108 protein-coding genes and 1 pseudogene are annotated in these 112,104 nt (G+C 62.3%); 40 read left to right on the top strand and 69 right to left on the bottom strand.

Annotation, left to right across the window (positions count from 1 at the left end):
* Positions 1-61: 61 nt before the first annotated feature.
* The 6 genes from RBB31_RS00545 to RBB31_RS00520 all read left to right on the top strand — a co-directional run bounded on the left by RBB31_RS00545 (position 62) and on the right by RBB31_RS00520 (position 3,857).
* The gene (locus RBB31_RS00545; protein ID WP_306127309.1) at positions 62-673 is read left to right on the top strand and encodes a ribonuclease D; all 612 of its coding nucleotides are present in this window, start codon (positions 62-64) and stop codon (positions 671-673) included.
* A 2-nt stretch (positions 674-675) separates the two neighbouring features.
* Positions 676-1,299, top strand: coding sequence for an LPS export ABC transporter periplasmic protein LptC (gene lptC, locus RBB31_RS00540; protein ID WP_306127308.1), 624 nt, complete (start codon positions 676-678; stop codon positions 1,297-1,299).
* Positions 1,296-1,793, top strand: coding sequence for a lipopolysaccharide transport periplasmic protein LptA (gene lptA / locus RBB31_RS00535; RefSeq protein ID WP_306127307.1), 498 nt, complete (start codon positions 1,296-1,298; stop codon positions 1,791-1,793). The genes lptC and lptA overlap by 4 nt, the downstream gene beginning before the upstream one ends.
* Complete coding sequence (lptB, locus tag RBB31_RS00530; RefSeq protein WP_306127306.1) at positions 1,794-2,552, top strand: LPS export ABC transporter ATP-binding protein; 759 nt, start codon at positions 1,794-1,796, stop codon at positions 2,550-2,552.
* Positions 2,553-2,780: 228 nt separating this feature from the next.
* Positions 2,781-3,344, top strand: a complete 564-nt coding sequence (gene hpf / locus RBB31_RS00525) for a ribosome hibernation-promoting factor, HPF/YfiA family (RefSeq protein ID WP_306127305.1) — start codon at positions 2,781-2,783, stop codon at positions 3,342-3,344.
* Positions 3,345-3,392: 48 nt separating this feature from the next.
* Positions 3,393-3,857 (top strand): PTS sugar transporter subunit IIA, encoded by a 465-nt coding sequence (locus tag RBB31_RS00520; RefSeq protein ID WP_306127304.1) that lies wholly within the window; start codon positions 3,393-3,395, stop codon positions 3,855-3,857.
* Here the strand turns inward: RBB31_RS00520 and RBB31_RS00515 are convergent.
* The 8 genes from RBB31_RS00515 to cysQ all read right to left on the bottom strand — a co-directional run bounded on the left by RBB31_RS00515 (position 3,845) and on the right by cysQ (position 12,837).
* Positions 3,845-5,275 carry a sulfotransferase family 2 domain-containing protein gene (locus RBB31_RS00515; protein WP_306127303.1) on the bottom strand — a complete coding sequence of 477 codons (1,431 nt, stop codon included), beginning with the start codon at positions 5,273-5,275 and terminating at the stop codon, positions 3,845-3,847. The two genes, RBB31_RS00520 and RBB31_RS00515, sit on opposite strands and share 13 nt — an antisense overlap.
* A complete protein-coding gene (locus tag RBB31_RS00510; protein WP_306127302.1) occupies positions 5,276-6,976 on the bottom strand; it encodes a beta-1,6-N-acetylglucosaminyltransferase in 1,701 nt (566 codons plus the stop codon).
* A 13-nt stretch (positions 6,977-6,989) separates the two neighbouring features.
* On the bottom strand, positions 6,990-7,976 hold the full coding sequence (locus RBB31_RS00505) for a glycosyltransferase family 2 protein (RefSeq protein WP_306127679.1): 987 nt from the start codon (positions 7,974-7,976) through the stop codon (positions 6,990-6,992).
* 182 nt (positions 7,977-8,158) lie between these two features.
* On the bottom strand, positions 8,159-9,181 hold the full coding sequence (locus RBB31_RS00500; RefSeq protein ID WP_306127301.1) for a glycosyltransferase family 2 protein: 1,023 nt from the start codon (positions 9,179-9,181) through the stop codon (positions 8,159-8,161).
* Between the two features lie 39 nt (positions 9,182-9,220).
* Positions 9,221-10,204 carry a UDP-glucose 4-epimerase GalE gene (gene galE / locus RBB31_RS00495; protein WP_306127300.1) on the bottom strand — a complete coding sequence of 328 codons (984 nt, stop codon included), beginning with the start codon at positions 10,202-10,204 and terminating at the stop codon, positions 9,221-9,223.
* Between the two features lie 19 nt (positions 10,205-10,223).
* Positions 10,224-11,123, bottom strand: a complete 900-nt coding sequence (locus RBB31_RS00490; protein WP_306127299.1) for a UTP--glucose-1-phosphate uridylyltransferase — start codon at positions 11,121-11,123, stop codon at positions 10,224-10,226.
* Between the two features lie 116 nt (positions 11,124-11,239).
* Positions 11,240-12,040 (bottom strand): 3-deoxy-manno-octulosonate cytidylyltransferase, encoded by an 801-nt coding sequence (locus RBB31_RS00485; RefSeq protein WP_306127298.1) that lies wholly within the window; start codon positions 12,038-12,040, stop codon positions 11,240-11,242.
* Positions 12,040-12,837, bottom strand: coding sequence for a 3'(2'),5'-bisphosphate nucleotidase CysQ (gene cysQ / locus RBB31_RS00480; protein ID WP_306127297.1), 798 nt, complete (start codon positions 12,835-12,837; stop codon positions 12,040-12,042). The genes RBB31_RS00485 and cysQ overlap by 1 nt, the downstream gene beginning before the upstream one ends.
* Positions 12,838-12,976: 139 nt before the next feature.
* On the opposite strand from cysQ, the gene RBB31_RS00475 reads away from it, so the two are divergent.
* Positions 12,977-13,798: an ABC transporter permease gene (locus RBB31_RS00475; protein WP_306127296.1), complete on the top strand. Its 822-nt coding sequence runs from the start codon at positions 12,977-12,979 to the stop codon at positions 13,796-13,798.
* Positions 13,795-14,406, top strand: coding sequence for a COG3650 family protein (locus RBB31_RS00470; RefSeq protein WP_306127295.1), 612 nt, complete (start codon positions 13,795-13,797; stop codon positions 14,404-14,406). Before RBB31_RS00475 ends, RBB31_RS00470 begins: the two co-directional genes overlap by 4 nt.
* 13 nt (positions 14,407-14,419) lie before the next feature.
* Here RBB31_RS00470 and RBB31_RS00465 read toward each other — a convergent pair whose 3' ends face one another.
* Positions 14,420-15,028, bottom strand: a complete 609-nt coding sequence (locus RBB31_RS00465; protein ID WP_306127294.1) for an alpha-ketoglutarate-dependent dioxygenase AlkB — start codon at positions 15,026-15,028, stop codon at positions 14,420-14,422.
* Positions 15,029-15,239: 211 nt separating this feature from the next.
* Between RBB31_RS00465 and dnaK the strand changes: the two genes are divergently transcribed.
* The 3 genes from dnaK to radC all read left to right on the top strand — a co-directional run bounded on the left by dnaK (position 15,240) and on the right by radC (position 19,318).
* Entirely contained in the window at positions 15,240-17,156 is a 1,917-nt protein-coding gene (dnaK, locus tag RBB31_RS00460; RefSeq protein WP_306127293.1) for a molecular chaperone DnaK, read from the top strand.
* A 65-nt stretch (positions 17,157-17,221) separates the two neighbouring features.
* A complete protein-coding gene (gene dnaJ, locus RBB31_RS00455) occupies positions 17,222-18,391 on the top strand; it encodes a molecular chaperone DnaJ (RefSeq protein ID WP_306127292.1) in 1,170 nt (389 codons plus the stop codon).
* 168 nt (positions 18,392-18,559) lie between these two features.
* Positions 18,560-19,318 (top strand): DNA repair protein RadC, encoded by a 759-nt coding sequence (gene radC / locus RBB31_RS00450; RefSeq protein WP_306127291.1) that lies wholly within the window; start codon positions 18,560-18,562, stop codon positions 19,316-19,318.
* Positions 19,319-19,321: 3 nt separating this feature from the next.
* Here the strand turns inward: radC and RBB31_RS00445 are convergent, their stop codons facing one another.
* The 3 genes from RBB31_RS00445 to secA all read right to left on the bottom strand — a co-directional run bounded on the left by RBB31_RS00445 (position 19,322) and on the right by secA (position 24,939).
* Positions 19,322-20,881, bottom strand: coding sequence for a phosphate ABC transporter substrate-binding/OmpA family protein (locus tag RBB31_RS00445; RefSeq protein WP_306127290.1), 1,560 nt, complete (start codon positions 20,879-20,881; stop codon positions 19,322-19,324).
* A gap of 22 nt (positions 20,882-20,903) precedes the next feature.
* Entirely contained in the window at positions 20,904-22,109 is a 1,206-nt protein-coding gene (locus RBB31_RS00440; protein ID WP_306127289.1) for a hypothetical protein, read from the bottom strand.
* Positions 22,110-22,218: 109 nt separating this feature from the next.
* Complete coding sequence (secA, locus tag RBB31_RS00435) at positions 22,219-24,939, bottom strand: preprotein translocase subunit SecA (RefSeq protein WP_306127288.1); 2,721 nt, start codon at positions 24,937-24,939, stop codon at positions 22,219-22,221.
* Positions 24,940-25,124: 185 nt separating this feature from the next.
* Between secA and RBB31_RS00430 the strand changes: the two genes are divergently transcribed.
* From RBB31_RS00430 to RBB31_RS00420, 3 genes are read left to right on the top strand one after another with little or no spacing between them, the layout of a single operon-like run.
* The gene (locus RBB31_RS00430) at positions 25,125-26,009 is read left to right on the top strand and encodes a peptidylprolyl isomerase (RefSeq protein WP_306127287.1); all 885 of its coding nucleotides are present in this window, start codon (positions 25,125-25,127) and stop codon (positions 26,007-26,009) included.
* Between the two features lie 2 nt (positions 26,010-26,011).
* Positions 26,012-27,241, top strand: a complete 1,230-nt coding sequence (argJ, locus tag RBB31_RS00425) for a bifunctional glutamate N-acetyltransferase/amino-acid acetyltransferase ArgJ (RefSeq protein WP_306127286.1) — start codon at positions 26,012-26,014, stop codon at positions 27,239-27,241.
* 55 nt (positions 27,242-27,296) lie between these two features.
* Positions 27,297-27,695 carry a (deoxy)nucleoside triphosphate pyrophosphohydrolase gene (locus RBB31_RS00420; RefSeq protein ID WP_306127285.1) on the top strand — a complete coding sequence of 133 codons (399 nt, stop codon included), beginning with the start codon at positions 27,297-27,299 and terminating at the stop codon, positions 27,693-27,695.
* A 119-nt stretch (positions 27,696-27,814) separates the two neighbouring features.
* Here the strand turns inward: RBB31_RS00420 and infB are convergent, their stop codons facing one another.
* The 5 genes from infB to pip all read right to left on the bottom strand — a co-directional run bounded on the left by infB (position 27,815) and on the right by pip (position 34,319).
* Positions 27,815-30,310, bottom strand: coding sequence for a translation initiation factor IF-2 (gene infB, locus RBB31_RS00415; protein ID WP_306127284.1), 2,496 nt, complete (start codon positions 30,308-30,310; stop codon positions 27,815-27,817).
* Positions 30,311-30,315: 5 nt separating this feature from the next.
* Entirely contained in the window at positions 30,316-30,939 is a 624-nt protein-coding gene (locus RBB31_RS00410; protein WP_306127283.1) for an RNA-binding protein, read from the bottom strand.
* 25 nt (positions 30,940-30,964) lie between these two features.
* Positions 30,965-32,590 carry a transcription termination factor NusA gene (nusA, locus tag RBB31_RS00405; RefSeq protein WP_306127282.1) on the bottom strand — a complete coding sequence of 542 codons (1,626 nt, stop codon included), beginning with the start codon at positions 32,588-32,590 and terminating at the stop codon, positions 30,965-30,967.
* Positions 32,591-32,594: 4 nt separating this feature from the next.
* On the bottom strand, positions 32,595-33,167 hold the full coding sequence (gene rimP / locus RBB31_RS00400) for a ribosome maturation factor RimP (RefSeq protein WP_306127281.1): 573 nt from the start codon (positions 33,165-33,167) through the stop codon (positions 32,595-32,597).
* A 177-nt stretch (positions 33,168-33,344) separates the two neighbouring features.
* Positions 33,345-34,319 carry a prolyl aminopeptidase gene (gene pip / locus RBB31_RS00395; RefSeq protein ID WP_306127280.1) on the bottom strand — a complete coding sequence of 325 codons (975 nt, stop codon included), beginning with the start codon at positions 34,317-34,319 and terminating at the stop codon, positions 33,345-33,347.
* Positions 34,320-34,355: 36 nt separating this feature from the next.
* Between pip and ubiG the strand changes: the two genes are divergently transcribed.
* Positions 34,356-35,117: a bifunctional 2-polyprenyl-6-hydroxyphenol methylase/3-demethylubiquinol 3-O-methyltransferase UbiG gene (ubiG, locus tag RBB31_RS00390; protein ID WP_371931275.1), complete on the top strand. Its 762-nt coding sequence runs from the start codon at positions 34,356-34,358 to the stop codon at positions 35,115-35,117.
* Between the two features lie 3 nt (positions 35,118-35,120).
* Here the strand turns inward: ubiG and RBB31_RS00385 are convergent, their stop codons facing one another.
* From RBB31_RS00385 to RBB31_RS00370, 4 genes and pseudogenes are all read right to left on the bottom strand, one after another.
* On the bottom strand, positions 35,121-35,576 hold the full coding sequence (locus tag RBB31_RS00385) for a MarR family winged helix-turn-helix transcriptional regulator (protein ID WP_306127279.1): 456 nt from the start codon (positions 35,574-35,576) through the stop codon (positions 35,121-35,123).
* A complete protein-coding gene (locus RBB31_RS00380) occupies positions 35,567-36,397 on the bottom strand; it encodes a carbon-nitrogen hydrolase family protein (protein WP_306127278.1) in 831 nt (276 codons plus the stop codon). The genes RBB31_RS00385 and RBB31_RS00380 overlap by 10 nt, the downstream gene beginning before the upstream one ends.
* Positions 36,394-36,651 carry a glutaredoxin 3 gene (gene grxC, locus RBB31_RS00375; RefSeq protein ID WP_306127277.1) on the bottom strand — a complete coding sequence of 86 codons (258 nt, stop codon included), beginning with the start codon at positions 36,649-36,651 and terminating at the stop codon, positions 36,394-36,396. Before grxC ends, RBB31_RS00380 begins: the two co-directional genes overlap by 4 nt.
* 35 nt (positions 36,652-36,686) lie before the next feature.
* Positions 36,687-37,404: pseudogene (locus RBB31_RS00370) on the bottom strand (double zinc ribbon domain-containing protein).
* Between the two features lie 29 nt (positions 37,405-37,433).
* Here RBB31_RS00370 and RBB31_RS00365 point away from each other — a divergent pair.
* Together RBB31_RS00365 and hemH are read left to right on the top strand one after the other, a co-directional pair.
* The gene (locus RBB31_RS00365) at positions 37,434-38,249 is read left to right on the top strand and encodes a methyltransferase domain-containing protein (protein ID WP_306127276.1); all 816 of its coding nucleotides are present in this window, start codon (positions 37,434-37,436) and stop codon (positions 38,247-38,249) included.
* Between the two features lie 60 nt (positions 38,250-38,309).
* A complete protein-coding gene (gene hemH, locus RBB31_RS00360; protein WP_306127275.1) occupies positions 38,310-39,371 on the top strand; it encodes a ferrochelatase in 1,062 nt (353 codons plus the stop codon).
* A 244-nt stretch (positions 39,372-39,615) separates the two neighbouring features.
* Here the strand turns inward: hemH and RBB31_RS00355 are convergent, their stop codons facing one another.
* The gene (locus RBB31_RS00355; RefSeq protein ID WP_306127274.1) at positions 39,616-40,212 is read right to left on the bottom strand and encodes a L,D-transpeptidase; all 597 of its coding nucleotides are present in this window, start codon (positions 40,210-40,212) and stop codon (positions 39,616-39,618) included.
* 169 nt (positions 40,213-40,381) lie between these two features.
* On the opposite strand from RBB31_RS00355, the gene RBB31_RS00350 reads away from it, so the two are divergent.
* Positions 40,382-40,900, top strand: a complete 519-nt coding sequence (locus RBB31_RS00350; RefSeq protein WP_306127273.1) for a CAP domain-containing protein — start codon at positions 40,382-40,384, stop codon at positions 40,898-40,900.
* A 9-nt stretch (positions 40,901-40,909) separates the two neighbouring features.
* On the opposite strand, the gene RBB31_RS00345 is transcribed toward RBB31_RS00350, so the two are convergent.
* From RBB31_RS00345 to RBB31_RS00320, 6 genes are all read right to left on the bottom strand, one after another.
* A complete protein-coding gene (locus tag RBB31_RS00345; RefSeq protein WP_306127272.1) occupies positions 40,910-41,419 on the bottom strand; it encodes a murein L,D-transpeptidase family protein in 510 nt (169 codons plus the stop codon).
* A 78-nt stretch (positions 41,420-41,497) separates the two neighbouring features.
* Positions 41,498-42,721: a class I SAM-dependent RNA methyltransferase gene (locus tag RBB31_RS00340; protein WP_306127271.1), complete on the bottom strand. Its 1,224-nt coding sequence runs from the start codon at positions 42,719-42,721 to the stop codon at positions 41,498-41,500.
* Positions 42,722-42,723: 2 nt separating this feature from the next.
* On the bottom strand, positions 42,724-44,571 hold the full coding sequence (locus RBB31_RS00335) for an ABC transporter ATP-binding protein (RefSeq protein ID WP_306127270.1): 1,848 nt from the start codon (positions 44,569-44,571) through the stop codon (positions 42,724-42,726).
* A 170-nt stretch (positions 44,572-44,741) separates the two neighbouring features.
* Positions 44,742-45,899, bottom strand: a complete 1,158-nt coding sequence (locus tag RBB31_RS00330; RefSeq protein ID WP_306127269.1) for a CCA tRNA nucleotidyltransferase — start codon at positions 45,897-45,899, stop codon at positions 44,742-44,744.
* Positions 45,883-46,500, bottom strand: a complete 618-nt coding sequence (locus RBB31_RS00325; protein WP_306127268.1) for a CoA pyrophosphatase — start codon at positions 46,498-46,500, stop codon at positions 45,883-45,885. Before RBB31_RS00325 ends, RBB31_RS00330 begins: the two co-directional genes overlap by 17 nt.
* Complete coding sequence (locus RBB31_RS00320) at positions 46,490-47,485, bottom strand: Hsp33 family molecular chaperone HslO (RefSeq protein WP_306127267.1); 996 nt, start codon at positions 47,483-47,485, stop codon at positions 46,490-46,492. The genes RBB31_RS00325 and RBB31_RS00320 overlap by 11 nt, the downstream gene beginning before the upstream one ends.
* A 57-nt stretch (positions 47,486-47,542) precedes the next feature.
* On the opposite strand from RBB31_RS00320, the gene RBB31_RS00315 reads away from it, so the two are divergent.
* Complete coding sequence (locus RBB31_RS00315; protein ID WP_306127266.1) at positions 47,543-48,019, top strand: NUDIX hydrolase; 477 nt, start codon at positions 47,543-47,545, stop codon at positions 48,017-48,019.
* Here RBB31_RS00315 and RBB31_RS00310 read toward each other — a convergent pair.
* Complete coding sequence (locus tag RBB31_RS00310) at positions 47,994-49,223, bottom strand: PP2C family protein-serine/threonine phosphatase (protein ID WP_306127265.1); 1,230 nt, start codon at positions 49,221-49,223, stop codon at positions 47,994-47,996. The two genes, RBB31_RS00315 and RBB31_RS00310, sit on opposite strands and share 26 nt — an antisense overlap.
* A gap of 187 nt (positions 49,224-49,410) precedes the next feature.
* Between RBB31_RS00310 and RBB31_RS00305 the strand changes: the two genes are divergently transcribed.
* Complete coding sequence (locus RBB31_RS00305; RefSeq protein ID WP_306127264.1) at positions 49,411-49,743, top strand: Hpt domain-containing protein; 333 nt, start codon at positions 49,411-49,413, stop codon at positions 49,741-49,743.
* On the opposite strand, the gene ilvA is transcribed toward RBB31_RS00305, so the two are convergent.
* On the bottom strand, positions 49,735-50,970 hold the full coding sequence (gene ilvA, locus RBB31_RS00300) for a threonine ammonia-lyase IlvA (RefSeq protein WP_306127263.1): 1,236 nt from the start codon (positions 50,968-50,970) through the stop codon (positions 49,735-49,737). The genes RBB31_RS00305 and ilvA overlap by 9 nt on opposite strands.
* A gap of 107 nt (positions 50,971-51,077) precedes the next feature.
* Here ilvA and RBB31_RS00295 point away from each other — a divergent pair, with 107 nt between their 5' ends.
* Positions 51,078-52,304: an argininosuccinate synthase gene (locus RBB31_RS00295; protein ID WP_306127262.1), complete on the top strand. Its 1,227-nt coding sequence runs from the start codon at positions 51,078-51,080 to the stop codon at positions 52,302-52,304.
* A 131-nt stretch (positions 52,305-52,435) separates the two neighbouring features.
* Here the strand turns inward: RBB31_RS00295 and RBB31_RS00290 are convergent, their stop codons facing one another.
* Entirely contained in the window at positions 52,436-53,167 is a 732-nt protein-coding gene (locus RBB31_RS00290) for an HAD family hydrolase (protein WP_306127261.1), read from the bottom strand.
* Positions 53,167-54,075 (bottom strand): D-amino acid aminotransferase, encoded by a 909-nt coding sequence (locus RBB31_RS00285; protein ID WP_306127260.1) that lies wholly within the window; start codon positions 54,073-54,075, stop codon positions 53,167-53,169. Before RBB31_RS00285 ends, RBB31_RS00290 begins: the two co-directional genes overlap by 1 nt.
* Positions 54,076-54,256: 181 nt before the next feature.
* On the opposite strand from RBB31_RS00285, the gene msrA reads away from it, so the two are divergent.
* Positions 54,257-54,919: a peptide-methionine (S)-S-oxide reductase MsrA gene (msrA, locus tag RBB31_RS00280; RefSeq protein WP_306127259.1), complete on the top strand. Its 663-nt coding sequence runs from the start codon at positions 54,257-54,259 to the stop codon at positions 54,917-54,919.
* Here msrA and RBB31_RS00275 read toward each other — a convergent pair.
* A complete protein-coding gene (locus RBB31_RS00275) occupies positions 54,880-55,788 on the bottom strand; it encodes a ribokinase (RefSeq protein WP_306127258.1) in 909 nt (302 codons plus the stop codon). The two genes, msrA and RBB31_RS00275, sit on opposite strands and share 40 nt — an antisense overlap.
* Before the next feature lie 155 nt (positions 55,789-55,943).
* Between RBB31_RS00275 and mutS the strand changes: the two genes are divergently transcribed.
* Complete coding sequence (gene mutS, locus RBB31_RS00270) at positions 55,944-58,562, top strand: DNA mismatch repair protein MutS (RefSeq protein WP_306127677.1); 2,619 nt, start codon at positions 55,944-55,946, stop codon at positions 58,560-58,562.
* Between the two features lie 3 nt (positions 58,563-58,565).
* On the opposite strand, the gene RBB31_RS00265 is transcribed toward mutS, so the two are convergent.
* Together RBB31_RS00265 and hrcA are read right to left on the bottom strand one after the other, a co-directional pair.
* Entirely contained in the window at positions 58,566-59,132 is a 567-nt protein-coding gene (locus RBB31_RS00265) for a nucleotide exchange factor GrpE (RefSeq protein WP_306127676.1), read from the bottom strand.
* Between the two features lie 9 nt (positions 59,133-59,141).
* Complete coding sequence (hrcA, locus tag RBB31_RS00260; protein WP_306127257.1) at positions 59,142-60,206, bottom strand: heat-inducible transcriptional repressor HrcA; 1,065 nt, start codon at positions 60,204-60,206, stop codon at positions 59,142-59,144.
* 117 nt (positions 60,207-60,323) lie between these two features.
* Between hrcA and rph the strand changes: the two genes are divergently transcribed.
* The 3 genes from rph to hemW are packed head-to-tail and all read left to right on the top strand — an operon-like array spanning position 60,324 to position 62,791.
* Positions 60,324-61,040, top strand: a complete 717-nt coding sequence (rph, locus tag RBB31_RS00255) for a ribonuclease PH (protein WP_306127256.1) — start codon at positions 60,324-60,326, stop codon at positions 61,038-61,040.
* A complete protein-coding gene (gene rdgB / locus RBB31_RS00250) occupies positions 61,033-61,641 on the top strand; it encodes an RdgB/HAM1 family non-canonical purine NTP pyrophosphatase (protein WP_306127255.1) in 609 nt (202 codons plus the stop codon). The genes rph and rdgB overlap by 8 nt, the downstream gene beginning before the upstream one ends.
* Positions 61,634-62,791, top strand: coding sequence for a radical SAM family heme chaperone HemW (gene hemW, locus RBB31_RS00245; RefSeq protein WP_306127254.1), 1,158 nt, complete (start codon positions 61,634-61,636; stop codon positions 62,789-62,791). The genes rdgB and hemW overlap by 8 nt, the downstream gene beginning before the upstream one ends.
* Here hemW and RBB31_RS00240 read toward each other — a convergent pair.
* The 7 genes from RBB31_RS00240 to hemJ all read right to left on the bottom strand — a co-directional run bounded on the left by RBB31_RS00240 (position 62,788) and on the right by hemJ (position 70,140).
* Positions 62,788-63,687 (bottom strand): ParB/RepB/Spo0J family partition protein, encoded by a 900-nt coding sequence (locus RBB31_RS00240; RefSeq protein WP_306127253.1) that lies wholly within the window; start codon positions 63,685-63,687, stop codon positions 62,788-62,790. The genes hemW and RBB31_RS00240 overlap by 4 nt on opposite strands.
* A 10-nt stretch (positions 63,688-63,697) precedes the next feature.
* On the bottom strand, positions 63,698-64,507 hold the full coding sequence (locus tag RBB31_RS00235; protein WP_306127252.1) for a ParA family protein: 810 nt from the start codon (positions 64,505-64,507) through the stop codon (positions 63,698-63,700).
* Entirely contained in the window at positions 64,500-65,111 is a 612-nt protein-coding gene (gene rsmG / locus RBB31_RS00230; protein WP_306127251.1) for a 16S rRNA (guanine(527)-N(7))-methyltransferase RsmG, read from the bottom strand. The genes RBB31_RS00235 and rsmG overlap by 8 nt, the downstream gene beginning before the upstream one ends.
* Entirely contained in the window at positions 65,108-66,970 is a 1,863-nt protein-coding gene (mnmG, locus tag RBB31_RS00225) for a tRNA uridine-5-carboxymethylaminomethyl(34) synthesis enzyme MnmG (RefSeq protein ID WP_306127250.1), read from the bottom strand. The genes rsmG and mnmG overlap by 4 nt, the downstream gene beginning before the upstream one ends.
* Before the next feature lie 13 nt (positions 66,971-66,983).
* A complete protein-coding gene (gene mnmE / locus RBB31_RS00220) occupies positions 66,984-68,270 on the bottom strand; it encodes a tRNA uridine-5-carboxymethylaminomethyl(34) synthesis GTPase MnmE (RefSeq protein ID WP_306127249.1) in 1,287 nt (428 codons plus the stop codon).
* A gap of 23 nt (positions 68,271-68,293) precedes the next feature.
* Complete coding sequence (gene rho, locus RBB31_RS00215; protein ID WP_306127248.1) at positions 68,294-69,565, bottom strand: transcription termination factor Rho; 1,272 nt, start codon at positions 69,563-69,565, stop codon at positions 68,294-68,296.
* Positions 69,566-69,690: 125 nt separating this feature from the next.
* Positions 69,691-70,140 (bottom strand): protoporphyrinogen oxidase HemJ, encoded by a 450-nt coding sequence (gene hemJ / locus RBB31_RS00210; RefSeq protein ID WP_306127247.1) that lies wholly within the window; start codon positions 70,138-70,140, stop codon positions 69,691-69,693.
* A 418-nt stretch (positions 70,141-70,558) separates the two neighbouring features.
* On the opposite strand from hemJ, the gene RBB31_RS00205 reads away from it, so the two are divergent.
* The 4 genes from RBB31_RS00205 to dnaQ are packed head-to-tail and all read left to right on the top strand — an operon-like array spanning position 70,559 to position 73,266.
* Positions 70,559-71,158, top strand: coding sequence for a nucleoside triphosphate pyrophosphatase (locus tag RBB31_RS00205; RefSeq protein WP_306127246.1), 600 nt, complete (start codon positions 70,559-70,561; stop codon positions 71,156-71,158).
* Positions 71,155-71,988 carry a shikimate dehydrogenase gene (locus RBB31_RS00200; protein ID WP_306127245.1) on the top strand — a complete coding sequence of 278 codons (834 nt, stop codon included), beginning with the start codon at positions 71,155-71,157 and terminating at the stop codon, positions 71,986-71,988. The genes RBB31_RS00205 and RBB31_RS00200 overlap by 4 nt, the downstream gene beginning before the upstream one ends.
* Positions 71,985-72,578 (top strand): dephospho-CoA kinase, encoded by a 594-nt coding sequence (gene coaE / locus RBB31_RS00195; protein ID WP_306127244.1) that lies wholly within the window; start codon positions 71,985-71,987, stop codon positions 72,576-72,578. The genes RBB31_RS00200 and coaE overlap by 4 nt, the downstream gene beginning before the upstream one ends.
* Positions 72,571-73,266: a DNA polymerase III subunit epsilon gene (gene dnaQ / locus RBB31_RS00190; protein ID WP_306127243.1), complete on the top strand. Its 696-nt coding sequence runs from the start codon at positions 72,571-72,573 to the stop codon at positions 73,264-73,266. Before coaE ends, dnaQ begins: the two co-directional genes overlap by 8 nt.
* A gap of 45 nt (positions 73,267-73,311) precedes the next feature.
* Here dnaQ and secB read toward each other — a convergent pair whose 3' ends face one another.
* Entirely contained in the window at positions 73,312-73,827 is a 516-nt protein-coding gene (gene secB, locus RBB31_RS00185; protein ID WP_306127242.1) for a protein-export chaperone SecB, read from the bottom strand.
* A gap of 71 nt (positions 73,828-73,898) precedes the next feature.
* Entirely contained in the window at positions 73,899-74,396 is a 498-nt protein-coding gene (locus RBB31_RS00180; RefSeq protein WP_306127675.1) for an FxsA family protein, read from the bottom strand.
* 112 nt (positions 74,397-74,508) lie between these two features.
* Between RBB31_RS00180 and RBB31_RS00175 the strand changes: the two genes are divergently transcribed.
* The 3 genes from RBB31_RS00175 to RBB31_RS00165 are packed head-to-tail and all read left to right on the top strand — an operon-like array spanning position 74,509 to position 76,792.
* A complete protein-coding gene (locus RBB31_RS00175) occupies positions 74,509-75,171 on the top strand; it encodes a Tim44/TimA family putative adaptor protein (RefSeq protein ID WP_306127241.1) in 663 nt (220 codons plus the stop codon).
* Between the two features lie 35 nt (positions 75,172-75,206).
* Positions 75,207-76,205: a murein transglycosylase A gene (locus RBB31_RS00170; RefSeq protein ID WP_306127240.1), complete on the top strand. Its 999-nt coding sequence runs from the start codon at positions 75,207-75,209 to the stop codon at positions 76,203-76,205.
* The gene (locus tag RBB31_RS00165; RefSeq protein ID WP_306127239.1) at positions 76,202-76,792 is read left to right on the top strand and encodes a Smr/MutS family protein; all 591 of its coding nucleotides are present in this window, start codon (positions 76,202-76,204) and stop codon (positions 76,790-76,792) included. The genes RBB31_RS00170 and RBB31_RS00165 overlap by 4 nt, the downstream gene beginning before the upstream one ends.
* Here the strand turns inward: RBB31_RS00165 and RBB31_RS00160 are convergent.
* The 13 genes from RBB31_RS00160 to regB form a co-directional block, all read right to left on the bottom strand.
* Complete coding sequence (locus RBB31_RS00160; protein ID WP_306127238.1) at positions 76,775-77,998, bottom strand: MFS transporter; 1,224 nt, start codon at positions 77,996-77,998, stop codon at positions 76,775-76,777. The two genes, RBB31_RS00165 and RBB31_RS00160, sit on opposite strands and share 18 nt — an antisense overlap.
* Before the next feature lie 231 nt (positions 77,999-78,229).
* Complete coding sequence (locus tag RBB31_RS00155) at positions 78,230-80,008, bottom strand: AAA family ATPase (RefSeq protein ID WP_306127237.1); 1,779 nt, start codon at positions 80,006-80,008, stop codon at positions 78,230-78,232.
* A gap of 34 nt (positions 80,009-80,042) precedes the next feature.
* A complete protein-coding gene (gene hslU, locus RBB31_RS00150) occupies positions 80,043-81,353 on the bottom strand; it encodes an ATP-dependent protease ATPase subunit HslU (protein WP_306127236.1) in 1,311 nt (436 codons plus the stop codon).
* Positions 81,354-81,416: 63 nt separating this feature from the next.
* On the bottom strand, positions 81,417-82,496 hold the full coding sequence (locus RBB31_RS00145) for a hypothetical protein (RefSeq protein ID WP_306127235.1): 1,080 nt from the start codon (positions 82,494-82,496) through the stop codon (positions 81,417-81,419).
* 108 nt (positions 82,497-82,604) lie between these two features.
* A complete protein-coding gene (hslV, locus tag RBB31_RS00140; protein WP_057795335.1) occupies positions 82,605-83,156 on the bottom strand; it encodes an ATP-dependent protease subunit HslV in 552 nt (183 codons plus the stop codon).
* 309 nt (positions 83,157-83,465) lie between these two features.
* Positions 83,466-83,786, bottom strand: a complete 321-nt coding sequence (gene trxA / locus RBB31_RS00135) for a thioredoxin (protein ID WP_306127234.1) — start codon at positions 83,784-83,786, stop codon at positions 83,466-83,468.
* 58 nt (positions 83,787-83,844) lie between these two features.
* Positions 83,845-87,204 (bottom strand): double-strand break repair helicase AddA, encoded by a 3,360-nt coding sequence (gene addA / locus RBB31_RS00130; RefSeq protein ID WP_306127233.1) that lies wholly within the window; start codon positions 87,202-87,204, stop codon positions 83,845-83,847.
* Positions 87,198-90,146, bottom strand: a complete 2,949-nt coding sequence (addB, locus tag RBB31_RS00125) for a double-strand break repair protein AddB (protein ID WP_306127232.1) — start codon at positions 90,144-90,146, stop codon at positions 87,198-87,200. The genes addA and addB overlap by 7 nt, the downstream gene beginning before the upstream one ends.
* Entirely contained in the window at positions 90,139-90,831 is a 693-nt protein-coding gene (locus tag RBB31_RS00120; protein WP_306127231.1) for a nucleotidyltransferase family protein, read from the bottom strand. The genes addB and RBB31_RS00120 overlap by 8 nt, the downstream gene beginning before the upstream one ends.
* Complete coding sequence (locus RBB31_RS00115; protein WP_306127230.1) at positions 90,807-91,850, bottom strand: aminoglycoside phosphotransferase family protein; 1,044 nt, start codon at positions 91,848-91,850, stop codon at positions 90,807-90,809. Before RBB31_RS00115 ends, RBB31_RS00120 begins: the two co-directional genes overlap by 25 nt.
* Complete coding sequence (gene tsaE / locus RBB31_RS00110; protein WP_306127229.1) at positions 91,847-92,320, bottom strand: tRNA (adenosine(37)-N6)-threonylcarbamoyltransferase complex ATPase subunit type 1 TsaE; 474 nt, start codon at positions 92,318-92,320, stop codon at positions 91,847-91,849. The genes RBB31_RS00115 and tsaE overlap by 4 nt, the downstream gene beginning before the upstream one ends.
* A 47-nt stretch (positions 92,321-92,367) precedes the next feature.
* Positions 92,368-93,873: a PAS-domain containing protein gene (locus RBB31_RS00105; RefSeq protein WP_306127228.1), complete on the bottom strand. Its 1,506-nt coding sequence runs from the start codon at positions 93,871-93,873 to the stop codon at positions 92,368-92,370.
* 74 nt (positions 93,874-93,947) lie between these two features.
* A complete protein-coding gene (gene regB, locus RBB31_RS00100) occupies positions 93,948-95,342 on the bottom strand; it encodes a sensor histidine kinase RegB (RefSeq protein ID WP_306127227.1) in 1,395 nt (464 codons plus the stop codon).
* An 88-nt stretch (positions 95,343-95,430) separates the two neighbouring features.
* On the opposite strand from regB, the gene RBB31_RS00095 reads away from it, so the two are divergent.
* A complete protein-coding gene (locus RBB31_RS00095) occupies positions 95,431-96,057 on the top strand; it encodes an SCO family protein (protein ID WP_306127226.1) in 627 nt (208 codons plus the stop codon).
* A gap of 67 nt (positions 96,058-96,124) precedes the next feature.
* Complete coding sequence (locus RBB31_RS00090) at positions 96,125-96,676, top strand: ActR/PrrA/RegA family redox response regulator transcription factor (RefSeq protein ID WP_306127225.1); 552 nt, start codon at positions 96,125-96,127, stop codon at positions 96,674-96,676.
* Positions 96,677-96,773: 97 nt separating this feature from the next.
* Here the strand turns inward: RBB31_RS00090 and RBB31_RS00085 are convergent, their stop codons facing one another.
* Positions 96,774-97,259 (bottom strand): GNAT family N-acetyltransferase, encoded by a 486-nt coding sequence (locus RBB31_RS00085; RefSeq protein ID WP_306127224.1) that lies wholly within the window; start codon positions 97,257-97,259, stop codon positions 96,774-96,776.
* A complete protein-coding gene (locus tag RBB31_RS00080; protein WP_306127674.1) occupies positions 97,256-97,822 on the bottom strand; it encodes an HD family hydrolase in 567 nt (188 codons plus the stop codon). The genes RBB31_RS00085 and RBB31_RS00080 overlap by 4 nt, the downstream gene beginning before the upstream one ends.
* A gap of 294 nt (positions 97,823-98,116) precedes the next feature.
* On the opposite strand from RBB31_RS00080, the gene RBB31_RS00075 reads away from it, so the two are divergent.
* A complete protein-coding gene (locus RBB31_RS00075; RefSeq protein WP_306127223.1) occupies positions 98,117-98,431 on the top strand; it encodes a hypothetical protein in 315 nt (104 codons plus the stop codon).
* Positions 98,432-98,547: 116 nt separating this feature from the next.
* Positions 98,548-99,936, top strand: coding sequence for an adenosylhomocysteinase (gene ahcY / locus RBB31_RS00070; protein ID WP_306127222.1), 1,389 nt, complete (start codon positions 98,548-98,550; stop codon positions 99,934-99,936).
* 135 nt (positions 99,937-100,071) lie between these two features.
* Here ahcY and RBB31_RS00065 read toward each other — a convergent pair whose 3' ends face one another.
* Entirely contained in the window at positions 100,072-100,734 is a 663-nt protein-coding gene (locus RBB31_RS00065; protein WP_306127221.1) for a BON domain-containing protein, read from the bottom strand.
* 188 nt (positions 100,735-100,922) lie between these two features.
* Between RBB31_RS00065 and RBB31_RS00060 the strand changes: the two genes are divergently transcribed.
* Genes RBB31_RS00060 through RBB31_RS00050 form a run of 3 tightly spaced genes read left to right on the top strand, consistent with a single transcriptional unit; the run spans position 100,923 to position 103,546 of the window.
* The gene (locus tag RBB31_RS00060) at positions 100,923-101,570 is read left to right on the top strand and encodes an SRPBCC family protein (protein ID WP_306127220.1); all 648 of its coding nucleotides are present in this window, start codon (positions 100,923-100,925) and stop codon (positions 101,568-101,570) included.
* Between the two features lie 10 nt (positions 101,571-101,580).
* Positions 101,581-102,756 (top strand): zinc-dependent alcohol dehydrogenase, encoded by a 1,176-nt coding sequence (locus RBB31_RS00055; protein WP_306127219.1) that lies wholly within the window; start codon positions 101,581-101,583, stop codon positions 102,754-102,756.
* A gap of 10 nt (positions 102,757-102,766) precedes the next feature.
* On the top strand, positions 102,767-103,546 hold the full coding sequence (locus RBB31_RS00050) for an SDR family oxidoreductase (RefSeq protein WP_306127218.1): 780 nt from the start codon (positions 102,767-102,769) through the stop codon (positions 103,544-103,546).
* 92 nt (positions 103,547-103,638) lie between these two features.
* Here the strand turns inward: RBB31_RS00050 and RBB31_RS00045 are convergent, their stop codons facing one another.
* From RBB31_RS00045 to RBB31_RS00005, 9 genes are all read right to left on the bottom strand, one after another.
* The gene (locus RBB31_RS00045; RefSeq protein ID WP_306127217.1) at positions 103,639-103,965 is read right to left on the bottom strand and encodes a hypothetical protein; all 327 of its coding nucleotides are present in this window, start codon (positions 103,963-103,965) and stop codon (positions 103,639-103,641) included.
* Between the two features lie 147 nt (positions 103,966-104,112).
* On the bottom strand, positions 104,113-104,601 hold the full coding sequence (locus tag RBB31_RS00040; RefSeq protein ID WP_306127216.1) for a ferritin-like domain-containing protein: 489 nt from the start codon (positions 104,599-104,601) through the stop codon (positions 104,113-104,115).
* A complete protein-coding gene (locus tag RBB31_RS00035; RefSeq protein WP_306127215.1) occupies positions 104,598-105,713 on the bottom strand; it encodes a glycosyltransferase family 2 protein in 1,116 nt (371 codons plus the stop codon). The genes RBB31_RS00040 and RBB31_RS00035 overlap by 4 nt, the downstream gene beginning before the upstream one ends.
* Positions 105,710-106,273, bottom strand: a complete 564-nt coding sequence (locus RBB31_RS00030; protein ID WP_306127214.1) for an SAM-dependent methyltransferase — start codon at positions 106,271-106,273, stop codon at positions 105,710-105,712. The genes RBB31_RS00035 and RBB31_RS00030 overlap by 4 nt, the downstream gene beginning before the upstream one ends.
* Positions 106,273-106,977: a PIG-L deacetylase family protein gene (locus RBB31_RS00025; protein WP_306127213.1), complete on the bottom strand. Its 705-nt coding sequence runs from the start codon at positions 106,975-106,977 to the stop codon at positions 106,273-106,275. Before RBB31_RS00025 ends, RBB31_RS00030 begins: the two co-directional genes overlap by 1 nt.
* Positions 106,974-108,071 carry an acyl-CoA dehydrogenase gene (locus RBB31_RS00020; RefSeq protein ID WP_306127212.1) on the bottom strand — a complete coding sequence of 366 codons (1,098 nt, stop codon included), beginning with the start codon at positions 108,069-108,071 and terminating at the stop codon, positions 106,974-106,976. The genes RBB31_RS00025 and RBB31_RS00020 overlap by 4 nt, the downstream gene beginning before the upstream one ends.
* Positions 108,072-108,074: 3 nt before the next feature.
* Positions 108,075-109,118, bottom strand: coding sequence for a glycosyltransferase (locus tag RBB31_RS00015; RefSeq protein ID WP_306127211.1), 1,044 nt, complete (start codon positions 109,116-109,118; stop codon positions 108,075-108,077).
* Complete coding sequence (locus tag RBB31_RS00010; RefSeq protein ID WP_306127210.1) at positions 109,115-110,083, bottom strand: glycosyltransferase family 2 protein; 969 nt, start codon at positions 110,081-110,083, stop codon at positions 109,115-109,117. Before RBB31_RS00010 ends, RBB31_RS00015 begins: the two co-directional genes overlap by 4 nt.
* Positions 110,080-111,543: a glycosyltransferase family 2 protein gene (locus RBB31_RS00005; RefSeq protein ID WP_306127209.1), complete on the bottom strand. Its 1,464-nt coding sequence runs from the start codon at positions 111,541-111,543 to the stop codon at positions 110,080-110,082. The genes RBB31_RS00010 and RBB31_RS00005 overlap by 4 nt, the downstream gene beginning before the upstream one ends.
* Positions 111,544-112,104: the final 561 nt, after the last annotated feature.

Raw genomic sequence — 112,104 nt, 5'->3', positions numbered from 1 at the left:
TTAAGCAGGCTCACATTGCGCGGCAGCGCCCTATATACGTTTCAAGCAACCCCGGCGGACCATGGCCAATCATCTCTACAAATCCGATCTTCCAGACGACCTCGACCTCGGTCCGGTCGTCGCAATCGACTGTGAAACGATGGGGCTCAACCCGCACCGCGACCGGCTTTGCGTGGTGCAACTGTCGGGCGGCGACGGCGATTCGCATATCGTTCAGGTAATGCAGGGCCAGACCAGCGCACCCAATCTGGAGCGTCTTCTGACCGATCCGAACGTGCTGAAGCTCTTCCACTTCGGCCGCTTCGACATCGCTGCGATGTTCAACGCTTTCGGGGCTCTCGCCGCGCCTGTCTACTGCACAAAGATCGCCAGCAAGCTGATCCGCACCTACACCGATCGCCACGGCCTGAAATACCTGCTTCAGGAACTGCTTGGCGTCGACATATCGAAACAGCAGCAATCGTCGGACTGGGGCGCGCCCGAACTGACCGGGGCTCAGCTGGACTACGCCGCATCCGACGTTCTCTATCTGCATCAGTTACGGTCCGAACTCGATGCGCGGCTGGCCCGCGAAGGACGTACCGAGCTTGCGCAAAGCTGTTTCGACTTTCTGCCCACGCGCGCCCGGCTGGACCTTGCGGGCTGGCCGGAGACGGACATTTTCGCGCATTGATCATGGCAACCACCGACAATTTCTATTCGCGGCTCGTGGCATGGATGAAGATCATCCTGCCCCTGACCGCGCTTGGCCTGTTGTCGACCCTGTTCTTGATCTCGCGCCATATCGACCCAACCAAATCCATCCCCATCGCCGAGATCGACCTCGAGCAGCGCGCCCAGGAACAGGGCGCAACCAATGCCGCCTTCGCCGGCGTCACCCGCGGCGGGGACGAGATCATGGTCACCGCCGAAACCGCACGGCCCAACCCGCAGGATCCGCGCCTGATCAATGCCGAGGATGTCACCGCCGAGATGCGCCTGGCGTCGGGCAGCGTCGTGACGGTGACCTCCGACCGCGCCGACATGCACCAATCCGATCTGAACGCCTCGCTGATCGGCGATGTCCACGTCGACACCACCACCGGCTACAAGGTGAGGACCGAACGCCTCGATGCCAGGCTGGACGTGCTATATGCCGAAACGCCGGGCCAGATCTCTGGCACGGGTCCGCCCGGCGACCTCAGCGCCGGACGCATGGTGCTGACCGGAGACGAGGAAACCGGCGCGGCACATTTGCTTTTCACCGATGGGGTGAAGCTGATATATACGCCCCAGCCCGCCGAGGACATCGAACAGTGACCCATTCGTTTCGCCTTTTGATTCCATTCATTCTGCTCTGCCTGCCGCTGGGCGCTCTCGCCCAGGGGGCGCAGGTGGCCTTCGGCAACACGGCGCAGGACAGCACCCTGCCTGTCGAGGTCACGGCAGACAATCTGGACGTGAACCAGCAGGACGGCACTGCGGTCTTCACTGGCAACGTGCTGATCGGGCAGGGCGAAATGCGCCTCTCGGCGCCTCGCGTGCTGGTCGTCTACAAAGCCGATCAAAGCGGGATCGAGCAGCTTCAGGCGACCGGAGGCGTCACGCTGGTCAGTGGCGAGGATGCCGCCGAGGCGTCCCAGGCCGATTACAACGTCGACACCGGTCTGATCGAGATGGAAGGCGATGTCCTTCTGGTGCAGGGGCCCAACGCACTGACCGGCGAGCGGATGTTCGTCGACACCCGCGCCGGGACCGCCCGCGTCACCGGCCGGGTCAAGACCATCCTGCAACCCGAAGGCGGCAACCAGTAAATGTCCAAGCCCGACCTGCATATCGCCCACGAAAGCACCGGCCTTGCCGTTGAAAACCTGCGCAAGAGCTACAAGAAGCGAGTGGTCATCAGGGACGTGACCCTGTCGTTGCGCCAGGGCGAAGTCGTGGCGCTGCTTGGCCCCAACGGCTCGGGCAAGACGACGACCTTCTACGCCATCGCGGGCCTGATCTATCCTGAGGGCGGCCATGTGCGTATCGACGGGCGCGATGTCACCGCCCTGCCGATGTACCGCCGCGCCAAGCTTGGCGTGGGCTACCTGCCGCAGGAAATGTCGATCTTTCGTGGCATGTCGGTCGAGGACAACATCATGGCAATCCTCGATATCTCGAGGGATTCGCGCCACAAGCGCCGCGAGCGGCTCGAGGAGCTGCTGTCGGAATTTTCCATCGAGCACCTGCGGCGCGCCCCCGCGCTTGCACTGTCGGGCGGGGAACGCCGCCGGGTGGAAATCGCCCGATGTCTGGCCGCGCGGCCCAGGTACCTTCTGCTCGACGAACCCTTCGCCGGGGTCGACCCGATCTCGGTCGGCGACATCCGTCATCTTGTCGCAGACCTCAAGAAACGCGGCATCGGCGTGCTGATCACCGATCACAACGTGCGCGAAACGCTCGAGATCGTGGACCGCGCCTATATCCTGCACGACGGGCAGGTGCTGATGTCCGGCACGCCCGCCGAGGTCGTGTCGAACGAGAACGTCCGCCGGGTCTACCTGGGCGAAAATTTTCGTATATCCTGAGCGATCTTGCGCCGCCTGCTGACGCAATGTCCATTGACAAGTAGCCCATATCGCGGATCAAATAAGGGCATGACGCTTTCAGTTTTTGCACTGTTCGAGCTGAGCGACCCATCACCTGGGCCGAGGCCGAGCACACAGAAAACGTCATTATATCCCTCACAGATTTGACCTGAATCAGGGCGAAACACCGCCCCAAGGTTATTTCTGTTCACATGTTGGAGGTTCTGAATGCGCTATCAAATCAGTGGAAAACAAATCGATGTCGGCCAGGCTTTGCAGACGCACGTCGAGAACGAATTGAACTCCATTGTGGAAAAGTATGCCGAACGCCCCACGGACGCACACGTCATCTTTTCCAAGAGCGCGAGCGAGTTCGTCTGCGAGGCGACGGTCCATTTGTCCACGGGTATGACGGCCACGGCCAAGGCCAACGCGCACGAAATCTACGCCGCCTTCGACGGGTGCAGCGAGAAACTGGAAAAGCAGTTGCGCCGTTACAAGCGGCGTCTGAAGGACCATCATCGCGACCGGGCGGAACCTATTGAACTTTCTCAGGCTTCCGCCTATATCCTCGCCTCCGAAAGCGAAGGGGAAGAATCGGAACCAGAAAGCCTCCAGCCGGTTATCGTAGCAGAGATGGAACATCCCATTCCCTCTCTGTCGGTCGGAGAAGCCGTCATGCAGATGGAGCTTGCCGGCGCACCGGTGCTCGTGTTCCGAAATGAAGGTAAGAATGGGCTGAACGTCGTGTATCGCCGTGATGACGGCAACATCGGATGGATCGACCCATAAACGATCGAGCAAGCAAGGCGGCGCCGGCCGCCGATGGAGCGTAGCTGAATGCAGTTCTCTCAGATTTTGCGGCCTGACGCGGTTCGGGTGTATTCCTCCGTGTCCAGCAAAAAGCGCCTGTTGCACGAACTGGGCAGCATTGCCGAGTCGGTCTACGGCCTAGATCATCAGGCCGTGGTCGACGCGCTTATCGAGCGTGAAAATCTTGGTCCGACGGGCGTCGGGCACGGTGTCGCCCTGCCCCATGCGCGTCTGTCCGGCATCGACACGGTCGTCGGTGCGCTCGTCCTTCTGGAAACCCCGATCGACTTCAACTCGGTCGACCGCCAGCCGGTCGACCTTGCCTTCGCCCTTTTCGCGCCCGAAGATGCCGGGGTCGAGCACCTCAAGGCGCTGGCGCTGGTGTCTCGCACGCTGCGCGATCCGGCGATCTGCGCCAAGCTTCGCGCCAATGACGATCCGGCGACGCTGCACACCATCATCACCGAGGCGCAGTCGGTTCAGGCCGCGTAAGGTTTGAACCCGAACATCATGTAGTCGCGCTGGTAGATGTCCGCGACAAGGTCCTCGACCTCTTCATCGTAGATGTCTTCAATCGCGAAGGGCTGGTCTGCCGGCGCAGATCTCGGTTCTTCAGCGGTCTCGTACCCGACCGAGGCCGCCAGCCGCGGCAACCCCTCGGCCAGCTCCTCCTCGCGCATCACCACGTCCGGAACGCTGAACTGCGCCATGCCCTGCATGATGGACGCCTGCGTCGCCCAATGCGCATCCACCCGGATGTTGGTCTGACCCGCCAGGTTCGCCTTCAGGAATTGCAGGAATGCGCCAAAGGCCAGCTTGTGGGCCCTGAGGTCATAACCCTCGTCCGGCATTTGCCCCGGCAGCGGCAGCTTGTGAAAATTGCGCAATGTCTTGCGGATATCGGCCAAACACCCCGGCCCGGTTTGCAGAATCTTGCCGCAGAACGCGGCGTGGGCCCGCGCCACCGGATGCCGCAAGACGGTAAAGCTGCGGTGGCCCGGCTTTCGCCGTTTCCACTGTCGCAGGCCCTTCTGGTTCAGCTGCGTGGGCAGATCCTCGACCGTCACGCCATCCAGCCCGGCCAGCCACGCGCACACTTCCGCCTCTGGCCCAGACCGGATCGGCATGTAAAGCAGCGCTGCATGCGCCCCGGTCACGAAGCTCGGCACCGCCGGCCCCCGGCGCGGCTCGAAATTGGGCGTCCGCGTCAGGTTGAACGGGTCCAGCCCGGAAAATGCCTGCTCCATATCCCTGAAATTCGATACCTTGTCTTCCAGCGCGCTGGGATTCTGCTTTTTCAGCGACGCGTCCAGCGCCTCCAGCCGCTCGTCGCTGCCCAGATATTTCGCCAGCCCGTTCAGCACGTCGAGATCTTGAAGGTCCTCGTAGGCAATGTAGAACGCCGTCTGCCCCGCGGCCTGAAGACGGTTCAGCAACTGCACCTGAAATTCCTGCAGCTTCGTCACGTGCGTCTCGAACTCGGCCTTGTCGAACCGTACCTGGCTGTCCTTGCGCCGCTTGACGTTTGTCAGCTTCCACTGCCCCGTCGCCTGCGCGATCTTCCAGCTGACATAGCTGTCCAGCGGGTTGCGCGTCAGGATGATCTTGGCGCAGCGCGGATCGTCCAGCATCACCTCCAGAATGCGCGGATCATGGTCATGAAAATACCGGAACCCGCCCAACTTGCCGGGCGTGTCCCTGACGGCCTTGATCAGCTGCATCGGGTCCGCGTCCCGCGTAATCTGCGCCACGCCGGCGATCTCGTCGCGGTTGGGATAGCCGATGAAATGCGGGTTGAACGCCTCGCCAAAGCACTCGAAGCTCTCGAACGCGTTCAGGTTCGCCTCAAGGAAGTTCGAGCCGGTGCGCATTTCGGCGAACACCACGAAGTAGTCGAAATTGAATGCCATTCATCGCACCAGGTAGGGTTTGCGCGTTTGCCCCTGCGGCTCGTGCAGGCGATGCTCCACCGGGAAATCGCCCATCAGGTAGGGATGCATCCCCTGGTTCTTGAGGTTCTGCAGGAACTGCCCGAACCCGGTCAGGTCGGCCATCTTCGGCACCTCCGCCAAGCCATGCACGCTTTGCTTGCCAATCTCGTCGATGATGGTCTGCAAGGGCTCCATAGGGGCCTCGATGAATTCCGCCATGGTCCAGATCCGCACCCGTGCCTTGCCCCATTGCGAGCGCAGCACGTCCAGGTGCTTGCTTTCGACCTGCTGCAACAGCGCGGCCTCCTGCCGGATATCGGCGAAGTTCATGTTCGACTTGAACAGCGGCACCGCCCACGCGCCCGAGATCACCGAGATCTGCGCGTTCTGGTCCCTGGCCAGTTGCCACTCGATATCCTTGATATTATCGCGCGGCCCCAGCTGGAAACACTGCCGCTCGCCCCGCGTGTTCCAGATCAGGCTCGCCAGGAATGCCTGGGGATTGTAGTCGCGCAGCTTCGCACTGTCGCTCAGCGCGCCGTTCATCACGGTCTGGCCATCGGAAAACTCGGCCCGTTCCGGTGCGAACAGGTGCCCATGCACGCGCGTGCCCGTCACCTTGGCCAGCCAGGGCTCGAAATTCTCGAACAGGTCGCTGAATCCCTCGAACACCGAGTATTGCGCACAGGTCAGCCCGTTCTCACGCCCCTCCACCGGGAACCGGCTCTGCATCAGCAGGCCGGGCCGGCCCCGCGTGCGCCGCTCCACCGCCTTGGCAAAGATCCGGTCGATCTTGCCGGGGTTGGGCTCCGTGCGCTTCATAGCACCCGCCGCATCGGTCAGGAACGCGTTGTAGAGCCGATTGGCAAAGGGCCAGATCTTGCGCGCCACGAAACAGTCCGAGCGCCGCAGCAATTGCAGGTGATCGTCGTAGAAGATGTGCGGCTTGCCCTGGTAGTCGAACTTCGACAGGGTCAGCGACCGGCTCTCGATCTGCCTTGAATAGAGCCTTGACAGCGTCTGGAAATAGCTCTCGTCGGGGATCCACACACGCTTGAAATAGCGATCATAGGTCGCCCGCTCGGGGTCGGTCAGTATGGCCGACAGGGTCTGGCGGGTCAGGCACCACCACTGGCTGCCCATATGCGGCACGATCCCGTTGGGAATGCGCCGCTTGTAGCCGACCTTGCGTTGCAGCGCGACATAGCGGTCAAACAGCTTGCGATGCCGCCGCCATGAGAACGGAAAGCGCAGCGTGAACCGCTCGTGATCCAGCCCCCCGATCGTCCACGGCACATCCGCGGTCGTGGCGCTTTCGATGAAGTCGGTCTGCGGTCGATCTGCCAGATAGTCAATCAGTTCCTGCACCGGGCGCAGCGGCAGGCACGAGCCGGACGCGAGGTAGACGTGCCGCACTTCCGGGAAACTCTTGAGCATTATTTCCGACGCTTCCTGCGTCGCCGCCACCAGCCCCCATGTCCCCCATTCGCAGCGGTGGCGCTTGGCAAATTCCACCTGGTCGAGGTCGGACAGGGCGTTGACGAATTTACGGTAGGTCGCGTTGGGCACGTTGCGGTCGGCGTGAATGACCAGCGGACAGCCCGACGCGGCCCAATGGCGCGCCACCTGCTCGGCCCGGTCAAAGGCCGTGTGGACCAGCATTATGATGCCGACGCTCACCCTCTGCCCATCCTCATGCCCAGTTTCCCTTGGACATCAGCCCAAGAATTTCCAATTGTCGCCAGTTTATATATTTCTCCGACCATTTGCACCAAAGGTCGGGACTGTCCTGAAATTTCTCGGCATATGATTTGTATTCGACACTGCCGGCATAGTGCTGGCCACGCTGCAACTCTTCCTCCGCCTTGGCGGTGAACGTGTTCAAGAACTTCGCGTGCAGCAGGATGCCGCTGGCCTTTTCCCCGCCCCACTCGTCATAGGTCAGGTTCAGTCCCCGCGGCAAAAGCGTGTGGGTCGAACTGATATATGTGTACCGCTTGTCCCATCGCACCAGCGGCGTCTTGTTCAGCGCGGGGGCCTTCTTGGGCCGGTCGGGAAAGAAGACCCGGCTGCGCGGCCCGCCCTGGATCCACAGGTTGCCGTACTGCCGGTTCTTTTCGATCACATAGTTCCCAGGGTCGAACCACCCCGCGATCTCCAGCGGGTCCTGCCCGGGCAGGTATCGCACCTCGTCGATGCGCCCCTTGGGGTACATGTCCAGCAGCATCGCACCGAAGGATTTGACCTGGCTGGTGTCCAGCCAGTCGGTCAGCGCCCGGATGGGCCGCGTGTCGCAGAACGGATAGATGAACAGCTCATCGGGATCGACCACAAGCGTCCAGTGCCCGTGGCCATATTTGCGCTGCAACCAGTTCAGCCAATCAACCCCGAATTTCGATCCCTTGTAACTGGCCTTGGTGGTCCAGATCGACACGTCGGGCTGGTCGGCCATGAACTCTCTGCCGCCATCGCTGCTGTCATTGTCGACGATCAGGAAATGCGACACGCCAAGGGCGCGGTAGTATTGCAGGAAAAACGGCAGGCGCACGAATTCGTCGCGCATGGTACTGAAGAGCAGGATATCGCCGGACCGGATCTTGCGCGTGCGGTCCACCACGGGCTTGAGCGAAAAATGCTTGCGGAAGGCACGCACCCGGTGCCGCTTCCGGCGCAGCCGCATGGCATATGACTGCAACAAACTCACCACTCACATCCTCTGGGCCACCGAACTGACCGGCCGCCAACATACACGCTCCGTGTTAATACATTCTTTTCCACAATCGTACACCGCCGAAATCGCCGGTTCCGCTCCCCTTCAGCCGGTATAAGCAGTTGTTTCCAAAACGCAAACAATTCCGGTCCTCAAATCCAGTTGCCCTTCGACATCAGGCCCATCGCCTCCAGCTGGCGCCACCCGATCAGCCGCGTCGAGGCCGGACACCACAGATCGGGGTTCTCGGTCAGCGCGTCATAGTAGCTGTCGTAAAGGTCGCTGTTGGCGAAATGCTCCTGCCGCTGTTTTTCCTCGGCCGAGCGGTCGACCACCGTGTTCAGAAACTTCGTATGCAGCAGGACCCCCGACAGCCGCTCGCCCCCACCCTCGTCGTAGACCCGGTTCAACCGGCGCGGCAACAGGGAATGCGCGCTGCTGACATAGGCATATCGGCGGTTCCACTTCACCAAGGGCATCTTGCCCATCGTCGGCGCCCTTTCGGGCCGGTCGGCAAAGAACCTGCGCGCCCGCACCCCGCCCTGGATCCAAAGGTTGTGCAGGTCCGGCTTTCGCCGGATCATGTAGTTGCCCCCGTCGAACCAGCACAACCGCTCGAAAGGATCGGCCCCGGCAGCATAGTCATGTTGCGCCAGCGGGCCTTTGGGATACATGTCCAGCATCAGCACCCCGAACGAGTCGCGCCCCGATTGCTCCAGCCTTTCCACCAGCGCAGGCAAGGGGCGCGTTTCGTGATGCGGATAGATCAGGATCTCGTCGGCATCCAGCGTCAGGCACCAATGCCCGTGCCCGTGCCTGATCTGCAGCCAGGTCAGCCAATCGACCCCAAAGCGTGACAGCTTGTAGCTGGCCTTTGTCCGCCACAGCGACACGTCTTCCTGCGCCTGCAAATATTCGCGCGTACCGTCGCCGCTGTCATTGTCCACGAACAGAAAATGGCGCACACCCAGCGCCCGGTGATGCTCCAGAAAATAAGGCAGCCGCACCGCCTCGTTTCGGACGGTGGAAAAGCACAGGATGTCCCCAGGCGCGATCCGGTCGGTGCGGTCCATCACCGGGCGCAACTGCCGCCGCTTGCGCAGCGCGCGAAACAACAGGCGCCGGCGCTTCCACCGAAGCCTGTACGCCTCCCATGCTTGCGAAAGCACGCTCATCCGTCCTGCCTGACCCTTCCTTCGACCGCAGGGTCGGCGTTATTTCTCGTAATGTCCAGTTTGATGCCACCGCCACGCATCGCGGATCATCTCGTCCAGGGTCGAGCGTGCCGGTTTCCAGCCCAACTCTGACAAGGCCCGCTCCGATCCCGAAACAAGCTTGGTGCAGTCCCCCGGGCGCCGTAGCCCCTCGACCACGGGCACGTTCTTTTTGGTGATGTCGCGCGCGTGCTCGATCACCTCGCGCACCGAGAAACCGCTGCCGGTGCCAAGGTTGAAAACCCGGCTGTCCTTGTCTTCCTCCAGCCATTTGAGGCCAAGCACATGCGCATCCACCAGATCGCAGACATGCACGTAGTCCCGGATGCACGTGCCGTCAGGCGTATCGTAATCCGTGCCGAAGATCGTCAGCGCATCGCGTCGCCCGTCGATCGCATCCAGGATGAGCGGCACAAGATGCGTCTCGGGCTGGTGGAACTCGCCCACCTCGGCCTCGGGGTCGGCTCCGGCCACGTTGAAATACCTAAAGATCACGTGCCGCAAGCCGTGCGCCGCCTCGAAACCGCGCAGCATGTCCTCGATCGCCCGTTTCGACGCGCCATAGGCGTTGATCGGCGCCTGCGCGCTGTCCTCGTTCAGCACCACGTTGTCCTGGTCGCCATAGGTGGCACAGGTCGAGGAAAAGACGAACTTTTCACAACCTGCGGCCACCGCCGCCTCCATCAGGACAAGCGAGCCCGTGACGTTGTTGTCCCAATAGCGCCCCGGCTCGCGCATGCTCTCGCCCACTTGGCTCAGCGCCCCGAAATGCAGCACCGCGACCGGCTGATAGGCGGCGAAGACCGCGTCCAGCCGCCCCCGGTCGCGCAGGTCTCCCCGCTCGAACGGACCGAACTTGACGGCGTCCGCCCACCCGGTGCTTAGGTTGTCATAAGTGACCGGCGTATATCCGGCAGTGGCCAGAGCCTTGCAGGCATGCGAGCCGATATAGCCCGCGCCGCCGGTGACAAGTACATTCGGCACGAGCTGCCGCGCTCCTTCGTTACTGCGCCGCCTTGGCGGGCTGCACCACGTCCGAGATATAGCTCAGCAGGTCGTCGCGCAGTTCCGGCCGGTTCAGCGCGAACGCGACCGTCGCCTGAAGGAAGCCCGCCTTCGAGCCGCAGTCGAACCGCTCGCCCTCGAAACGGAAGCCAAAGACCTCCTCGCCCTCGTCGCGCGCCGCGTCGATGGCGTCGGTCAGCTGGATTTCTCCGCCGGCGCCGGTCTGCTTCTTGTTCAGCTTCTGCAAGACCGTGGGCGTCAGGATGTAGCGCCCGATCACCGCGAGATTTGAAGGTGCCTCGCCCGCTGCCGGCTTCTCGACCATACCCTTGGTGGTGACCATCCGGCCCATGTCTTCCTTGATGTCAAGAACGCCATAGGCCGAGGCCTTGTCCGCAGGAACCTCCATTGCGGCTACCATGTTGTTCTCGCCATCGGTTTCCTTGAATGCCTCCGCCATCTGCGCCAGGCACGACTTTTCCGCCGCGATCACGTCGTCCGGCAGGATCACCGCGAAAGGCTCGTTGCCGATCAGCCGGCGCGCACACCATACCGCGTGACCCAGGCCCAGCGCCTTGTTCTGGCGGGTATAGGCAATCTCGCCACTGTCCATGTTGGTGGATTTCAGAATCTCCAGTAGCTCTTCCTTGCCTTTCTTGCGCAATTCCTGTTCCAGCTGCGGCGCATTGTCGAAATAGTCCTCCAGCGCGCCCTTGCCGCGCGAGGTGACAAAGATGAATTCCTTGATACCGGCCTCTCGTGCCTCGTCGATGGCGTATTGCACCAACGGGCGGTCGACCAGCGTCATGATCTCTTTCGGAACCGATTTGGTCGCCGGTAGAAAACGCGTTCCCAGCCCGGCCACGGGGAAAATCGCCTTGGTAAGTTTTTTACGCATTTAAAGCTCCTTAGCCGCTGTCGGCACTCGCCAGAAGAAAACCCACGTCACGCGCCGGAATACAACCGGCTCAATGTGGCAACCCTATGAAATTCGGGCTCGTTTCCTCGCCTTGCCTACGACATGTGCATAGTTCGCATCATGCCTTCTATCCTCTCAATATCTTCCGGGTTGTTAAGTTCCCAGAATTGTCGGCCGCGCGCCTCGACCTCGACGCACAGGATCGACCGCCGGTTCTCCAGAAACCGCAGTTGCTCGAGCCCTTCCAGGGTTTCCAGCGGGCCCGCCGGCCAGGCACCATATGCATACAACGCTTCGGGGCGGTAGGCATAGACCCCCACATGGTGAAACACCGGCGTGTCCTCTTTGTCGTCATACACGCGCGACGTATAAGGCACCACTTCCTTCGAGAAATAGAGCGCGTGGCGCGATCGGCCGAAAACGGCCGTCGTGCCGCCCACCCGGCCATTGGCGCGATCCTCCAGAAAACCGTTCAGCGCGCGCCCGTCGCAGCGCAGCACCGGCGTGGCCACATCGGTTTCCGGGTTCTCGCGCATCCCCGCGATCAGGTCCTCGACAAACCAATGGGGGGTCAGCGGCGCGTCGCCCTGCAGGTTCACGACAATCTTGTAGTCGCCGCCCACCTTGCCCAGCGCCTCGGCGCAGCGTTCGGTCCCGTTGGCGCAGTCGGCCGACGTCATCACCACCTCTGCGCCAAAGCCGTGCGCCGCTGCTTCGATCCGCGCGTCGTCCGTGGCCACGACCACCCGGTCGACGCCCGAAACGCTGGTGGCCGCCAGCCAGCTGCGTTCGATCAGGCTTTTCTCGGTGCCGTCCGCGCCGCGCAGCATGGCCAGCGGCTTGCCCGGATACCGGCTCGAGGCGTAACGCGCCGGGATGACCACCAGCACGCTCATCAGGCGGGCTTAAGCTCAACCTTGGGCGCGTAGGCAATGAAGAACGGGTTGGCGTACTCCGCCTTGCCATAGCCCAGCGGGCTCTGGTCGTCGAAGCGCACCACCCGCCCACCGGCGCCCAGCAGCACCGCGTGCCCGGCGGCGGTGTCCCACTCCATTGTGCGGCCCAAACGCGGATAGATATCCGCCTCGCCCGTCGCGATCAGGCAAAACTTCAGCGAAGACCCCGCGCTCTTCATATCCTTGACGGCATATTTGTTGATGTAATCATCCGTCGCCTGGTCCCGGTGCGACTTGCTGGCCACCACCATCAGCGCCGCGTTGTCCGGATCGGACACGCCGATCTCGGTCAAAGCTCCCGTCCTGTGCCGCGCGAATGGGCCGGTTTCCTCTACCGAAACCCCGTCGCCACGGGTAAAGAACATCCGCCCCTTCGCCGGCGCATACACCACACCGCGCGTCGGCGTGCCATTCTCGACATAGGCGATGTTGACGGTAAAGTCGCCGCGGCGGTGGATGAATTCCTTGGTTCCGTCCAGAGGATCGACGATCAGGAACGTCTCGGCCTGCTCGCCATGGGTCGCGGCCTGTTCCTCGGTGATCAGGGTCACGTCGGGAAACTCCGCCCGCAGCCCGTCCGAGATGATTTTATCCGCCGCCTCGTCCGCCGCGGTGACCGGGCTGTCATCGGATTTCACCTTCACGTCGAAATCGTCGGCGTCGTAGATATCCATGATGCGATCGCCGGCTTCCAGCGCCAGGCGCCGCATGACCGTGACAAGTTTGTCGTAATCCAAGGCCCGCTCCAATTCTTTTGTTTGGCCCGCAAAGGCGTTTGTTGCGGGACCGCTGCGCGCCCCTTATGATATGTCACTAACGGGACAGCAAGAATTCCGTGCGAGAATTTCAGCACAAGGCGGTTGCTTCAGACAGGTCATGTTCCAGAACACGCGCAAGAAATCCCTGCTTTCGTCGGTTACGACGATATGCGAGCTGATCTATCACACCACGGTCCGCGACGTGCGCAGCACCCATGGCAACGCGTTCATGGCGCTGTTCGTCAACATCAGCACCGCGATCATCTTCGTTCTTGCCTTCTACTTCATGTTCTCTGTCCTGGGTCTGCGCGGAGCCAAGCTGCGCGGCGACTTCCTGCTTTACATGATGTCCGGCGTGTTCCTCTTTCTCACGCATGTCAAGGCGCTGGGCGCGGTGGCGGGTGCGGCCGGACCGTCCTCGCCGATGATGCAGCACGCGCCGATGAACACGATCATATCGATCACCTCCGCCGCGCTGGGCGCGCTTTATATTCAGGTCCTGTCGGCGCTGATCATCCTTTTCGTCTATCATACCGCCTTTACGCGGATCGAGATCGACGATCCCATCGGCGCGTTCGGCATGCTTTTGCTGGCATGGTTCACCGGCTGCGGCGTCGGCCTTCTGATCATGGCGGCGAAACCCTGGTTTCCGACAGCCGTGAACTTGATCCAGATCGTCTATACCCGCGCCAACATGATCGCCTCGGGCAAGCTTTTCGTCGCTAACACGCTGCCCGGCTACATGCTGGCCATGTTCGATTGGAACCCGCTCTTTCATGCCATCGACCAGTGCCGCGGATATGTCTTTGCAAATTATTTCCCGCGCAACACCAGTGTCGAATACGCCCTGATCGTGGGGTGCGTTCTGGTCACCATCGGCCTTCTGGCGGAATTCTACACCCGTCAATTCGCCTCCAGCAGCTGGTATGCCCGCCGATGAAACGCCTTGTCTCCGCCTGCCTGCTTCTGCTCTGTGCAACCTTCGCGCAGGCCCAATCTCTGCCGGCATTCTACGACGTGTCCGGCGTGGCAGCGGATGACGTGCTGAACGTCCGCGCCGGGCCCGGTGTGGGCAATTCCATCATCGCCAAGCTGAACGCCGACGCCAGCTTCATCGAGGTGGTGGCCTTCGACGAAACCCGCAAATGGGCCCGCGTCAACGTGGACGAGGCGTCGGGTTGGGTCGCTGTGCGCTTCCTCGACCGGCGCCTGGATCAGCCCGACAATCAGCTGCCCCGCCCGCTGACCTGCACGGGAACCGAACCGTTCTGGTCTCTCGCGATCGACCGCACCGCCACGGCCACACTCGACCGCATGGACGACGAGCCGATCACGGTTGCGACCCTCGAACCGGTCACGTCCCAAAACCGGACCGACCACTACGCCATCTTCGGACAGGCGCAGACACAGGTCTTCACCTTCATGTTCCAGCGTGACGCCTGCACCGACGGCATGTCCGACCGCGCCTACGGAATGAGCGTCGATCTCTTCGTCACCGAAGAGTCCGGCGTCACCTTCCTGACCGGCTGCTGCAACCTTGCGCGCTGACCGCCCGGGGCCGTCAATCCACCACCCGGCAGGTCAGGTTGATCCGCCCCGGCTTGTCCAGCAACATAGAGGTGCCCGGCTTGATCCGGTCGATCCCGTGATAGGTCAGCCGCGCGTCACCGCCCATCACCACCACATCCCCCGATTGCAGCCAGTGGGATTCCGTCTTGCCGCCCCGTGTCGCGTTCCCGATCCGGAACAGCCCGTCGTCCCCCAGCGACACCGACAACACCGGCCAACCGAAATCGGCCTCGTCGCGGTCCTGGTGCATCCCCATCCGCGCATCGGCATCGTAGAAATTCACCAGGCAGCAATCCGGCATCCGCTCGCCGCTCACCAACTCGCGCCAGATCGCCAGCACCTCGTCCGGGATCGGTGGCCAGGCCATGCCCTCGGGATGTCGGTCTTCGTACCGGTATCCCCGCCGGTCCGACACCCAGCCATAGCGTCCCGCGGAGGTCATCCGCACCCGCATCGGCTTGCCATAGGGCGTCATCGGCGAAAACAGCGGCGCGGCGCGCACCACGCCCCGGATCGCCTCCACCAGCGCGGCCTGCTCCGCCGCTTCAAGGAATCCCTTGAAAATACGGAAGCCGCGTATCTTCAGCGTCTCGTCGGTCATGCCCAACGGGATTCCATCGAATCCGGGAAATTAAAAGCCGAATCCTGCGATTCACCGCTTTTCAACCGCTTGCAGCGTCATATTCCCCTGCCTATATACCGTCCGAAGCGCAGGAACCGCTTTCGGGATCTGCAACTCATATGGTGGCCAGATGCCTTTGACGGGTCCGGTCGCCCCTCAATCGCCTTAAGAACAGAAGGGATCGAAAAACATGTCCAAAGTCATTGGTATTGACCTCGGAACCACCAACAGCTGCGTCGCCATCATGGACGGCAGCCAAGCCCGCGTCATCGAGAACTCCGAAGGCGCCCGCACCACCCCCTCGATCGTCGCCTTCACCGATGACGAGCGCCTTGTCGGCCAGCCGGCGAAACGCCAGGCGGTCACCAACCCCGAAAACACCATCTTTGGCGTCAAGCGCCTAATCGGCCGCCGCGAGGACGACAGCGATCTGGCCAAGGACAAGAAGAACATGCCGTTCGAAGTGATCGACGGTGGCAATGGCGACGCCTGGGTGCGCGCCAAGGGTGACAAGTATTCGCCCAGCCAGATCTCGGCCTTCATCCTCGGCAAGATGAAAGAGACCGCCGAAAGCTATCTCGGCGAGGAAGTGACGCAGGCCGTCATCACCGTGCCCGCCTATTTCAACGACGCCCAGCGTCAGGCCACCAAGGACGCCGGCAAGATCGCCGGTCTCGAAGTGCTGCGCATCATCAACGAGCCGACCGCGGCCGCACTTGCCTACGGCCTCGACAAGGAAGACACTCAGACCATCGCGGTCTATGACCTTGGCGGCGGTACCTTCGACGTGACCATCCTCGAAATCGACGAGGGCCTCTTCGAGGTCAAGTCCACCAACGGCGACACGTTCCTGGGTGGTGAAGACTTCGACATGCGCATCGTCAACTACCTTGCGGACGAGTTCAAAAAGGAACACAGCGTTGACCTGACCAAGGACAAGATGGCGCTGCAACGTCTGAAAGAGGCGGCCGAGAAAGCCAAGATCGAGCTGTCCAGCTCGTCCCAGACCGAGATCAACCAGCCGTTCATCTCGATGGGCTCCAACGGCCAGCCGCTGCACATGGTCATGAAACTGACCCGCGCCAAGCTGGAAAGCCTGGTTGGCGACCTGATCACCAACTCGCTCAAGCCCTGCAAGGCCGCGCTCAAGGATGCCGGTCTGTCGGCCAGCGACATCGACGAGGTCGTTCTCGTCGGCGGCATGACCCGCATGCCCAAGGTCGTCGAGGAAGTGACCAAGTTCTTCGGCAAGGAACCGCACAAGGGCGTGAACCCCGACGAGGTCGTCGCCATGGGCGCCGCCATTCAGGCCGGTGTTCTGCAAGGCGACGTCAAGGATGTCGTCCTTCTGGACGTCACGCCGCTCTCGCTCGGCATCGAAACCCTGGGCGGTGTCTTCACCCGCCTGATCGACCGCAACACCACGATCCCGACCAACAAGTCGCAGATCTTCTCCACCGCCGAGGACAACCAGTCGGCCGTGACGATCCGCGTCTTCCAGGGCGAGCGTGAAATGGCCGCGGACAACAAGCTTCTGGGTCAGTTCAACCTCGAGGATATACCGCCGGCTCCCCGCGGCATGCCCCAGATCGAGGTGACCTTCGACATCGACGCCAACGGCATCGTCTCCGTTTCGGCCAAGGATAAAGGCACGAACAAGGAGCAGAAGATCACGATCCAGGCGTCGGGCGGTCTGTCCGAGGAAGACATCGAGAAGATGGTCAAGGACGCCGAGGCCAACGCCGACGCCGACAAGGAGCGTCGCGCTCTGGTCGAGGCCCGCAACCAGGCTGAAAGCCTCATCCACTCGACCGAGAAGTCGATGGAAGAGCATTCCGACAAGGTGGACCCGTCCACCATCGAAGCCATCGAACTGGCCATCTCGGCCCTCAAGGACGACCTCGAGAAAGAGGATGCCTCCGCCGACAAGATCAAGGCCGGCATTCAGAACGTGACCGAGGCCGCCATGAAACTGGGCGAGGCGATCTACAAGGCCAGCCAGGAAGACGGCGACGACGAGCCTGCCGCGGCCGATGAAATGGGCAAGGACGATGAAGACATCGTCGACGCCGATTTCGAGGACCTCGACGAAGATAAGCGCGCCTAAGCGTCAAACGGAAAGGCAGGGGGCGCATCTGTGCCCCCTGCTCTCCGATACAAAGGAGAAATCCGATGGCCAAACGCGATTATTACGAGGTTCTTGGCGTCTCCAAGGGCGCCAGCGCCGACGAGATCAAGAAAGCCTACCGCACCAAGGCCAAAGAGCTGCACCCCGACCGCAACAAGGACAACCCCGATTCCGAGAAGAAATTCAAGGAAGCGGGCGAGGCCTATGACATCCTGAAGGACGCCGAGAAGAAGGCGGCCTACGACCGCTTCGGCCACGCGGCTTTCGAGGGCGGCACCGGCGCGGGCGCACGCCCCGGCGGCGGGTTCGGCGGAGCCGGCCCCGGTCAGGGCGATTTCGCCAGCGCGTTCTCCGACGTGTTCGACGACCTCTTCGGCGATTTCATGGGCGGCGGTGCACGTGGCGGCCCTGGCGGGCGCCAGCGTGCGGCGCGCGGCGCCGACCTGCGCTACAACCTGCGCGTCAACCTCGACGAGGCTTATCGCGGCCTGCAGAAAACCATCAACGTACCCACCTCGGTGGCCTGTGACGCCTGCGACGGCTCCGGGGCCGAAGGCGGCGCCGAGCCGACCACCTGTCCGACCTGTTCGGGCATGGGCAAGGTCCGTGCGCAACAGGGGTTCTTCACGGTCGAACGCACCTGCCCCACCTGCTCGGGCCTAGGCCAGATCATCAAGAATCCGTGCAACGTGTGCGGCGGCCAGGGCCGCGTCCAGAAGGACCGTTCGCTGTCGGTGAACATCCCCGCGGGCGTCGAAACCGGCACCCGCATCCGCCTGGCGGGCGAGGGCGAGGCCGGCATGCGCGGCGGTCCTGCGGGCGATCTTTACATCTTCATCGAGGTCGCGCCGCACAAGATCTTCGAGCGTGAGGACACCAACCTCTTTTGCCGCGTGCCCGTCTCGGTCGCCAAGGCCGCGCTTGGCGGCGATATCGAGGTGCCCACGATCGACGGCGGTCGCAGCCGCGTCAAGATCCCCGAAGGCTCGCAATCCGGCCGACAGATGCGCCTGCGCGGCAAGGGCATGCCCGCCCTGCGCGGCGGCGGTCACGGCGACATGTTCATCGAACTGGCGGTGGAAACACCCGTCAACCTGACCTCGCGGCAGAAAGAAATCCTCAAGGAATTCGACACGCTGTCAGAAGACAACAACCCCGAAACCAAGAGCTTCTTCAAATCGGTGAAGGGCTTTTGGGACTCGATGAAAAGCTAGAGCACTAACGTCATCCACGGGTCTGACCTGCGGATCTCTGACTGCATGAGATCCCGGATCAGGTCCGGGATGCCATCGCGCCACCGCAAAGCCCCGCCCCGGGCCCGACCCGGGGCCTCTCTTCCGACATTAACCATTCACTAACCTTCCCGCGCCACTGTCAGGCGCATGTCCGACTCGCGCGCCTTCAAGGAAATGACCCTGCCGCTCTTTGACAGCGACGAGGTTGTTGTTCCCGCCGGGTCGGGCAAGCAACCCTCCTACATCCGCGACCACCGCAAGCGCCTGCGCGACCGCTTCATGTCCGGCGGCGCCGATGCGCTGCCCGATTACGAGATGCTGGAACTCGTCCTGTTCCGCGCTATTCCCCGGCGCGACGTCAAACCGCTGGCCCATGTCCTGCTCGACCGGTTCGGCAGTTTCAACGCCGTGATCTCCGCCCCCTTCGACCAGCTCGAAACCGTGCCCGGCGTGGGCGAAACCGTAATTTGCGAGCTCAAGATCGTCGAGGCTGCCGCCCATCGCCTTGCCCGTTCCCGCGTGGCCCAGCGGCCCATCGTCTCCAGCTGGGACGCCCTGCTGGAATATTGTCACACAGCCATGGCGCACCGGGATATCGAACAATTCCGCATCTTCTATCTCGACCGTCGCAACACCCTCATCGCGGACGAGGAACAGGCGCGCGGCACCGTGGATCACGTGCCGGTCTACCCCCGCGAGGTGGTCAAACGCGCGCTGCATCTTAACGCCAGCGCGCTGATCCTCGTGCACAATCACCCCTCGGGCGATCCCACGCCGTCCCAGTCCGATATCGACATGACGCGCCAGATCGAAACCGCGGCAAACGCGCTGGGCATCACGCTGCACGATCACATCATCATCGGGAAATCCTGCGAGACGAGTTTTCGCAGCGAAGGCCTGATATAGACCCTATCGCACCCACACCTCGACCCGCCGGTTGATCTGCCGGCCCCATCCGGTGCCATCGCACGCCATCGGCATCGCCTCGCCAAAGGCTTCCAGTTCCATGCCGATCCGGTCCATGTTCGCCGTCTCCGCCGCCGCGATCACGGCACTCCGCACCGCCTCGGCCCGGCGTAGGGCGATCCGCCGGTTGTTCTCGGCCGGGCCCGCCCCGTCGCTGAACCCCACGAAGATCAACCGCCGCGCGTCATATTTGCCGACCTCCATCGCCCGCGCCAATTGCGCCACGTTAGACCGAGACTGCGCGTCCAGCCGTGCCGACCCGGCCTCGAAGCGGAACGTGGTGGTCAGCCGCTTGAGCGGCGTCAACGCCGCCACCATCCGTTGCAATTCCTCCAACCCCACCTCCTCGCCCGCCTGGGCGATCGCGTTGGCAAAGCGGTCACCCTGCTCGTCGATCCCGATTTCCTCGGGCGCCTGATCGACGAAACCGGCCCGCCGGATCACCAGTTGCGCCGACGGGTCCTTCAGATAGGCAAGGAAATCCCGTCCCAGCTTGGGCAATCGCCGCGCGGGCAGGTACAGGAACATCGGCGCCGTCAGGGGGTAATCCTCTGTCTTGACCCCCCGCCGCGTGGCGCGCAGGGCAAACCCGCATTCCCCGCTCAACGCCAGAACCTGCGTGTTTCCCGTCTCCGCCCGCGCCGTCAGGCCCAGCGCAAAGGGGTCGTTCGCCACCGCATCGGCCAGCGACACGCCCTCCGCGTGCCGCATCACAGTCTCGGCGAAACTGGCGCCCGCCGGACGCAGCACCAGATCCTCGCTGGCCTGTCCCAGCCCGGACCGCGCCTCAAACATATGCACCGCGATCGGCGCGTCCGGCCCACCAAGCACGTTCCAATTGTCTATCTTGCCCGACAGAACCTCGGCCAGTTGCGTCAAGGTCACCTGGTCCACCGGGTTGGACGGTGCGACCACCGGCACCAGCGCCTCGAGCGCCATGACGCGGCCACGCCCCTTTGCCGACATGTCGCCCAGCGCCGCGTCCTTCCCCAGACGCACCTCTCGCGGACGGATCTCTCGCATCGACATGGCAATGTCCGCCACGTCCGCGATCAGGTCGGCAAAGCCTTCGTCGGAATTCGTCAGCCTGAACAGAAACTCGCCCACGACTCGACCCTCGCCGGGGTCATGGATCGACAACAGAACGCTGCCATCCTCCAGCGTGTCGCGCGCCATGTCATAGCCTTCGCGTATCGCGAACGCCTCGACCAGCGCGGGCATCAACAACCGCCCGATGGTCGGCGCCCCCGAAAACACCACTTCGGCCACATAGGTATCCAGGTTGGGGCACCCCGGCCCGGCGCAATCCACACCCGAGCCATCCACCGTCAGCTCGCCATAGATCGTCTCGACCCGGTAGAATTCGCCATCGAATCCCAGCAGGTCACCGGAAATCTCCACGTTCCCGTCCCGCGACGTCAGCGTCACGTCCTGCGCCCCTGCCGGAAAAGCGCCCGCAAAAAGAAAAGGTGCGGCGAAAGCCGCCGCACGTAGCATTTTCATGGATGCCCTCTGATCGCAGCGTTCAGTTGCGCGCGATCTTCAGGTCTTCGTACAGGTTTTTCAACACCAGAAAGTCACCGACGGCGTCGCACTCCGGGATCGCCATCGTCAGGTCCCGGGCCGAGATCTCGCCGGCCCCGGGCTTGATCAGTGTCTGTGCCTCGATATCACGACCACAATTCGCGGCGTTGATTTCGGTTTCGAGACTGACCTGCACCTCACCGTCGCGCACAGCGTCCCGGCTCGGGAACGTATAGACCTCCGCCATCAGGGTCGTCTCCTCGATCACCCCGTGGCCAAGGCGCAGAAGAAACCCGCCCTCGCCGCTCGCCGCGCTGGCCGCATCACGCGCGGCATCGTACCAGACGTGGCCCTGCTCGCCATAATCCGCGCCATACTCCATGGCATGAAGCTCCATCCCGCTGCGGCCCTGCCATTGCACGACGTAACGGTCGTAATAATCCAGCGTGTCGACAACCGCGTTCGCCACCGCACCCTCGCTGTTGTCGAAAGCCGCGATGAATACCGCGTTCTGTGCCAGTGCCGGCACCTGCATAGACCATGTGCCGTCGACACCGGTAATCGCGCTGAACATCATTCCGTTGTGGTGCAGGGTGAACTGCGTGTCCGCCTGGCACGGTGCTGTCAGATCCAGCTGAACCATTGCCGCGGCGGCGGGGCGCGCCGTCATCTCGATCTCACCATGACAGGCGGCAAGGGCCGGTGCCTTTTCTTCCCGCGGAAGCGATTGGATTGGCGCATCTTGTAACGCGGCCAGATGCAGCGGCGCGGCGGGCAACGCCTCGGGCTGCGGCGCGGTGGCCGGCGGAACCGGTTCGGCCGATGTCAGGGTGACGCGTTTGATCTCAAGGCCCTCGGCCTCGAAGCTCTGCTCGCTCGTCACCGCAGTTCCTTGAAACAGCTGCTCTTTTCCGGGGTCAGCGGCAAACTCGAGCGTGTCGTGCGCCCCGGTCTCGGCGGTATCGCCGATCTCTTGATCGGCCGGAGTCATAGCAGGCGCCTGCGCGGCCGCCTCCCGTTGAGGTTGCGGAGCTTCCTCGACAAAGGCCTGCGCGAACGCCTTGGCGGACGTGACCGTGACTTCGGGCTTCTTCTTCGGCATCACGCCGCGGTCGGGGCCCGACTGCATGATGTATCCGATGCCAAGGGCGCAACACAGGGTCACACCGGCCATGACGATACGTTTCGGATTGCCTAACTTGATCATCACGATCTCCCACACCTGCCATAGGTCGAGAGAGTGCTACCTGGCGAAAGTGGCTCCTTGAGGGCAGCCTGAGGGTGTCATTTGGGCCGGATTGTGACGTGCCGGGGCGTCAGCCAAGCCGCCCATGGCAATGCTTGAATTTCTTGCCCGATCCGCACGGGCAGGCCTCGTTCCGGCCGGGATTGCCCCAGGTCGTCGGATCGTTCTCGTCGAAACCTGGCAAAGCCGCGCCCTTGGGCTCATCCAGCGTCACTGCGCCGGGTTCGCGCTCTTCGGTCTGGGCGGGCTTGGGCGTCGCCGCGGCCTGTTTCGCCTGCAGGTCGCGCAGCATCTGCTGCTGCTCTTCTTCGGTCATCGGACGGATCCGGGCCAGCTGCTGCGTCACGTCCTGCCGCAGACTGTCCAGCATCGATTCGAACAGCTGGAACGCCTCGTTCTTGTACTCGTTCAGAGGATCGCGCTGCGCATAGCCGCGAAAGCCCACGACGCTGCGCAGGTGTTCCAGCGTCAGAAGGTGCTCGCGCCATTTGCTGTCGATGGTCTGAAGCAGAACCTGCTTCTCGATCATCCGCATCTGTTCCGGGCCGAACGCCTTGGTCTTTTCGGCCATCATCTCTTCGGCGGCCTCTTCCAGGCGGTCGGCGACCTCGTCGTCGTCCACGCCTTCCTCGTCGCCCCAGGCCATCACCGGCACATCCAGGTTCAGCCGCTCGATCACGGCGGCATAGAGCCCTTCCATGTCCCATTGGTCGGCATAGGTCTTGGGCGGCATGTACTGGTCGATCAGGTCGTCGATCACCTCGCCGCGCATGTCCTTGATGATCTCCGACAGGTCCGTGGCTTCCATGATATCGAGCCTCTGGCGGAAGATCACCTTGCGCTGCTCGTTCATCACGTCGTCGAATTTCAGCAGCTGCTTGCGGATGTCGAAGTTGCGCCCCTCGACCTTCGCCTGCGCGCGTTCCAGGCTCTTGTTCACCCACGGGTGGATGATCGCTTCGCCTTCCTTCATGCCCAGGGTCGACAGCACCTTTTCCAGCCGTTCAGAGCCGAAAATGCGCATCAGGTCGTCATCGAGGCTCAGGAAGAACGCCGACCGCCCCGGGTCGCCCTGGCGGCCCGACCGGCCGCGCAGCTGGTTGTCGATCCGGCGGCTTTCGTGGCGTTCCGTGGCCAGCACGAACAGGCCACCGGCATCGATCACCGCCTGTTCGTCATCCTTGTGCCCTGCTTCCAGCCGCTTGCGCAGCTCTTCCGGGTCCGCGTCCGGGTCGGCGGCAATGGCCTCCATGATCTTGAAATCAAGGTTCCCGCCCAGCTTGATGTCGGTGCCGCGCCCGGCCATGTTGGTGGCGATGGTCACAGCATTCAGCTTGCCCGCATCCGCGACGATCTGCGCTTCCTGCTCGTGCTGGCGCGCGTTCAGCACGTTGTGCTTCACCCCCGCCTTCTTCAGCAGCTCGCTCAGCATCTCGGATTTCTCGATCGAGGTCGTGCCGACAAGGATCGGCTGACCCTTTTCGTGCGCTTCCTTGATGGAGGCGACGATCGCATCGAATTTTTCCTGCGCGGTCCGATAGACGGCATCGTCCTCGTCGACCCGCGCAATCGGCTTGTTCGTTGGAACCTCGACCACGCCCAGCCCGTAGATCTGCGCGAATTCCTCGGCCTCGGTCGCGGCGGTGCCGGTCATGCCCGACAGCTTGTCGTAAAGGCGGAAATAGTTCTGGAACGTCACCTGCGCCAGTGTCACGTTCTCGGGCTTGATGTCACAGCCTTCCTTGGCCTCGATCGCCTGGTGCAGACCGTCCGACAACCGCCGTCCGGCCATCATCCGGCCGGTGAATTCGTCGATCAGCACGACCTCGTTGTCGCGCACGATATAGTCTCTGTCCTTGAGGAAAAGCTTGTGCGCCCGCAGGCCCTGGTTCATGTGGTGCACGATGGTCGTGCTTTCGGGGTCGTAAAGCGACTGCCCTTCCTCCAGCAGACCTTTCTGATGCAGAAGCTCTTCAAGATACTCGTTGCCCTCGTCGGTGAAGGTGACGTTCTTGGTCTTCTCGTCGATCTTGTAATGGTCTTCTTCCAGGCTCGGGATCAACCCGTCGACCGTCACGTACAGCTCGCTGCGGTCCTGCGCCGGGCCCGAGATGATCAGCGGCGTCCGCGCCTCGTCGATCAGGATGCTGTCCACCTCGTCGACGATGGCGAAATAATGCCCGCGCTGCGCCATCTCCTCGAGGCTCGATTTCATGTTGTCGCGCAAATAATCGAAGCCAAGCTCGTTGTTGGTGGCATAGGTGATGTCGGCGGCATAGGCGCCTTTCTTCTCGTCATCCGGCTGCTGCGGATAGACCACGCCCGTGGTCATCCCCAGTGCGGAAAAGACGTTGCCCATCCACTCGGCATCCCGCTTGGCAAGGTAGTCGTTGACCGTGACGATATGCACGCCCTTGCCCGTCAGCGCATTCAGGTAGGCGGGAAAGGTCGCCACGAGGGTCTTGCCCTCGCCCGTCTTCATTTCCGAGATATTGCCCTGGTGCAGGAAAATCCCGCCCATCAACTGCACGTCAAAGGCCCGCAGGCCCAGCGTCCGGCGCGCCGCCTCGCGGCAGTTGGCAAAGGCTTCGGGCAGGATCGCGTCCAGCTTCTCGCCATCCGCGACACGTTGTTTGAATTCCTGGGTCTTGGCGATCAGCCCGGCGTCGTCCAGCGCCTCGTACTCGGGCTCCAGCGCGTTGATCTTCTCCACCAGCGGGCGGGTCGTCTTGACCTTGCGGTCGTTCGGGGTGCCAAAGATCTTTTTGGCAACCGTTCCAATACCCAGCATATCCTATCCGTTCCGGTCTTTCGCTATCTCGTGAATGGCAATCGCTTGCCCCGTCCGCCGCACCGCCCTAGAACGGGCCCAAGGGGACGGCCCTGCCTTTGATCATAAGGCGATGTAAGGGGCCGCTCATGGACTGTCAACGTCACAACGCGCCGCTGCCGGCGCGAGAAAGCAAAGGGTTTTCCATGTCACATGCGATCAAATCGATCCTCGCCGCCACCTGTACCGCCGCGATGCTGGCCCAGGGAGCGTGGGCGCAGGAAACCGCCCAAACAGAGCCTGACGCGGCGCCTGCCGCCGATCCGTCGCAGGTCGTCGCAACCGTCAACGGCACCGAAATCACGCTGGCCCATGTCATCGCGCTCCGTGCCACCCTGCCGCAGCAATACGACCAGTTCCCGCCCAACATGCTTTTGCAGGGCATCGTCGACCAACTCATCCAGCACACCCTGCTGAAACAGTCTCTGGAGGGCGAGCCGTCCCTGCGCAGCCGCGTCTCGATCGAGAACGAGGAACGCGCCATCATCGCGGGCGAGGTCATGGCCGGTGTGATCGAGCAGGCTCCGTCAGATGAGGACCTGCAAGCCGCTTACGACGAACAGTACCCCGCCGACGTTCAGGAAACCGAGTATCGCGCCTCGCATATCCTCGTCGAAACCGAGGAGGAGGCGCAGGAAGTGGTAACCGCCCTCGAAGGCGACGCCGATTTCGCCGCTTTGGCCCGCGAAAGATCCACCGGTCCTTCTGGTGCGTCGGGCGGTGATCTCGGCTGGTTCGGTGCCGGCGACATGGTCGCGCCCTTCTTCGATGCCGTCGCGGCGCTCGAACCCGGCGAGGTTTCCGATCCCGTCGAAACCCAGTTCGGCTGGCATGTCATCACCCTGGCCGAGACCCGCAACAAGGAGCGCCCCGCGCTCGACACCGTGCGCGAAGAGTTGACCTCGCAGCTTCAGCAAGGCGCGCTCCAATCCTTTATCGAGGGCCTGAAATCCGACGCCGAGATCGACCAGGTCGACCTTGAAGAGATCGACCCCAACGTCATCACCGATCTCGAACTTCTGGAGAACTGACAATGGCCAAGACCCTCGCCGTTTCGCCACTGGCGCCTGCCGCGTTTCCGGATCTTCCCGCCATAGGCGGCGTGGAATTCGCCAGCGTCGAGGCCGGCGTGCGCTATGCCGGCCGCAAGGACGTGATGCTGGCACGGCTGGCCCCCGGAACGGCTATGGCGGGGGTCTTCACCCGGTCCGCGACGCGCTCCGCCGCGGTGCTTGACTGCCAGGAAAAGATCGCCTTCCAGTCCGCAGAGGGGGCCGCGATCATCGTCAATTCCGGCAATTCCAACGCCTTCACCGGGCGCAACGGGGTCGAGGCCGTCAAGGCGGTGACAAATGCGGTGGCAAAGACTCTAACCCTGCCGGAATCGCGTATTTTCACTTCCTCCACGGGTGTCATCGGCGAGCCTTTGAAGCACGAGCGCATCACCGCGAAACTTTCCGAACTCGCAGGCACGCTCTCATCCGACGGGATCGAGGACGCCGCCCGTGCGATCATGACGACCGACACCTTTCCCAAGGGCGCCACCGCCACGATCACGATCGACGGGCAGGAAGTGCGCATCGCCGGCATCGCCAAGGGTTCTGGTATGATTGCGCCCGACATGGCGACCATGCTTGTCTACATCTTCACCGATGCCGCCATTACGCGCGAGCATCTGCAACAGATGGTCTCGGCGCTGAACGAAAAGACCTTCAACTGCATCACTGTCGACAGCGACACCTCCACCTCCGACACGTTGCTGGTCGCTGCAACCGGCGCGTCGGGCGTGCGCGTCACCGATCAAAGCGTCGGCTTCATGGAAGCGTTGCGTGGCGTTATGCTCGACCTCGCCCATCAGGTCGTTCGCGACGGCGAGGGCGCCACCAAATTCGTCACCATCTCCGTCACCGGCGCCTCCAGCGACAAGGACGCCAAGACCCACGGTCTGGCCATCGCCAACTCGCCCTTGGTCAAGACCGCCATCGCCGGAGAGGACCCCAACTGGGGCCGCATCGTCATGGCCATCGGCAAGTCCGGCGCCCCGGCGGATCGCGACACGCTCTCGATCTGGTTCGGCGACACGCTCGTGGCCGAAAAAGGCTGGGTTAGTCCCGCATACCGCGAGGAAGACGGCGCCGCCCACATGAAGAACCAGGAGATCACGATCCATGTCGATCTCGGCCTTGGCGGCGGCACGGCCCATGTGTGGACCTGCGACCTGACGCATGGTTACATCTCGATCAATGCCGACTACAGGTCATGAAACCGAAGCAATCACAGGAAAAGTGGTCTCCGGGTTTCCAACCGGGATTGCGACAATGAAAACTGTTCTGGTCTCTGCCGTCGCCCTGATCGACGTCGACGGCCGCATCCTGCTGGCGCAACGCCCCGAGGGCAAACCCATGGCCGGCCTCTGGGAATTCCCCGGCGGCAAGGTCGAACCGGGCGAGACACCCGAGGTCGCGCTCATCCGCGAGTTGGAAGAAGAGCTTGGTATCAACACGTGGAAAAGCTGCCTCGCCCCGCTGACTTTCGCCAGCCACAGCTACGACGACTTTCACCTGCTGATGCCTCTCTTTGCCTGCCGCAAATGGGAAGGCGCGCCGCAATCCCGTGAAGAACAGGCCCTGAAATGGGTCCGCCCCAACGCCCTGCGCGACTATCCCATGCCGCCCGCGGACGTGCCGCTCATCCCGATCCTCCGCGACTGGCTCTGATCTCCGCAAAAGCTTTCTGAAAGCTTTTGCCAAGTCTTTTCAGAAAAGACTTGGGTCCAGCACACGAAAAAGGGCGACCCAAAAGGCCGCCCTTTTCCGAAAACAGTCTCTGACAAGGCTTAATCGAGGTTCCGCTCGACTTCCTCGCGCTCGAAAATCTCGATCACGTCGCCTTGGCGGATATCGTCGTAATTCTCGAACGCCATGCCGCATTCCTGGCCCGATTGCACCTCCGACACTTCATCCTTGAAGCGCTTCAGCGTCTTCAGCGTGCCTTCGTGGATCACCACGTCATCGCGCAGCAGGCGCACACCGGCCGACCGGCGGGCAACGCCCTCGGTGACCAGGCAGCCGGCAACCTTGCCGACACCCGTGACCTTGAAGACTTCCCGGATCTCGGCATAGCCGATGAAGTTCTCGCGGATTTCCGCGCCCAGCAGACCGCTCGCAGCTGCCTTCACGTCATCCACGAGGTCATAGATCACGCTGTAATAGCGGATCTCGACACCCTTCTGGTTGGCACTGTTCCGCGCCGGCGCATTGGCCCGCACGTTGAAGCCAATCACGGGCGCACCCGACGCTTCGGCCAAGCCGATATCGGATTCCGTGATCGCGCCGACGCCCGAGTGCAGCACGCGCACGCGCACTTCCTCGTTGCCGATCTTCTCCATCGCCTGAACGATCGCCTCTGCAGAACCCTGAACGTCGGCCTTCACCAGAATCGGCAGCTCCTTGACGTTCTCGTTCTCCTTGGCCTGCGCCAGAAGCTGTTCCAGCGTGGTCCCTGCGCCGGCAGCGGCACGTTTTTCCTTCGCGGCCTTCTCGCGGTACTCTGCGATCTCGCGGGCCTGGCCCTCGGATTTCACCACGTTCAGGACATCGCCCGCCTCTGGTGTGCCGTTGAGGCCCAGAACCTCTACGGGTACCGACGGCCCGGCTTCCTGTACACGCTCGCCCCGGTCGTTGATCAGCGCACGGACTTTCCCGTACTGCTCGCCCACAACGAAGATATCGCCCTGTTTCAGCGTCCCGCGCTGCACCAGAACGGTCGCCACGGGGCCGCGTCCCACATCCAGCTGCGCCTCGATCACGGCACCCTCGGCGGCGCGATTCGGGTTCGCCTTCAGCTCCAGGATCTCGGCCTGAAGCGCGATGGCTTCCAGCAGTTCATCAAGGCCCTGACCCGTCTGGGCCGACACCTCGACATCCTGCACGTCACCCGACATCGCCTCGACGATCACCTCGTGCTGCAGCAACTCGGTGCGCACCTTGTCAGGGTTCGCCTCGTGCTTGTCCATCTTGTTGATCGCTACGATCATCGGCACCTTGGCGGCCTTGGCGTGATTGATCGCCTCGATGGTCTGCGGCATCACCGAATCGTCGGCGGCCACCACCAGGACCACGATATCGGTCACCTGCGCGCCACGCGCCCGCATGCTGGTGAACGCAGCGTGACCCGGCGTATCGAGGAAGCTCAGCGTCGAGCCGCTGTCGGTCGTCACCTGGTAGGCACCGATATGCTGGGTGATGCCCCCGGCCTCGCCGGCAACCACCTTTGCGTCGCGAATGGCGTCCAGAAGCGATGTCTTGCCGTGGTCCACGTGACCCATGATCGTGATCACCGGCGGACGCGGTTGCAGGTCTGCATCCTTGTCCTCGACCGAATCGATCACATCCTCGACATCCGAATCACTGACCCGCACGATGCGGTGACCGAATTCCTCGACGATAAGCTCGGCGGTGTCGGCGTCGATCGACTGGTTCTGCGTGACCATCATGCCGTTGTTCATCAGCGCTTTCACCACGTCGCCCACGCGCTCTGCCATCCGGTTGGCCAGCTCGCTGACCACGATCGCCTCGGGCACCTGCACGTCACGCACGACCTTTTCACGCTCCTGCGCGCCGCCCATCGCCTTTTGCCGGGCGCGTTCCTGCTTGCGCTTCATGGCAGCCATGGATTTCTGCCGACCACCTTCGCCACCCGACAGCGCCTGGTTCAGCGTCAGCTTGCCGGACCGGCGGCCACCATCGTCGCGGCCCTTGCCACGGCCCCGGCCATCGTCGCCGCGCTGGTCGCGCTCGGGCGCCTTGCCGCGCGGTGCCTGCTTGGGCTGGCGGGTCTGCTGGTCTTCGACCGGAGGAGCAGCGGCAGCGGCAGCGGCCTGCTTGGCGGCATCTGCCTCCTCGCGCTTCTTGCGCTCTTCCTCGTCGGCCTTCGCCCTGGCACGTTCCTCGGCCTCGCGCTGTTCACGCTCCTTGGCCTCGGCTTCCTCGCGTCTGCGCTGCTTTTCTTCCTCGCGTTCGCGGGCTTCCGCCTCGCGCTGCGCGGCCTCTTCCGACTCGCGTTCCTTCGCGGCGGCAAGCGCCTTCATCCGGCGTTCCATCTCCTCATCGGAGATCCCGGCAGGGCGTTTCGATCCCGCGCCCGGCGTACCCGGCTTGGCACCACCCGGCGACGGCGCCGCGGCTCCCGGCTTGGGTTTCACGATGCGCTTGCGCTTGGTTTCCACCACGACGTTCTTGGTGCGGCCATGGCTGAAGCTCTGCTTCACGTTCCCCGACCGAGGACCGCCACCACGTACACCCAGAGTTTTCTTTCCGTCGTTGTCGCTCATCTATCTCAACTTCCTTTCCGGCGGGGTCGGTCCCCGTCCGTGACGCGCAAGCCCTTGAGTCTTGCCGCCTCCTCTACAACACGTTCGCACAAACCGCCAGCAGCGAGTGCGGCATGGATGCTTGTTTCACGCCCGAAGGCCTGGCCCAGCTCATCCGCGGTCACCCAGCCGATCCAGCTGCCGCCATAGGGCGTGCTCAGTTTCGTCTTCCCGCGCGCGGACCCGTCGCTGGCCTGGATCAGAACCTCGGCCTCTTCCTTGGCCAGCCAGTCCTTGACCTTCTCGTATCCGGCCACCGCCTGCCCGCCCTTGCGCGCCAGGCTCAGCAGTTCCACGACCCGCCGCGCCAGCATTGCCTCGACCTGGTCGACCAGATCCTCGGGCACCGTGACGCTCTGCTTGGCGCTGCGCGAAAACAGCCCTTTCTTCACGGCCGTTTCCAGCGCCTGCCGCGTCGAGCTTACCCAGATGCCCCGGCCCGGCAGCTTCTCCAGGATATCCGGCACCACCTGCCCCTCGGGACCGATGGCAAACCGGATCAATCCATGCTTCGGACGCACCTCGCCCGTTGCAATACACTTGCGCTCGGGACCATTCGTCCGGTCCTTGGGCTGCCCACCGCGCCCCATATCAGCGCCTACGAGGCCTGACGCATCAGGCCCCGGCCTCCTTGAAAGTTTCGCTTTCGGCGTCGGCATCTTCGTCGGCCTCGGCTTCCAGATCCGCCGGATCGACCCAGCCCAGCATGACCCGCGCGGTCATTACCAGGTCCTGCGCCTCTTCCAGCGACACTTCGAAAGGTTCCAGAACGCCATCGTCCTTGACGCGCTCACCGTCCACGGTGGTCCAGCCCCCCGCCAGTTCCCAGTCTGCGCAGGTGGCAAAGTCTTCCAGCGTCTTCACGCCATCCTCGGCCAGTGCCTGTACCATCTGGGGTGTCAGGCCCTCGAATTCAATAAGACTGTCCTCAGCGCCCAGCGCACGGGCCTTCTCCAGCGCTTCCTTGGCCTGTGCTTCCAGAACGTCACGGGCGCGCGCCTGCAATTCGTTGGCGGTGTCCTCGTCCACGCCGTCGATCACCAGCAGCTCGTCGATCTCGACATAGGCGACCTCGTCGAGGTTGGTGAAGCCTTCCGACACCAGCAGTTGCGCAAAGAACTCGTCCAGGTCCAGCGTGTCCATGAACAGCTTGGTACGCTCTTCGAATTCCTTCTGACGGCGTTCGCTGTCCTCGGCCTCGGTCATGATGTCGATGTCGAGGTTGGTCAGCTGGCTGGCCAGCCGCACGTTCTGACCGCGACGGCCAATCGCCAGCGAAAGCTGGTCCTCGGGCACCACGACCTCGATGCGCTCGGCTTCCTCGTCCAGAACCACCTTGCTCACCTCGGCGGGCTGCAGCGCGTTCACCAGGAAGGTCGGCTGGTCCTCGTTCCACGGTATGATGTCGATCTTCTCTCCCTGAAGCTCATTCACCACGGCCTGCACGCGGCTGCCGCGCATACCCACGCAGGCGCCCACCGGGTCGATCGAGTTGTCATAGGAAATCACCGCGATCTTGGCGCGGCTGCCCGGGTCACGGGCCACGGCCTTGATCTCGATGATGCCGTCATAGATCTCCGGCACTTCCATCTTGAACAGTTCGGCCATGAATTCCGGCGCGGTGCGGCTCAGGAAGATCTGCGGCCCACGGGCCTCGCGGCGCACATCCTTGATGTAGCACCGGATGCGGTCGTTCGGGCGATAGCTTTCGCGCCCGATCTTCTCGTTCCGGCGCAGGATGGCTTCGCCCGCACCCACGTCGACGATGACGTTGCCGTATTCCTCGCGCTTGACCACGCCGTTGATGATCGTGCCGGCACGATCCTTGAATTCCTCGTACTGGCGGTCACGCTCGGCCTCGCGCACCTTCTGCAGGATCACCTGCTTGGCGCTCTGCGCGGCGATCCGGCCCATGTCCACGGGGGGAACTTCCTCGACGAAGGTGTCGCCGACCTTGGGGTCGTCCAGGTACTGCTTGGCCTGCTCGACGGTGAACTCCGCCTGGTAGTTCTCCAGCTCCTCGTCCTCGACCACGGTGCGCACGCGGGTGAAGGTCGCCTTGCCGGTCTTGCGGTCGATGCTGACGCGAATGTCCATCTCGGCGCCGTACCGGCTCTTGGCCGCGCGCGAGAGGCTCTCTTCCATCGCCTCGATCACAAGGCCCGGGTCGATCATCTTCTCCCGAGCCACCGCCTCGGCGGTCTGCAAAAGCTCAAGCTGGTTGGCAGAGGTAATAGCCATTGTCTCAGGTCTCCTCGGACGAGTCAGTCTCTATGTCGTCAAAATTGTCTTCGTTCAGAACGCCCGCGTCCTTGCGTGCCTTCAGCATGTCCTTGATCAGCTCATCGGTCAGCACCAGCTTGGCATCGGCCAGCCAGTCGAAATGCAGCCCGATCGTGCCTTCCTCGACGTTGATCAGCACCTCGCCACCCTCGGTCCCGGCCAGAACGCCCTTGAACCGCTTGCGCCCGTCGATCAGCTCGTGGGTCTCCAGCTTCGCCTCGTAGCCCTCGAACTCGTCGAAATCCTTCAGCCGGGTCAGGGGCCGGTCGATGCCGGGGCTGGACACTTCCAGCGTGTACTCATCGACGATCGGGTCTTCCACATCCAGCACGGCGCTGACGGCGGTGGAAATCTCGGCGCATTCATCCACCTCGATGCCGCCCTCGGGCCGCTCGGCCATAATCTGCAACGTGGCGGTCTTGCCGCCCATCAGACGCACGCGCACCAGCTCGAACCCCATGTCCTCTATGACAGGGGTGACGATCTCGGCCAGTCGCCGATCCATCGAGGTTTTCGCAATCAGATCGTTGCTCATGGGTCTTTCAAACACAAAAAAACGGGCGCGCGGCCCGTCGATCTTTCCCGGTGGAGCGCCGGGTGTGGACCCCAGCGCGCCGCTGTTGAAAGGGCATATACGTCGTGATGGATGAGTCTGCAAGGGCTAAAGCCGGGACATACAGAAACTGCCTCCGGTATGCTCTCGATCAGGACCTTATCGCCCCGCCACCATCCGGTCCATGATCTTCACCAGCTCGGCGCTGATACCCGGCTCGGACAAGGCGTGCCCCGCCACGGGAATGATCCGCAGATCGGCTTTCGGCCACAGCCCCGCCAGCCGATGCGCCGCCTCGGGCGGGCAGATCATGTCGTACCGCCCCTGCACGATCACGCCGGGCGTCTCCGCCAGCTTGTCCATGTTGTCATAGATATAGCCGTCCTGCCCCAGGAAGCCGCCATGCCGGAAATAATGGTTCTCCAGCCGCGCGAACGCGCGGGCATAATCCGCCGGGCTGTCGCCGCTGTGACCGTTGGAATTGACCGTCGCCAGCGCATTCTCCCACGCGCTCCACGCCTTGGCGAACCGCACCTCCTCGGCCCGGTCGCCGGAAAACAACCGCTTGTTGTAGGCCCCGATCATGTCGTCTTGCTCGTCCTCGGGGATCAGCGCTCTGAACTTTGCCCAAGTCTCGGGCCAGAACCGCCCGGCACCGCCGCCATAGAACCAGTCCAGCTCCCGCTGCGTCATGGTAAAGACGCCGCGCAACACCAGATGCGCCACCGCCTCCGGATGGCTCTGACCATAGATCAGCGCCAGCGTCGCGCCCCAGCTTCCGCCAAAGACGATCCAGGTGTCGATGCCCAGCGCATCCCGAATTCGCTCGATATCCGCCACAAGGTGCCAGGTCGTGTTGTTCTCGACGCTCGCATGGGGCTTCGACCGGCCACAGCCGCGCTGGTCGAACAGCACGATCCGGTAATGGTTCGGATCGAAATACCGCCGCATCGCCGGGCTGCATCCGCCACCGGGCCCGCCATGCAGCACGACAACCGGCGTGCCCTCGGGGTTGCCCGATTGCTCGACATAGATCGTATGCCCGTCGCCCACGTCCATCATCCGCCGGTCGAACGGCTCGATCGACGGATAGAGGAACTGCGCTGCGCTCTTTTGGCTCGAAAACTTGTCCATGAATGCCCTATATAGACCGTCTGAGACATTGAGCACATGGAACGCGGAATGCAACCCAACTCGACCACGATCGACACCGAAGAAGTCGCCAAGTTCGAGGCGATGGCCGCCGAATGGTGGGATCCGAACGGCAAGTTCAAGCCGCTGCACATGCTCAATCCCTGTCGCTTGGATTACATCACGTCGCAGATCGCCGCCGAATTCGACAGCGACCTGAAAACGTCGAAACCCTTCACTGGCCTGCGGCTTCTGGATATCGGCTGCGGCGGCGGTCTGCTTGCCGAACCGATGGCCCGGCTTGGCGCGACGGTCGTCGGCGCCGACGCCGCAGCGGGCAACATCCCCGTGGCACAGGTCCACGCCGCACAATCCGGCCTCGACATCGACTACCGCAACACCACCGCCGAGGCGCTCGCCGCGGCGGGCGAACAGTTCGACATCGTCCTGAACATGGAAGTGGTCGAGCATGTGGCCGATCCCGCCACCTATCTCACCGCCTGCCAGCGCCTGCTCAAACCGGGCGGCCTCCATGTCTGCTCCACCCTCAACCGCACCGCCAAGAGCTTTGCTGCCGCCATTGTCGGGGCGGAGTTCATCATGCGCTGGCTGCCGAAAGGCACCCATGACTGGACCAAGTTCATTACCCCGGAAGAGCTGTACGGTCTTCTGCGCGACGCAGGCCTCGACCCGGTCGACCGCAAGGGGTTTGTCTTCAACCCGCTCAGTTGGTCCTGGGCCCTGTCGGATCGCGACCTGGCCGTGAACTACGTCACGACCAGCCTGAAACCCCAAGGGTAGTAACTAACTTTCGTCCGACAGCTTCGCCCGCATTTCGCGCAGCACGGGGAGGGTGGCACGCACGTTGCCCTCGCCCAGCTCGCTCACCACCTCGGTGATCAACGGCATGATGGCCGAAATCGCCGCGTCCCGCGCTCGCGTACCAGCGGGACTTATCGACACCATCTTGCGCCGCGCATCGTCCCAGTCGGGCCGGATATGCACATACCCGGCCCATTCCAGCTTGCTCAGCGTGTTGGTCATCGCCCCGCGCGTGACGTGAAAGCTCTTGGCCAGCTGCGCCGGGCTCCGCTCGTCATTGGCCCGCGCCAGGTGGTTCAGAACCGAGAAATGAGAGATCTCCATGCCTTTCGGCAGCACCCGGCTCAGCCGGCTCCGGATCAGCTGCTCGTTCGCCAGAACCTCGCTGAACAGCGAAACGGCAATCGAATGCAGCGTGTTATCCGTGGTTACGACCAAGTGATATCGACCTCACTGTTTACCGCCGGTATCCGCGCCCGTGCCTGGGTCACCTCGTCCCGGTTCACATCCACGAATACCACACCCGGCTCGGTTCCGGCATCTGCCAATACGTCACCCCATGGCCCCACGGCCAGCGAATGCCCATAAGTGCGGCGTTCCTTGCCGCGCGTGGCCGAATGTTGGCCGGTCTGTGCCGGGGCCAGAACGTAGCACCCGGTCTCGATGGCTCGTGCTCTTAGCAACGTCTCCCAATGCGCCTCGCCCGTCGGCACGGCAAAGGCCGACGGAACCGTCAGAATCTCCGCGCCCGCTTGCGCCAACCGCCGGTACAGCTTTGGAAACCGCAGGTCATAGCACACGGTCAGGCCAACCGTGCCGAACGGCGTCTCCGCCGTCACACCCCGGTCGCCCGGGCGATAGCCGGCCGATTCCCGGTACTGTTCGGTCTCGGAAACTTTCACGTCGAACATGTGAATCTTGTCATACCACGCCGCGATCCCGCCCTTGGGGTCGATCAGAAAAGACCGGTTGGCAAAGCGCCCATCGGCGTCATCCGTCTTGACCGCAATCGACCCGATCAGCAGCCAGATCCCCAACCGTTCCGCCTGCTCCCGAAGGCTCGCGAGCGTCGGATCGTCCTCCTGATGGCGCAGAACTTCCTTCTGCCGCGTCCGGCTCGCCGACAGGCAATTCGTCACTTCCGGCGTCAGCACGAACCCCGCGCCCCCGGCCGCCGCCTCGTCGATCAAGCCTTGCGTGACCGGCAGGTTCTCGTCCGGGCTATCGGACGAATTCAGCTGGATCAGAGCCGTTTTCATGCCTTCAGCAACGCATCCAGCTTGCCGGCCCGTTCCATCGCGTAAAGTTCGTCACAGCCACCGACATGCACGTCCCCGACGAAAATCTGCGGCACCGTCCGCCCACCTTTCGCGCGCTGCGTCATCTCGGCCCGTTTCTCGGGCTCACGGCCAACATCGATTTCGGTGAAGTCCACGCCCTTCTGCGACAACAGCCGCTTGGCCGCGTGGCAAAAACCGCAAAGCTGCGAGGTGTAGATTTCAACGGGTCTCATGACAGGGTCCAATCCTTTCCGTGGTTGGCCCCTACTTAAGCATCCTTGACCACGCGCGCCAGTGTCAGTGTCCTGACCTCCGCCGCGCCCCCCGCCAGCAAGGCACCCGCGCAGGCCGCCATTGTCGCGCCCGATGTCATTACGTCATCGACCAGAATCACCGCGCGCCCCTGTATCCTCACGCGCCGCCCCTGCCGCACGCCTATGGCCGCATCCAGCGTCGCGAACCGCGCCTCCATGCCCCATCCCATCCAAGGACGGCGTGCGCTTCACCCGCTCCAGCACGTCGGGGCACCACGCCGCGTTCACCTCTTTCGTCACCGCCTGCGCCAGCAGGGCCGACTGGTTGAACCGCCGCTTCAATAGCCGCGTCCAGTGCAGCGGCACCGGCACGAACAGGCAGTTCGGCACCAGCAGCGGTCCCGCCGCCCGCTTCATCCACGTCGCCGCCAGCGGCACCACGTCATGCCTGTCACCGTGTTTCAACGCCAGCACCAGCTTGCGCGCGTTGTCCTTGTAGATCAGCGCCGCCCGCCCCTTCTGCCAGGGCCGCGCCACCCGCAGGCAGTCGTCACACCGCGCGTCCCCAACCGCCTCCTCGCCGGGCAGGGGGCAGCCACACAGGTCGCAGACCAGCCCCGACACCACCGGCGTATCGCGCCAGCACGGCCCGCACAGGCCGAACTCGCTATCCACCAGCCCGCCACACAATGTGCAGCGCGGCGGATAGACCACGCGAAGCGCCGTTTGAATTGCCTCGAAAGCCACTCTATTTAGCCACCATGACCAGAACCCTCACCGATCGCCGCGCGCTTCAGCGCAACCGCCAACGGGCCAGCCGCACCCCCGCGCTGTTCCTGCACGAGACCGCGATCGACGAGGTCAAGGATCGGCTCAGTTTCGTTAACAAATCCTTTACGGATACGAGCATCGTCACCGGACTGCCCGACCCGTGGAAGGCCGCGTTCCCCGACGCACAGATCATCGAAGATGCCGAAACCCTCGCATTAGAGCCTGAATCGCGCGACCTGATCCTGCACGCCATGTCCCTGCACTGGGCCGACGACCCGGTGGGCCAATTGATCCAGTGCCGCCGCGCCTTGCGCCCCGATGGCCTGTTCATCGCCGTCTTCTTCGGCGGCCAGACCCTGCACCAGTTGCGCGCCGTCCTCGCCCAGGCCGAATCCGACCTGCGCGGCGGCCTTTCCCCCCGGGTCCTGCCCATGGGCGATATCCGCGATCTCGGCGCACTCCTGCAACGCGCCAGCTTTGCCCTGCCCGTGGCCGACACCCTGCCGCTCGAGGCCAGCTACGAAAGCCTCATTGCCCTGATGCACGACCTGCGCGCCATGGGCGAGGCCAACGCGCTCGACGCCCGGCCGCGCAATTTCTCCCGGCGCGACGTCCTCCTGCGCGCCGCCGACCTCTACGCCGAAACCTTCGGCACCCCCGACGGCCGCATCCCCGCCACGTTCGAACTGATCACCCTCACCGGCTGGGCCCCGTCCGAAGATCAGCCGCAACCCCTGCGACCCGGCAGCGCGACAACACGTCTCGCCGACGCGCTTGGCACCTCCGAGACCCCGCTCAAAGATTGACGACCGACCGCAATCCTTTATGTGTCCGTGATCCGGTCCGACCAGAAAAGACGCCCGCCCATGTTTGACGCCGCCAAGAACAAGACCTGTCCCGTCCATGCCCCGTCCGACCATCCGGCCATTCCGGAACCCAAGACGGGCGTTCTCATCGCCAACCTCGGCACGCCCGACGATTACGGCTACTGGTCCATGCGGCGCTACCTGAACGAGTTCCTGTCGGATCGCCGCGTGATCGACTATTCGCCCTGGCTCTGGCAGCCGCTTCTGCAACTGGTGATCCTGTCGAAGCGTCCGTTCACCAGCGGCGAGGCCTACAAATCCATCTGGAACGAGGACAAGGGCGAAAGCCCCCTGATGACCATCACCCGCGACCAGACGACGAAACTGTCTGAAGCCCTGAAAGCGCGCTATGGCGACAACGTCATGGTCGATTTCTGCATGCGCTACGGCAACCCGTCGACCAAGTCCAAGGTCCGCGCGCTGGTCGAGGCCGGCTGCACCCGGATCCTGTTCTTCCCGCTCTATCCGCACTATGCTGGCGCCACATCCGCCACCGCGAACGATCAGTTCTTCCGCGCCCTGATGGACGAAACCTGGCAGCCCATCGCCCGCGTGGTCGAACCCTATTTCGAACATCCGCTCTATATCGAGGCTTTGGCCCAATCGGTCGAAAAGGCCTATGCAGAGACTGAAACCAAGCCCGAAATCCTCGTCGTCTCGTACCACGGGATGCCGCAGCGTTATCTGAAACAGGGCGATCCGTACCACTGCCAGTGCCAGAAAACGACGCGGCTGTTAAAGGAACGGCTTGGCTGGGACGACACCCAGATCACCACGACCTTCCAGTCAGTTTTCGGCCCCGAGGAATGGCTGCGCCCCTACACGGTCGAACACGTCGCCAAGCTGGCCGAGGACGGCAAGAAGAACATCGCCGTTATCGCCCCTGCCTTTTCCGCCGACTGCATCGAGACGCTCGAAGAGATCAACGAAGAGATCAAGGAAAGCTTCGAGGAGGCCGGCGGCGAGGAGTTCCTCTACATTCCCTGCCTCAACGACAACGACGCGCACATCAAGGCGCTGAGCACGGTGATCGAGGACAACCTCAAGGGCTGGCTGGATTAGAGCTGCGCGATTGCCAGACCGCGGGATGGCGACCTGACGTGTGTTCAGGGCAGTTTATGGCGGCCACATCCGCAAGACCTCAAACCGACGCGCCAACCTGACCCAATCGCCAGCCCGGGGGGCGGTCTGGCGATCGCGCGGCGGCCTGCGGCCTTGATTCCGCGCGGGCTCACGCGAGACCCGTCCACAAAAAAGCAGCGCCGAAACGCTGCCCTTCTTCGTCTCTATTCCAGCGCAAAACGCCTCAGATCACCAGCACCTGCGTGCCAACCTTGGCACGGGCGAACAACTGCGCAATATGCTCGTTGTAAAGCCCGATACACCCGTTCGAGGACCGCCTTCCGATCTTGCGCGTGTCATGCGTGCCGTGGATCCGGTAATAGGTCCACCCCAGATACAGCGCATGGGTCCCCAACGGGTTGTCCGGCCCCGGCGGCACGTAGGACGGCCAGTTCGGGTTCCGCTTCAGCATCGACGGCGTCGGACGCCAGTCGGGCCCCTCCACCTTGCGCACCACGCGGGTGCGCCCGCGCCGCGTCAACTCCTCGGACATCGGGATGCTTGACGGGAACAGGAATTTCGTCTGCCCGTCCTCGTCCCAGAAATGCAGCGCGCGGGACGAGATATCGACCAGGATCGCCCCATTCCTCAGGCTGCTGAAATGCGGCCGCCAGTCCGCGGCGCGAAAGCTCGAGATGTTGCGCTGCACCGACTGAGTGATCTTGGTTTCCATCTCGGTGGTGGTCGGACCTGTCTGCGCCAGCGCGGGCGCGCCAAATGCTGCGGCCGTTCCGGCCAGAAAAGCACGGCGGCTGAACGAGGTTTTGGGATCAAGGGACATGTTTGCCTCCCGACTGTCTGCTTGTATATTGTTTTCAGCTTATGGCGCGAATGCCTCAGTCGCAAATCAAACCGGCAACATTCGCCCACCTGAGGCGGATGTGGGTTTGAAACGCCACGCAAGCCACGCTAAGAGGCGAGTCGAACGAACTTCTGGGTGGTAAACACTGATGACGCGTATATTTGGCCTGCTGGTTTCCGCACTTGTGTTCTTGTCGGCCTGTGCTCCGCCGCCGCCCGAGTCCGGTGCCGTCGGCCCGAACGGCGAACCGCTGCCCCAGGTTTACCGCATCCGCCCGGGCCAGACCGCCGAGATCCAGTACCGGATGCTCGATGCCGTCAACGCCCTGCGCCAGGCCGCCGGGCGCCCTGCCGTTCAACTGAACGCGCAACTCAACGCCGCCGCCGCCACCCATTCGCGCGATATGTCGGTCCAGAACCGCCCTTGGCATTTCGGCTCCGACGGCTCCTCGCCGATCGATCGTGTCCGCCGCGTCGGCTACACCGGGCAGCTGGTGGGCGAGAACATCTCGGAAACCTACGAAACCGAGCTCGAGACCCTGACCGCCTGGATGGACGAACCCGCGACAAAGCAGGTCATCATGGCGCCCGAAGCCCGCGAAATGGGGTTCTCATGGGAACAGGAGCGCAATGGCAAGATCTGGTGGACACTGGTGATGGGCCGCTAGGCCCACCGCTCAAGGCAGGATGCGGATCGGGGTGCCTGTGCGCACCATCGCATAGATCTTTTCCATTTCCTTGTTCCGGACGGAAATGCACCCGGCGGTCCAATCGCGTCCCAACCGGCGTTTGCGGATCCAGCCCAGGTCATTGGGCTCGCCATGAATAAAGATATCCCCACCCGGCTTTTTGCCATGCGCCTTGGCAAAGGCACGGTCCGCCTCGTTGGGGTACGAGATCCCCAGCGACAGGTGGAAAGAGCTGTTCGGATTGCGCCGGTCGATGAAATAATCGCCCTCCGGCGTCTTGCCATCGCCCTCGAACTGCTTGTGGCCTGCTGTCGTAAAGCCCAGGTCGACGTCATACGCTTTCAGCACCTTGTTGTGGTGGAAAAGATACATCCGCCGCCGGCTCTTGCTGATCAGGACCTGCGTCACCTCCGGCCCGTCATACGATTTGAATTTGGATCCGCAGGCCGCCAGAAACGCGCTGGCGACCGACAAAAGTAGGAAATTCCTGCGATTCATTGCTCGATAAACCTGTTGCCTGTCCCTGACCGCGTTTTACAGCGTCAACCCCGCCGCGTCATTTCAAATTTACGCCGGTCAGCTTATTTTGCGGCGAATTGCTGCAACAAGCTCAACATGGACTGACCATCGGAACTGGTCCACCGGGCGGACCCACTCCACCACATAGCCTGCGTCGGTCAGGATCTTCGCATCGCGGGCGAACGTCACCGGATTACAGGACACATAGGCGATTACGGGCACCTGCGCCGCGGCCAACTCGCGGCACTGCGCCTCGGCTCCGGCCCGCGGCGGGTCGATCACGACGCCGCCAAAGTGCTTCAGATCTTCGGCCAGGATGGGCTGACGGAAAAGGTCCCGCGCCTCGACCGTGACCTGCTTCAGTCGTTCACTGTGCCGCCACCCTTCATCCAGCGACCGTGTCATCATCGCGCTGCCTTCCACTGCGTGCACCGCCCGCTCCCGCGCCAGTGGAAGAGCAAAGGTGCCACATCCGGCGAACAGGTCAATAACTGGCTCTACTCCTGCCAAAATCGCCGCAACCTCGTCCTGCAACAGCCGCTCGGAGTCCTTGGTGGCCTGCAGGAACGCGCCCGGCGGCGGCGTTACGGCGATCCCGTCGAAGTCCTGTATCGGCGGTCGCCGGGTGACCACGGTTTCATCGTCCCAGGCCAGCCTTGCGAGGTCCTGGGCCTCGGCCAGTTGCGCCAGTGCGATCCGCAGCGGGCCATCCAGTGGCTTGCCGCCCTCCACGCGCACGTCCAGCCCCGCCTCGGACAGCGTGACCGCCACGCTCAACTCGCCTTTCCGGCTGGTGCCGATCCGGGCCAGCTCCTGCGCCACTCGGGCGCCCTCCAGCAATTCAGGCGCCAACACGTGGCACTCGCTCAGTTCCACGATCAGGTCCGATCCCTTGGCGTGAAACCCTGCCGTCGCACCCTTCTTGGTGCGCCGCGCCGAAAACCCGGCCCTGCGCCGCGCATTTGCAGGGGAAACCGCGATCTCACGCATCTCGGTCTCGATCCCCTGTGCTGCCAGCGCCTCGCGCACGATCCCGGTCTTCCACTCGGCCAGGAACGCGTCATCGGCGTGCTGCAATTGGCAACCGCCGCACGATTTGTAGTGCCGGCACGGTGCCTTCACCCGCATCCCGCACGGCTCCACGATCTTCACATCGCGCAGCACATTGCCCTCGAATGTGCCGGTCACCCGCTCGCCCGGCAGCGCGCCGGGCACATAGACCGGCCCCTCGGCAATCCCGTCGCCAAGATGCCCCAACCGTTCGATCACGAATTCGGCCATCCCTACTCCGCCGCCTCGTCCTCGTCCGCATTGATGAACCCGCCCGACTGGCGGCTCCAGAACCGGGCGTAAAGCCCGCCTTGCGCCAGCAGTTCGGCATGGCCGCCTTCTTCGACAATTCGACCCTGATCCAGCACGATAATGCGATCCATCTGCGCGATCGTCGACAGGCGGTGGGCAATCGCGATCACGGTCTTGCCCTCCATCATGCCATAGAGCGTCTCCTGTATTGCCGCCTCCACCTCGCTGTCCAGCGCACTGGTCGCCTCGTCCAACAGCAGGATCGGCGCGTCCTTCAGGATCACCCGCGCGAGCGTGATCCGCTGCCGTTGCCCGCCCGACAGCTTCACCCCGCGCTCGCCCACATGGGCGTCATAGCCCCTGCGCCCCTGCGGATCCTGCAGGTCGAGGATGAACTCATGCGCCTCGGCCTTCTTCGCCGCCTCCAGCATCTGCGCCTCGCTCGCCTCGGGCTTACCATACAGGATATTGTCCCGCACCGAGCGATGCAGCAGTGAACTGTCCTGCTGCACCATCCCGATCCGGTCGCGCAGACTGTCCTGCGTCACCTCGCGGATGTCCTGCCCGTCGATCAGGATCTGGCCCTTCTCGGCATCGTAAAACCGCAAAAGCAGCTTGACGAGGGTCGATTTCCCGGCCCCCGACCGACCCACGAGCCCGATCTTCTCGCCCGGCTGAATGCTCAGCGAAACCCGGTCGAGCCCGCCACTCGCGCGCCCGAAATGGTGTGACAGCTCCCGCAGCTCGATTCGGCCGTCCCGCATGTCCAGCGGCCTGGCATCCTTGGCGTCCACCAGCGAGATTGGCTGGGCAATCGTCTCCATCCCTTCGGCCACCACCCCCAGCTGCCGGAAAAACGAGGTCAGTGCCCACATGATCCACCCGGTCATCGCGTTCAGCCGCAGGGTCAGCGCAGTCGCCGCGGCCACCACGCCGACACTCGCCTGCCCCTGCATCCACAACCAGAACGCCCAGCCGACGACCGCCACGATCAAAAGACCGTTCAACAGCGTCAGAACCACGTCCATCACCGTGTAGATCCGCATTTCGTTCTGAAAGGTCTGCCGCGCGTGTTCGATGGCGTCCTTGGCGTATTCCACTTCGCGCGTGTTGTGCGCGAACAGCTTCACCGAATGAATGTTGGTGTATGCATCCACCACGCGCCCCGTAACCTGGCTCCGCGCATCCGACGCCGCCTTTGACGCCGGCTGCACCCGTTTCACCGTCCAGTGCACCAGCAATCCGTACAATGCCAGCCACCCGATCAGGGGCAGCATCAGCCGCGGGTCGGAATCGCTCAACAATATCCCCGCGCCGATGATATAGGCGATCGAAAACGCGATGGCGTCGAACGCCTGGAAAACCGCCTCGCCCGCCGCGGGCGGCGTCTGCATGATCCGGTTGGCGATCCGCCCTGCGAAATCGTTCTCGAACCAGCCCACCGATTGCCGCAGTACATGCTTGTGCGCCCGCCAGCGGATCAGCGTGCCGAAATTCGGCAGGATCGTGTTGTTCAGCAACAGCACGTCGAACGCCTGAATCGCGGGCCGGATCAACAGGATGAACACCGCCACCGCGATGATCTCGGTGCCATACTGCTCCCACACCTCCATCGGGTCGCCCGCCAGGATATCGACGATCCGCCCCATGTAATAGATCAGCCAGATCTCGATCGCGGCCACGACGACCGACATGATCCCGGCCATCCAGAACACCCGGCGAAACGGCGCCATGTAAAGCCGCATGAACGGCCACAGCCGCGTCGGCGGCCTGTCCGTCTCTTCATACGACACGTACGGGTCAACGAGGTTTTCGAAAATCTTGAACATGGAGGGAACTCCGCGAAGGGAAAGACATGACAAAGGGGCGCGACGCCGCGCACGGGATCACTTCTGCGATCCGGCGCTTATGAGCGTTCAAAATCCCCGATAAACATGTCTCAACCTCCATGTGGTGCGGGCAAGATGCCGCCAAACCCGCGCAAAGTCAAATGACCCTTTCATGTCGCCAGCGCCAGCAGCGCCTGCCGGTCGAGCGTGAAGCGCGACGCGATCCAGGCCGCCTCCAGCTTTTTCAGTGCCTCGCCCAGCGCCGCGCCTTCATACCGCGGCATAAGATCCTCCGCGCCGACCGGAAAAACTGCCTCTGCGCCCAGCGCAATGTCGGCAAAGACGCCCTCGGCCAGCGGCATCTCCAGAAGGGCGGCACGCAAAACCACGATATCCCGTGCGGCCTGCATCCCGTGCCTGTACCCCAGCGTCTCGGGCGTTAGCGTGCCAATGGCCTCGTCGCGAAGAAGCTCCAGCCGCCGCGCGTCCTTCCGGCTCAGACGCAGCGCGTCTGCTGGGCCTTCTCCGCCGAGCGCCGCCAGTCGCCGCACGCTGTCAGAACCCAGACCATACACCCCTTCAAAATGCACCAGAGGCGCCAGCGCCCGGCCATCGGCCTCTGGCAAAACATGGGCCAAGACACCCGCCTGCCGCATCGCCGCAATCGAAGGCGCGGGATCGCCAGCCGCCAGCAACTTGACCATTTCCGCCCCGATCCGCTCTTTCGATAGCCCGTCGATGCCGTCCGCAAGTGCCGCACAGGCGGCCAGCCCGTCCGGATCCAAACCGCCGTTCGGGTCGCCATAGACCGCGTGAAACCGAAAGAACCGCAGGATGCGCAGGTAATCTTCCCGAATCCGCGTTTCGGCGTCGTCGATGAACCGGATGCGCCGCGCCTCGATATCGGGCAGCCCGCTCAGCGGGTCGATCACTTCGCCCTTTCGAGTTGCATACAGCGCGTTAACCGTGAAATCCCGCCGCCGCGCATCGCTTTCCACGTCATCGGCAAAGGCGACTACGGCGCGCCGCCCGTCCGTCTCCACATCCTTGCGAAACGTGGTTACCTCGAACGGCACGCCCCGGCATACCACCGTCACCGTGCCATGCTCGATGCCGGTCGGCACCGGCTTCATTCCCGCCGCTTCGGCCAGTGCGATCACGGCCTCGGGCCGCGCGTCGGTACTGACGTCGATGTCGTTCACCGTCACGCCCAACAGCGCATTGCGCACGCAACCGCCGACCATCAACGCCCGATGCCCGGCTGCCTCCAACATCCGGCACACATCCTGCGTCTCGTCCGCGTCAATCCAGTCACCCGTCAGCGTCATGCTGCAAACGTACAGCCTCCGCCATCGCGCGCAACATCCGCGCGGTCGCGCCCCAGATGTAATAAGGCCCATAGGGCGCGGCGAAATAGTGCCGCCGGGTCCCGCGCCAGCGCCGGGATTCGACCCTGAACCGGCCCAACTCCAACACATGCTCCAGCGGAACCGAGAACACCTCCTCCACTTCGCCAGCCTCTGGCACCGGCGAAAACGGCCCCGAGATCACCCCGATCACCGGCGTCACGTAGAAACTCGTCACCGTCTCGTGCGGCGGCAACGTGCCCAGCACCTCCACCATGTCCGGTGCCAGCCCGATCTCCTCGTGCGCCTCGCGCAGGGCGGCGGCCACGATATCGGCGTCGCCGTCCTCCTGCTTGCCACCGGGAAAGGCCACCTGCCCCGGATGATGCTGCAACGCCGAGGACCGCTTGGTCAGCCACAGCCTTGCCCCTCCTTCGGTCACCTCGATCGGCACAAGCACCCCGGCGGGCCGCAGCTTGCGCCCCTCCGGCAGCACCACATCCGGGTTCAGGTCATAATCCGACGACGGCGCCATGTCGCCCTGCAAGGCCACGCGCAGCGTCGCGATCAGGTCACTCGTCATCGCCGTCCTTCGTTTCAGCCTCGAACCCCAGCGTCTTGGGGTCCAGCGCGTAATGCGCCCCGCAGAACTGGCAGTCGGCGGTCACGATGCCTTCTTCGGTCGTCATCGTCGCGATGTCTTTGGCTGAATAGATCGACAGGCTGCTGCGTACCTTTTCTTCCGAACAGGTACATCCAAACCGCACCGCCTGAACGTCGAACACCCGCGGCACCTCCTCGTGGAACAGCCGCACAAGCAGGTCCGAGGACGACACCGAAGGCCCGATCAGCTCAAGATCCTCCACAGTGTCCAGCAACGTGTTCACCCGGTTCCAGTTCTCTTCGCTGTCCTCGTCCAGGATATCCGAAGCCTGCAACAACCCGTCCTCGCCGCTGCCGCCCCCCGTGGCAAAGGGCGACGCCTTGGGCATCAGTTGCAACAACACGCCACCGGCGCGCCAATGCTCGCGCCCGTCGCCTTCGGTCGACCGTCCATAGCTCAACGCGAACCGCGTCGGCAGTTGCTCCGACTGCGCGAAATACGCCTCGGCACAATCGCTCAGCCGGTCGCCCGCAATCGGCGTGATCCCCTGGTACGGCGCGGTATCCTGGCCCTGGTCCAGGATCACCGCGAAATACCCTTCGCCCAGTTGCTCGAACGGGGCCGCATCGGTAATCTGTTCGGGGTCGAAACTGGCATAGGCGCGGATCCATGCGGCCTCGCCTTCCTTTTCCGGCGCAAAGTAATCCGTGGCGATCATCCGCACCGGGCCTTGCGACTGCACCTGCAACGACAGCTTCCAGCGCAGCTTGATCGTCTGCCCGATCAGCGCCGTCATCAGCGCCATTTCCGCGATAAGCGCCTCGACCGGCGCGGGATAGTCATGCTGCTTCAACACACCATCCAGCACACCGTCCAGCCGCACCACGCGACCGCGGATGTCGGACTGGTCCAATTGAAATGGCAGGACGGTATCGTCCCAGGCGATCTTCTGGCCGAGTGTCATCGCATATCCTTTGGGGGGTTTTCTTGAGCGCCCGATCTTGGCATATCGCGACTATATATGCGCAACAAGGCATACTCCAAGGGGGGCCGCGCCATGCGACGCTTCGGCAAGCCGCCACGGCCAGATATCCGCTACACCCCGCGCCCCGGCGCCTATGCCATCCTGCCGCGCAACGGAAAACTCCTGCTGACCTGGCAGGAAGAGCCCAAGCCCGAGATGCAATTGCCCGGCGGCGGCATCGACCCCGGCGAATCGCCCCTGCAGGCCCTGCACCGCGAAGTGTTCGAGGAAACCGGCTGGCGCATTGCCGCACCCCGGCGGCTGGGGTCGTTCCGCCGCTTCGTCTACATGCCGGAATACGATCTCTGGGCCGACAAGATTTGCATCATCTACCACGCCCGCCCCGTCCGGCCGCTCTCCGCACCGTCCGAGCCGGGCCATACCGCCTTTTTCGCCGATCCCGAAACCGCCGCGCGTCACGTCGGCAATCCGGGCGACAGGCATTTCGTCAGGGCGCTTTACCGACTGGCTTGAACTCCAGCAACGCCACCGACACGTCATCGTCGAAATCGTCCCGCCCGGCATACTCCGCCAGCTTCCAGATCACCGACTCCAGAAACGCCATGCCTTCGGTCTGCCGCAGCTCCTGTAGAATGCGCCGCACACCGTCCTCGCCCAACAGCGTGCCCGTACCATCCGCGCATTCGTCCACCCCGTCGGAATGCAGGAACAACCGATCACCGGGATAAAGCTGCACGTCGAACCGTTCATAGGTTGCGCCATCGATCAGGCCTACGGGCAATCCCCCGGGGCCTTCGATCTCGACGCGCCCATCAGCGCGCTGGATGGCCGGGCTAGGATGCCCCGCCTGTGCCATGGTCACGCGCCCGGTCGCCAGATCCGCATCGGCCAGCAACATCGTAAAATACAACTCAGTCTCTATTTCACTCAGAAACATCTGGTTCAGGTCCGCCAGCACCTCGTCGGGCGGCCGAGGCAGGAACCCGTCCGGACCATGCGCCAGCGCCACGTTCTGCTCTGGCGAAGTGGCCGACAGATACCCCGCCAGCCGTGCGGTCATCAGCGCCGAACTCACGCCATGCCCCGACACGTCGATCGCATACAGACCGATCCGCGTCTCGCTGACCGGAAAGACCCCTACAAGGTCGCCGCCCACATGCGCCGCAGAGCGCAACAGCAACGACACCTGCGCCGGGCCAAACTCGCGGTAGCGTTCGGAAATCAGGGACTGTTGCAGCTTCTTCGCCTCGATCAGGTCACTGTCCAGCGAATCGTAAAGCCCCTGCAATTCCGCCAGTGTTTCGCGCACCAGCCGGTTCGTCTCGCTCAGCTCCCGCTGCATCCGCACGATCCGGTCCCCCGCCGCGATCCGCGCCCGCAGTTCGCCGGGATTGATCGGCTTGGTCAGGAAATCGTCCGCGCCGGCATCTAGGCCCAGCGCCACCTCCTCCTTCTCGCTTTTCGAGGTCACCAGGATGAAATACCCGTAATCCTCACGCGGCAGCGCCCGGAACGCGCGGCACAACTCCAGCCCGTTCATCCCCGGCATCATCCAGTCACTGATCACAAGGTCCGGCGGCGCCGCCTCGCAAATCGTCAGGGCCTCGGTCCCCGACCCCGCCTCGACCACGTCCAGCCCCAGCCGCGACAGGGCCGCGTTGATGATGCGCCGCTGCAACCGGCTGTCATCGACAACCAGCACACGGCGTATGCTCATCTGATCGGGCGGCGGATCTATCGCCTTGCTGGGCTGGGCCGACACGGTCTTGCCTATGTGTTTTCGCCCATATGCAACCACGCGCCTCTTAATGCCTTGTGAAGCCTAAAATGCCGTCTAATTCGCCCCCATCCTTCACCCACCCTTAATCCCGCCACGCCTAGCGTCCGGGACAAAGGAGGATGCCATGATCGATTGGAACCGCGTCACACAGCTGCGCGACGAAATCGGGGCCGAGGATTTCGACGAGGTGGTCGAGATCTTCCTTGAGGAGGTCGAGGAAGAGATCGCCGAGCTTCGCGCCAATCCCGCGCCCGAAACGCTCGAGGCCAAGCTGCATTTCCTCAAGGGCAGCGCCCTCAACCTCGGCTTCGACGATTTTTCCAGGCTCTGCAAGGATGGCGAGCTCACGGCCGCGCGCGGCGACGCCACAGATATCGACCTTGCCCATATCGTCGAGACCTACACCTCGTCCAAGACCGAGTTCCTGGGCGAACTGCCCCGCCTCACCTCAGATTAGGAATTCCGCAAGGATCTGGTCATTGGTGATGTCGCGGTGCTCGAACCCGCCGGCGGTCATCTCTGCCTCGATCCGCTCGAAATTGGCGGCATCGCTCGTCTCGATCCCGATCAGGACCGAGCCGAAGTTGCGCGCCGATTTCTTCAGGTACTCAAACCGCGCGATATCGTCCTCCGGCCCCAGGATCGTCAGGAAATCCTTCAGCGCTCCGGGCCGCTGCGGCATCCGCAGCACGAAGTATTTCTTCAGCCCGGCGAACCGCTGCGCCCGTTCCTTTACCTCCGGAAGGCGTTCGAAATCGAAATTCCCACCCGAGGTCACGCACACGATCGTCTCGCCTGGGATCACATCCAGGTCCTTCAACGCATCCACCGCCAACGCGCCTGCCGGTTCCAGAACCATGCCTTCGATGTTCAACATCTCCAGCATGGTCGTGCAGACCCGATCCTCGGCGACGGCAATCACGTTGGCCGGATCCACATCGCGCAACCGTTCAAACGTCCGCGCCCCGATCTGCGCCACCGCCGCCCCGTCGGCAAAGGTGTTCACGGATTTCAGCCGCACAGGCTCCCCGGCTTCCACCGCGGCCGCAAGACAAGCACCGCCCACCGGCTCCACGAACACCATGTTCGCCTCCGGCCCGAAGTAACTGCGCACGCCCGACGACAATCCTCCGCCACCTACCGGCAAAACGATCCGGTCAGGCACCGCGCCCAATTGCGCCTCGATCTCCACCGCGACCGAGGCCTGCCCCTCGATCACGTCCTCATCGTCGAACGGCGACAGGAAATGCCCGCCGACCTCGGTGCAATACCCCTGCGCCTGCGCCAGCGTATCGTCGAAATAGTCTCCAACCATGCGGATCGTCACCGCGTCACCGCCAAACTTGCGCGTCTGCCCAATCTTCTGCTGTGGCGTCGTCACCGGCATGAAGATCACGCCCTTCACCCCGAAATGCCGGCACATGAAGGCCACGCCCTGCGCATGGTTCCCGGCACTGGCACAAACGAACACCGGCGCATCCTCGCCCGCCGCCATCACCTTGCGCATGGCATTGAACGCCCCGCGCAGCTTGTAGCTGCGCACCGGGCTCAGATCCTCGCGCTTCAGGTACACCTCGGCGCCGTACTTGTCCGACAGGTGCGCATTGCGCTGCAACGGCGTCGGCTCGAAGACGTGCCGCATTTCGGCCTCGGCGGCCCGGGCCCTGGTTCTGAAATCGCTCATGCCTCGTCCTTCGCCCATCGCGGCCCGCGTGGCAAGCCTCCGCCGCCTTGCCCCGCCTGTGAAAACCCGGTAATCGCCCCTGCAACATCATGCAAAGGGGTACCAAGATGTCCGCGCCCAAGAAAGTCGTGCTGGCCTATTCCGGCGGCCTCGATACGTCGATCATCCTCAAGTGGCTGCAAACGGAATATGGCTGCGAGGTCCTGACCTTCACCGCCGATCTCGGCCAGGGCGAGGAGCTCGATCCGGCCCGCAAGAAGGCCGAGCTTCTGGGTATCGACCCCTCGAATATCTACATCGAGGATATCCGCGAGGAATTCGTCCGCGATTTCGTCTTCCCGATGTTCCGCGCCAACGCCCTCTACGAAGGCCAGTATCTGCTCGGCACCTCCATCGCGCGCCCGCTGATTTCCAAGCGCCTTGTCGAGATCGCGGCCGAGACCGGCGCCGATGCCGTCGCCCACGGCGCCACCGGCAAGGGCAATGACCAAGTCCGGTTCGAGCTGGCCGCCTACGCGCTCAACCCCGATATCAAGGTCATCGCCCCCTGGCGGGAATGGGATCTGACATCGCGCACCCGCCTTCTGGAATTCGCCGAGAAGAACCAGATCCCCATCGCCAAGGACAAGCGCGGTGAGGCCCCGTTCAGCGTCGACGCCAACCTCCTGCACACCTCTTCCGAGGGCAAGGTGCTGGAAGATCCCGCCGAGACCGCACCCGATTACGTCTACCAGCGTACGACCAATCCCGAAGATGCGCCGAACGTCCCCGAACTCGTCGAGATCGGGTTCGAAAAGGGCGACGCCGTGTCGATCAACGGCGAGGCCATGTCCCCCGCGACGATCCTGACCCGGCTCAACGATCTGGGCGGCAAACACGGCATCGGTCGACTCGACTTCGTCGAAAACCGCTTCGTCGGCATGAAATCCCGCGGCATCTACGAGACCCCCGGCGGCACCGTCCTGCTCGAGGCGCATCGCGGCATCGAACAGATCACCCTCGACAGCGGCGCGGGGCACCTCAAGGACAGCCTGATGCCCCGCTACGCCGAACTCATCTACAACGGCTTCTGGTTCTCGCCAGAGCGCGAGATGCTGCAAGCCGCCATCGACAAGAGCCAGGAACACGTCACCGGCACCGTCCGGCTGAAGCTCTACAAGGGGTCCGTCAACTGCGTCGGCCGCTGGTCAGATCACTCGCTCTATTCCGAGGCCCACGTGACCTTCGAGGAAGACGCCGGCGCTTACGACCAGAAAGACGCCGCCGGCTTCATCCAGCTGAATGCGCTGCGTCTGAAACTTCTGGCTGCCCGCAACCGCCGCCTGAAAGGTTAAGCAAGGCGGCCCAAACGGGCCGACGAACGTTCGGCCCGTTCACCACGGAGTCCTGCGAAAATGGCGCCGTCGGAATACCACTGAAATACCGACGCGATACCGACGTGCCATTATCGACCCTGATTCGCCCGTTAACCCTGCAACGGTGCCTTAACCGCTTCCCCGCGCAACGCCTCGTAATAGGGCATCGCGGCCGCCGATAAATCAGCCTTCCACCCGGTCAATTCCGGCACATCACCCTCGGCCGGCGCGAACCCGGTCGAGCCGTGCACGGCCCCGTACCAGTGGCTGGCCCAAACCCCATCATCCGCGTGCCCGCCCTTGGGCCAGTGCAACATGTCCGGCGTCCAGTCCAGCCCGATCCGTTCGCACAAGGCCCGCAAGTGGCCTTCGGGATCGCGCCGAATATCGGCGCTGTCGATCACCACCGGATCGCCGCCCAGCGCCTTGACCTGGTCGAACAACTCCGCCTGCTGACGAAACCCGATATCGTCCAGCGTGGGCTTTTCATACTTGGCCGAGAAGCTCGCCACCACCCGCGCCGGATGGCGGATCAGGAACACGTTCACCACGTCCCGGATCCAGTCGCGCGGCACGCCGTCTATCATGTGCTGCGCCATGTGCTTATGGTAAAAATGCTGCTTTCCCCGTGGGATAGGCCCCATTAGCCCGGCGATCACCTCCGCCGGTTCACTCGGTTGCGAGGCAATGATCTCGTCCCGCATCGGGTGCTCCAGACCCGTCTTCGTCAGGTAGGCCGCATAGAACGGCTCGTCGATCACGGCGCAATCCCCGCGCGCCGCGAAGGCATACATCATCGCCGTCGACAGGTTGCGCGGCCCCGACCACATCGCGATCCGCATCAGGCGCATTCCTTCGCGATCAGGTCCTTGTAAAGCCCCTGGATCCGCCGCGTCACCGGCCCGGCTTCGCCATCGCCAATGGGCCGGCCGTCGATCTCGCTCACCGGCGTCTGCGCGCCGAACGTGCCGGTCAGAAACGCCTCGTCGGCACCATAGGTATCCACCAACGAGTAATTCCGCTCGAAAACCGGCATGTCGTTTTCCCGGCATAGATCGATGACTTTCTGCCGCGTGATCCCGTTCATGCAATAGTCGCCGGTCGAGGTCCAAACGGCCCCTTTACGAACGATAAAGAAATTGCACGCATTAGTCGTGTTCACGAAACCATGCACATCCAGCATCAGGGCTTCGTCCGCTCCCGCTTTTTCCGCGGCGATGCAGGCCAGGATGCAGTTGAGCTTGGAATGGGAATTCAGCTTCGGGTCCTGCGTCATCGGCAGGCCCCGGATATGCGGCACCGTGGCCAATCGTATCGGCCGCGCGATCTTGGGTCGTGAATGCTCCATGATGATCGTGATCGTCGGCCCCTGCCGCGACAGGCTTGGGTGTTGGAAAGGTCGCGTCTTGATGCCCCGCGTCACCATCAGGCGTGCGTGCGTGTCACTCGTCATCTGGTTGGCGTTCTGCGTGTCCAGAAGGGCCTGCAACACCTCCTCGCGCGACAGGCCGATATCCAGGTCGATCGCCTTCGCCGCCTCGAACAAGCGATCAAGATGCTCATCGACAAAGGCCCACGTCCCGTCATACAGCCGCAGACCTTCCCACACCCCGTCGCCCAGCATGAAGCCGCTGTCATAGACACTGACAAGCGCTTCTGCCCTCGGCACGATCCGCCCGTTCAGCCAGATCAGGACCTCTTCGTTCCGCGCATCCTCTTCCGCCTGGTGTGTCGTCTGATGCTCTGCCATGCCCGTCGCCCTTTCGCTTTGTTACAAACCGCCGCGCGATTTGTTTCAGCACACGCTAGGAACAGGCAATTTCGGTGCCAAGGGGTAAATTCGCATCACCGGCGCGTGACCTCACGCCGAGGTGAATTGGAACGGTTGCACAACCGCGGCAGTTTGGTCGTCAGAACAGGGAGGCTGTGCCATGAAGCATCTGCGGAACATCAAGGCGACCGTGCTCGCCATATCCATCGCCATCGGCTTTGGCATTCAGACAAACGCCGCTAAAGCCGCAGAGACGGAGACGCTGACCGTGGCCGGCGGCTGCTTCTGGTGCGTCGAGGCGGATTTCGAATCCGTCCAGGGCGTCAGCGAGGTCATCTCGGGATACACTGGCGGCACCGTGGAAAACCCCACATACAAGCAGGTCGTGCGCGGCGGGACAGGTCATTACGAGGCGGTGCAGATCGAATACGATCCTTCACAAGTCAGCCGTGAAGAGCTGTTGTCGCTCTTCTTCCGCTCGGTCGACCCGACCGACGCCGGCGGCCAGTTCTGCGACCGGGGCGACAGTTATCGCACCGCGATCTTTGTCGATGGTGCGGCCGAGGAAGAGGCGGCAAAGACAGCCAAGGCCAAGGCCGCTGCCGCCCTAAGCCAAGATATCGTCACGCCGATCCTGCCCGCCTCGGATTTCTATGAAGCGGAGGAGTATCACCAGGATTACTACAAGGGGGACCGCCTGATCATCACGCGCTTCGGTCCGAAAACCCAGGCCAAGGCCTACAAGGCATATCGCGAGGCGTGTGGCCGCGACGCACGCATCCGTCAGATTTGGGGCGACGACGCACCGTTTATCGGGTCCTGACCCCAGAAGGCATGAACCTCCGCCAGCGACGGGATCGCCTCTGTCGTCCCGCGGCGTGTGACTTTCAACGCCGAGGCGCAGACGGCGCGCTCAACTGCCTGTTCGGCCGGCAGCCCGGCGTCCAATCCGGCGGCAAAATAGCCCGCGAACGTATCGCCGGCGCCTGTCGTATCGACCGCGTCGACCTTCGGTGCCGGGAAGTTTCGTTCCGACCAGCCCGCACTTTCTTCCAGTAGCACGGCCCCTGCCGCACCGCGTGTCACGACGATGGCTTCCACCCCAAGCGTTGTCATGTCCCGCCCGCTGGCCTGCATCATCTGGCCGAACTCCATCTCGTTCAGCACCAGGATATGCGTCTGTGCAAGGAACCCCTCGACCGTGTTTTCGTCGTAGGGCGCCGGTACATACATCACTCGCAATCCTCTTTTTCGAGCCTGCGCCACGGCAAATTCCTTACCGTTGGTTTCGTTCTGAAACACCAGAAGGTCACCCTCGCGCGCATCGTCCAGCGAAGCGGCAATTGCCCGGTCCGATTGCCTGTGGTTGGCGCCCGGGAAAATCACGATGACATTTTCCCCTTGGCGGTCGACATTGATGATCGCATGTCCTGTCGGGATCTCGGCATCTGCTATGTATTCGATGTCTATCCCGTATTCCGCCAGCCGTTTTTTCGCCCAAGCACCGTCGGGCCCGACGGCGCCGATATGGCGCACCCTTCCTCCGGCCCTGGCGATGGCCACCGACATATTGGCGCCCTTTCCCCCCAGCCCGGTTGCCATCGAGGTCGCCGCCAGCGTCTCGCCTGGCTGTGGCAGGTGCGGTACGTCGTACACATAGTCAATATTGATCGAACCCAGGTTGAAGATCATCCTGTCCCTCCCTCGCTACGCACTAGTTCCGCGCTTTGGTGTGGTTTTCAAGCCTTGCTTCGCTTTTGCCTTTTACCCCCCGCCCGTGATTTGTAAGCTGCCCGCCAAAGCCTATGGGGGGCAGTTTGGCATCCACGACAACAGCCGTGACGCCGATGATGGCGCAATACCTGGAACTGAAAGCCCAGTACCAGAACGCACTTCTGTTCTACCGGATGGGTGACTTCTACGAGCTGTTTTTCGACGACGCCGTTGCCGCCGCCGAGGCACTGGATATCGCGCTGACCAAGCGCGGCAAACATCTGGGCGAGGATATCGCGATGTGCGGCGTGCCCGTACATTCCTCTGAAGGCTACCTGCTGACACTCATCCGCAAGGGCTTTCGCGTCGCCGTTTGCGAACAGATGGAAGACCCCGCCGAGGCCAAGAAACGCGGCTCGAAATCCGTGGTCAAACGCGACGTGGTGCGCCTGGTGACGCCCGGAACCCTGACCGAGGAAAGCCTGCTTGAGGCACGCCGCCACAACTTCCTGACAGCCTTTGCCAAGATACGCGAAAGCTCTGCGCTGGCCTGGGTCGATATCTCGACCGGCGCGTTTCACGTCATGCCGCTGACCGGCCCGCGCCTGTCGCCCGAGCTGGCCCGTCTGGCACCCAGTGAACTGATCGTGGCCGATGGGGACGAGGCTGTCCTCCGCGACATCGCCGAGGAACATGGCATTTCGATCACCCCGCTTGGCCGCTCCGCATTCGACAGCGCGGGCGCAGAAAAGCGGCTCTGCACCTTGTTCGACGTCAACACGCTCGAGGCGTTCGGGCAATTCGAGCGCGCCGAGATTGCCGCAATGGGCGCGATTGTCGAGTACCTGGAAATCACCCAGAAGGGAAAGCTGCCGCTCCTGCAAAAGCCCTTGCGCGAGAATGAGGCGCGCGTCATGCAGATCGATGCCGCCACGCGCCGGAACCTGGAACTGACCCAGTCACTGACCGGTGGGCGGGCGGGGTCTCTGCTGTCGTGTATCGACCGCACCGTCACAGCCGGCGGCGGCCGCTTGCTCGAGCGGCGCATTTCCAGCCCCAGCCGCGTACTGTCCGTGGTTCAGGATCGGCTTGATTGCGTGGACTTCATGGTTGGGAACCCGAGGTTTGCCCAGGATCTGCGCGAAACGCTACGCAAAGTTCCCGACCTGGACCGCGCCTTGTCGCGCCTCGGGCTAGACCGGGGCGGGCCCCGCGATCTTGCTGCCATTCGTAACGGCCTCGCGCAAAGCGCAGAGGTTGCGCGGATGCTTGAGGGGCAAGACCTGCCAAAACCGCTTCGGGAGGTCTCTGCTGCGCTGACCGGCCACAATGAGCTGCTCGACCTACTCGATGAAGCCCTGATCGCCGAGCCGCCTTTGCTCGCCCGCGACGGAGGGTTCATCGCCGATGGCTACGATGCCGAGCTGGACGAGGCGCGCAAACTGCGGGACGAAGGGCGCGGCGTCATCGCCGGAATGCAGGCAGACTATGCAAAGATGACGGGCATCCAGAGCCTGAAGGTCAAGCACAACAACGTGCTGGGCTATTTCGTCGAAGTCACCGCAACCCATGCCGACAGGATGCTGTCTGAACCGCTCAACGAAACTTTCAAGCATCGCCAGACCACCGCCAACCAGGTGCGGTTCACTACCGTGCCACTAAGCGAGATGGAAACGCGTATACTCAATGCCGGCGGTCGCGCGCTCGAGATTGAAAAGCGGCTCTACGATAGCCTCAAAGGCGCTATTCTGGCAAAATCCGGAGAGGTATCACTGGCCGCGCGGTCTCTTGCGGAGTTTGACCTCGCAGCTGGTCTTGCCGATCTCGCCCGATCGGAAAATTGGTGCCGACCCCGGATCGACGAAAGCCGCGCACTCGACATCGAGGCAGGCCGCCACCCGGTGGTCGAGGCGGCCCTTCGGTCTCAGGGCGGTGCGCCCTTTATCGCGAATGACTGTGCGCTGGGAGACATCAGCGATATCTGGCTGCTGACCGGGCCGAACATGGCGGGCAAGTCGACCTTTTTGCGCCAGAACGCGCTTGTCGCGGTTCTTGCCCAGATGGGCAGTTATGTCCCGGCCACGCGTGCACATATCGGGCTTGTCAGCCAAGTGTTCAGCCGCGTGGGTGCCTCTGATGACCTAGCCCGTGGCCGCTCGACCTTCATGGTCGAAATGGTCGAAACCGCCGCGATCCTGAATCAGGCCGATGACAAGGCACTGGTGATCCTGGACGAAATCGGGCGTGGCACGGCCACTTATGACGGGCTGAGCATCGCTTGGGCAACATTGGAACATCTTCATGAAACCAACCGTTGCCGCGCACTTTTCGCCACTCATTATCACGAACTCACGCGTCTTAGCGACAAGCTGGAGCGAGTCGACAATGCGACCGTCACGGTCAAGGAGCATGATGGCGACGTGATCTTCATGCACGAGGTGCGGCGCGGCGCGGCCGATCGAAGCTATGGCGTGCAGGTGGCCAAGCTGGCCGGGCTCCCGGCCGCGGTGGTCGAGCGCGCCCGCGTGGTGCTCGACGCTCTTGAAAAGGGCGAACGCGAAGGCGGAAGCAAGCGCACGGCCTTCATCGACGATCTGCCGCTATTTGCCATGACACCGCAACCGGCACCCCAGCCGAAACCGCAGGATTCGGCCGTCGACAAGCGGCTGGGTGAGATCCTGCCCGATCATCTGACACCGAAAGAGGCGCTGGATCTGATCTACGAGCTGAAGGAGCTGTCGCAGAAACCCTGAAGCTCAGCCAGTGAAGGAGGATACACCCACTTGCGCCGGACGCAGGATGCGGTCGTAGAGCATGAAACCCTGAGCTGAAACCTGAATGATCTCCCCCGCCTTGGTGCCGGGCACAGGCGCTTCGAACATCGCTTCATGCTGCTTGGGATCGAACTTGTCGCCGACCTGCGGATCGATCACGTGGATGCCGTGCTTGGAGAAAACGTTGACCAGCTCTCGCATGGTCAGCTCGATACCCTCGATCAGGGCCGCAGCTTCCTTTCGTTGCTCCTCGGTCACGGTCTCGACCGCGCGTTTGAGGTTGTCGAACACCGGCAGGATATCCCGGGCAAGCTTGGACCCGCCATAATTCTCGGCCTCGGTACGCTCTCTCTGGGCACGCTTGCGCGCGTTCTCGGCGTCGGCGAGGGCGCGCATGAACTTGTCCTGGAACGCATCCCGCTCTGCCCGCAAGGATTCGACCTCGTCCTCCAGGCTTTCCGGAGCGTCTTCTTCCGTCAACGCCGCCTGCTCTTCTTCTTCAGCCTGCTCGACGTCGTCCAGAAACGGCTCTTCCTTCGACTGTGCCATGCTCATCCTTTACTTTCGGTCCGCGATCAGCTTTCCGACAAGCTGCGCGGTGTAATCCACGATTGGAACAATGCGTCCATAGTTCAGGCGGGTGGGGCCAATCACACCGACCGCGCCCACGATCTTACGATCAGCGTTCATATATGGAGAGACCACCAAAGAGGAACCCGAAAGTGAGAAAAGTTTGTTCTCTGACCCGATAAAAATGCGCACACCTTCTCCCTGATCGGTCAATTCCAGGAATTCCGCGATGTCCCGCTTACGCTCAAGGTCATCGAACAGCGTCTTTATCCGGTCAAGGTCCTCCTGCTCTACCTCCGAGTTGATCAGATTCGAACGGCCCCGAACGATCAGCCGTTCGTAGCTGTCGGCCTCGCCTTCCCATACGGCCAGCCCACTTTCGACCAATTGATGCGCAAGCCCGTCAATCTCCTGGCGGCGTTTGTCGATTTCCCTGGCAATCACGGTCTGCACATCGGACAGGGTCTTGCCCTCGATCAGCGCATTCAGAAAATTCGCCGCCTCGCGCATCGAGCTTGGCGTCTGGCCCGGAGGCGGATGGAAGATACGGTTTTCGACATGCCCATCTCCGAAGACCAGCACCACCAATGCCCTATCGTGGCCCAGCGCAACGAATTCGATATGCTTGATCGGCGCTTCGTGTTTCGGGGCCAGCACCAGCGAAGCGCCTTGCGTCACTCCGGACAGCGCAGAGCCGATTCGGTCGAGCGCAAGGCTGACATCATCGGAATTGGATCCCAGCGTCGCGTCGATCTTTTCCCGGTCGTTCAACTCGAGGTCGCTGACCTCCAGCAGGCCGTCGACGAACATCCTCAGCCCTTGCTGTGTCGGCACCCGTCCCGCGGAGACATGCGGACTGTCCAGCAGACCGAGATACTCCAGATCCTGCATCACGTTCCGGATCGTGGCGGCAGAAACCTTCTCGCTCATGTCGCGTGTCAGGGTGCGCGAGCCCACCGGATCACCCGTCGCGAGATATCCTTCCACAACCCGGCGAAACACTTCCCGCGAGCGGTCGTTCATCTCTTCGAGGATCTGTCGCGCGTTTTCCATCTGCATTTCTGTCGCCCCGTGGAGTGCCATTAAAAACGGCCCGCTGAAAAGGTCAATCGGGGTTGCTATCGGGTTTCGGTCGCCTGTATCTCCATCGGGCAATAAGGGAGATAAGGCATGCGTCCTTCGGGAAGAGACTTAAGTGAAATGCGCGCGGTTTCAATCGAGACGGGCGTAACGAAACATGCCGAAGGATCCTGCATGATCCGCATCGGCGACACCCATGTTCTGTGTACCGCGACGATCGAAGATCGGGTGCCGCCTTTTATCAAGGGGTCCGGCCTCGGCTGGGTTACGGCGGAATACGGTATGCTTCCACGTTCCACAACGTCGCGAATGCGACGTGAGGCCTCTGCCGGCAAGCAAGGCGGTCGGACTGTCGAAATACAGCGCCTCATCGGCCGCAGCCTGCGTGCCGGAGTGGACCGTGTCGCCTTGGGTGAACGCCAGATCACCGTCGATTGCGATGTCATCCAAGCCGACGGCGGCACGCGCTGCGCCTCTATCACCGGTGGATGGGTCGCACTGCGCCTGGCGGTCAACAAGCTGATGAAGACCGGCGATGTGGTCAGTGACCCTCTCGCCGATCCGGTTGCCGCTGTCAGCTGTGGTATCTACGCTGGCCAGCCGGTGCTGGACCTCGACTACCCCGAAGATAGTGACGCCGGCGTTGACGGCAATTTCATCATGACCGGGACCGGTCGTCTGATCGAAGTCCAGATGAGCGCAGAAGGCGCCACCTTCAGCCGCTCCCAGATGGAAAACCTGATGGATCTGGCCGAAAAAGGCGTCGGCGAACTCGTTGCACTGCAAAAGGCGGCTGCGGATGCGTAAATTCACCGGCGATACGCTTCTGGTGGCCACCCATAACGGGGGCAAACTGCAGGAGATCGCCACGTTGCTTCAGCCGTATAACGTTAAGGTCGTGGGTGCGGCAGAGATGAAGCTGGACGAGCCCGAGGAAACCGAGACGTCGTTCATTGGCAATGCACGGATCAAGGCCCACGCCGCAGCCCGGGCAACCGGCCTTCCCGCGCTGTCCGACGATAGTGGTATTGAGATCGATGCGCTGGGTGGCGCTCCGGGCGTATATACCGCTGATTGGTCCGAAACAGAGACTGGCCGCGACTTTGTGATGGCCATGAACAAGACTTATGATCGTCTCTTGAAGACCGGTATAGAACAACCATGGACCGCACGCTTTTGCTGCACCCTTGTTTTGGCTTGGCCCGACGGGCACGACGAGGTTTTTCCAGGGACGGTCGAGGGCCGGATCGTCTGGCCCATGCGGGGTGCACAGGGCCATGGCTACGATCCGATCTTTCAGCCGAACGGCCATGACGTCACTTTCGGTGAAATGGATGGCACGGATAAGAACCGAATAAGCCACCGCGCGGATGCGTTCGCCAAACTCGTGAAGGGCTGCTTTGACTGAGGACTGGCAGGCAGGCGGTTTCGGCCTTTATGTCCACTGGCCGTTTTGCGAGGCGAAATGCCCATACTGCGACTTCAACAGCCACGTGCGAGCAGAGATTGACCAATCGCGCTGGCTGAGAGCCTACCTGCAGGAACTGGACCGGTATGCCGACCGTTGTCCGGGGCGTGTTCTGAACTCTATCTTCTTTGGCGGTGGCACGCCCAGCCTGATGCAACCCAAAGTGGTAGGCGCGATCATCGAACGTGCCTGCCGGATCTGGACGCCCGCCAACGATATCGAAATCACGCTCGAGGCCAATCCCGGCTCGGTCGAGGCAGACCGCTTTTCGCGTTTTGCGGAGGCGGGAGTGAACCGGGTCTCTCTCGGGGTGCAATCCCTGCGGGACGGCGACCTGCGCCGTCTTGGTCGAATCCACACCGTCGCGGAGGCGATCAAGGCATATGAGACCGCGCGGGCGCATTTCGCGCGAGTCAGTTTCGATCTGATCTATGCGCGGCAGGATCAGACCCTGACGGATTGGCACCAGGAACTGTCCGAAGCGCTTGCACTCGCGGTCGACCACCTCTCGCTTTATCAACTCACGATCGAGCCCGGCACCGTTTTTTCGCAAAGGCGCGCCAGGGGCGGATTGCGTGGCCTGCCGTCCGACGATCTTGCCGCAGACATGTACGAGTTGACCCAGGAACTGTGCGAAGCGGCGGGTTTCAAGTCATACGAGGTGTCAAACCATGCGCGGTCCGGGGCCGAGTCGCGCCATAATCTCGTTTACTGGCGATATGGGGATTACGTCGGGATCGGTCCCGGGGCTCATGGTCGCATCACTTTGAATGGCACACGGCATGAAACCGAAGCCTGGTTCAATCCGGAACTATGGCTATCGCGGTCAGAATCTGATAAACCATTGAAAATATTAAACGAAGTAAGTTCTGGAGAGCAAGGGGCCGAACATCTTCTGATGGGTTTGCGGATCAGCGAAGGCGTTGATTTGGATAGGCACGCGGCCCTGTGCGGCAAACCGATCCCACAAATAAAGATAGACCATTTGACCGAGCTCGGCTTGCTGAACGTCCGAGACGGGTGGATATCAGCCACTCCTGGCGGTCGGCTCCTGCTGAATCAAGTGATCGCGGAATTGCTGGAAGATTAGTTTCCGGACAGCCGCCTGCAAAGATCATCCAACTGGTCAAGGCTTTCATAGGATATGGTCATGCTTCCATTTTCCTGACCCGGCTTGTGATTCAAGGCAACTTTCATCCCGAGGTTTGCCGCCAGGTCGCCCTCCAAGGCCTTGGTATCAGCATCCTTTTGCGCGGGTGATTTCTTCTTTGGCGCACTCTCATCCGAAAAGATGTTGCCACCGCTCTTCTTCGCAAGTTTCTCGGTCTCGCGGACCGACAGACCCTTCTTGACGATCTGGGCAGCAAGCCCCGATGGGTCCTCCGCGGTGATCAACGCCCGAGCATGGCCCGCGCTTAATCTTCCGTCACGAAGATAGGTCAGAACGTCGTCGGGCAGCCCGAGCAGACGAACAAGGTTAGCAATGTAACTCCGGCTTTTGCCCAACGCTTGTGCCAGCTTCTCCTGCGTATGACCGAACCGTTCCATCAACTGGCTGTACCCGGCCGCCTCTTCCACCGGGTTCAGATCGGCCCGCTGGATATTCTCGATAATGGCGACTTCCAAGACTTCGGTGTCGTCGAACTCTCGGACAATGACCGGAATCTGATGCACCTTGGCCAACTGTGCCGCCCGCCAGCGCCGCTCACCTGCAACGATTTCATATGCGCCGCTTGTTCGTGGGCTGGGCCGGACAATCAGAGGCTGAATGATGCCTTTGGCTGAAATCGACGACGCCAGATCCTGCAATGCCGAATCATCGAAGTCTCGCCGAGGCTGTTCCGGGTTGGGCTCGATCTTCTCGATCGGAACCGTTTTGTCGGCTGCCTTGGTGGTATCCGCGGGAGCCTCCTGTGCGTCTGCAACGTCCGACATTAATGCCGACAATCCGCGCCCCAGGCCCCGCTTCGATTTCTTGTCCGACATTTCGCTCTCCCTACGCTGCCTGCCTCTTGTTATTGGTCACCAGCTCCCGTGCCAAGGCACGATATGCCTCTGCCCCTTTTGAGCCCGGGTCATACGAAAGAACCGGCACGGCATAAGACGGCGCTTCGCTGACCCTGACATTTCTCGGTATCTTCGTCTGAAACACCAGCGGCCCAAGATTGTCGCGCGCATCCTGTTCCACTTGGGACGACAGGTTATTCCTGCCATCGTACATCGTCAGGACCACGCCCTCGATGCGCAAATCCTTATTCGCGGATTGGCGCACCTCTCGAACCGTGAGCATGAGCTGCGACAGACCTTCAAGCGCGAAAAATTCCGATTGCAGTGGGACCAGAACCGAATGTGCGGCAACCATTGCGTTCACGGTCAGCAGGTTGAGCGATGGCGGGCAGTCGATAAGGATATAGTCAAACCCGAAATTGTCCATCGCGGGCTGGCGTAAGGCGTCGTGCAGAAGAAAGCTGCGCTTTTCGTTCGAGATCAGTTCCATATCTGCCGAACTAAGGTCAACCGTGGCTGGCACGATGCTCAGGTTGGCCTGGGCCGTCTCTTGTATCACCTGGTCCAACTCAATTTCTTCGAGCAATAGCTCGTAGGTGGTGAATTCGCGCTCGTTTGCCTCGATTCCCAGGCCCGTCGAAGCGTTTCCTTGCGGATCCAGGTCGACGATAAGGACTTTAAACGCTTCCTCTGCAAGCGCCGCCGCCAAGTTAATTGTCGTGGTCGTTTTTCCCACACCGCCCTTCTGGTTCGCTATAGCGATGATTTTTGTTTTGGCAGAGCGCGTGAGATCAAGCACGGCTTACTCCTGAAATGCGTAAAATGACGGATTGTGCGTTCGTTTTGCTTTTAGCAACCTCATGATCAAAACACCACTTCGATTGCGCCTCGGACAGCTCCTCCTGCCAGTTTTTCCCCTTCGGAAAGAGCATGACGCCCTGCGGTTCCAAATGCCTGTGCGACAAGGAGAAAAGTTTATTCAAATCCGCCAGTGCGCGGGCGGAAATGATGCTTGCGCCCAAAGGCGGCAAATCCTCGATTCGTTGAGAAATAACTGTCGCGTTGGTTGATGTCTCTCTCACTACGGCGCGAAGGAAAGTTGATTTGCGATGATCGGATTCAACGAGGGTGACAGAAAGCCCTTCCCGCAATTCACTCGCCAGAATCGCTACGACAAGACCTGGAAAACCTCCCCCTGAGCCGAAATCTGCCCAAGTCTTGGCCGACGCCGGTGCGAATTCCATAATCTGGGCAGAATCGACGAAATGCCGCGTCCATAAATCCTCGATCGTTGATTTTGAGACCAAATTGATCTTTGGATTCCATTTTTTAAGCGCGTTGGCATAGTGCTCCAGCTTTTCCATTGTTTCACGTGAAACATTTAGGTCGCCGAGCTTGCTCATGCTGATCTGGACCGTTTCTGCTGCCTCAGCTTTGCCAGAATGGTCGTTAGTGCCGCCGGGGTCATCCCATCGATCCGACTGGCCTGCGAAAGGTTCGTCGGACGCGCAGCATCCAGCTTGCTTTTCAATTCGTTTGACAGGCCGTTAATGCCTTCAAATTCAAAGTCCGCCGGGATGGTGTGCTTTTCGTCTTTTTTCATCAACTCGACATCGCGCTTTTGCCGCGCGATATAATTGGCGTAAAGCGCATTACGCTCGAGTTGGCGACGGATCTCCACATCAATGTCCGCGAGTGTTGGGTCCAAAGCGAGGAGATGCTCGAACTTGACATCGGGAAACGACAGCAAGTCGAAGCCATCGCGCTTCGTCCCGTCCTCGTTTACCTTGATGCCCGCCTCATTAAGCTGCTTCGGACTGTAGCTCGTCGCAATCACACGCGCTTTTCCGGCCTCCAACCTTTCGAGCTTGTCACTAAACGCAACCTTCCGGCCTTCCTTTACACACCCCAAGCTCATTCCAATAGGCGTAAGTCGTTGATCCGCGTTGTCCGCTCGCAGAGACAGCCTGAACTCGGCCCGAGACGTGAACATCCTGTAAGGCTCCGTCACACCTCGCGTCGTCAGGTCGTCAATCATAACGCCAATGTAGCTTTCCGAGCGGCTGAAGATGATCGGTTCGCGCTCGAACGCAGCGAGCGCGGCGTTCAGACCGGCAACCACACCTTGTGCGGCCGCCTCCTCGTACCCCGTCGTGCCGTTGATCTGGCCGGCAAGATACAAACCGGGGACGGTGCGAACGGCGAGCGTCATGTCGAGCGCACGGGGGTCGACATAGTCATATTCTATCGCGTAACCGGGTTGAAGAATCTCCGCCCGCTCCAGCCCCTTGATGGAATGCACGTAGTCGCGTTGTATATCCTCGGGCAAAGAAGTCGAAATTCCGTTGGGATAGATGACATCATCCGATAGGCTTTCCGGTTCCAGAAAGATCTGATGAGAGCTTTTTTCAGCAAATCTTACGATCTTGTCTTCGATCGATGGGCAGTACCGTGGACCAACGCCATCGATATGGCCCCCATACATGGCAGATCGTTCAAGATTTTTGCGAATAATCTCGTGGGTCTTGTCGTTCGTATGCGTGATCCCGCACGAGACCTGCCGTGCAAACGGTTTCTCCGACAAGAACGAGAAAAGCACGGGATCATCATCGGCGGGCTGCAGATCCAAACCACCCCAATCGATCGTCTTTCCGTTCAGCCTGGGCGGGGTACCTGTCTTGAGGCGGCCCAAGGGCAATCCGAAGCCATCAATTCTCTCCGCCAGCTTGACAGAGGGCTTGTCACCCAACCGCCCACCAGGCCGCGACACATCACCAATATGAATTACGCCACGCAGGAACGTCCCTGTCGTCAACACGACGGAGTGCGCCGTGATCTCGCTGCCGTCCGCCAACACGACCCCCGCAACGGCGTCGCCCTGAAACACAAAGTCAGCAGCCTCGCCTTCGACAACGGTCAGGTTCGGACACGTCGCGATTTCTTCTTGCATTGCCTCGCGATAGATTTTCCTGTCGGCTTGCGTGCGAGGGCCTTGCACTGCGGGACCTTTCCGACGATTCAGCAAACGGAATTGAATTCCGGCTTTGTCAGCAATGCGCCCCATCACGCCATCCAGGGCGTCAATCTCACGTACCAAGTGACCTTTGCCTAGCCCACCGATCGCAGGGTTGCAGGACATAACTCCTATTGACGCCCTCGTTAAAGTCACAAGCGCCGTCCGCGCGCCCATCCGCGCAGCGGCGTGCGCTGCGTCGGTCCCGGCATGACCGCCCCCTATTACTATGACGTCAAAATGTTTCACGTGAAACACTCCGCTATTTTCCCAAGCAAAAGCTGGCGAATATCTCGTCCAGAACGTTTTCGATATCTACCCGACCTACCAGAGAATCAAGAGCTCGCACAGCACTTCGCAGCTCTTCTGCCACAAGATCCGATGCACCATTTTCGCAGATCAACAAAGCCATGGCATTGTCCAGGTAGATGCTCCCGGCTTCCAAAGAGTGCTGGTGACGCAGGCGCGTAGCAACGCCTGCATGTGCCGTTCTGTCGGAGAAGATGTTCGTTATCTGCTGGACCAATTTGGCCACGCCATGCCCAGTTACACCGGATATGCCGTTATCTGGAAGCCCATGAAGGTCGGCCTTTCCGACAAGAACCAAATCATCATGCTGTGGCGCAAGGTCAGGTTGCTCCCCTGGCGTCACGAGAAAAATTCGAAGATCTGCTACCTCAGCCCGGGCGCGAGCTCTCGCAACGCCGATAGATTCGACGGTGTCCTCGGTTTCCCTCAACCCCGCGGTATCCAGCAAGGTCACGGGAAGGCCGTGTAAATCCATACGCACCTCGATTACGTCCCGCGTCGTGCCCGCGAGCTCCGACGTAATCGCGGCGTCACGCCCAGCCAAGGCGTTCAGCAACGTGGACTTCCCGATGTTAGGCGCCCCGATGATTGCGACTTCAAACCCTTGGCGGATTCGCTCTGCAGTTTGAACACCCGCAATTTCGACGGTCAGTTCACTACGCACATCCGACAATAGCTGCGCAACTTCCGGCGTCACATCTTCGGGAACGTCTTCATCAGCAAAATCAATCGTCGCCTCAAGAAGTGCGGCCGCCCGGATCAACTTGCCGCGCCATCGTTCCGCCCGCTCTCCCAGCTCACCGGAAAAGACGCGCTGTGCTTGGCGCCGCTGTGCTTCGGTTTCCGCGTCGATCAGGTCGGCAAGTCCTTCGACCTGGGACAGATCCAGCCGCTCGTTCTCAAGGGCCCGGCGAGTAAATTCCCCAGGCTCCGCAGGACGAAACCCATCGAGTTGTCCAAGTAGATCAAGAATTGAAGAAACGACCGCGGCCGAACCGTGGCACTGAAGTTCGACCGTCGGCTCACCCGTGAAACTGTGTCCCTCGCTGAATACCAACATCAACGCGGTGTCGATCACATCTCCGCTTGGCGAACGTACCGTGCGCAACGCGGCATTCCTAGGCGACGGAAGGTTGCCCACCAGCGTTTCGACGCCGGCAAATGCATCGGCGCCGGAAACGCGAATGATGGCGACGCCCGCTTTGCCGGGCGCCGTCGACAGGGCAAAGATCGTGTCCATTGGTCTTTTGATGAACGGTCAGGTCAGGTGTTCATGGAATCGAAGAAATCTGAATTGGTCTTGGTCTGCTTCAGTTTGCCAAGCAGGAACTCGATGGCATCGGTCGTTCCCATCGGGTTCAGGATTCGTCGCAGCACGTAGGTTTTCTGCAGATCGACCTTGTCGATCAGCAGATCCTCTTTCCGCGTACCGGACTTGAGGATGTCGATGGCCGGGAACACGCGCTTGTCGGCAATTTTCCGATCCAGAACCAATTCCGAGTTACCCGTGCCTTTGAATTCTTCAAAGATCACTTCGTCCATCCGGCTGCCGGTGTCGATCAGCGCGGTGGAGATGATTGTCAGCGAACCGCCTTCTTCGATGTTCCGCGCCGCACCGAAGAACCGCTTGGGTCGTTGTAGGGCATTGGCATCCACACCGCCCGTCAGAACCTTACCCGAGGAAGGCACGACAGTGTTATAAGCCCTACCAAGTCTTGTGATCGAATCCAGAAGAATAACAACATCTCGTTTATGCTCGACCAAGCGCTTGGCTTTCTCGATCACCATTTCGGCCACCGCTACGTGCCGCCCCGCCGGCTCATCAAAGGTCGAGCTGATGACCTCGCCCTTCACCGATCGCTGCATGTCAGTGACCTCTTCGGGCCGCTCATCGATCAGAAGGACGATCAGATAGCATTCGGGATGGTTCCGCTCGATGCTGCTGGCGATGTTCTGAAGGATGACCGTCTTACCCGTCCGCGGCGGCGCCACGATCAATGATCGCTGCCCCTTGCCGATGGGTGCCACCAGGTCGATGACGCGGGCTGACTTGTCCTTGATGGTCGGGTCGTCAATCTCCATCTGAAGCCGCTCATCGGGGTAAAGCGGTGTCAGGTTGTCGAACGCAATCTTGTGCTTGGCATTTTCAGGGTCGGCAAAGTTGATCTGCGTCACCGATGTCAGTACGAAATACCGTTCGTTTTCCTCAGGCGCCTTGATCTCACCCTCGATCGTGTCGCCGGTCCGCAGCGAGTGTTTGCGGATCGTATCGGGCGAAACGTAGATATCATCCGGCCCTGGAAGATAGTTTGCTTCCGACGACCTCAGAAAGCCGAAACCGTCTTGCAGAACCTCCAGCGTCCCGTCGCCATAAACCACCCATCCTTCGTCTGCGCGTTCCCGGAGGATCTGGAACATCATCTCCCCCTTGCGCATGGTCGAGGCATTCTCGATCTCCAGCTCTTCGGCCATCGAAAGCAAATCCTTGGCGGATTGCTTCTTGAGATCGGACAGGTTCAGACGTTCGTCAGACATGGATAGGTCCTTGCGAAATCGACGCGTGGAGCACGCGGCCGTTCAGATATTTTCATATGGAAGACGGCAGACCCGGACGGGTTCCGTTTGATGCTACCTAGGTGCAGTCGTGGCGCGAGTCAATCTCAGAACTTCACGACGACGGATACGACGATGACCACCATCAGGATCGTCGGTACCTCGTTCATCATGCGGTACTGTCGACCGGACAGCGCGGCACTGCCCCCTGAGAACGCTTTGCGCTGGCGCCCCAGCCAGTGATGGAACCAGGTCATGCCCAGCACACCCACAAGCTTGAAATACGGCCATACGGCGCTCCAGTCCACGATACCCGGCGTGGCCACAAGCAGGAGGCCGGCTCCCCACGTCACGATCATCGCCGGGTTCATGATCACGCGCAAAAGCTTCTGTTCCATAGTTTGGAACACCTCGTCTCGGCTGTCACCCGGCTTGGATTGCTCGGCGTGATAGACGAAAAGACGAGGAAGATAGAAAAGACCTGCCATCCAGGAAATCACTGCAATGATATGCAGCGCCTTCGTCCATGGATAAAGCGAGGCCAGAAGGTCTGTCATGTTTTCCCGTATCTCTCTGCCTTTCTCCTAATAAATAAATATAGAAAGAAAAAGGATGATGATTTTGTAGGGAGCAGGCCAGGCTGGGGATTACGTAATTATACATGATTTCTCCCCCGTCGACGTCCGATGTGGATAAAACTGTTTAACTCTTCTCGCAGCGGCTGCCCTGTAATACGTAAACGCTTATTATTATTGCATAATGATATTGCTTCAGGTGAAGGACATCGGTGGATGAAAACCTAAAAACATCGCCCAAACCGTCTTTCTACCGGGTAAAGGGTTTTCCATATCCCCACGTGCAAAAAACCTACGGGATGAGGCGGGAAGAACAACTTTTCCCGCTGTCCTCGGAAATGTTGGAAACTTCGCGGATTCATCCCTAGAAACCGGAAGAGATATGCAACGGGATATCCACATGTCACGCAGGATCATTCTGGCTTCGGGGTCGGATATCAGGAAATCGCTGCTCACGAACGCAGCGCTTGAATTCGAGGTTTCTCCGGCCCGTGTCGACGAAAACACGGTTCGGGATGCCATGGTTGCCGAAGACGCGTCGCCGCGCGACATTGCCGATGCCCTGGCAGAGTTGAAGGCCACCAAGCAAAGCGCCAAGAATCCGGACGCCCTGGTCATCGGCTGCGATCAGGTTCTCAGTTTCGAGGGCTGTATCCTGTCGAAACCGGAAACTCCGGACGAGGCGCTGGAGCAACTTCGCGCGATGCGCGGCAAACGGCATGAACTGCTTTCCGCCGCCGTGATCTGTGAAGAGGGCAAGCCGGTCTGGCGGCATGTCGGCGTCGTACGGATGATGATGCGGCAGGTTTCGGATGCGTACCTTCAAGGCTATGTCACTCGCAACTGGGATAGCATCCGCCACGCTGTCGGTGCATACAAACTGGAAGAAGAGGGTATCAGGCTGTTCAGTCAGGTTCATGGCGACTACTTCAATGTCCTGGGCCTGCCGCTTTTGGAACTGCTGTCGTACCTGGCGTTGCGCGGAGAGATAGAGTCATGACCGAGAACAGGATACCGCTGGCGGCCGTGATCGGATCTCCTGTTGCGCATTCGAAGTCACCGCAAATTCACGGCCATTGGCTCAAGACCCACGGCATAGCAGGCTATTACATTCCTATGGATGTAGCGTCCGACGATCTCGAGCATGTCCTTCGCACGCTCCCCAAAATGGGCTTCGTCGGGGTCAACATCACCGTTCCGCACAAGGAAAAGGTTCTGGAGATTGCCGACCTGATCACCGATCGCGCCACGCTGATCGGTGCGGCCAACACGCTTATCTTCCGCAAGGACGGCAAGATTCATGCCGACAATACTGATGGCGTGGGCTTCATTCAGAACCTGCGCCAGAACGCGCCGGACTGGAATCCCAAGGCAGGCCCGGCGGCCCTGCTGGGTGCTGGTGGCGCAGCCCGCGCGGTTATCTCTGCCCTGCTCGAGGTCGGCGTTCCGGAAATCATGATCGCAAATCGGACCAGGGTCCGCGCAGAGGCGCTGAAAACGGAATTCGGCAAGAGGATCGCGGTGGTCGATTGGGTTCAGGCCGGGAACATGATGGAAGACGCCGCAACCGTCGTGAACACGACCTCGCTCGGTATGATGGGTAAACCGCCGCTTCGCGTTCCGCTTGACGGTTTGAACAGGGGTACACTGGTGACCGACCTTGTCTATGCCCCGCTTAAGACCCGCCTTCTGGCAGAAGCCGAGTCAGTGGGCTGTCGGACAGTCGACGGTCTGGGCATGTTGCTGCACCAGGCGGTACCGGCCTTTGAACGCTGGTTTGGCGTACGCCCCGAGGTGGACAGCGCAACGCGCGCGGCGGCGCTCAGATGATATTCAAGCTGGGCCTTACCGGCTCTATCGGGATGGGCAAGTCGACCACCGCGAAGCTGTTTGCCGAATACGGCTGCGCGGTATGGGACGCCGACGCTGCAGTTCACCGTCTATACGCAACGGGCGGCGCTGCGGTCGGTCCCATCGGCCGGGCATTTCCTCTGGCTATCGTTGACGGCACGGTTTCGCGCGACCGCCTGAAGGAAGTAATCGCTGACGATCCCGATGCCCTTCAACAGATCGAACGCATCGTCCATCCCCTCGTTGCAGATGATCGCACGACCTTCCTGTCCGGCACGGACGCCGATGTAACCGTCTTTGATATCCCCCTTCTCTTCGAAACCGGCGCAGATGCGCAGATGGATGCCACCGCTTGCGTCACCGTCGCGCCTGAAACACAGAAGGCCCGCGTGATGGAACGGGGAACCATGAGCGAGGCGCAGTTTCAGGCAATCCTGTCCAAGCAAATGCCGGACGCGGAAAAGCGCACACGTGCCGATTATGTCATCGTGACCGATACGCTTGAACATGCCCGCGCACAGGTTCAGGATGTACTCAAGGAAATCCGAGACAGGCAGACCCATGCGTGAAATCGTGCTCGACACTGAAACGACCGGCTTTGATCCCGAACAGGGCGACCGTATCGTCGAGATTGGTGCCGTCGAGTTGTATAATCACATGCCCACCGGACGCACCTTTCACGAGTACATCAACCCCCGCCGCTCCATGCCGCAAGAAGCGTTCGAGGTTCACGGCCTTGGCGACGATTTTCTCCGCGACAAGCCTGTCTTCGAGAAGATCGCACAAAGTTTTGTCGACTTTATCGGCGACGCGAAGCTCGTGATTCACAATGCGGCGTTCGACATTAAATTTCTGAATGCCGAGCTTGGCTGGCTCAACATGGCCAGGATTCCTTGGGAACAGGCCATCGATACGCTCGACATCGCCCGCCGCAAATTCCCCGGCTCTCCCGCATCGCTCGATGCGCTTTGCCGCCGCTTCGGTATCGACAATTCCTCGCGCACCCTGCACGGAGCCCTGCTCGACTCCGAGATTCTGGCCGAGGTGTATCTGGAACTGATCGGTGGGCGGCAGCCTGATTTCGCACTGGCCGGCGCCTACTCGCCGGAAACCGCGGAAGACAACAGCGATGCCGATTGGCATCCGGGTGCCCGCCCGAAACCCCTGCCGGCCCGTCTCAGCGAAGAGGAGCGCGCCGCGCATCAGGCCTTTGTGCAAAGCATGGGCGACAACGCACTCTGGAAGCAGCTGACTTGATATGTTTTGCGAGCCGCAATGGCCTCAGGCCATCGGCAGGTCGTTTCAGGCGTCTGGCGTCGGTTTCTCTTCTGCCGCGGCCGCCTGGCGGCGCCTGATCTCGTTACGATAAAGCTGCACGAAATCGATCGTCTCGAGGTTCAGCGGCGGGAAACCCCCGTCCCTTGTCACGTCGCTGACGATGCGGCGCACAAAGGGGAAAATCATCCGTGGGCATTCAATCAGCAGAAAGGGATGCATCTGATCATCCGGCACGTTCTCGACCTGGAAGACGCCGACATACTCCAGTTCCATCAGGAACAGCGTTTCCTCGGTGCCCTTGTTCTTGGACGTGATCATCAGCTTGACCATCACCTCGAACTGATGCTCGGCTGAACGTTTCTTTGCATCCAGATTAACGGCCACCTGCACATCAGGATTCACGTCTCCGCCCGAGCCTCGCTGCGCCAGAGCGTTTTCGAATGACATGTCCCGTATGAACTGTGTGAGCACGTTCATTTTCGGCGCGGTTTGTGTTGCTTGGGTGTCCGTCTTGGCGGCACCGTTATCCTGTTCGGCCATCTGCTGTCTCCTGGCGGATAAATTCATCGCGCGAAGCCTTAGCAGGATGCCGTACGCGCCTCAATGCCTGCTTAGTGCCGGGTCCAGCCAGAGCCGTCGTGTGTCGGCTTCTTTGGTGTATCCACTTCCTTGTACTGGCCCTCGATCACGTCATCGCGCCGCCCCGGTCTCGGATCGTTGCGCATGTCTCGTGGCCCGTCGGGACCCATCTCGAAACGCTGCACCTTGATCCGTTTGCGCAGGAACTGGAACAGGGATTTACGGATGGGAGGTGCGAGCAGCGAAAAACCGACCGCGTCGGTAAAGAACCCAGGCGTCAGAAGCAGCGCACCGGCAATCAGAATCATGGCTCCATGCGCCAACGGCTCGGTCGGATCGTCTAGTTTTTGGAACGACGACCGAAGTTGCCCGATGGCCATGGCCCCCTGCGTGCGCACCAGCCATGTGCCAATAATCGCGGTCAAGACGACGATGGCCAGTGTGGGCCACAGCCCGATCAGGCCACCGACCTGGATAAAGAGCGCGATTTCGATCAGCGGCACCGCGAGAAAGGCTACAAATAGCCACATGAGCATGATCCTCCTTGGTTTCAAAGGCGGGTATGGTGGACTCGCCCGGATCAACACCCTACATAAGAACAACACCGGGAGGTTTCCATCCTGGGCACCTTGAGAGGTTTGAATGAATTCGCCCCTACTTCAATTGCTGGTCCTCGCAGGCATAGCGATTTTCCTCATCCTTCGACTGAAAAGCGTGTTGGGCACCCGCGACGGGTTCGAGCCTTCTCAACAGACGCGACCGTCCACGCCCACGCCATCGCGCCGGCAGGATTTCGAGGTGATCGACGGCGGCCCGGATCACGACATCACCGATCATGTGACCGAGGGCTCCGACGACGCCAAGGCACTTGCCGACATGAAACGCACCGATAGCAGCTTCGCCGTAGGCGAGTTCCTGCAAGGTGCAAAGCAGGCCTACGAGTGGATCCTGATGTCCTTTGAACGGGGGCAGATGGATGAGATCCGTCCCTTTCTTGACGATGACGTGTTCGATGCATTCAACAGCGTGGTGGAAGCCCGTGCGCAGCAAGGCCTCACCATCGAAGCCGAATTCGTCGGCGTGCGCGAAACCACGCTGGCCGGCGCGCGCTTCGACAATGCGACCAACACTGCCGAGATCACCGTGCGCTTCATCGGTGAACTGATCTCCGTCGTGCGCGACCAGAACGGTGAGATCGTCGAGGGTGAACCCGGTAAAGCGAAAAAGCAGAAGGATACCTGGACATTCGAACGTGTCATGGGTTCCGATGATCCCAACTGGCGGCTTGTTGCAACGGACGAATGAACGGACGGGCTGCAGCGGGATTCCTTCTTCTGTTGATGGCCGCAATCGCGGCCCGGGCCGAAGACGTGACACATACGGTGCTCGACTTCGATGAACTGAAGGGCTGGGAAGCGGATGATCACGAGCGGGCGCTCGATGCGTTCCTTCTGACCTGTCCGGATCTCGATGACCCGGATTGGCGCGCCCTGTGTGCCCTTGCCCAGCAGAAGCCGGACGCCAAAGAATTCTTCCGCCTTTTCTTTCGCCCCGTGCTGATCGAGGATGGAAAACAAGCTCTTTTCACCGGCTATTTCGAGCCCGAACTTTCGGGATCCCTGTCGTCGGACGATCGGTACCGTTACCCGCTATACCGCAAGCCACCAGAAGCCGCAGGAGATATACCCTGGCTATCGCGCCGGGAAATCGAGGCCGGTGTCGCCATGCAAGGGCGCGGGCTGGAGATCGTCTGGGTCGACGATCCGGTCGAGAAGTTCTTTCTTCAGATCCAGGGTTCCGGCCGTGTGACGCTTCCAGACGGGCGCAAGATACGGGTTGGATATGGCGGGGCGAACGGCCACGAATATCGCTCGGTCGGTGCCGAACTTGTTCGCCGCGGTATCTATCAGGCTCATCAGGTTTCGGCGCAGGTCATCAAGAACTGGGTTCGGCGCAATCCCATCGCCGGGCAGGAACTGCTTTGGCATAACCCGTCCTATGTCTTCTTTCGGCGGATCGACTCTGTGCCTGCGCATATGGGCCCACTCGGGGCGATGAACCGCTCGGTCACCGCAGGGCGCACAATTGCCGTAGACCCGGCCTACGTTCCGCTCGGTGCCCCGGTCTGGATCGAGAAAGAGGGGGCCGGCCCGATCCGCCGCCTGATGATTGCCCAGGATACCGGTTCTGCCATCAAAGGCGCACAACGGGCCGACATCTTCATCGGCACCGGAGACGAGGCCGGTCGCACGGCCGGACGATTGCGCGATCCCGGTCGCATGGTCGTTCTGTTGCCGATCCAGCGCGCTTATGCCACGGCAACGGAGCCGAACCTTTGAGCCGTAGGCGGATCACGCCCGAGGAGCTCAAGCTCTGGCAGAAGGTGGCAAAAACGGCCGAACGGCTCGACCCCAAGCGGGACACCACTGCGCCCAAACTGTTGCATCCCAAGCATAAAAAAGAAACTGACACGGCAAAACCAGATCTGTCTCCTTTCGAGATCGGCCAGAACTCCCGTGGCTCTGATCACAGGCATGACACCCTGCCCGGCCTGCACGAACGTCTTGCGCATCAGCCGCTGCAGATGGACAAGCGCACCAACACACGTCTGAAGCGTGGCAAGGTCGAGCCCGAGGCAAGGATCGATCTGCACGGCATGACCCTGGCACAGGCGCAGCCTGCCCTGACCGGTTTCATCCTGCGCGCGCAGGCGCAGGGCAAAAGGCTGGTTCTGGTGATCACCGGCAAGGGCAAGAACACCGACACCGGGGGACCGATACCCACAAGGCATGGTGTCCTGCGTCATGCGGTGCCGCAATGGCTGGGCATGGCGCCGCTGTCGGGGCTGGTCCTGCAGATCACCCAAGCGCATGTGCGGCATGGCGGTGGCGGGGCGTATTACGTGTATCTACGCCGCAATCGGTAGCAGGGGTTTGGCGCGGGTGATGCCGATGGTCATCATCAGCGTGGTGAAGACGAAATAGCCCGCGACGATAAGGTACTGGCTTTCCAATCCCAGTCCCAGATCGATGCCAATGCCGGTCAGGCCGGGGCCGATGGCGGAGCCTAAGACCATGACGGCGGCGGCCATGGCCTTGATCGAGCCGAGGCGGGCGGTGCCGTAGAATTCGGCCCAGAAAGCGTTGGGCAGCGTGGTGTTGGCACCCGTTGTCAGGCCAAGGAAGAAGAGGCCAGCGAACAGGGTCAAGGTATTGTCGGATATCGCAAAAATCCCGAAGGCGGCGACCATGGGAAGCTGGAAGAACGGGATCAATCTGGCGGTGCCAAAGCGGTCCAGGGCCCAGCCGGACAGGACCATCGCGACGATGCCGACGGTGGTATAGAACGGGTAGAGGGCGACAAGCTGGACGTGGGGGATGCCCTTCAAATCGGCGAAGTGGACCTGGTGGAAAAAGAAGGCGGTGTTGAAGGCTGCGGGGCCCAACAATGCCGGGACCATGAACCAGAAAAGCCAATGAAATAAGGCCTGATTGCGGGTCCAGTGGCGGTTTTCCATGCCGACGGATTGGTCGGTTTCGGCCAGCATCTGGGGGGTGCGTTCGAGGCGGAGGAGGCGGTGGATGACGGGGACGCCGGCAAGGGCGATGAGGGCGGCGGCGACCCAGAGCATGTGCCAGTCGTAGACCGCCAGAAGTGCAACGAAAACAAGGGGTAACAGGGCCTCTCCCAGGGCGAAGCCGAGGGTGGCGATGGACAGGGCCTTGCCCCTTGTGGCGATGAACCAGCGGGACATGGCGACGACGGCGAGGTGGCTGGTCATGCCCTGGCCGGTGAAACGCAGGGCAAAAATAACCGCGATCAACCCCCACCAGACCGGATTGAAGGCCATGGAGAGGCAGGCAAAAGCGAGTAATATCAAGATGATAGGGGCGAGGGTGCGGACGCGAAAGAAATCCGTGAGGCCGCCGGCCCAGACCATGACCAGGGCGGAGGCGGTGGTGCCGAGCGTATAGATACCGCCCCATTGCCCGAGGCTGAGACCCCACGCGGCCCGAATCTCGCCGGCGAAGAGCGAGATAAAAAACGTTTGTCCAAAAGAACTTAGGAAGGTCAGCAGCATACCCGCCGACAGGAAGGGGAGGTTGTCACGGAGAAAATCGAGGAGCCGCATGGCCCCCTTCGTGGCCCGAAACCCCGGCGAAGAAAAGCGAATTCAAAGGGGTGCGATCTGATTCGTTAACGCCCCCCGGACAGGCCAAAACGGAACGTCGGTATCGCGTCGGTATTTGGGTGGTATGCCGACGGTGCGATTTTTGGGGTTTTTGGGGGTTAAGAGGGAGGGCGGTGGGTTGGGAGTAAATCGAATTTTAACCGCCTGTAGCTTTCTAATGAGATTGGGTGTTCAAAGACGTGACTCCAACCCGTTAGCGCGTCTGATCATCGCAACAACCTCGTTCATGCGATCCTTAAGGTCATATACGTCCAAGTCGGGCGCTTCCTCGCAAACGAGCCTTGCAGCGCCGACCTTGTCGCTGTCTTTGTAAACCTTGTCTGCGGCTTTCCGGGCGTTCTTCCGTTCGAAGTAAAATGAGTGATCGTATTTTCCGGTCTTATGAGGTTTCTTGTAGATACGAGAATGCACTCGCGACAATGCACTCTGAAGCAACTCAGGTCTTACGTAATTTTCGATCTCTCGACCTGCTGTTATCCAAGCGACACTTTCACCGTCGTTCAATTCCGCCTTGAGACGCTCGACGGGCTTTTTCAAGGAAACCGATGGTGATGATTTGTCACTGTCCATGACTACAGCAATATGCCGGTTCAATTGTCGAAGCTTGATAAATTCATCTATCGCTTCGTCGTCTGCGCTTAGATGACGAATTAGCCCGCCACCGAAGAACATTATGCTGAAGTGTATGCCTTCAATGAGATCAGGCGCTACGGCGCTTAACCAATGTTTGAAGTATATTCTGTCGGAGGGCCCCTCAACCCAAACTATCGCGTTGGATTGTACGATGTCTGACGCTTGATAGCCTAAATCAGAGCATATTCCACGACGCTCTTTTCTTGAAATAGTCGAGACTATTGTAGTTTCTGAACCATCGTTTCGAACCCTGAAAATAGATGCTTCAGGTGTATCAATAAATGTTGCCGAATGTGTCGCGATGAAATACTGATTTTCAGTTTGCTCTTTTAGATAATCCACGAGCTTACGTTGGAGAATTGGATGCAGATGTATTTCCGGCTCTTCAATGCACATCACTCGGTTTTGGAAGATAGTACAAAACGCCGCCAGGAGGATAACCTCATGAATCCCGGTTCCAAGTGACGAAAGAGGTAGAACCTTACTGTCCATATGAACCAGAACATGATTCCGATTACTTGGCACTTCTAGCATAGCTTCGGGATTGCCTGTGACCGACTGAACAAAATGATTTATTTGATCAAAAGTTTCCTTGCGCTCGCGTTCATGATGGTCTGGATTTTGAATCTCGGCCAGATGATCAATGAGACCCCTTCCAGATAAGTCGTCGAAATTTTCATCCCGTGGCCCCAATTGGCGTTTCGCTGGGATTAAAGAGACTTCGACGCTTGGTATAGTTTGCAGGCTCAAAAACGAACTAAGGGTTTGTGGAATCCAATGCTGCGTGAGTCCGCCACCATTCGACCTAGTCAGTCTAGACCAAAGATGCTGCCATTGGTGATCGTGAAAAAGTCCTACATAGTCTTCTACTTCGGGCTCATGTAGATAGCCGATGGATTTGTTTGGCGTATCGTTATGTATCCAGACAAAACCGTTGTGCTCCAGCTTAGCTACAAGTTTGTCTATCCCGTCAGCGATACCCCAAGATACGAGATCTGCATCACTTACTTTCTCACGTATCGAGGCCTTAAACTGTTCAGTAGGGATACCGAGCGCGCCAGTCGTTGTACCGGACTCTTCGCCCCTATAGTCATCGACAGTACGATCGGCTGAACTCAAGCTTTTATTATGTTTCGCGAAAGTAAGCCGCTCGTTCAAGAAATTCAGAACCGTCGACTTCCCTGAGTTGTTTGGACCAATGAAGAAATTCAAATCCGAAAAAGGTCCGATATACTGCGTATTAGGGCCTATCCCACGGTAAAATTGTATGGCCAAACCGCTTAGATAATCTGGCAACTTTTGAAAACCCTCGCTCAACTTATGCGCTTCAGATAGCAGGCTTAGCTATACCCTACAAAACATACCTGCTCAAATCCGTCGACTTCATCAGCTCGCCCAGGTTGGCGTCCACGAAGGCTTCGTCCACGACCACCTTCTCGCCGGCGCGATCCGGCGCGGTGAAGCTGAGTTCCTCGAACACGCGTTCCATCACGGTATAGAGCCTGCGCGCGCCGATATTCTCGATGGTCTGGTTGACCTCCGCCGCGATGCGGGCGAGGGCCTTGATGCCGTCCTCGGTGAATTCGACGGTCACCTCCTCGGTCCCCATGAGGGCGGAATACTGGCGGGTCAGGGCGTTGTCCGTCTCGGTCAGGATGCGCACAAAATCTTCCTCGGTGAGGGCGCGCAGTTCGACCCGGATGGGGAGGCGGCCCTGAAGTTCGGGCAAGAGGTCGGACGGCTTGGCGATGTGGAAGGCGCCGCTTGCGATGAAGAGGATGTGGTCGGTCTTGACCGGGCCATGCTTGGTCGAGACGGTCGTGCCCTCGATCAGGGGCAAGAGGTCGCGCTGCACCCCCTCGCGCGAGACGTCGCCGCCGCGGGCCTCTTGCCGGGCGCAGACCTTGTCGATCTCGTCGAGGAAGACGATGCCGTTCTGCTCGACCGCTTCCAGGGCGGTGCGGTTGACGGTTTCGTCGTCCAAGAGCTTGTCGGCTTCCTCGGAAATCAGGATGTCGTAGCTTTCGCGGACGGTCATCTTCTTGCGGGTGGTGCGGCCGCCGAAGGCCTTGCCGAAGATGTCGCCGAGATTCATCATGCCCATCTGGCCGCCGCCGGGCTGGCCGGGGATGTCCATCATGCCGAGGGGGTTGGAGGTGTCGGCGACGTCAAGCTCGATCTCGGTGTCGTCGAGCAGGCCATCCTTGAGCTTCTTGCGGAACATCTCGCGCGTGGATTCGCGGGCATCCTCGCCGGCGATGGCGGCGATGACGCGATCCTCGGCCTGCTGGTGGGCGCGGGATTTGACGTCTTCGCGCATGAAGTCGCGGGTCTGGGCGATGGAGCTGTCGACGAGGTCGCGGATGATCTGTTCGACATCGCGGCCGACATAGCCGACCTCGGTGAACTTGGTCGCCTCGACCTTGATGAAGGGGGCGCGGGCGAGTTTTGCCAGGCGGCGGGAGATCTCGGTTTTGCCCACGCCGGTGGGGCCGATCATCAGGATGTTCTTGGGATAGACCTCTTCCCGCAGGTCGTCGGAGAGCTGCTTGCGGCGCCAGCGGTTGCGCAGGGCGACGGCGGTGGCGCGCTTGGCGTCCTTTTGCCCGATGATGTAGCGGTCGAGTTCCGAGACGATTTCGCGCGGGGTGAGGTCGGTCATGGGGCGTCCTGTGGTTGCGTTACGGGGGAACGTAAGCATGGGGGGGCGAAACGCAAGGTGCGGTTACTCGGAGGTTGCGGTGGCGTCGTCATAGGGGGGCAGGCGGGTCTTGCCGGGGAATTTGGGCAGGGCGCGCATGAGGGCGACGCGAAGGTGGGTCCAGAAGGTGCCGAGGCCGGTGATGAAGGCGCCGATGACGAGCATCAGGAGCGGCAACTGCGTGCCGCCGCCATCCATGCTGAAGAGCCAGTAGATCACCGCGGCGAGATAGCCCATGCCGGCGGTCAGGAAGGAACGGCGGTCGATCACCAGCGCAAGGCAGGTGACCAGAAGGAAGCCGATGATGGTGAGGATCGTGCCGAGCGCGCCGTCGAAATTGTAGACGGTCATCATAACCGTGTTCACCAGCGCGGGCGCGGCCAGCAGGTGCAGCCAGAAGGCCGAGCGGGCGCGGCGGCCGATGCGGTGCGGGTCCTGCATGTCGAACCAGAGGCCGGCGATGAAGGCGAGAATGCCGAAGATCAGCGTGCCGATGGCCAGGGACCCGCCCTGGCGCAGGTCGAAGAGGCTCCGGAAACTGCCGGACATCAATGTGTCGACGGGGCTGGTTTCGGTGGTGATCGCGTAGATCGTCATGAAGCCGTAAAGACCGACGAGCAGCATCGAGAACGGCACGCGGAAGCGGCGGTAATGCAGCAGGATCGAGGCCATGCCGCCGAGGCCGAGGAGGATGGCCGCTAATGCGCCGGAGGTAAGGCCGATCATGTCGAGCACAAAGCCGATCAGCCCGCCCGCGCCGGTGGCGTAGGTGCAGACCAGCACGATGGAGGGCAGGCTCATCCGGCGTTTCAGCGTGAAGTAATGGGCCGCGAACCAGCCGACGGCCATGAGCGCCGCCATGACGAACACCACCCCGCCCGCGGCAAAGGCGAAGGTCACGGCGCCCGAGGTCAGCAGGATCAGGCCGAGCGAGATGAAGATCTCGGCAAAACCCGAAAAGAGCTCGAACGGTTCATCCTCGTTGGCACGCCGGGCGATGCGGCCCGCGCGTTCGTGCGAGAGGGCGCTGAGGCGCGCGGCCTGGGCCTCGTCGATGATGCCGGCGGCGGTGGCGGCGCGCAGGTCGTCCTGGGTCAGGGTCATGCAAAGTCCTCTGGTCGTCTTCGCGCCAGCACTAATGGACCGTTTGGACGAAAGAAAGACCGCATTCCGACCTGCCCTGACTGACGAGCGATGCTCGCCAAGCGCTCGCTATGCGCTGATGGACTCCACGGTCAGGTTGCCGTTGGTGTAGACGCAGATGTCCGAGGCGATGGCCATGGCATCCCGCGCGATCTGTTCGGCGGACCTGTCGCTGTCGATCATGCCGCGCGCGGCGGCCAGCGCATAGTTCCCGCCCGAGCCGATGGCGGCGACATCGTGTTCGGGTTCCAGCACGTCGCCCGCGCCGGTGATCACGTAAAGCTGCGAGCCGTCGGTGACGATCAGCATCGCCTCGAGCTTTTGCAAATACTTGTCGGTGCGCCAATCCTTGGCGAGTTCGACACTGGCGCGTTGCAGCTGGCCCGGGGTCGCTTCCAGCTTCGACTCCAGCCGTTCCAGCAGGGTGAAGGCATCGGCGGTGGAGCCGGCGAAACCGGCGACCACGTCATAGCCGCCGGGGCTGATGCGGCGGACCTTGCGGGCGGTGCCCTTGATGACGGTGTCGCCAAGACTGACCTGCCCGTCGCCCGCGACGACGACCTGCCCGCCTTTGCGGACGCCGATGATGGTTGTGCCGTGCCAGCCGGGGAAATCGCTCATGGTCGGGGCTCCTTTGATCTTTGGACCTATATGGAAGGCGTGAGGCGCGGTGGCAACCCGAGCGGGCAAATGGGTGCCGCGCATCGACGGGCCGCGGTGCGGCGAATAGACGGGTGATCGGGGCACTTTATGTATGCCAAGTCCGTGAAAGTTTAGGTTGGAGCCATACCTAGCCAAATCGCCGTGCCGGGGGGCGGCCCGGCGACGCGCGGCGGCGCAGCTTTGCTGCGCCTTTGTTCCGCGCGTGGTGCTTAAATGAAAAAGGGCCGCCCAGCAGGCGACCCCTTCACTATTCTATTCATCTGTTCGTCAGATCGACTCTTCGATCCAGCCTTGCAGCGCGGCCTTGGGGGCGGCGCCGGTCTTGGTCGACACGACCTCGCCGTTCTTGAAGATGAAGAGCGCCGGAATGCCGCGCACGCCCAGTTGCGAGGGCGAGTTGGGGTTCTCGTCCACGTTCACCTTGGCGATCTTGACCTTGCCATCCATCTCTGCGGACAACTCCTCCAGCGCCGGGCCGATCTGCTTGCAGGGGCCGCACCATTCGGCCCAGAAATCCACCACGACGGGAATGTCGGAGTTCTTCACTTCGCTATCGAACGTATCGTCGGTTACGGCAACGGTGGCCATCTTGGTCTCTCCTTGAGCTCGGGTTCGACAGCGAACCTATGTAGCGGCATGGGGAGCGTCAAGCTATATGGGTGTCGGCCAGGGCTTGCGTCACAAGATCGTGTGGCAGCGGCATGAGCGTGGCGGTGCGGGTCCAGAGCAGCGCGGTCTCGATGGTGCGGCCGGGATAAATCTGTTGAAGGGCATGGGCATAGGCTCCCATCTGACGCAACAGCCCTGACGGGACGTTCTGGGGCGTGTCGGGTACCACGGCGTTGGTCTTGAAGTCGACAGCCAGGATTTTCTCGGGCGTCACGATCAGGCGGTCGATCGTGCCGTGAATGCGTTGGCCGCTCAGCGTGTCTATGTTGGCGGAAACGGACACTTCGGCCAACGCTTCGGACGAGAAGAGCGGGCGCAGATGGTCCTGAGACAAAACGGTCTGCGCCTCTGCCAGAAGCTGGGCGAGGTTCGGCCCCTGCGCCGCGTCTGGCCCGTGGGCCAGCAGCGAGGCCGCGGTGGCGGGCCATGCGGCCATGTCATGCTGGGGCAGAATCTCCAGCAGGCGGTGCATCTGTCTTCCCCGGCGCTTGGCGGAGTCCTCATCGAGCCCCGCCTCTCCCTGCAGGGCCTTGTCGCCGCCAAGGTCGGACGGCGCGAGGGTCTCTGGCGCGGGCGGCGCGGGCGGCGCGGGATCGGCGAACCACGGCGGGAGCAGTGGTGCCGCGGCGACGGTGACATCTGCATAAACAGGCTCTAACCCGGCCCAATTCCCGCTTTGCAGCCGCAATCCCTGACCACCCTCGAAGACGTGCTCAACCGCGTCCGAGCGCAGCATCCCGCCGCGCACCTTGCTGTACCAGTCGCGCCCCTCCTTATCAAGGTCGCCTGCGGCGGCGACGATCAGCCATTGCTCGGCCCGGGTCATGGCGACGTAAAGCAGGCGGTCGCGCTCGGCCCATTGCGCATCGCGCCCGGCGGCGTCGATGGCCTGCAGCGCGGCGGGAAGATCATCCTTGCGCGTCCGCCAGACGGCGGTATCGCCGGCCCCCACGAGCCTGGAATCGACGCGCAGATCGCGCTTGGCGCAGTCGGGCAGGATTACGATGGGCGATTCCAGCCCTTTGGCGGCATGCGCGGTCATAACGCGGATCCGGTTGCCCGCATTGTCCAATTGGCGCTTGATTTCGAGGTCGTCGGTTTCCATCCAGACGAGAAAACCCGTCAGGCTGTCGACCGCGTTGCGCTCATAGGCCATGGCCTGCGACAAAAGCGCGTCGATACCGTCCTCGGCCTCGGGTCCGAGCCGCGACAGAAGGCGGGCGCGCCCGTCGTGACGGGTGAGAATGCGCTCGATCATGTCGTAAGGGCGCAGGAAATCGGCGGCGCCGCGCAGATCGTTCAGGATGGCGAGGGTTTCGGGAAACTCGGCCGCACGGTCGCGCAGGGCCTGCCAGAGATAGCGTTGAGTGCGATAATGCGCGAGGTCGAAGATCTGCCCCTCGCTCCAGCCGAACAGCGGCGAGCGCAGGGCGGCTGCGAGCGAGAGATTGTCTTCGGGCGTGGCGAGGAACGAGAGAAGCGCCGCGATATCGCGCACGGCCAGTTCCGCGCCGACGCGCAGGCGGTCGGCCCCGGCGACGGACAAGCCTTCGGATTTGCAGGCGCGGATGATCTCGTGAAAGAGGTCGGACCGGCGCTGTACGAGAATGAGAATGTCGCCTTCGGTGATGGCCTGCGCTTTGCCGCCGTCCTTGGATGGCAGGGGCGTTCCGAGAATGGTTTTGATGTTGCGCGCGATTTGCGCGGCAAGACGGGTCGCCGGGTCGCCGGGGGCCTTGATGTCGACGGGGTCGTACCACGGGGGCGGTTCCTCGGCCTCTTCCTTCTCGACGGGAGGCCAGAGATCGACACGGCCCGGCATGGCGGCGTGAAACGCCTTGTGCTTTTCGCGCTGGGTGAATCCGCTCGACTCGAGCCCCTGAAAGGTCTCGTCGACCAGCGAGAGGATGGTCTGTGCGGAGCGGAAGGAAAACTCCATCTCCATGTCCTGAAGGGGCGCTTCGGTGATTTCCAGCTTATTGCGAAAATCTGCCTTCATGCGGTCGAATCCTTCGGGATCGGCGCCCTGAAACGAGTAAATCGACTGTTTTTTGTCGCCAACGACGAAGATTGTGCGCTGGCGGTCGGCGCGTGCGCCGGTACCACTGGTGAATTCCTGCGACAGGCGTTCGATCAATTTCCACTGCACCGGGCTGGTATCCTGCGCTTCGTCGACAAGGATGTGGTCGATGCCGCCGTCGAGCTTGAAAAGCACCCAGTCTGCGACCTTGGGATCGTTTAAAAGGTCCCGACTGCGCAGGATGAGATCGTCGAAATCCAGCATGCCGCGCGCTTCCTTGGCGGCGGCGTAAGCGGGCAGGAAGATGGCGGCAAAGCGGTGCAGTGTCCGCGCCGCGGCACGGGCATCGAGCGCAAGCCGGGTATCGCGGCCGGCCTCGACGCGGGTCATGAACGCATTGAGTTTCTCGATCAGGTCCGGGTTGTCTTCGCGGACAGCTTTGGTCGGGAAAGAGCCTATCTTGGCCGAAAACGGCGATTTGGCACCGCTGCCGGTCAGAAACACTCCCTCCAGGACCGGCAAGGCCTGAAGCGATGGGATATCGGCCATGGTCAGCTTGACCGCAGCGATGGCATCGGTCTTGCTGCCGGCCGTCAGGAGCGGCAGGAGATCGGCAATCAGATCCGCCTCGCCGCCCAGAAAGACCGAAGCCACGAGCCCCTGCTCGGTGTCGTCCGGTTTCAGGCCAAAAAGGCTCGACAGATCGCCATCGCGGATCGGTCCGGACAGCAGGTCCCGCTTGCCGACAATTTCCTGCGTCAGGCTATCCAGGTCTTCGCCGGTATATTGCTCGGCCAGATCGTAAAGCACCTGAGCGTCGGGGCCGCTGGCGATTTTCTCGACAACCTCGGACCGCAGCAGCGCGGCGGCGCGGTCTTCCATCTCGGTGAACTGAGGGCTGACCCCGGCCTCGAGCGGGAAGCGTCGCAGCAGGGCGGAGCAGAAGGAGTGGATGGTCTGGATCTTCAGCCCGCCCGGCGTTTCGATGGCCAACGCAAAAAGCCGCCGCGCCTCGCGCAGGCGCTCATGCGTGACGGGCGCGTCGATGCCAAGGTTGGTCAATTGCCGTTCCAGCTCCGCGTCGGACTGCATCGCCCATTCGCCGAGACGGTCGAACAGGCGGTTCTGCATCTCGGATGCGGCGGCCTTGGTATAGGTCAGGCACAGGATGTTTTGCGGGTCTGTTCCGGCCAGAAGCAGCCGTGCGACCCGGTCGGTCAGCACTTTGGTCTTGCCCGAACCCGCATTGGCCGACAACCATGTGGAGCGGTCGGGCCGGGCGGCATCGATCTGGCGCTGGGAGGCGTCGTCTACCATCTGCCCACCTTCTCCGGATCGGCGTCGTCAGTGATGTCCCACTCGCCGAAACGGGCCAGCTGATCGTAGTCGCCCGGCATGTCCTTGGTCTTCATCGCGCGGCGTGAGAGGTAGCCCTGTCCGGGGTCCATGTAGCGGGCGACGAGATCCTTCAGCTCCGCCCATGTCTGGCCGGTCGGCACCTCGTCCAGCGGGGCCGGCGCCTCGCAGGGGTCGCCGGTGAGCCCGATGAAGACGGCGCGGGCGACGGGGCCGGGGGCAAGATTGCCGAACCCGGCGCGTTCGGCCAGCGCGGCCTCGAGCAGAAGCTGCTTTTCGAATGCCTTCTGCGCCTTGGGCGACGGCGGCGCGCCGGTCTTATAATCGTAGATATGCAGGCCTCCAGCGGCGTCGATGTCGATCCGGTCGGCCTTGGCCGTCAGGGTGAAGGCGTGCGGCTCGACCCGCGCCTTTGCCATTTGTTCGAACGCGGTGGGCCGGGCCAGCGCACGGCGGCCCGCCTCGGTTTCGATGAACCATTCCGCGATACGGGCGATCCGCGCGAACCAGAGCGCCCGCGCCTCACCCCAGGGCACGGTTTGGTCGAGAACAGAGACTGTTTTTTGCGTCAGGTACGCCGGTGTCAGGTTGTCGGGATCCTCCAGCGTGTCCTTGATCACATGTTCCAGCAGGTCGTGCAGCACCTCGCCACGCAGGCGCGCATCGGGCAGTTTCATCAGCGGATCGAGCGGGCGCAGGCGCAGGATCTTGTCGGCATAGATCGCGTAGGGATCGCGGATCAGTTTTTCGATGCGGGTGACGGACAATTCCCTGGGTCGCGTTTCGACCGGGGGAATCGGCGCCGGACGCCGGGCGGAGGGCATCGGCGCGACCGCCTCGAAAGTCTCGGCCAGCGCGAGCGCGTCGCGGCCGCGTTGCTTCATTTCGGCAAGCGCCGCTGCGCCGCCTTCCTCTTTCAATCCCTGTAGCAGGTTCGTCAGCCGGTTCAGCCAGCGAGACGGCACCGTTTGCGCATCGTCCGAGCGTATGGCGCGGGTGATCCAGACGGTGGGCGTGGCCGTCACGGCCTGCTGGAAATCATGCGCGGAGAGGCCGATCCTGCGCTCGGGCAGCAAGAGGCCGGCTTGGTGCCGCATATCGCGGTTGAGCCACGGGTCGCGCGGCGGGGCCTCGGGCCAGGTCCCTTCGTTCAGGCCCGACAGGATCAGCAGATCGGCGCCCTGCACGCGCGCCTCGAGCGTGCCCCAGATCAGAACGCGAGGGTCGGGGTCGGTCTGTGCACGGACGGTCTCGCGGGACAGGATGGCGTGAAAGAGGTTGATGTAGTCGAGTGCGCGCATCGCCTGACCGTGCTCGGCGTTTTCGGCAATGTCAGAGACGCATTTATGCGCTTCGCGCCCCGCGCCTTCGTCCCAGAGCCGAAGCGGGACATCGGTGTCGGGACCGCGCGATATAGACTCGGACAGTGCGATATGCGCGTTGACGATCTCGGTCAGCGGTCGCGCCTCGGGGTTTGCGTTGTCGAAAAAGCAGGACCGCAGCCAGTCAAGCCAAGGGCCGACATAGGGGTCTTCGATCGTTGCGGCCCAGGTTTGGAGTGTTGCGAGATCCGGCTCTGGCGGGCCTTGGCGGCGCAGGAATAGCTCCAGCTCGCGCGTCAGGCGCAAGTGCGGACCGCGTTCGCCGGCCATGTTCGTCAAGGGATGTTTCAGCAGGGTGAGCAGTTGCGCCACATCCAGCGGCGCCTTCAGGATCTCGGCCACGTGGCGCAAAAACCGGCCGGGCGCGGAATGGTGCAGCGGCACGCCCGCGCTGTCGTCGGGCCGGATGCCCCAACGGTCCAGCGCAGAGGCGACCCGCCGGGTCAGGGTTCGGTCGGGCGTGATCAGCGCGGCGGTCTGGCCGTTCTCGACCGCCTCGCGCAGTCGCATGGCGATGCACAGCGCCTCGAGTCGCGCCGAGGGCGCCTCAAGCAGGGTGATGCCCGCGGTCGCAGACGTAATGTCGGGGGCCAGCGCGGGCCCGTGCGACAGCCATTCATCCGTCACGGGCGCGGGGCGCAGGGCCAGCGACACGAGACGGTTGCGTTCGGGCGATACAGGCTCTGTTCCCGGCCAGGGGCGGATGATGGCCGGCGCTGCGCCGAGATCGGACAGAAGCTGTGCAAAGCGGTATTGCGGGTGCTCCTCGCTGGTGCGCGGATCGGTCAGCTTGTCCCAGACGTGATCGGGCTGATAGGCGTCAAAGCCGGGCAGCACGACGGCGCCCTGCGGCAATTGCGCGACCGTCTTCATCAGCAGGCGCGTTGCGCCGCGAGATCCGGTGGAGCCTGTCAGGATGATCGGGTGATCGGGCGGCTGATCCTGCCAGAGGCGGGCGTAGGTCTCGATCACCAGGCGCTGGCGCGTCTCGACATCGGGTGCGTCGCTGCTGGCCTCGAAATAGGGGCCGAGTATGCCCAGAAACGTCTTGATCCGCGCCCAGTGACCGGACTGGTCGCCGGTGTCGATGCGGGTGATGTCTTCGGGCACGACACCTTCGCCATGCATCTCGTCCATCAACTGGGCCAGGCTGTCGGACAGGTCATAAAGCGCGGCGCGCGGCGCGAGATCAGGCTCGCGGTCCAGCAGGGCGGAGACGAGGGTTATGAGTTCCAGTCGCCGTCGCAGGGGCGGGACCGGCTCGGGGATATGGGTGAGGCCGAGGACCTCGCCGAAGTCGGTGACAAGGCTGATCCGGGGCAGCAGGCGCGCCGGGCCTTGATCGAACAGTGCCCGGATGCGGCGGGCCATGCGCCGGGTGTTGACGACAAGATGCACGCGGGCCAGCGCCTCGGGCGGCTTCTCGGCATAGGCGTCGAGCAGGCCGCGCACCAGCTCCCGCGGGAAGTCGGCGCCCAGCGGCATGCCGAAGATGCGCGGGGTATCGAACGGCTCAAACATGGGCGTTTCGCAGCATTTCTTCGGCGAGGGGGATGCCCTCGGGCGTACCGACGTCGCACCATTGGCCCGGATATGTCACCGCATGAAGACGGCCCGTGTCGAGCATCCGGTTCCACAGGATGTTGAGCGAGAACGCAGGCTCGGGGATGGCGGAAAGCCCGTCTGTCTTTAGGATCTGAAGGCCGGAATAGATGGCCCCGCGGCCACGCGTGGCGCGGCCTGACGCGTCGATGATAAAATCGCCGGTGCCGGTATGGCCGATGGCGTTCTGCGGTGGGATGCAGAGCAGAAGGGCATCCATTCTCACGGGGTCCCACGCCGCGGCAAGCTGTGCCAGCGGATTGGGGCCGGACCAGACGGCATCGGTGTTCATGGTAAAGACCGGGCCCTCGCCCAGCAACGGCAACGCCTTGCGCAGCCCGCCGCCGGTTTCGAGGATATCGGGCTGCTCGTCGGAGACCGCGATATCGCGCCCGGCGAGGTGGGTCGCAACCTGGTCGGACAGGTAGTGGGTGTTGACCACCGCGCGCGCAGGCCCATATGCCGCCACGAGGTCGAGCGCGTGATCGAGAAGCGGCTTGCCCGCCACCTCGATCAATGGCTTGGGCCGCGACGCGGTCAGCGCCCCCATCCGCGTGCCAAATCCGGCGGCAAAGAGCATCACTGCGTCGGGGGCGTCGCGCATTTTGATTTCAGCTTTTCCAGAAGGGCCGCGTCGGGGGCGGGCAGCGTTTCGGCAAGGATCGCCTGCAAAGGCGCAAGGACCGGGTGGGCGAGGTCGCGCTGCAACAGGTCCCAGACGCGGGGGATCAGATCGACGTAATGCGCCTTGCAGTCCCGGATGCACAGCCGGGCGAACACGCCCAGGATGCGCAGGTTGCGCTGGGCGCCGAGCACGGCATAGGAGGCGGCGAAGGCCTCGGGGTGTTGGCCGGTCTGAAGCGTGTAGCGGTCGCGCATCCGTGCCTCCAACTCCGGCGGCACATCGCGGCGGGCATCCTGAAGCAGCGAGACAAGGTCATAGGCGCGATGGCCCAGCATCGCGTCCTGAAAATCGAGCAGGCCGACCCGGGCGATGCCTTCGCGGTCGGGCAGCCACAGCAGGTTTTGCGCGTGGTAATCGCGCTGGATCAGCACATCGCAATCCGCGGCGTGTTCGGCCAGAAGGTCATGCACGCAGGCTTCGAATGCGGGCCGGCTGGACGGTTTGGATGTGTCCGTTGCACCGGGAACGTACCAGTCGAAAACCAGCGCGGAGAGAGCAGTCGCGGCGGGCGGGTCATAGCGGGCCAGACCGGCGGGCGGAGTCTGGGCATGCAGGTGGATCAGAACGTCGATCGCGGTGGAATAGAGCCTATTTTCCAGGTCCGGATTGCGCGGGACGATGCTGGCGAAGAGCGCGTCGCCAAGGTCTTCCAGCAACAGCAGGCCGCCCGCTTCGTCGCGGGCGAGCACGCGCGGGGCGCTGAGCCCGATGCCGGTTAGATACTCGGCGATATGGATGAACGGGCGCACATCCTCGCCCTTATGGGGCGGCGCGTCCATCAGCACGGCGCGCTGGGCCGTGGAGGGCCGGATCAGGCGCAGGTAGCGGCGGTTCGAGGCATCGCCCGCGAGGTGCGACACCACCGCGTCGGCCCATCCCGCGCGTTCGATGAAGTCGCGGATTTCACCCTCGCGGCTGTCCGGTTCAAGATGACTCATGCGGAAAACTCCCCTGCGCGGTCATCCCATCGCGGATCGCGCCAGGTGATGTCAAGAACACGCTGATCGGGGTCGTCATGCGGCGCGAAGGCAAGTGTCAGCGCATTGGTCGGAACAAGGGCGCCCAGCCGGTCGGGCCATTCGACAAGCGTGACACTGTGATCGAAAGCCTCGAGCAGGCCAAGCTCGATCACCTCTTCCGTTGAGGACAGGCGATAGAGATCGGTGTGCCAGATGTCGAAGCCGGCCCCTTCGTAGGTCTGCACAAGGGTGAAGGTCGGGGATGGGACATCCTCGGGCACGGGTAGCAGGGATTGGATCAGGCTGCGGGCGAAATGGGTCTTTCCGGCACCCACGGGCCCATCGAGCAGCAGCACGTCGCCCGGGCGCAGACCGGCCCCGATCCGCCGGGCGAGGGCGGCGGTGGCGTCCGGGCCGGGAAGGGCGAGATGGAGGGTGCGGGCGGGCATGGGCCGACACTACACCGCCGGGAATGGCCTGCAACCCACAGCGCAGTTCAGACGGACACTTTTGCAGCCGTGCGGGACACCTTGCCAAGGGCACTCAGCGTTATGATCGCAGAATTGCCCGGCAGGTGCCGGACATGGCAGGACAGCAACGCACCATTCTGCCCGGTCAGCGTGACCTTGACCGCGTCGCGTGCCAGCACCGCCTGTTCGATCCGTGACCAGTCCAGGCCCGGCAGCACCTTGCGACCGGCCGCCAGGAAATCGCGCAACGTCATATCCGCGAACGAGGCGTCGGGATCGACCTCGAGCATCTGGCGGCAGGCCAGGTTGCACAGGGTCAAGACGTTGTCCGGACCGAACACGACCATGGCCTGGTCGCTGGCGTCGAGCACGGCATCCCGCAGGCAGATCTGGCTGTTATAGTGCCGCGTAAGCGAGACGTTGTCGGTGATATCTTCGAACAGAAAGGCGATTGCCCCGTCCGGGTGCGGACGCCCGGTGACGCGATAGGTCATGCCGTTGGGCAAATGCCAGTCCTCGAGATACAGACCCCCGGCGGCGGTAGTGATCATGTCCTCGATCTGCTTGCGCCAAGTGGCGTAGTCCTTCGGCTCCGGCAGAACGCGATTGTCGCGCAGGCTGTCGAAGAACTGCATCAGTGGCAGTTGCGCCGACAAGAGCGGCGCGGGAAGCCCGGTCAGGTCCAGCAGCGCGGGATTGAACAGCGCCAGCTGGCGGTTCCGGTCAAAGATGGCAAGGCCGGTCGTCAGGTGGGCGAATATCTTGGTCAGGGTCTGGATGAATTCGCGCCGGACCGTTTCGGCATGTGCGACGCGGGTGACGTCGGTGGCAAAGACGGCGCGGACGTCGCCCGTCTGGACGTGCTCGACCTCGAAAATACGGTCCGGCGGGGTGTCTTGCGAGGGTACACGCACGCGGGTCGCGCCGCCCGCCCCGGTGGAAGCCTCGACCAGACGTTGCGCAAGGGAGTGGGGATGATCGGCGAAAGCGGAGTTCTCCCAGATCGTCTGGCCGGCCGTATCCAGCATGCGCACGGCACAGGGAGCGTGGTCGAAAACCGCCTGGTAGCGCGCGACGGCGTTGTCCAGCCGGCGCGCGCGGTGCCGGTCGAGCGGACCGGGGGCGACAGGCTCGGTTACCTCGACCCGTTCGGCACCGTGGTGGCGCGAGAGGGTCAGCGAGGCACTGTCGCTGTTGCCTGTTGCGGGCAGATCGCGGCTTTCGCCGTCTTCCAATTCGGTCAGGGAGCGGGGCAGCGGCCCGAAGCGGTTGCCCAGCCAGTGGCGCAGGTCGGACCATTGGCCGATTTCGCCCGAGGCAAGACCCGACAGGGCATCGGGCCGGGTATCCAGGTGCGTGAGCTCGTCGTCGTGAAAAAGGAAACTGGCGGAGAGTGCAGCCTGCTTGTCCGGTGCGGGCGGGTCCTGTGCGGCGGCGCGCCACGACCGGCCCAACACCCACAGAACCAGCAGCGAGATCACCGCCGAGGCCGCGAGAGCCAGTGCAAGCGAAAGAGGCGTGAAACCAGCCATGCAAAATGTCCCTGCTCCCGTGACAGGCACCAGCATGACGCGCCAAGGTTAATGCGCCGTTAACAAGTCTTGCCTCAGGTCTCGATCAACTGGTTGTCGCCCAGGGACTGGCGACCCTGCCGGTCGTCGCTTTCCAGCCGTGACCGCGGCCAGGACACCTCGACAAAGGCGCCTGTGCGGTCGGAATAGCCCTCGCGCTTGCGGAACGAGTCGCTGCCGTTGGCAAAGGTCAGGTCCGCGCCCGAGCGTTCCAGAAGCGTCTTGGCGATGAACAGGCCCAAGCCCATGCCCTCATAGCCCGGGCGCTGTGCGTCGGAGCGTGCGGCGCGCCGTCGGATGAAGGGCTCGCCGATGCGGCCCAGAAACTGCTGTGGGTAGCCGCGCCCGTCGTCCATGATCCGGACAGTGATGTTCGTATCGCTCCATTCGCTGTCGATCCAGACACTGTTTCGGCTGAAATCAACCGCATTCTGGATCAGGTTGCGCAGCCCGTGGATGATTTCGGGACGGCGCAGGACGGTGGGTTGCGGCCCGGCATGGGCGATGTCGGCGACGATCTCGAACCGGATGTCCTTGCCCCGGTGAAGATGCGGTTCGGCGGCCTCTTCCAGCAGTGCCGAGAGCGGCGCGCGGCGCAGGTGCAGGTCATCCTTGCCCGCCCGCCCCATGGACCGAAGGATATCGCGGCAGCGGTCGGCCTGTTCGCGGATCAAGAGGGCGTCGTCGCGCAGGTCGGGATGGTCGTCCAACTCCTCGGCCAGTTCCGCGCTGGTCAGCTTGATCGTGGCAAGAGGCGTGCCCAGCTCGTGCGCCGCGGCGGCCACCACCCCGCCTAGGTCGGTCAGCTTCTGTTCGCGGGCCAGTGCCATCTGCGTGGCCTGCAACGCCTCGGACATGGCGTACATTTCCGAGACGATCCAGCGGGAATAGACCCCCAGGAACACCACCGCGATCAGGATCGCGGTCCAGTTGCCGAAAAGAAAAAGGTCGGGGATGAACAGCAGCTGCCCGTTCTGCGCAGTCAGCGGCATGTAGAAACGCGTCAGCAGGGATGTGATCAGGATCGCCGTGCCACCGAGAAAGATTGTCGAGCCGGCGGTCAGCGCCGAGGCCGAAACCGTGACCGGCCCCACGATCAGGATCGAGAACGGGTTGTGCAGACCCCCGGTCAGGTACAGCAGCACGCTGAGCTGCAGCATGTCGAACAGCACCACCAGCAGCGTCTCGCGCTGGCTGAGCCGCTTGTTTTCCGGAAAGACGAAATAAGCCGTGACGTTGGAGATGATCGACAGGCCGACGACGAAATAGCACAGCCCGAAGGCGAGGCTGAGCCCCAGCACGTATTGCGCGACCAGGAGTGCTGCCAATTGCCCGATCACCGCCCACCAGCGCAGCATGATCAGCGTGCGCAGCGGGACCGACTGCCGGCCGGAGCCGAATTCCTGCGAGGTCGCGTGGGTTTGTGCCATGCGTGATCTTGTCTCTCTTTCCTTCGCCGAAGGGTGGCTTTAGATGTGCCACAGGCAAGCGGATATTCCTAGCGAGAGGGCGGGCGCCATGACACGAGTATATGCAATTCTTGCGGGAGTGGCCGTGATCGCGTTGCTGGGCGTGACTTATTTCGTCACCCAGCGCGGTGGCGCGGACGGCGAACAGTTCGCCCAGTGCCGGGGCGGCGCCGTGGTCGGCGGGGCCGGTGCCATCGGCGGGCCGTTCACGCTGGTCAGTGAAACCGGCGAGACGGTGACCGAGGAAGACGTGATCGACAAACCGTCGCTGATCTATTTCGGCTATACCTTCTGCCCCGATGTCTGCCCGATCGACAACGCCCGCAACGTGGCCGCAGTGGAGATGCTGGAGGAGCGGGGGGAAGACGTGAAGCCGGTCTTCATCACCGTCGACCCCGAGCGCGACACGGCCGAGGTGATGCGCGAGTTCACCGATGCCTTCCACCCCGATCTGCTGGGCCTCACAGGCAGCGAGGAGCAAGTGAAGGTCGCGACCAACGCCTATCGCGCGTTCTCGTCAAGACAGGACAGCGATGATCCCGATTACTATCTCGTGGACCACTCGACATTCACCTATCTTACCCTGCCCGAACATGGATTTGTCGAGTTTTTCCGGCGGGATGACACGGCAGAGCAAATGGCCGACCGTGTCCAGTGCTACTTAGATGCCAGTTGACCCTGCGATAGTTTGACGCATCATGGGCCAGCGCTAGATCTAAAGGCGCAAGCGGGAGGAGACTTGCATGACAGCCGAGCACACGGAGATCGGAGCCGACAGGACATTGCTGCTTGTCGATGACGACGAGCCCTTTCTGCGGCGCCTGGCAAAGGCGATGGAAAAGCGGGGCTTCGAAGTGGAAATGGCGGGCTCCGTAGCCGCGGGGCAGGCCATCGCCACGGCGCGGCCGCCGGCCTATGCCGTGTGCGATCTGCGGCTGGAGGATGGCAATGGCCTCGACGTGGTCGAAACCATTCGGGAAAGGCGGCCCGACAGCCGGGTCGTGGTGCTGACGGGCTATGGCGCGATTGCCACCGCTGTGGCGGCGGTGAAGATCGGGGCGACGGACTACCTGTCGAAACCCGCCGATGCGACGGACATTACCAACGCCTTGCTGGCCAAGGATGACGAAATGCCGCCGCCCCCCGACAATCCGATGAGCGCCGACCGCGTGCGGTGGGAGCATATCCAGCGGGTCTATGAGTTGTGCGACCGCAATGTCAGCGAGACGGCGCGGCGGCTGAACATGCATCGCCGGACATTGCAGCGGATCCTGGCGAAACGCTCACCGCGATAAAGCATTTCGACTTCTGATGGATCACCTTTCGCTGCTTGAAATCTGACGATTTCAACGCAAAAGGTGATGCAGTTCGATTTATCCCAAAGCCGAAACGCTACAGATCGTAGCGCTTGCACAGGCGGTCGACGGTGGTGCCGTCGGCCAGCACCGTGTCGGGCAGGCGTCGGTAATCCTCGAACCCCTTGCTTTGGTAATAGGTCAGGCCGCTTTCGTTGTCGGCGCGGATCGTGGCGTTTATCCGTTCGTAACCCAGCCGCCTCGCGAGGGTCTTTGTAGCCTCGAACAGTTGCGAGCCGATCCCAAGGCCGGTCTGACCCAGCCGCACGAAAGTGGCGATGTCCGCGGCCTCGGGCGGCAGCTCGGGATGCGGGCCGATATGCTGGAACCCAAGCACATGAGCGTTGTCGTCCTCGGCCAGTATCCAAGCGGTTTGGCCGGGATAGAGACGCATTTCAGACCGCATTTCATCCGCAGTGATCGGAGTGGTCCGCGCGGTGGTGCCACCTTTGGCGATGATCTCGTTCAACAGATCCGCCATCTGGCGCGCGTCGAGCGGATTGGCCTGCCGGACGTGGATCATTCGGTTAGGCGCATCAGCTCGGCGTGGCGGGCGGTGTAATCGGCGCGGGCCTCCATCGGCGGGCGCAGTACGATGCGGAGACCCTCGACGATTTCAGACGGAGGCGTCCCGAAAAAGCGGGTCGCCTCGGCTTCGGAAAAGCCGGCGATGGTCGTCGCCTCCATCCAGGCGCTGATCTTGTCGGCCTTCTTGATCGTCTTCTTGACCTGCGCCGGGATCGTGGCCGGCAGGCCAAAGCGCAGGTGCACCGCCGCTGCCAGCCGCCTGTCGAGCACGTCATACCCCGGCCCGACGGCATTCTTGACCGGCGAGATCATGTCGCCGATCACGTATTCCGGCGCGTCGTGCAGCAGGGCGGCAAGTTGCCATTTCGGCTCGGGGCGCGGAACAAGGCGGGAATAGAGCCTTTCCACCAACAGCGAATGCTCGGCCACGGAATAGGCGAAATCGCCGTTTGTCTGCCCGTTCCAGCGCGCGACGAAAGCGAGACCGTGGGCGATATCCTCGATCTCGATATCGACGGGCGTCGGGTCCAGCAGGTCGAGACGGCGACCGGACAGCATCTTTTGCCAGGCACGGGGAGGCGGCACGGCGGGCTCCGTGGTAAAAGCGATTGTCCTTGGTGTATGCGCGGGCCGGACGAATTGCAAAGCTTCGCTGATCCGAGCCGCTTGCCACATTCTCGCCACATTTCATCCGCACACTGGCCATATCGCATCACTGCTGCCAACGATGCCGGGCGCACGAGGCAAATAGACAATCGAGCACCGCCCCGCATCGACGTGACCGCGACCATAAACGGGGCGGGCCGGGTCTGCTGCGGCGTGCCTTCGATAAACCTGTGAAAGGAGCTTGAGATGATCAGGCAACTGACAGCGGTCGGGGCAGCATTGGGCGCATTCACCACCAGCACGCCCGCCACAGCCGCGCATTGTGCAGACCGCGAGACGGTCGTGGAGCGGCTGGCCGCGCATTACGACGAACAGCCCACCGCCGCCGGCTTGCAGACGGCGGATGACAAGCAAGCGCTGGTCGAGGTTTGGTCGTCGCGTGAAACCGGGACCTTCACCGTGATGATGACCATGCCCGACGGCAAGACCTGCATCATGGCCACCGGCACCGACTGGCACCAGCAAGGACCGGACGCGCATGTGCTGGGATCGGCCAGTTAGACCGCGCTTGAATTGAAACGTCCGGACCGGGCGTCGCAGCGGGGGCAAGTGTGCATTGCCCGTGGAACGCGCCGGTGCTATCTGCCCTGCAACACGCGATTGCAAGGATTGAACAGATGGCAAAAGACTATGTGGTGAAGGATATCAGCCTCGCCGCTTTCGGGCGCAAGGAACTGGATATCGCGGAAACCGAGATGCCGGGCCTGATGGCCCTGCGCGAGGAATACGGGGCGGAGAAGCCTCTGAAAGGCGCGCGCATCGTCGGCAGTCTGCACATGACCATTCAGACCGCCGTTCTGATCGAGACGCTGAACGCGCTTGGCGCCGATGTGCGCTGGGCCTCTTGCAACATCTTTTCGACGCAGGACCACGCCGCGGCGGCGATTGCCGAGGGCGGCACGCCGGTCTTTGCGGTCAAGGGTCAGACGCTGGAAGAGCACTGGGATTACCTGGACAAGTCGTTCCTGTTCGAGGACGGGCCGAACATGATCCTCGACGACGGCGGCGACGCAACGCTGTATGTCCTGCTGGGTGCACGGGCCGAGGCGGGCGAGGATGTAATCCCGACGCCGACCTCGGAAGAGGAAGAGGTCATCAAGGCCCAGATCAAGAAGCGGATGGAGGCCAGCCCCGGCTGGTTCACCAAAATCCGCGACCAGATCAAAGGGGTCAGCGAGGAGACCACCACCGGGGTCAATCGCCTGTATCAGCTGGTGCGCGACGGGCAGCTGCCCTTTCCTGCGATCAACGTGAACGACTCTGTGACCAAGTCGAAATTCGACAACAAGTATGGCTGCAAGGAATCGCTCGTCGACGGGATCCGCCGCGCCACCGACACGATGATGGCCGGCAAGGTTGCCGTCGTGATGGGTTATGGCGACGTGGGCAAGGGCTCTGCCGCCTCGCTGAAAGGCGCCGGCGCGCGGGTGATCGTGACCGAGGTCGACCCGATCTGCGCGTTGCAGGCCGCGATGGACGGGTTCCAGGTGACGACGCTGGAGGATGTGGTGAAAACCGCCGACATCTTCGTCACCACCACCGGCAACAAGGATGTCATCCGCATCGAGCATATGCGCGAGATGAAGGACATGGCGATCGTCGGCAATATCGGCCACTTCGACAACGAGATCCAGGTGGCCAGCCTGAAGAACCACAAGTGGACCAACATCAAGGAACAGGTCGACATGATCGAGATGCCCTCGGGCAACCGCATCATCCTGCTCAGCGAAGGGCGTCTGCTGAACCTCGGCAACGCGACCGGCCACCCGTCCTTCGTGATGTCGGCCAGCTTTACCAACCAGGTGCTTGCGCAGATCGAGCTGTGGAAGAACGGCGGCGAGTACGAGAACAAGGTCTATATCCTGCCCAAGCATCTGGACGAGAAAGTGGCCCGTCTGCACTTGGACCGCATCGGCGTGAAGCTGACGGAACTGGCGCAAGACCAGGCGGACTATATCGGCGTCTCGCCTGAAGGCCCCTACAAGCCGGAGCACTATCGCTACTGAACGTCGAGATATTTCGACCGCCGGGATGCCCTGGCGGTCAGCCTCTCGTGCGCAGGTCAATCCCGAGGGCCTGCGCCATCTGTTAAAAAGGCACAGGCCCGACGGTGAGTTGCCAAAGCACCTTTCAGGCTTTGGTTAAGGCACCTTTACCCGCAGATTGTTCTGCACGTGGGTCACGCCCGAAACGTCGTGGGCGCAATCCTCGGCGCGGCGCTTTGCCCTGCGCGAATCGACCGTCCCGTCCAGCGTGACCTCGCGGTCGCTGACCGAAACCGTGATTTCGCTCGCGTCGACATACGGGTCGTCGGTCAGGCGTTCGTGCACGTCCTCGTCGATCCGCGCGTCGGACCGGACATAGCCCTTGGGGCCGCGTCCGCGGTGGTCCTCCTCGCGCCGGGCGTGGGCTGCCTCATCTCCGAACCAGGAGGCTATCTCATCCCCTGCCCGGTCCAGGAAACCGCGATCCTCGCCCTGTTGATGTTCGGGCAAATGCCGGTCGCGCTGGCGTTCTGCGCGGTCCGGGCGGGCATAGGGGCCGTAGCCGGCACGCGGTTCGTCGAACGGCATCGCGCCGTGGCCGTAACTGTCGGACATCCCGCCCGCGTAACGTCCGGGCGGATCCCGCCATTCGTCACGCTGGCCACGTGGGCCGTAGCCCGGCCTGTCATCGCTGTGACGGTGCGGGTGATCCTCGGGGTGGTAACCGCGCTGTTCGCCGTTACTGCGGCGTTGCCGATCCTGCAGGCGTTCGTGACGCGCAAATTCCTCGCGTCCCAGGTCATCGTAATGTCGTGCCATGGTAATCCTCCTCTCGACCCGACTTCATGTCGGAACGTGGTGTCATGGTGCGGGAACCACGGATCGGTCCGTTTGTTCCCCCCACGGGCCGACCCTGCCCGGCAAGGCGCGGGAAGTCGCCGAAACCCTTCATCAATCCGGGAACATTGCGCCGCACCACCTGTTGAGGTTGGGAATGGAGGCAATTCATGGAACATGATTACAGAGTAAATGTCGGCACCAAGGGGCGCGACGCGGCCCTGATGCTCGGGGCCGGTCTTTTAACGGTGGGGGCTGTGGCATACTGGCAACAAACCCGGACGCCGCCCCGGTTGCCGGGGGTCCCCGACAGCGCGCCCGGGCGAACCAGCCGGCAGAGCCGCTATGGCGACTACGCGGTGTCCGGCCGCAGCGTCACGATCAACCGGCCGATAGACGAGGTCTATGCCTTCTGGCGCGACTTTTCCAACCTTGCCGGTTTCATGTCTCATGTCGAGAAGGTGGAGACCGAAGGCGACATGACCACCTGGACCATCGCCGCCCCCGGAAACCAAAGCGTGACGGTGCGCAGCCGCATCGTCTCGGACCGCGAGAACGAGGAGATCGCCTGGCGCTCGGTGGAGGAGTCGGACATCGACACCGAGGGCAAGGTGATGTTCCGCGAGGCGCCCGGCGGGCGCGGCACTGAGGTAGAGGCCGTCATCGCCTATGTCCCGCCAGCAGGACGCTTTGGGCAGATGATCGCCAAGCTGTTCCAGAGAGAACCGCGCGTTCAGGGGCGACATGAACTCAAGCGCCTGAAGATGTTGATGGAAACCGGCGAGATCACGACCTCGCAAAATCGCAAGACGGATTGAGGAGAGCAAGATGCGAGCGCTGACTTATCACGGAACCCATGACGTGCGCGTTGACACCGTGCCCGACCCGCAGATCGTCAATCCCCGCGACGCGGTGATCGAGGTGACGGCCACGGCCATCTGCGGCTCGGACCTGCACCTATATGACGGGGTCATTCCCGGCGTGATGCAGGGTGATATCCTGGGCCACGAATTCATGGGCCGGGTGGTCGAAACCGGCCCCGACAGCACGCTGAAAAAGGATCAGCGCGTGGTCGTGCCCTTCACCATCTCCTGCGGCAAATGCTTTCACTGCATGAAGCAGCAGTATTCGGCCTGCGACAACTCCAACCCGGCCGAGAAGCAGGATCTGACCGAGCCGCTTTATGGCGAGGCATTGTCCGGCCTTTTCGGCTATTCGCACCTCACGGGCGGATACCCCGGCGGGCAGGCGGAATACGTGCGCGTGCCCTATTCCGATGTCGGTCCCATCGTCATTCCCGACGGCCCCTCGGACGAGGAGGTTCTGTTTCTGTCGGACATCCTGCCCACCGGCTGGATGGCGGCGGAGAATTGCGACATCGAGGAAGGCGATACCGTCGCCGTCTGGGGCTGCGGGCCTGTGGGTCTGTTCGCGATCCAGAGCGCGCTGCTGATGGGCGCGCATCAGGTCATCGCCATCGATCACTACCCCAATCGACTGGACCTGGCGCGCAAACTGGGCGCGAAGGTGATAGACTATCGCCGGACCCACGTTCTGGAAGCCCTGCGCGAGATGACGGGTGGTATCGGCCCGGACGCGGTAATCGACGCCGTGGGCATGGAGAGCCACGGATTTTACCCCGACAACGTGATGGATACGGTCAAGCAGAAGGTCGGCATCGGTGCCGATCGCGGCCACGTGCTGCGCGAGGCGATCATGGCCGTCCGCAAGGGCGGGCGCGTTTCCATGCCCGGCGTCTATGGCGGCTTTCTCGACAAGTTCCCCACCGGGGCCTTCATGGAGAAGGGCCTGCAATGGCGCACCGGGCAGACCCATGTGCAGAAATACAGCGAAGAGTTGCTGAAGCGCATCCAGGAGGGCGAGATCGACACCACTTTCCTGATCTCGCACCGCCTGTCGCTCGAAGAGGCGCCGACAGGGTACGAGAATTTTCATTCCAACCAGGACGACTGGACCAAGGTGGTCCTGACGCCCGGAGCCTGAGGAGGCGATCATGGCAGACGAGACCAAGCTTGCGGTCATCACCGGCGCCTCCACCGGCATCGGGCGGGAATTGGCGCGCATCTGCGCAGAGGAGGGGCACGACCTCATCCTCTGTGCCAACGAAGCGAAGCTGGAAGAGGTCGGTGCCGAATTGCGTGACAAGGTCGATGTCGACCTCCTGCACGCCGATCTGGCCACCGAGGACGGCGTGAACGAACTCGTCGCCCATCTGGGCAGTCGGCACGTCGACTACCTGATGGCCAACGCGGGTGTCGGGCTGGGCGAGGCGTTCCTCGATCAGGACTTTGCCGAAATCCGTCGCGTCATCGACCTGAACGTCACCGGCACCACGCTGCTGCTGCACAAGGCGGGCCGCCTGCTCAAGCGGCAGGGGAGGGGCCGCATTCTGGTGACCGGGTCCATCGCCGGCCTAATGCCCGGCAGCTATCAGGCGGTCTACAACGCCACCAAGGCGTATATCGACAGTCTCAGCTACGCGCTGCGTAACGAGTTGAAGGACACGGATGTTTCCGTCACCTGCCTGATGCCGGGCCCGACCGAGACCGAGTTCTTCGACCGGGCCCACATGGAGGATACGCCGGTGGGCCAGGATGATGGCAAGGATGATCCCGCCATGGTGGCCCGAAAAGGATATGACGCCATGATAAAGGGGCAGAGCGGCGTTGTCACCGGCTTCATGAACAAGGTGGAGGCGACCTTTTCCGGGCTGCTGCCAGATACCGTCATCGCGCAGATGCATCGGCGGATGGCCGAACCTGAGGATAGCTGAGACGCAGGCAGAACCCGCCGCGCGGTGGATGGCGCGCCAAGCCCGGATGGCTTGACCGTTTTTCCTGACGTATCGCGACACTTCGGACGCATTCAGCTCAATATCGCGAAGAGCACCAGCGCTCCGATGGCAATCAGCAAGAAAGGTATCAGCCATTTCCGCTTTTTGCCTCGGGCAGGTTGGTTCATGCTCACAGGACGAGGGCCGGTTGGACTTGCAGGTCCGGCAGGGCGTTTTTCGATTTCATGTTGACGTGCAGTGCGAACTTCCTCGGGTGTCGGGCTGAACCCGCCCGCTTCTGCATCGGTGCCAAGAGGCGCGGCGGCCGGATCGGGAAATCCGACTTTATCCGCCCCTTCGCCACGATCTATATCGTCCCGCAATTTTGCGGTCGTGTCGGTGTGTTTTTTCTCGGTCAAGGTGGTCTCCTTTCGAACAACGCCCCATCGGGACGCGTCAGGGACGGTCCGAGTACGATCGCCGTTACCTGCTACGGCGGGCACTCGGCCGGGGCTGTCGCTAAGCAGTGAGGCGATGATCACCGCCTCACTGGCATGGCATGTCGTTCAGGCCTTGGCTTCGAGGTTTCTGGACCGTTCTGCGAGATCGGTCATGAAATCGTCAGACCCATAGATCTTGTCCAGCGCGGCATCGAGTTTCTTCACGGCATCGTCCAGTCCGAGCGCTTCGGCGAAGGCCTTGGTCGTTCCGAAGCCGGCGATCCCGTAGTGGCACAGCCGCTGGTACTGCGCGATGATCGCGACATCCAGTGCGGCGCCGCTCATGTCGCTGTCGAGGCCGTGCTTGCGGGCCTCCGACACGAGGCCTTCCATCCCTTTGCAGTGCTCCTTTTGCACTTCCGCACCGGCGTCTTCGAGAAGGGATTTCAGAAGGTCGATGTGTTTGCCGATGCCATCCTTCGCTGTATTCAGTCGGTTCGACAGCTTGCTGTCGGACGCCTTGTCCGCCATGGACGAAACGACGCCCGACATCTGGTCATTCGCGGACCAGAGATCCTGAAGTTCTTCGATATAAAGGTCTTTCAACGTTGTCATCCTGGGCTCCTTTCACGGTCGGCACGGCCGACACGTTGGTTTGAGTTGATGCAGGAAAGCGGCCTCATGGACCAGTTCGCCTGCAGATCGACGTCAGCGAGGATGTTCACTGACGCCTTGTCCGGTTGCAGCGCGCCAGAGTGGGAATTGGGCAATGCTGTTGCCGGAGCCATCGCAGCGGTCTTCGACCGCTCCGAATTCCGAAATCTGTCCAGTCGTTCGATATGGCGCGGCAGGTCATGCACACTGAAACGCAGTCGGGCGGGCACTTGCGGCGGCCAGACATCGAGCGATCTGCGTTCGACATGGCTGACAAGCCAATCCGCCGGCGGAAGGCAGTCGTCGACCAGGTAATCCGACGCCCCGATGCGCGACCTTAGCGTGTCCGACATGCCTCCGGATGCCCGACCCGCAAGGCGGCAGGAGGCCTGCACGGTCACATCGTCGGCGTGACGCACCCGGCGCCGGGCGGAGCGAAGCGCCCGCACGATCCGACGGTCTTCGCCGCAGGGGATCGGGGCAAAACCGCCAGCCGCAAGGTATCCGCTCTTCGAGAACGCCAGGCTTGCGCCCGCGGCCTCGCCATGCGTCCCGGCGACGTCCGCGCACCCCTGGGCGTGACCGGCGTAGATCTCCTGCACCAGCTTTCTGTAAGTGCTTTCCAGCGATACAAACTGCGGGTTCACGCCATCGAGGATATCTGCCTCGACCGCGATCGGCTCGACCTTGCCGCACACCGCGTCGGACGTCTCGAGATGCGCCAGGTTTCTGGCGAGCCATTGGGGGGCAACGATGCAATCCGCATCGGTCGTCAGCAGGTATCTAAGCGCCGGAACGTGCTGAAGGGCATGGTCACACCCGATACGCCGTGCGGTTCCGACGCCCTCGTGTGGCTCGAGTCTGCGCTGCAACACCCTCAGATCCAGGCCAAGCCTGAGGGCCGCGTCGCGGGCCCTGGCAACCGTGCTGTCTGTCGAGTTGTTCACTACCACGATCACGACGACCCTGGCCGAGCATTGTTCGGCCAGCGCGTTCAGGCAGTGCGCTATGCGTTTCTCCTCGTTCCGGGCGGGGATGACGATGGCCGTGTCTTTTGCGGGGGCGGGCCTCATGATTGTACCCCCGGCAACCCGCGGTCGATGCGATAACCGTCGGTATGCGCCACGCGGTCGAAATCATGTGTGGCCAGCGCCCGCATGAAAATGGCCAGCGCTTCCTCGCCCTGCAGATCGTTCCCCGTGTCACCCAGCCAGGACACGCAGAGCACCTCTGCCTCAGGCCAGGAGGTTGCGATTGCGCCGGCCAGAGTCTGCAGACTGCCGGAGTCGAGAAAATAGAGGATCTCTGACAGAATCAGCAGGTCGAACTCGTCCGCGGGAAGAGGACAGGGAAAGAAGCCGTGGATGAAGCGGGCATCCGGCACCGTATTGCGGGCGGCCTCGATTGCAACGCTCACCGCATCCATGCCGGTGTAACGGTCGCAGATGTCTGCAAGAGTCCGGGCCAGTTGACCGTTGCCGCAGCCCAGTTCAAAGGCTGAAACATAGTGAGGCCGTGACAGGGCGGCCCGTGTTGCGGCGAACTTGGCCTGCTCGTAATCGCTATGCTCGAAATCCCATGGGTCCGGGGTGTCGGCATAAAGCGCGTCGAGATGAGTGCGGCCCACAGCCATCACGGCATCCTCCAGAAGATCTCGTCTTCGGTCAGGAATTTCTCGACGAACCCCGGCGGAAGGGTAAAGCCCGATGGATCGTCGGTGACAACCTGCCCCAGTTGGGTCCGATGTGCGTGGATCGCTGCATGCTTTTTCCCGGTCAGATCACCCGGCGGCAGATAAATCGGAGCGCGATGGGCGACGGTCTGCTCGAACTGCGGATCGTGCCAGCGGCACCAGACAGGATAGCTGTAGAATGTCCAATCGGGGCGTCGGTCGCGCAGTCCGGTCGCGATACGCGCGGTGACCTGATGATCCGCGTGCTGGTCTTCGGCTGCGGGAACGAAGACATGGCGTGCGCCAAGGGTTTCGATGACCAGTTCCAGCCGGGCGGCAACGGTCGTCTCGTCTGCCTGACAAAGGCGACTGTCGGCCATGCCCAGCCATGTCAGATCATGTGCGCTGCCGCCGAGGTGTTCGATGGCCTGGGTCAGTTCGGCCCGTCGCCGTGCCGCCAGCCGCTTGGGTGTCCAGACGCTCGACCCGGGATGGCTTGCACTTCCATCGGTCAGGCAGACGACATGAGCGCCTGCGCCCCTGAAGGCGCGCGCCAGCAATGCGCCGCAGCCCAGGGATTCATCGTCGGGATGCGGGGCCAGGACAACGAGCTTTTCGTGGCCCTGGAAGGCGTCCGGCAACAAAGGCAAGTGCGCGATATTCATCCGAACACCCCCCAGATCCGCCCGTCGTTTCCAAGGGCCGTTTGCGCCGCCCGCTGCAGGAACGCATCCCGGGCGACCTGCCGCAGATAGACCGACAGATCGCGGGCCATGCGCCCGGTCTCGGACCCGACCTCGAAATGTTGCAGGCCGATGCTTTGTTCGACCGCCCGAATGGCGTCGAGCCCCACCTCTTCGGTATAGAGCCGGGCGGCAATCGATGTGGCAACGATGTCATCCTGCGCGACGAAGTGGTCGGCGCTTGCGGCGGCGGCCCGCTCGGTCATTGCCATGCCGGCCCAGGCGCGCATCAGCACGTCCATCAGACGAGCCTTCTGAGCCTCTGCATCCATGCGTTCCGCGGCGCGAAGTTTGGACGCGGCCCTGTCCAGCAAGCCCACGGTGGCGCCGGCCTGCAACGCGGCGATCCGCCAGACCCCACCGACGAAATGCGGCTCCTTCAGGTAATCGCCGGGGCCGCCGATCCATTCGACCTCATCGGCTGGCACCCCCGTGAAATCGTACCCGCCCGAGGCTGTCGAACACATCCCCTGCATGTTCCAGGTCGAGGGGTCGGCGCGGGCGGCGTCCGTCACATCGACCAGGGCCAGACGTACTTCGGGACCAGAGTTAACCGTGACAAGCGCGCGGGTCACGGTGCCCAGACCCGAGGCATAATGCTTGTTGCCATCAAGGCGCTTGGCTGCGGCATCCAGCGTCACCGGCACATTGCCATCGGCCCCCCAGACGCCCAGCAAGGCTCCGTCGGCTATACGATGGACCGCGTCCCTCTTCTGCGCCTCGGAACCATGGAGGCGAATGAGGTACAGCGCGTTGACATGCCCCTCCCAAAGCCGTCCGACGGACAGATTTGCGGCGCCGACCTGCATGAGCGCGCGAGCGGTGCGGGCGGGATCGGTCGCGCCGTCATCCCTCAGAAGGCCAGCCTGCCGCAGCAGATCGATGGAGCGGCTGATCGGTCGTTTCCCGCGCTCTTCATCCGCGGCGGCGGCGTGAAGGGCCTGTGCTACATCGGGCGGCACAGGTTCGCGGGCATGGGATGGTGGCAGCTGGTTTAAAGGTGCGAAGGTTGTCATGATCTAAACTGTGCTCATTTGCGGGCGCGTCGGGACGGAATCGAGTAGTCGGGTCCAGTCCCTGGCGACCTTGCTTAATCGAAAGGCCGGGTTGGCGGTGACCTGCGGCGGGGCGTCGCGCCATGCGCGGATGCGCGCGAGGATCTGAGCCGGGTCATGCCCGTCCACCCGCTGATCCGCATCCGCGACGATTTCCGCATTGGCGCCCAGTTCGCCATGCACCACGACGGGCGTGCCGACCGCGTTGGCCTCGGCCAGGACGAGGCCGAATGTCTCTGCAAAGGTTGTCTGGGGGTAAAACAGGCACAGCGCACGGCGCATCTGCCGGATCAGGGACCGGTGTGACAGCGACCCCATGAAAACCACGCCACTTGGGACCGGGCCGGTGTCCCACCGCAGATAACCGGGATCCGCGACGGCGAGCGTCAGCGACGGTAAGGCGTCGCGCAGGGTGGCGAATTGTTCGAACACTTCTCCCAGCCCCTTGTGAGGCGAGCTGGCGAACAGCAATCGGTCGCGATTGCGGGGCGTGTCGTCGGGGCGCAGGGCGTCGTCTATCGGATTGCAGATCACGCGGATGCTTGGAACATCGTCCGCGCCCAGAAAGGTCGCGAGTTCACGCGCGTGAGTGTTGGATACGCAGATGACGGTGATGCCGGCGGCTTTCAGTGCGGCGCCCATCTTGCGATTGTGACGACCGGGATAGACGTGCAGCCAGAGGAATACAGGCGTGTCGGGGTGTTGCCTGCGCAGTTTGACCGCCACCTTCCAGCGGTTGATGACGATCAGGGTGGCAGGCTCTTTCGCGGCATCGAGGTCCTGGAGGGGCCGCAGCTCTCCCGCCTCGGACAGGCGCCGATTGTCGCGGCCGTTCTGATAATGCGTGATCGCGAAGCGTGAGCCGAGGGCCTTCGCCACCCGCAGCACTGTCGCTTCCGTACCGCCAAGCCCGCCAGAGTTCAGATCCGGCAGATCATAGCCCCTGGCGCTGCAGGGATCGACAATCGCGAAGGGGGCGCATGCGGTCCAGTGTCTTATCGTCTTCATTGCGCGGCCACCTGTTCCGCCGAGACTGACGACAGGATCCTTTCCACTTGCACACAGGTGTCATGCGTCGCCGGGATGTCGCGCCGCCGAAGAAGGTCGGGTCGGCTGACCCAGCTTACGCCAAGCGCCGGGATATCCACCGGCACGGGATCGACCCTGCCGCTGCGCCGCCAAAGATCGACCTTTTCCCAGACCATCTGCCGATCGGCCTTGCGTCTGGAACTATCGTAGTCCGAGACTGCCGACTGTGTCAGGCTGTCGGGCGTCTCGATCTTGGTCAGCAGCAGTTCCGGCACGACCCAGATGATCTCTCCGTTCAGGATCAGCCGATTCCGGAATTCCCGGTCCTCCTCGATACAGTCCTCGAACCCGCCAAGCCGACCGAACACGCCGGCGCAGAACAGACCCGAGTTGATATGCGTCCAGTCACCGGGAACGCGCGAGCCCATCTGGAGATTGGGAAACACGTCATCCAGCAGAGAGATGTCGCGGCGGATTTCGACGCGGCGCCCGTCGGGCAGGATCATCTCGTGATGTGTCAGTGCCGCACTGACCTGGAGCCACTGACCCGCTGTCTTGCCCGCCAGGTCCCAGTTCAGGCAATCGTCGGCGCCGATGTCCCGTGCCGTCAGGACACGTACCTGATGCAGCACCTTGTCACGGTGGGGCAAGTCGTCGGAATCGTGAAACGTAACCGCATCGCCACCGGTCAGCAGAAGGCCCGCATTCTTGGCGTTGGCGGTGCCCAGGTTGTTGGCCAGCCGGATATAGTTGAAACGTGCGTCGGACAGGAACGGGCGGACGGCCTCTTGGGTGGCGTCGGTGCTTGCATCGTCGATCAGGGTGACACGAATGTTCCACCAGCTTTGATCCAGCGCGGCGCGGATGGCGCCTTGGATCAGGTGCGCCCGGTTGAAGGTCGGGATGATGATATCGACCAGGGGTGCGCGCGGATCGGACGTCATGGCGTGATCACTTTCTTCGGCGCAATCAGCGCCTTTCGATAGTTTCGCAGGCTTAGGTCGGTAATCACCGCGGCAGGCAGCGGCAGCATCAGGCAAAATAGTGCCGTGAGGATGAGCGGATTGCTTTGCGGTGCCGTGATCAGAGCGATGAGCGCGGCTGCGAACAGCAGCAGATGACAGGAATGCAGATCTCTGGGGTTCGTGCGGCATGCGCCGGACTTGTCGGTCACGATGAAGGTCAGCGACCCGCCGCAGAACGCATCGAAGGTTGCCTTTGCCGATTGCGGTGCCAGAGCGATACGACAGGCGAGAGCGTGCAGGATCACGCCGGGCGCCAGGTGATCGCGCACGCCGCGACCGATGACCCGCAGGACAATGTCGCAGAGACCAAGCACGATGACCGCGGCCGCCAGCGTGGGCGCGATGGTCTGATCCCATCCTGCCATCAGCCAGACCAGCAGCATGATGCCGGGCACCAATGCCGGGTTGAACCAGGCTGTCAGTTGCGACAGGATCACCAGACGCTTTGGCAGCAAGAGCGAGCCTGCGGGAGTCATGATCGTCCGGAAGTGACGCAACAAGGTCTGGAAGTTGCCGCTGCTCCAGCGATACCTCTGTTTTTCAAGATCCTTCAAGGACAGCGGCAGCAGGCCCTGGCCCACCACCTGATTGATGAACCGACCGGTAAATCCCGCATCGCAAAGACGTACACCGAGTTCCGCGTCCTCGGTCGTGGTGGCGCCGGACCAGCCGCCTGCGGCAACGAGCGCCGGTTTGGAGATCACACAGAGCGTGCCGGTCAACAGCACCGCCTCGGCCTCGTCGGCGACGGCTGCATTGGCCCGGAAATATTCTTCGAGTTCGGCATCTATTCCCGGTGCCGCGGTCGTGGTGGCGACGTAGGATTGCGGGAACTGGACATAGTCCGCTCCGGTCCGATGCAGGGCTTCCGCGGCGCGGCTCAGGAAATCCCGGTGCACGACATAGTCTGCGTCCACCGTCACAACATGGGTCGTATCGGGGCCGGAATGTTCCAGCGCGATGTTGAGAGCACCGGCCTTGGCGCCGCTGACGCCTGTCCGGTGCAGAAACGTGATGCGGTCTGGATGGCTTTTGCAGAAGCACTCCACCGGTTTCCACAGGGTCGGATCGAGCGTGTTGTTGTCCATCACGATGATCTCGCGGAAATCGGGATGCCAATCCTGATCCAGCAGGGCCCGCAATGTCCGGATGACCATATCGGGCGGCTCGGAGTGGGTTGCGACATGCACCGAGAAGTTGGGTTTCTCAGTGTATTTGCGGGCCGAGCCAATTCGTGCCGGCAGCCGCGCGATCAAAGATCGAAGGGCGATCAATGTCAGCTGAACGGCGATAATCGCCACGCACACCGTGGCCCCAACCACAGGTATTGCGACCGCAAGAATCGATGCTCCCCAGACAGGAGCCAGCCGGCGTTTCATTGAGTATCCTTAAGATGTCGCGTCCGCACACTGCTTTCGCGGAAGGTCGTCGAGGCCAGGCCACTGTCCTCGAAGCATTAACCCGATCCGAGCACAGGTTGTTCCACCCGGGAATCCCGGTAGCGGGAAAGAGCCGACCGACTTCATCGGAGGCCACATCACGCAGGGGTGTCGACCCAAGCGAGCCCTTGCTTTGGGGAACCGAAACCCCGCAGCGACGGTTAGATTCGAGAAACGGAAATGAAAGGAAACGCCATGCGCAATAGCGCATTATTGGCACTTGGAACCACGGCATTGGCCTTGGTGCTCGTGGCTACGCGAAACCGCAGGTCTCACTCACCATCCGTTTTGTCACGGCAAGGCTCGGAAAACCGCGTCCGTGTCGCAGGGCCGCGCGAAATGACGGACCCTCCAAGGCAATGGAATATGGTTGATGAGGCGGCGGACGAATCCTTCCCTGCGAGTGACCCGCCTGCGAACTATTAGGGTAAATTCGGATCAGCCTTTATCATCCCGACCGAGTCCAGCTCGAGAGACGTCCTGACGAGAGAGGCGGGGGGG

Source organism: Roseovarius sp. MMSF_3350 (assembly GCF_030733425.1).
Classification (GTDB): domain Bacteria; phylum Pseudomonadota; class Alphaproteobacteria; order Rhodobacterales; family Rhodobacteraceae; genus Roseovarius.
This window is presented reverse-complemented; position numbering and strand designations above follow the sequence as displayed.

What these genes read in the sequence shown, in the direction of transcription:
- mutS (WP_306127677.1), top strand. Translation starts at nt 55,944, where the DNA reads ATGATGGCGCAATACCTGGAACTGAAAGCCCAGTACCAGAACGCACTT.
- dnaK (WP_306127293.1), top strand. Translation starts at nt 15,240, where the DNA reads ATGTCCAAAGTCATTGGTATTGACCTCGGAACCACCAACAGCTGCGTC.
- trxA (WP_306127234.1), bottom strand. Translation starts at nt 83,786, where the DNA reads ATGGCCACCGTTGCCGTAACCGACGATACGTTCGATAGCGAAGTGAAG.
- tsaE (WP_306127229.1), bottom strand. Translation starts at nt 92,320, where the DNA reads ATGCCCGCCCGCACCCTCCATCTCGCCCTTCCCGGCCCGGACGCCACC.
- argJ (WP_306127286.1), top strand. Translation starts at nt 26,012, where the DNA reads ATGGCCAAGACCCTCGCCGTTTCGCCACTGGCGCCTGCCGCGTTTCCG.
- RBB31_RS00055 (WP_306127219.1), top strand. Translation starts at nt 101,581, where the DNA reads ATGCGAGCGCTGACTTATCACGGAACCCATGACGTGCGCGTTGACACC.
- RBB31_RS00015 (WP_306127211.1), bottom strand. Translation starts at nt 109,118, where the DNA reads ATGAAGACGATAAGACACTGGACCGCATGCGCCCCCTTCGCGATTGTC.
- rsmG (WP_306127251.1), bottom strand. Translation starts at nt 65,111, where the DNA reads ATGAGCAAGCTCGGCGACCTAAATGTTTCACGTGAAACAATGGAAAAG.
- RBB31_RS00520 (WP_306127304.1), top strand. Translation starts at nt 3,393, where the DNA reads ATGCAGTTCTCTCAGATTTTGCGGCCTGACGCGGTTCGGGTGTATTCC.
- RBB31_RS00010 (WP_306127210.1), bottom strand. Translation starts at nt 110,083, where the DNA reads ATGACGTCCGATCCGCGCGCACCCCTGGTCGATATCATCATCCCGACC.
- radC (WP_306127291.1), top strand. Translation starts at nt 18,560, where the DNA reads ATGTCCGACTCGCGCGCCTTCAAGGAAATGACCCTGCCGCTCTTTGAC.
- addA (WP_306127233.1), bottom strand. Translation starts at nt 87,204, where the DNA reads ATGGTAGACGACGCCTCCCAGCGCCAGATCGATGCCGCCCGGCCCGAC.
- RBB31_RS00205 (WP_306127246.1), top strand. Translation starts at nt 70,559, where the DNA reads ATGTCACGCAGGATCATTCTGGCTTCGGGGTCGGATATCAGGAAATCG.
- ahcY (WP_306127222.1), top strand. Translation starts at nt 98,548, where the DNA reads ATGGCAAAAGACTATGTGGTGAAGGATATCAGCCTCGCCGCTTTCGGG.
- RBB31_RS00095 (WP_306127226.1), top strand. Translation starts at nt 95,431, where the DNA reads ATGACACGAGTATATGCAATTCTTGCGGGAGTGGCCGTGATCGCGTTG.
- rph (WP_306127256.1), top strand. Translation starts at nt 60,324, where the DNA reads ATGCGTCCTTCGGGAAGAGACTTAAGTGAAATGCGCGCGGTTTCAATC.
- RBB31_RS00145 (WP_306127235.1), bottom strand. Translation starts at nt 82,496, where the DNA reads ATGACCCTGACCCAGGACGACCTGCGCGCCGCCACCGCCGCCGGCATC.
- RBB31_RS00355 (WP_306127274.1), bottom strand. Translation starts at nt 40,212, where the DNA reads ATGTCCCTTGATCCCAAAACCTCGTTCAGCCGCCGTGCTTTTCTGGCC.
- secA (WP_306127288.1), bottom strand. Translation starts at nt 24,939, where the DNA reads ATGCTGGGTATTGGAACGGTTGCCAAAAAGATCTTTGGCACCCCGAAC.
- RBB31_RS00025 (WP_306127213.1), bottom strand. Translation starts at nt 106,977, where the DNA reads ATGAATATCGCGCACTTGCCTTTGTTGCCGGACGCCTTCCAGGGCCAC.
- RBB31_RS00090 (WP_306127225.1), top strand. Translation starts at nt 96,125, where the DNA reads ATGACAGCCGAGCACACGGAGATCGGAGCCGACAGGACATTGCTGCTT.
- RBB31_RS00515 (WP_306127303.1), bottom strand. Translation starts at nt 5,275, where the DNA reads ATGGCATTCAATTTCGACTACTTCGTGGTGTTCGCCGAAATGCGCACC.
- RBB31_RS00085 (WP_306127224.1), bottom strand. Translation starts at nt 97,259, where the DNA reads ATGATCCACGTCCGGCAGGCCAATCCGCTCGACGCGCGCCAGATGGCG.
- RBB31_RS00445 (WP_306127290.1), bottom strand. Translation starts at nt 20,881, where the DNA reads ATGAAAATGCTACGTGCGGCGGCTTTCGCCGCACCTTTTCTTTTTGCG.
- RBB31_RS00105 (WP_306127228.1), bottom strand. Translation starts at nt 93,873, where the DNA reads ATGGCTGGTTTCACGCCTCTTTCGCTTGCACTGGCTCTCGCGGCCTCG.
- grxC (WP_306127277.1), bottom strand. Translation starts at nt 36,651, where the DNA reads ATGAGACCCGTTGAAATCTACACCTCGCAGCTTTGCGGTTTTTGCCAC.
- RBB31_RS00265 (WP_306127676.1), bottom strand. Translation starts at nt 59,132, where the DNA reads ATGGCACAGTCGAAGGAAGAGCCGTTTCTGGACGACGTCGAGCAGGCT.
- hrcA (WP_306127257.1), bottom strand. Translation starts at nt 60,206, where the DNA reads ATGGAAAACGCGCGACAGATCCTCGAAGAGATGAACGACCGCTCGCGG.
- ubiG (WP_371931275.1), top strand. Translation starts at nt 34,356, where the DNA reads ATGGAACGCGGAATGCAACCCAACTCGACCACGATCGACACCGAAGAA.
- pip (WP_306127280.1), bottom strand. Translation starts at nt 34,319, where the DNA reads ATGGACAAGTTTTCGAGCCAAAAGAGCGCAGCGCAGTTCCTCTATCCG.
- RBB31_RS00475 (WP_306127296.1), top strand. Translation starts at nt 12,977, where the DNA reads ATGTTCCAGAACACGCGCAAGAAATCCCTGCTTTCGTCGGTTACGACG.
- RBB31_RS00035 (WP_306127215.1), bottom strand. Translation starts at nt 105,713, where the DNA reads ATGAGGCCCGCCCCCGCAAAAGACACGGCCATCGTCATCCCCGCCCGG.
- lptB (WP_306127306.1), top strand. Translation starts at nt 1,794, where the DNA reads ATGTCCAAGCCCGACCTGCATATCGCCCACGAAAGCACCGGCCTTGCC.
- RBB31_RS00080 (WP_306127674.1), bottom strand. Translation starts at nt 97,822, where the DNA reads ATGCTGTCCGGTCGCCGTCTCGACCTGCTGGACCCGACGCCCGTCGAT.
- RBB31_RS00320 (WP_306127267.1), bottom strand. Translation starts at nt 47,485, where the DNA reads ATGACACTCGGCCAGAAGATCGCCTGGGACGATACCGTCCTGCCATTT.
- hslU (WP_306127236.1), bottom strand. Translation starts at nt 81,353, where the DNA reads ATGACCGACCTCACCCCGCGCGAAATCGTCTCGGAACTCGACCGCTAC.
- rho (WP_306127248.1), bottom strand. Translation starts at nt 69,565, where the DNA reads ATGTCTGACGAACGTCTGAACCTGTCCGATCTCAAGAAGCAATCCGCC.
- RBB31_RS00365 (WP_306127276.1), top strand. Translation starts at nt 37,434, where the DNA reads ATGACCAGAACCCTCACCGATCGCCGCGCGCTTCAGCGCAACCGCCAA.
- regB (WP_306127227.1), bottom strand. Translation starts at nt 95,342, where the DNA reads ATGGCACAAACCCACGCGACCTCGCAGGAATTCGGCTCCGGCCGGCAG.
- RBB31_RS00120 (WP_306127231.1), bottom strand. Translation starts at nt 90,831, where the DNA reads ATGCGCGACGCCCCCGACGCAGTGATGCTCTTTGCCGCCGGATTTGGC.
- RBB31_RS00290 (WP_306127261.1), bottom strand. Translation starts at nt 53,167, where the DNA reads ATGCGGATCGCGATGTGGTCGGGGCCGCGCAACCTGTCGACGGCGATG.
- RBB31_RS00285 (WP_306127260.1), bottom strand. Translation starts at nt 54,075, where the DNA reads ATGGCAGAGCATCAGACGACACACCAGGCGGAAGAGGATGCGCGGAAC.
- RBB31_RS00060 (WP_306127220.1), top strand. Translation starts at nt 100,923, where the DNA reads ATGGAACATGATTACAGAGTAAATGTCGGCACCAAGGGGCGCGACGCG.
- RBB31_RS00490 (WP_306127299.1), bottom strand. Translation starts at nt 11,123, where the DNA reads ATGCGTAAAAAACTTACCAAGGCGATTTTCCCCGTGGCCGGGCTGGGA.
- RBB31_RS00335 (WP_306127270.1), bottom strand. Translation starts at nt 44,571, where the DNA reads ATGTTCAAGATTTTCGAAAACCTCGTTGACCCGTACGTGTCGTATGAA.
- rdgB (WP_306127255.1), top strand. Translation starts at nt 61,033, where the DNA reads ATGCGTAAATTCACCGGCGATACGCTTCTGGTGGCCACCCATAACGGG.
- RBB31_RS00050 (WP_306127218.1), top strand. Translation starts at nt 102,767, where the DNA reads ATGGCAGACGAGACCAAGCTTGCGGTCATCACCGGCGCCTCCACCGGC.
- nusA (WP_306127282.1), bottom strand. Translation starts at nt 32,590, where the DNA reads ATGGCTATTACCTCTGCCAACCAGCTTGAGCTTTTGCAGACCGCCGAG.
- rimP (WP_306127281.1), bottom strand. Translation starts at nt 33,167, where the DNA reads ATGAGCAACGATCTGATTGCGAAAACCTCGATGGATCGGCGACTGGCC.
- RBB31_RS00065 (WP_306127221.1), bottom strand. Translation starts at nt 100,734, where the DNA reads ATGGCACGACATTACGATGACCTGGGACGCGAGGAATTTGCGCGTCAC.
- hemH (WP_306127275.1), top strand. Translation starts at nt 38,310, where the DNA reads ATGTTTGACGCCGCCAAGAACAAGACCTGTCCCGTCCATGCCCCGTCC.
- RBB31_RS00350 (WP_306127273.1), top strand. Translation starts at nt 40,382, where the DNA reads ATGACGCGTATATTTGGCCTGCTGGTTTCCGCACTTGTGTTCTTGTCG.
- RBB31_RS00410 (WP_306127283.1), bottom strand. Translation starts at nt 30,939, where the DNA reads ATGGGGCGCGGTGGGCAGCCCAAGGACCGGACGAATGGTCCCGAGCGC.
- RBB31_RS00430 (WP_306127287.1), top strand. Translation starts at nt 25,125, where the DNA reads ATGTCACATGCGATCAAATCGATCCTCGCCGCCACCTGTACCGCCGCG.
- RBB31_RS00275 (WP_306127258.1), bottom strand. Translation starts at nt 55,788, where the DNA reads ATGATCTTCAACCTGGGTTCGATCAATATTGACTATGTGTACGACGTA.
- infB (WP_306127284.1), bottom strand. Translation starts at nt 30,310, where the DNA reads ATGAGCGACAACGACGGAAAGAAAACTCTGGGTGTACGTGGTGGCGGT.
- RBB31_RS00345 (WP_306127272.1), bottom strand. Translation starts at nt 41,419, where the DNA reads ATGAATCGCAGGAATTTCCTACTTTTGTCGGTCGCCAGCGCGTTTCTG.
- coaE (WP_306127244.1), top strand. Translation starts at nt 71,985, where the DNA reads ATGATATTCAAGCTGGGCCTTACCGGCTCTATCGGGATGGGCAAGTCG.
- mnmE (WP_306127249.1), bottom strand. Translation starts at nt 68,270, where the DNA reads ATGGACACGATCTTTGCCCTGTCGACGGCGCCCGGCAAAGCGGGCGTC.
- dnaQ (WP_306127243.1), top strand. Translation starts at nt 72,571, where the DNA reads ATGCGTGAAATCGTGCTCGACACTGAAACGACCGGCTTTGATCCCGAA.
- RBB31_RS00330 (WP_306127269.1), bottom strand. Translation starts at nt 45,899, where the DNA reads ATGACGCTGACGGGTGACTGGATTGACGCGGACGAGACGCAGGATGTG.
- RBB31_RS00005 (WP_306127209.1), bottom strand. Translation starts at nt 111,543, where the DNA reads ATGAAACGCCGGCTGGCTCCTGTCTGGGGAGCATCGATTCTTGCGGTC.
- RBB31_RS00310 (WP_306127265.1), bottom strand. Translation starts at nt 49,223, where the DNA reads ATGAGCATACGCCGTGTGCTGGTTGTCGATGACAGCCGGTTGCAGCGG.
- RBB31_RS00180 (WP_306127675.1), bottom strand. Translation starts at nt 74,396, where the DNA reads ATGTGGCTATTTGTAGCCTTTCTCGCGGTGCCGCTGATCGAAATCGCG.
- RBB31_RS00115 (WP_306127230.1), bottom strand. Translation starts at nt 91,850, where the DNA reads ATGAGTCATCTTGAACCGGACAGCCGCGAGGGTGAAATCCGCGACTTC.
- hpf (WP_306127305.1), top strand. Translation starts at nt 2,781, where the DNA reads ATGCGCTATCAAATCAGTGGAAAACAAATCGATGTCGGCCAGGCTTTG.
- msrA (WP_306127259.1), top strand. Translation starts at nt 54,257, where the DNA reads ATGAAGCATCTGCGGAACATCAAGGCGACCGTGCTCGCCATATCCATC.
- RBB31_RS00505 (WP_306127679.1), bottom strand. Translation starts at nt 7,976, where the DNA reads ATGCGGCTGCGCCGGAAGCGGCACCGGGTGCGTGCCTTCCGCAAGCAT.
- RBB31_RS00325 (WP_306127268.1), bottom strand. Translation starts at nt 46,500, where the DNA reads ATGACGAGTGACCTGATCGCGACGCTGCGCGTGGCCTTGCAGGGCGAC.
- RBB31_RS00040 (WP_306127216.1), bottom strand. Translation starts at nt 104,601, where the DNA reads ATGACAACGTTGAAAGACCTTTATATCGAAGAACTTCAGGATCTCTGG.
- RBB31_RS00305 (WP_306127264.1), top strand. Translation starts at nt 49,411, where the DNA reads ATGATCGATTGGAACCGCGTCACACAGCTGCGCGACGAAATCGGGGCC.
- RBB31_RS00075 (WP_306127223.1), top strand. Translation starts at nt 98,117, where the DNA reads ATGATCAGGCAACTGACAGCGGTCGGGGCAGCATTGGGCGCATTCACC.
- ilvA (WP_306127263.1), bottom strand. Translation starts at nt 50,970, where the DNA reads ATGAGCGATTTCAGAACCAGGGCCCGGGCCGCCGAGGCCGAAATGCGG.
- RBB31_RS00420 (WP_306127285.1), top strand. Translation starts at nt 27,297, where the DNA reads ATGAAAACTGTTCTGGTCTCTGCCGTCGCCCTGATCGACGTCGACGGC.
- RBB31_RS00380 (WP_306127278.1), bottom strand. Translation starts at nt 36,397, where the DNA reads ATGAAAACGGCTCTGATCCAGCTGAATTCGTCCGATAGCCCGGACGAG.
- RBB31_RS00470 (WP_306127295.1), top strand. Translation starts at nt 13,795, where the DNA reads ATGAAACGCCTTGTCTCCGCCTGCCTGCTTCTGCTCTGTGCAACCTTC.
- RBB31_RS00545 (WP_306127309.1), top strand. Translation starts at nt 62, where the DNA reads ATGGCCAATCATCTCTACAAATCCGATCTTCCAGACGACCTCGACCTC.
- RBB31_RS00030 (WP_306127214.1), bottom strand. Translation starts at nt 106,273, where the DNA reads ATGGCTGTGGGCCGCACTCATCTCGACGCGCTTTATGCCGACACCCCG.
- RBB31_RS00170 (WP_306127240.1), top strand. Translation starts at nt 75,207, where the DNA reads ATGGCCGCAATCGCGGCCCGGGCCGAAGACGTGACACATACGGTGCTC.
- secB (WP_306127242.1), bottom strand. Translation starts at nt 73,827, where the DNA reads ATGGCCGAACAGGATAACGGTGCCGCCAAGACGGACACCCAAGCAACA.
- RBB31_RS00295 (WP_306127262.1), top strand. Translation starts at nt 51,078, where the DNA reads ATGTCCGCGCCCAAGAAAGTCGTGCTGGCCTATTCCGGCGGCCTCGAT.
- hemJ (WP_306127247.1), bottom strand. Translation starts at nt 70,140, where the DNA reads ATGACAGACCTTCTGGCCTCGCTTTATCCATGGACGAAGGCGCTGCAT.
- dnaJ (WP_306127292.1), top strand. Translation starts at nt 17,222, where the DNA reads ATGGCCAAACGCGATTATTACGAGGTTCTTGGCGTCTCCAAGGGCGCC.
- RBB31_RS00500 (WP_306127301.1), bottom strand. Translation starts at nt 9,181, where the DNA reads ATGAGCGTGCTTTCGCAAGCATGGGAGGCGTACAGGCTTCGGTGGAAG.
- RBB31_RS00440 (WP_306127289.1), bottom strand. Translation starts at nt 22,109, where the DNA reads ATGATCAAGTTAGGCAATCCGAAACGTATCGTCATGGCCGGTGTGACC.
- RBB31_RS00175 (WP_306127241.1), top strand. Translation starts at nt 74,509, where the DNA reads ATGAATTCGCCCCTACTTCAATTGCTGGTCCTCGCAGGCATAGCGATT.
- RBB31_RS00485 (WP_306127298.1), bottom strand. Translation starts at nt 12,040, where the DNA reads ATGAGCGTGCTGGTGGTCATCCCGGCGCGTTACGCCTCGAGCCGGTAT.
- RBB31_RS00200 (WP_306127245.1), top strand. Translation starts at nt 71,155, where the DNA reads ATGACCGAGAACAGGATACCGCTGGCGGCCGTGATCGGATCTCCTGTT.
- RBB31_RS00160 (WP_306127238.1), bottom strand. Translation starts at nt 77,998, where the DNA reads ATGCGGCTCCTCGATTTTCTCCGTGACAACCTCCCCTTCCTGTCGGCG.
- hslV (WP_057795335.1), bottom strand. Translation starts at nt 83,156, where the DNA reads ATGAGCGATTTCCCCGGCTGGCACGGCACAACCATCATCGGCGTCCGC.
- RBB31_RS00340 (WP_306127271.1), bottom strand. Translation starts at nt 42,721, where the DNA reads ATGGCCGAATTCGTGATCGAACGGTTGGGGCATCTTGGCGACGGGATT.
- RBB31_RS00020 (WP_306127212.1), bottom strand. Translation starts at nt 108,071, where the DNA reads ATGACAACCTTCGCACCTTTAAACCAGCTGCCACCATCCCATGCCCGC.
- addB (WP_306127232.1), bottom strand. Translation starts at nt 90,146, where the DNA reads ATGTTTGAGCCGTTCGATACCCCGCGCATCTTCGGCATGCCGCTGGGC.
- lptC (WP_306127308.1), top strand. Translation starts at nt 676, where the DNA reads ATGGCAACCACCGACAATTTCTATTCGCGGCTCGTGGCATGGATGAAG.
- RBB31_RS00465 (WP_306127294.1), bottom strand. Translation starts at nt 15,028, where the DNA reads ATGACCGACGAGACGCTGAAGATACGCGGCTTCCGTATTTTCAAGGGA.
- RBB31_RS00240 (WP_306127253.1), bottom strand. Translation starts at nt 63,687, where the DNA reads ATGTCGGACAAGAAATCGAAGCGGGGCCTGGGGCGCGGATTGTCGGCA.
- RBB31_RS00315 (WP_306127266.1), top strand. Translation starts at nt 47,543, where the DNA reads ATGCGCAACAAGGCATACTCCAAGGGGGGCCGCGCCATGCGACGCTTC.